The 115,343-nt window shown below is 50.0% G+C and carries 104 protein-coding genes, 7 tRNA genes and 1 riboswitch (2 of these 112 running past the window's edge); of the genes, 45 read left to right on the forward strand and 66 right to left on the reverse strand.

The genetic code is table 11. The features are described 5' to 3' along the window. On the forward strand, positions 1-557 hold the 3' portion of the coding sequence (locus tag I0P70_RS05680) for an SDR family oxidoreductase (RefSeq protein ID WP_196115395.1). It extends 253 nt beyond the left edge of the window; only the last 557 of its 810 coding nucleotides appear in the window; its start codon lies beyond the left edge, outside the window; it ends in the stop codon at positions 555-557. Positions 558-693: 136 nt separating this feature from the next. Here the strand turns inward: I0P70_RS05680 and I0P70_RS05685 are convergent, their stop codons facing one another. Further along, entirely contained in the window at positions 694-1,386 is a 693-nt protein-coding gene (locus I0P70_RS05685) for an SH3 domain-containing protein (RefSeq protein ID WP_230392018.1), read from the reverse strand. A gap of 115 nt (positions 1,387-1,501) precedes the next feature. Here I0P70_RS05685 and I0P70_RS05690 point away from each other — a divergent pair. The 4 genes from I0P70_RS05690 to I0P70_RS05705 all read left to right on the forward strand — a co-directional run bounded on the left by I0P70_RS05690 (position 1,502) and on the right by I0P70_RS05705 (position 2,740). Further along, positions 1,502-1,574: transfer RNA gene (locus I0P70_RS05690), tRNA-Lys, on the forward strand. Between the two features lie 57 nt (positions 1,575-1,631). Beyond that, positions 1,632-1,704: transfer RNA gene (locus I0P70_RS05695), tRNA-Lys, on the forward strand. A 113-nt stretch (positions 1,705-1,817) separates the two neighbouring features. Further along, on the forward strand, positions 1,818-2,432 hold the full coding sequence (locus tag I0P70_RS05700) for a DUF4403 family protein (RefSeq protein WP_196115401.1): 615 nt from the start codon (positions 1,818-1,820) through the stop codon (positions 2,430-2,432). Positions 2,433-2,667: 235 nt separating this feature from the next. Next, positions 2,668-2,740 (forward strand) — tRNA-Lys (locus tag I0P70_RS05705). Positions 2,741-2,951: 211 nt separating this feature from the next. On the opposite strand, the gene I0P70_RS05710 is transcribed toward I0P70_RS05705, so the two are convergent. Both I0P70_RS05710 and I0P70_RS05715 read right to left on the reverse strand, forming a co-directional pair. Next, complete coding sequence (locus I0P70_RS05710; RefSeq protein ID WP_196115403.1) at positions 2,952-4,310, reverse strand: hypothetical protein; 1,359 nt, start codon at positions 4,308-4,310, stop codon at positions 2,952-2,954. An 82-nt stretch (positions 4,311-4,392) separates the two neighbouring features. Then, positions 4,393-5,154: an ABC transporter ATP-binding protein gene (locus tag I0P70_RS05715; RefSeq protein WP_196115405.1), complete on the reverse strand. Its 762-nt coding sequence runs from the start codon at positions 5,152-5,154 to the stop codon at positions 4,393-4,395. 375 nt (positions 5,155-5,529) lie between these two features. Between I0P70_RS05715 and I0P70_RS05720 the strand changes: the two genes are divergently transcribed. Together I0P70_RS05720 and I0P70_RS05725 are read left to right on the forward strand one after the other, a co-directional pair. Further along, entirely contained in the window at positions 5,530-7,788 is a 2,259-nt protein-coding gene (locus tag I0P70_RS05720; protein ID WP_196115644.1) for a TonB-dependent receptor, read from the forward strand. Between the two features lie 149 nt (positions 7,789-7,937). Next, positions 7,938-8,019, forward strand: a tRNA-Leu gene (locus I0P70_RS05725). A 253-nt stretch (positions 8,020-8,272) separates the two neighbouring features. On the opposite strand, the gene I0P70_RS05730 is transcribed toward I0P70_RS05725, so the two are convergent. From I0P70_RS05730 to I0P70_RS05750, 5 genes are read right to left on the reverse strand one after another with little or no spacing between them, the layout of a single operon-like run. After that, entirely contained in the window at positions 8,273-9,844 is a 1,572-nt protein-coding gene (locus I0P70_RS05730; protein WP_196115407.1) for an NFACT RNA binding domain-containing protein, read from the reverse strand. Continuing rightward, positions 9,845-10,606, reverse strand: coding sequence for an MBL fold metallo-hydrolase (locus I0P70_RS05735; protein ID WP_196115409.1), 762 nt, complete (start codon positions 10,604-10,606; stop codon positions 9,845-9,847). Next, on the reverse strand, positions 10,603-10,878 hold the full coding sequence (locus I0P70_RS05740; protein WP_007653775.1) for a hypothetical protein: 276 nt from the start codon (positions 10,876-10,878) through the stop codon (positions 10,603-10,605). The genes I0P70_RS05735 and I0P70_RS05740 overlap by 4 nt, the downstream gene beginning before the upstream one ends. Beyond that, a complete protein-coding gene (locus I0P70_RS05745; RefSeq protein WP_007653774.1) occupies positions 10,879-11,262 on the reverse strand; it encodes a response regulator in 384 nt (127 codons plus the stop codon). A 12-nt stretch (positions 11,263-11,274) separates the two neighbouring features. Next, on the reverse strand, positions 11,275-16,485 hold the full coding sequence (locus I0P70_RS05750; protein WP_196115411.1) for a PAS domain S-box protein: 5,211 nt from the start codon (positions 16,483-16,485) through the stop codon (positions 11,275-11,277). Between the two features lie 132 nt (positions 16,486-16,617). Here I0P70_RS05750 and miaA point away from each other — a divergent pair, with 132 nt between their 5' ends. After that, positions 16,618-17,556: a tRNA (adenosine(37)-N6)-dimethylallyltransferase MiaA gene (gene miaA, locus I0P70_RS05755; RefSeq protein ID WP_196115413.1), complete on the forward strand. Its 939-nt coding sequence runs from the start codon at positions 16,618-16,620 to the stop codon at positions 17,554-17,556. Between the two features lie 57 nt (positions 17,557-17,613). On the opposite strand, the gene pfkA is transcribed toward miaA, so the two are convergent. Beyond that, positions 17,614-18,585 carry a 6-phosphofructokinase gene (pfkA, locus tag I0P70_RS05760; protein ID WP_196115415.1) on the reverse strand — a complete coding sequence of 324 codons (972 nt, stop codon included), beginning with the start codon at positions 18,583-18,585 and terminating at the stop codon, positions 17,614-17,616. Positions 18,586-18,906: 321 nt separating this feature from the next. Here pfkA and I0P70_RS05765 point away from each other — a divergent pair, with 321 nt between their 5' ends. After that, positions 18,907-19,335 (forward strand): TerB family tellurite resistance protein, encoded by a 429-nt coding sequence (locus I0P70_RS05765; RefSeq protein ID WP_007653771.1) that lies wholly within the window; start codon positions 18,907-18,909, stop codon positions 19,333-19,335. Between the two features lie 11 nt (positions 19,336-19,346). Beyond that, complete coding sequence (locus tag I0P70_RS05770; protein ID WP_007653770.1) at positions 19,347-19,685, forward strand: hypothetical protein; 339 nt, start codon at positions 19,347-19,349, stop codon at positions 19,683-19,685. Between the two features lie 2 nt (positions 19,686-19,687). Here I0P70_RS05770 and I0P70_RS05775 read toward each other — a convergent pair whose 3' ends face one another. The 3 genes from I0P70_RS05775 to I0P70_RS05785 all read right to left on the reverse strand — a co-directional run bounded on the left by I0P70_RS05775 (position 19,688) and on the right by I0P70_RS05785 (position 23,632). Continuing rightward, positions 19,688-21,448, reverse strand: coding sequence for an SLC13 family permease (locus I0P70_RS05775; protein WP_196115417.1), 1,761 nt, complete (start codon positions 21,446-21,448; stop codon positions 19,688-19,690). Between the two features lie 157 nt (positions 21,449-21,605). Continuing rightward, positions 21,606-22,796 (reverse strand): aspartate aminotransferase family protein, encoded by a 1,191-nt coding sequence (locus I0P70_RS05780; protein ID WP_196115419.1) that lies wholly within the window; start codon positions 22,794-22,796, stop codon positions 21,606-21,608. Between the two features lie 26 nt (positions 22,797-22,822). Then, the gene (locus I0P70_RS05785; RefSeq protein WP_196115421.1) at positions 22,823-23,632 is read right to left on the reverse strand and encodes an SDR family NAD(P)-dependent oxidoreductase; all 810 of its coding nucleotides are present in this window, start codon (positions 23,630-23,632) and stop codon (positions 22,823-22,825) included. A gap of 126 nt (positions 23,633-23,758) precedes the next feature. Here I0P70_RS05785 and I0P70_RS05790 point away from each other — a divergent pair, with 126 nt between their 5' ends. Next, positions 23,759-23,962 carry a hypothetical protein gene (locus I0P70_RS05790; RefSeq protein WP_007658208.1) on the forward strand — a complete coding sequence of 68 codons (204 nt, stop codon included), beginning with the start codon at positions 23,759-23,761 and terminating at the stop codon, positions 23,960-23,962. A 62-nt stretch (positions 23,963-24,024) separates the two neighbouring features. Here I0P70_RS05790 and I0P70_RS05795 read toward each other — a convergent pair whose 3' ends face one another. Continuing rightward, positions 24,025-25,116, reverse strand: coding sequence for an MBL fold metallo-hydrolase (locus I0P70_RS05795; protein ID WP_196115423.1), 1,092 nt, complete (start codon positions 25,114-25,116; stop codon positions 24,025-24,027). A 341-nt stretch (positions 25,117-25,457) separates the two neighbouring features. Here I0P70_RS05795 and I0P70_RS05800 point away from each other — a divergent pair, with 341 nt between their 5' ends. The 3 genes from I0P70_RS05800 (at position 25,458) to pepE (ending at position 26,909) form a co-directional block, all read left to right on the forward strand. Then, positions 25,458-25,688 carry a hypothetical protein gene (locus I0P70_RS05800; RefSeq protein WP_101445357.1) on the forward strand — a complete coding sequence of 77 codons (231 nt, stop codon included), beginning with the start codon at positions 25,458-25,460 and terminating at the stop codon, positions 25,686-25,688. An 81-nt stretch (positions 25,689-25,769) separates the two neighbouring features. Then, entirely contained in the window at positions 25,770-26,018 is a 249-nt protein-coding gene (locus I0P70_RS05805; protein WP_196115425.1) for a hypothetical protein, read from the forward strand. A gap of 156 nt (positions 26,019-26,174) precedes the next feature. Beyond that, a complete protein-coding gene (gene pepE, locus I0P70_RS05810; protein ID WP_196115427.1) occupies positions 26,175-26,909 on the forward strand; it encodes a dipeptidase PepE in 735 nt (244 codons plus the stop codon). Between the two features lie 124 nt (positions 26,910-27,033). Here the strand turns inward: pepE and I0P70_RS05815 are convergent, their stop codons facing one another. The 8 genes from I0P70_RS05815 to I0P70_RS05850 all read right to left on the reverse strand — a co-directional run bounded on the left by I0P70_RS05815 (position 27,034) and on the right by I0P70_RS05850 (position 33,758). Then, a complete protein-coding gene (locus I0P70_RS05815) occupies positions 27,034-27,480 on the reverse strand; it encodes a hypothetical protein (protein WP_230392019.1) in 447 nt (148 codons plus the stop codon). A gap of 7 nt (positions 27,481-27,487) precedes the next feature. Further along, a complete protein-coding gene (locus tag I0P70_RS05820; RefSeq protein ID WP_007658196.1) occupies positions 27,488-27,922 on the reverse strand; it encodes a hypothetical protein in 435 nt (144 codons plus the stop codon). Between the two features lie 43 nt (positions 27,923-27,965). Next, positions 27,966-28,505, reverse strand: a complete 540-nt coding sequence (locus I0P70_RS05825; protein WP_196115430.1) for an RNA polymerase sigma factor — start codon at positions 28,503-28,505, stop codon at positions 27,966-27,968. Between the two features lie 133 nt (positions 28,506-28,638). Continuing rightward, positions 28,639-29,592: a transketolase family protein gene (locus I0P70_RS05830; RefSeq protein WP_196115431.1), complete on the reverse strand. Its 954-nt coding sequence runs from the start codon at positions 29,590-29,592 to the stop codon at positions 28,639-28,641. Positions 29,593-29,606: 14 nt separating this feature from the next. Then, on the reverse strand, positions 29,607-30,467 hold the full coding sequence (locus I0P70_RS05835; protein WP_196115434.1) for a transketolase: 861 nt from the start codon (positions 30,465-30,467) through the stop codon (positions 29,607-29,609). A 211-nt stretch (positions 30,468-30,678) separates the two neighbouring features. Further along, positions 30,679-31,131 (reverse strand): thioredoxin-dependent thiol peroxidase, encoded by a 453-nt coding sequence (gene bcp, locus I0P70_RS05840; RefSeq protein ID WP_196115436.1) that lies wholly within the window; start codon positions 31,129-31,131, stop codon positions 30,679-30,681. Positions 31,132-31,267: 136 nt separating this feature from the next. Then, positions 31,268-33,160, reverse strand: a complete 1,893-nt coding sequence (locus I0P70_RS21515; protein ID WP_196115438.1) for a M23 family metallopeptidase — start codon at positions 33,158-33,160, stop codon at positions 31,268-31,270. After that, on the reverse strand, positions 33,147-33,758 hold the full coding sequence (locus tag I0P70_RS05850) for a fumarylacetoacetate hydrolase family protein (protein ID WP_196115440.1): 612 nt from the start codon (positions 33,756-33,758) through the stop codon (positions 33,147-33,149). The genes I0P70_RS21515 and I0P70_RS05850 overlap by 14 nt, the downstream gene beginning before the upstream one ends. Positions 33,759-34,145: 387 nt before the next feature. On the opposite strand from I0P70_RS05850, the gene I0P70_RS05855 reads away from it, so the two are divergent. Both I0P70_RS05855 and I0P70_RS05860 read left to right on the forward strand, forming a co-directional pair. Beyond that, positions 34,146-34,940 carry a M48 family metallopeptidase gene (locus I0P70_RS05855; RefSeq protein WP_196115443.1) on the forward strand — a complete coding sequence of 265 codons (795 nt, stop codon included), beginning with the start codon at positions 34,146-34,148 and terminating at the stop codon, positions 34,938-34,940. Positions 34,941-34,961: 21 nt separating this feature from the next. Then, on the forward strand, positions 34,962-35,570 hold the full coding sequence (locus I0P70_RS05860) for a hypothetical protein (RefSeq protein ID WP_196115445.1): 609 nt from the start codon (positions 34,962-34,964) through the stop codon (positions 35,568-35,570). Between the two features lie 142 nt (positions 35,571-35,712). Here I0P70_RS05860 and I0P70_RS05865 read toward each other — a convergent pair whose 3' ends face one another. Continuing rightward, positions 35,713-36,525, reverse strand: a complete 813-nt coding sequence (locus I0P70_RS05865; RefSeq protein WP_196115447.1) for a 3'-5' exonuclease — start codon at positions 36,523-36,525, stop codon at positions 35,713-35,715. Between the two features lie 11 nt (positions 36,526-36,536). Continuing rightward, positions 36,537-37,916: a UDP-N-acetylmuramate--L-alanine ligase gene (gene murC / locus I0P70_RS05870; RefSeq protein ID WP_196115449.1), complete on the reverse strand. Its 1,380-nt coding sequence runs from the start codon at positions 37,914-37,916 to the stop codon at positions 36,537-36,539. Positions 37,917-38,050: 134 nt separating this feature from the next. Here murC and dnaB point away from each other — a divergent pair, with 134 nt between their 5' ends. Continuing rightward, on the forward strand, positions 38,051-39,622 hold the full coding sequence (dnaB, locus tag I0P70_RS05875) for a replicative DNA helicase (protein ID WP_076422470.1): 1,572 nt from the start codon (positions 38,051-38,053) through the stop codon (positions 39,620-39,622). Between the two features lie 161 nt (positions 39,623-39,783). Here the strand turns inward: dnaB and I0P70_RS05880 are convergent, their stop codons facing one another. Then, positions 39,784-40,368 (reverse strand): nitroreductase, encoded by a 585-nt coding sequence (locus tag I0P70_RS05880; protein ID WP_196115451.1) that lies wholly within the window; start codon positions 40,366-40,368, stop codon positions 39,784-39,786. A 437-nt stretch (positions 40,369-40,805) separates the two neighbouring features. Between I0P70_RS05880 and I0P70_RS05885 the strand changes: the two genes are divergently transcribed. Together I0P70_RS05885 and I0P70_RS05890 are read left to right on the forward strand one after the other, a co-directional pair. After that, entirely contained in the window at positions 40,806-42,062 is a 1,257-nt protein-coding gene (locus tag I0P70_RS05885) for a PAS domain-containing protein (protein WP_196115453.1), read from the forward strand. A gap of 44 nt (positions 42,063-42,106) precedes the next feature. Beyond that, positions 42,107-42,460, forward strand: coding sequence for a histidine kinase (locus I0P70_RS05890; RefSeq protein ID WP_196115455.1), 354 nt, complete (start codon positions 42,107-42,109; stop codon positions 42,458-42,460). A gap of 59 nt (positions 42,461-42,519) precedes the next feature. Here the strand turns inward: I0P70_RS05890 and I0P70_RS05895 are convergent, their stop codons facing one another. Both I0P70_RS05895 and hppD read right to left on the reverse strand, forming a co-directional pair. Continuing rightward, on the reverse strand, positions 42,520-44,253 hold the full coding sequence (locus tag I0P70_RS05895) for a phospho-sugar mutase (RefSeq protein ID WP_196115457.1): 1,734 nt from the start codon (positions 44,251-44,253) through the stop codon (positions 42,520-42,522). A gap of 595 nt (positions 44,254-44,848) precedes the next feature. Next, complete coding sequence (gene hppD, locus I0P70_RS05900) at positions 44,849-45,943, reverse strand: 4-hydroxyphenylpyruvate dioxygenase (RefSeq protein ID WP_196115459.1); 1,095 nt, start codon at positions 45,941-45,943, stop codon at positions 44,849-44,851. A gap of 150 nt (positions 45,944-46,093) precedes the next feature. On the opposite strand from hppD, the gene I0P70_RS05905 reads away from it, so the two are divergent. From I0P70_RS05905 to I0P70_RS05915, 3 genes are all read left to right on the forward strand, one after another. After that, a complete protein-coding gene (locus I0P70_RS05905; protein ID WP_007657881.1) occupies positions 46,094-46,492 on the forward strand; it encodes a hypothetical protein in 399 nt (132 codons plus the stop codon). 309 nt (positions 46,493-46,801) lie between these two features. Beyond that, a complete protein-coding gene (locus tag I0P70_RS05910) occupies positions 46,802-48,124 on the forward strand; it encodes a S41 family peptidase (protein WP_196115461.1) in 1,323 nt (440 codons plus the stop codon). A 129-nt stretch (positions 48,125-48,253) separates the two neighbouring features. Next, the gene (locus I0P70_RS05915) at positions 48,254-49,096 is read left to right on the forward strand and encodes a sulfurtransferase (RefSeq protein ID WP_196115464.1); all 843 of its coding nucleotides are present in this window, start codon (positions 48,254-48,256) and stop codon (positions 49,094-49,096) included. A 78-nt stretch (positions 49,097-49,174) separates the two neighbouring features. On the opposite strand, the gene trpS is transcribed toward I0P70_RS05915, so the two are convergent. From trpS to I0P70_RS05935, 4 genes are all read right to left on the reverse strand, one after another. Then, positions 49,175-50,149 carry a tryptophan--tRNA ligase gene (gene trpS / locus I0P70_RS05920; protein ID WP_196115466.1) on the reverse strand — a complete coding sequence of 325 codons (975 nt, stop codon included), beginning with the start codon at positions 50,147-50,149 and terminating at the stop codon, positions 49,175-49,177. Positions 50,150-50,236: 87 nt separating this feature from the next. Continuing rightward, positions 50,237-50,800, reverse strand: a complete 564-nt coding sequence (locus I0P70_RS05925; protein WP_196115467.1) for a copper resistance protein NlpE N-terminal domain-containing protein — start codon at positions 50,798-50,800, stop codon at positions 50,237-50,239. Between the two features lie 405 nt (positions 50,801-51,205). Continuing rightward, the gene (locus I0P70_RS05930) at positions 51,206-52,117 is read right to left on the reverse strand and encodes a DMT family transporter (RefSeq protein ID WP_196115469.1); all 912 of its coding nucleotides are present in this window, start codon (positions 52,115-52,117) and stop codon (positions 51,206-51,208) included. 212 nt (positions 52,118-52,329) lie between these two features. Next, positions 52,330-53,121 (reverse strand): queuosine precursor transporter, encoded by a 792-nt coding sequence (locus I0P70_RS05935; protein WP_196115471.1) that lies wholly within the window; start codon positions 53,119-53,121, stop codon positions 52,330-52,332. A gap of 248 nt (positions 53,122-53,369) precedes the next feature. Between I0P70_RS05935 and I0P70_RS05940 the strand changes: the two genes are divergently transcribed. Together I0P70_RS05940 and I0P70_RS05945 are read left to right on the forward strand one after the other, a co-directional pair. Then, positions 53,370-54,170: a hypothetical protein gene (locus tag I0P70_RS05940; protein WP_196115474.1), complete on the forward strand. Its 801-nt coding sequence runs from the start codon at positions 53,370-53,372 to the stop codon at positions 54,168-54,170. Between the two features lie 30 nt (positions 54,171-54,200). Beyond that, complete coding sequence (locus I0P70_RS05945) at positions 54,201-54,803, forward strand: hypothetical protein (RefSeq protein WP_196115476.1); 603 nt, start codon at positions 54,201-54,203, stop codon at positions 54,801-54,803. A 17-nt stretch (positions 54,804-54,820) separates the two neighbouring features. Here the strand turns inward: I0P70_RS05945 and I0P70_RS05950 are convergent, their stop codons facing one another. The 5 genes from I0P70_RS05950 to I0P70_RS05965 form a co-directional block, all read right to left on the reverse strand. Next, positions 54,821-55,738 carry a ribonuclease Z gene (locus I0P70_RS05950; protein ID WP_196115478.1) on the reverse strand — a complete coding sequence of 306 codons (918 nt, stop codon included), beginning with the start codon at positions 55,736-55,738 and terminating at the stop codon, positions 54,821-54,823. Between the two features lie 13 nt (positions 55,739-55,751). Next, on the reverse strand, positions 55,752-56,129 hold the full coding sequence (locus I0P70_RS05955; protein ID WP_007657896.1) for an STAS domain-containing protein: 378 nt from the start codon (positions 56,127-56,129) through the stop codon (positions 55,752-55,754). Positions 56,130-56,184: 55 nt separating this feature from the next. Beyond that, a complete protein-coding gene (locus I0P70_RS05960) occupies positions 56,185-57,132 on the reverse strand; it encodes a phosphoribosylaminoimidazolesuccinocarboxamide synthase (RefSeq protein ID WP_196115480.1) in 948 nt (315 codons plus the stop codon). A 177-nt stretch (positions 57,133-57,309) separates the two neighbouring features. After that, a complete protein-coding gene (locus I0P70_RS21580; RefSeq protein ID WP_370583183.1) occupies positions 57,310-57,699 on the reverse strand; it encodes a DUF2867 domain-containing protein in 390 nt (129 codons plus the stop codon). Positions 57,700-57,714: 15 nt separating this feature from the next. After that, complete coding sequence (locus I0P70_RS05965; RefSeq protein ID WP_370583180.1) at positions 57,715-58,794, reverse strand: NAD(P)H-binding protein; 1,080 nt, start codon at positions 58,792-58,794, stop codon at positions 57,715-57,717. Positions 58,795-59,047: 253 nt separating this feature from the next. Beyond that, positions 59,048-59,150: riboswitch (SAM riboswitch) on the forward strand. A gap of 290 nt (positions 59,151-59,440) precedes the next feature. On the opposite strand from I0P70_RS05965, the gene I0P70_RS05970 reads away from it, so the two are divergent. The 4 genes from I0P70_RS05970 to I0P70_RS05985 all read left to right on the forward strand — a co-directional run bounded on the left by I0P70_RS05970 (position 59,441) and on the right by I0P70_RS05985 (position 64,033). Then, positions 59,441-60,775 (forward strand): O-acetylhomoserine aminocarboxypropyltransferase/cysteine synthase family protein, encoded by a 1,335-nt coding sequence (locus tag I0P70_RS05970; RefSeq protein ID WP_196115482.1) that lies wholly within the window; start codon positions 59,441-59,443, stop codon positions 60,773-60,775. Continuing rightward, positions 60,775-61,833 carry a homoserine O-acetyltransferase gene (metX, locus tag I0P70_RS05975; protein WP_196115484.1) on the forward strand — a complete coding sequence of 353 codons (1,059 nt, stop codon included), beginning with the start codon at positions 60,775-60,777 and terminating at the stop codon, positions 61,831-61,833. Before I0P70_RS05970 ends, metX begins: the two co-directional genes overlap by 1 nt. Further along, positions 61,814-63,067, forward strand: a complete 1,254-nt coding sequence (locus tag I0P70_RS05980) for a homoserine dehydrogenase (RefSeq protein WP_196115486.1) — start codon at positions 61,814-61,816, stop codon at positions 63,065-63,067. Before metX ends, I0P70_RS05980 begins: the two co-directional genes overlap by 20 nt. A 414-nt stretch (positions 63,068-63,481) precedes the next feature. Further along, positions 63,482-64,033, forward strand: a complete 552-nt coding sequence (locus I0P70_RS05985) for a hypothetical protein (protein WP_196115488.1) — start codon at positions 63,482-63,484, stop codon at positions 64,031-64,033. Between the two features lie 95 nt (positions 64,034-64,128). Here the strand turns inward: I0P70_RS05985 and lysA are convergent, their stop codons facing one another. The 9 genes from lysA to bioB all read right to left on the reverse strand — a co-directional run bounded on the left by lysA (position 64,129) and on the right by bioB (position 77,149). Continuing rightward, on the reverse strand, positions 64,129-65,274 hold the full coding sequence (gene lysA / locus I0P70_RS05990; RefSeq protein WP_196115490.1) for a diaminopimelate decarboxylase: 1,146 nt from the start codon (positions 65,272-65,274) through the stop codon (positions 64,129-64,131). Next, positions 65,267-66,598, reverse strand: a complete 1,332-nt coding sequence (locus I0P70_RS05995; protein ID WP_196115492.1) for an aspartate kinase — start codon at positions 66,596-66,598, stop codon at positions 65,267-65,269. Before I0P70_RS05995 ends, lysA begins: the two co-directional genes overlap by 8 nt. A gap of 308 nt (positions 66,599-66,906) precedes the next feature. After that, positions 66,907-68,106, reverse strand: coding sequence for a beta-ketoacyl synthase N-terminal-like domain-containing protein (locus tag I0P70_RS06000; RefSeq protein ID WP_196115494.1), 1,200 nt, complete (start codon positions 68,104-68,106; stop codon positions 66,907-66,909). A gap of 84 nt (positions 68,107-68,190) precedes the next feature. Then, positions 68,191-70,566, reverse strand: coding sequence for a T9SS type A sorting domain-containing protein (locus I0P70_RS06005; protein ID WP_196115495.1), 2,376 nt, complete (start codon positions 70,564-70,566; stop codon positions 68,191-68,193). A 150-nt stretch (positions 70,567-70,716) separates the two neighbouring features. Next, positions 70,717-72,180, reverse strand: coding sequence for a LamG-like jellyroll fold domain-containing protein (locus I0P70_RS06010; protein WP_196115497.1), 1,464 nt, complete (start codon positions 72,178-72,180; stop codon positions 70,717-70,719). 568 nt (positions 72,181-72,748) lie between these two features. Further along, entirely contained in the window at positions 72,749-74,065 is a 1,317-nt protein-coding gene (gene bioA, locus I0P70_RS06015; RefSeq protein ID WP_196115499.1) for an adenosylmethionine--8-amino-7-oxononanoate transaminase, read from the reverse strand. A 95-nt stretch (positions 74,066-74,160) separates the two neighbouring features. Continuing rightward, the gene (gene bioD, locus I0P70_RS06020; protein WP_196115501.1) at positions 74,161-74,775 is read right to left on the reverse strand and encodes a dethiobiotin synthase; all 615 of its coding nucleotides are present in this window, start codon (positions 74,773-74,775) and stop codon (positions 74,161-74,163) included. After that, on the reverse strand, positions 74,772-75,905 hold the full coding sequence (locus I0P70_RS06025) for an 8-amino-7-oxononanoate synthase (protein WP_196115503.1): 1,134 nt from the start codon (positions 75,903-75,905) through the stop codon (positions 74,772-74,774). The genes bioD and I0P70_RS06025 overlap by 4 nt, the downstream gene beginning before the upstream one ends. Positions 75,906-76,150: 245 nt before the next feature. Next, on the reverse strand, positions 76,151-77,149 hold the full coding sequence (bioB, locus tag I0P70_RS06030) for a biotin synthase BioB (protein ID WP_196115505.1): 999 nt from the start codon (positions 77,147-77,149) through the stop codon (positions 76,151-76,153). A gap of 307 nt (positions 77,150-77,456) precedes the next feature. On the opposite strand from bioB, the gene I0P70_RS06035 reads away from it, so the two are divergent. Together I0P70_RS06035 and I0P70_RS06040 are read left to right on the forward strand one after the other, a co-directional pair. Next, positions 77,457-78,203: a multidrug transporter gene (locus tag I0P70_RS06035; RefSeq protein ID WP_230392020.1), complete on the forward strand. Its 747-nt coding sequence runs from the start codon at positions 77,457-77,459 to the stop codon at positions 78,201-78,203. 56 nt (positions 78,204-78,259) lie between these two features. Next, positions 78,260-79,402: a DEAD/DEAH box helicase gene (locus I0P70_RS06040; RefSeq protein WP_196115507.1), complete on the forward strand. Its 1,143-nt coding sequence runs from the start codon at positions 78,260-78,262 to the stop codon at positions 79,400-79,402. Between the two features lie 145 nt (positions 79,403-79,547). On the opposite strand, the gene I0P70_RS06045 is transcribed toward I0P70_RS06040, so the two are convergent. The 5 genes from I0P70_RS06045 to I0P70_RS06065 all read right to left on the reverse strand — a co-directional run bounded on the left by I0P70_RS06045 (position 79,548) and on the right by I0P70_RS06065 (position 85,016). After that, positions 79,548-81,215 carry an alpha-amylase family protein gene (locus I0P70_RS06045; RefSeq protein ID WP_196115509.1) on the reverse strand — a complete coding sequence of 556 codons (1,668 nt, stop codon included), beginning with the start codon at positions 81,213-81,215 and terminating at the stop codon, positions 79,548-79,550. 97 nt (positions 81,216-81,312) lie between these two features. Next, positions 81,313-81,759, reverse strand: coding sequence for a GNAT family N-acetyltransferase (locus I0P70_RS06050; RefSeq protein ID WP_196115511.1), 447 nt, complete (start codon positions 81,757-81,759; stop codon positions 81,313-81,315). Then, positions 81,759-83,087 (reverse strand): toxin-antitoxin system YwqK family antitoxin, encoded by a 1,329-nt coding sequence (locus tag I0P70_RS06055; RefSeq protein ID WP_196115513.1) that lies wholly within the window; start codon positions 83,085-83,087, stop codon positions 81,759-81,761. Before I0P70_RS06055 ends, I0P70_RS06050 begins: the two co-directional genes overlap by 1 nt. A gap of 93 nt (positions 83,088-83,180) precedes the next feature. Next, positions 83,181-83,705 carry a HEAT repeat domain-containing protein gene (locus I0P70_RS06060; protein ID WP_196115515.1) on the reverse strand — a complete coding sequence of 175 codons (525 nt, stop codon included), beginning with the start codon at positions 83,703-83,705 and terminating at the stop codon, positions 83,181-83,183. 126 nt (positions 83,706-83,831) lie between these two features. Then, on the reverse strand, positions 83,832-85,016 hold the full coding sequence (locus I0P70_RS06065; RefSeq protein ID WP_196115517.1) for an acetyl-CoA C-acyltransferase: 1,185 nt from the start codon (positions 85,014-85,016) through the stop codon (positions 83,832-83,834). Positions 85,017-85,299: 283 nt separating this feature from the next. Here I0P70_RS06065 and I0P70_RS06070 point away from each other — a divergent pair, with 283 nt between their 5' ends. The 3 genes from I0P70_RS06070 to I0P70_RS06080 all read left to right on the forward strand — a co-directional run bounded on the left by I0P70_RS06070 (position 85,300) and on the right by I0P70_RS06080 (position 91,369). Then, complete coding sequence (locus I0P70_RS06070) at positions 85,300-88,206, forward strand: prolyl oligopeptidase family serine peptidase (protein WP_196115519.1); 2,907 nt, start codon at positions 85,300-85,302, stop codon at positions 88,204-88,206. Between the two features lie 188 nt (positions 88,207-88,394). Continuing rightward, a complete protein-coding gene (locus I0P70_RS06075; protein WP_196115521.1) occupies positions 88,395-90,026 on the forward strand; it encodes a TldD/PmbA family protein in 1,632 nt (543 codons plus the stop codon). Positions 90,027-90,037: 11 nt separating this feature from the next. Continuing rightward, complete coding sequence (locus I0P70_RS06080) at positions 90,038-91,369, forward strand: TldD/PmbA family protein (protein ID WP_196115523.1); 1,332 nt, start codon at positions 90,038-90,040, stop codon at positions 91,367-91,369. Between the two features lie 71 nt (positions 91,370-91,440). Here I0P70_RS06080 and I0P70_RS06085 read toward each other — a convergent pair whose 3' ends face one another. Beyond that, complete coding sequence (locus I0P70_RS06085; RefSeq protein ID WP_196115525.1) at positions 91,441-91,905, reverse strand: PaaI family thioesterase; 465 nt, start codon at positions 91,903-91,905, stop codon at positions 91,441-91,443. A gap of 210 nt (positions 91,906-92,115) precedes the next feature. On the opposite strand from I0P70_RS06085, the gene I0P70_RS06090 reads away from it, so the two are divergent. From I0P70_RS06090 to I0P70_RS06100, 3 genes are read left to right on the forward strand one after another with little or no spacing between them, the layout of a single operon-like run. After that, a complete protein-coding gene (locus I0P70_RS06090; protein ID WP_196115527.1) occupies positions 92,116-92,457 on the forward strand; it encodes a zinc ribbon domain-containing protein YjdM in 342 nt (113 codons plus the stop codon). Between the two features lie 37 nt (positions 92,458-92,494). Continuing rightward, the gene (locus I0P70_RS06095) at positions 92,495-92,932 is read left to right on the forward strand and encodes an SRPBCC family protein (RefSeq protein ID WP_196115529.1); all 438 of its coding nucleotides are present in this window, start codon (positions 92,495-92,497) and stop codon (positions 92,930-92,932) included. 30 nt (positions 92,933-92,962) lie between these two features. Beyond that, a complete protein-coding gene (locus I0P70_RS06100) occupies positions 92,963-93,352 on the forward strand; it encodes a VOC family protein (protein ID WP_196115531.1) in 390 nt (129 codons plus the stop codon). A 169-nt stretch (positions 93,353-93,521) separates the two neighbouring features. Here I0P70_RS06100 and I0P70_RS06105 read toward each other — a convergent pair whose 3' ends face one another. The 4 genes from I0P70_RS06105 to I0P70_RS06120 form a co-directional block, all read right to left on the reverse strand. Next, positions 93,522-94,028 carry a thioesterase family protein gene (locus I0P70_RS06105; RefSeq protein ID WP_196115533.1) on the reverse strand — a complete coding sequence of 169 codons (507 nt, stop codon included), beginning with the start codon at positions 94,026-94,028 and terminating at the stop codon, positions 93,522-93,524. A 50-nt stretch (positions 94,029-94,078) separates the two neighbouring features. Continuing rightward, a complete protein-coding gene (locus tag I0P70_RS06110) occupies positions 94,079-94,672 on the reverse strand; it encodes a TetR/AcrR family transcriptional regulator (RefSeq protein ID WP_196115535.1) in 594 nt (197 codons plus the stop codon). A gap of 69 nt (positions 94,673-94,741) precedes the next feature. Then, positions 94,742-95,707: an aerotolerance protein gene (locus tag I0P70_RS06115; protein WP_196115538.1), complete on the reverse strand. Its 966-nt coding sequence runs from the start codon at positions 95,705-95,707 to the stop codon at positions 94,742-94,744. Continuing rightward, positions 95,704-96,675 carry a VWA domain-containing protein gene (locus tag I0P70_RS06120; protein WP_196115541.1) on the reverse strand — a complete coding sequence of 324 codons (972 nt, stop codon included), beginning with the start codon at positions 96,673-96,675 and terminating at the stop codon, positions 95,704-95,706. Before I0P70_RS06120 ends, I0P70_RS06115 begins: the two co-directional genes overlap by 4 nt. 319 nt (positions 96,676-96,994) lie before the next feature. Between I0P70_RS06120 and I0P70_RS06125 the strand changes: the two genes are divergently transcribed. The 6 genes from I0P70_RS06125 (at position 96,995) to I0P70_RS06150 (ending at position 100,886) form a co-directional block, all read left to right on the forward strand. Continuing rightward, positions 96,995-97,081, forward strand: a tRNA-Ser gene (locus I0P70_RS06125). Positions 97,082-97,198: 117 nt separating this feature from the next. Then, positions 97,199-97,272 (forward strand) — tRNA-Pro (locus I0P70_RS06130). A gap of 70 nt (positions 97,273-97,342) precedes the next feature. After that, a tRNA-Arg gene (locus tag I0P70_RS06135) sits at positions 97,343-97,416 on the forward strand. 390 nt (positions 97,417-97,806) lie between these two features. Further along, positions 97,807-99,630, forward strand: coding sequence for a site-specific DNA-methyltransferase (locus I0P70_RS06140; protein WP_196115544.1), 1,824 nt, complete (start codon positions 97,807-97,809; stop codon positions 99,628-99,630). 9 nt (positions 99,631-99,639) lie between these two features. After that, positions 99,640-100,206: a hypothetical protein gene (locus I0P70_RS06145; RefSeq protein WP_196115546.1), complete on the forward strand. Its 567-nt coding sequence runs from the start codon at positions 99,640-99,642 to the stop codon at positions 100,204-100,206. A 173-nt stretch (positions 100,207-100,379) separates the two neighbouring features. Further along, positions 100,380-100,886: a phosphoheptose isomerase gene (locus I0P70_RS06150; RefSeq protein WP_196115549.1), complete on the forward strand. Its 507-nt coding sequence runs from the start codon at positions 100,380-100,382 to the stop codon at positions 100,884-100,886. Positions 100,887-100,941: 55 nt separating this feature from the next. Here the strand turns inward: I0P70_RS06150 and I0P70_RS06155 are convergent, their stop codons facing one another. The 5 genes from I0P70_RS06155 to I0P70_RS06175 all read right to left on the reverse strand — a co-directional run bounded on the left by I0P70_RS06155 (position 100,942) and on the right by I0P70_RS06175 (position 103,529). Beyond that, positions 100,942-101,373, reverse strand: a complete 432-nt coding sequence (locus I0P70_RS06155) for a cytochrome c (protein ID WP_196115552.1) — start codon at positions 101,371-101,373, stop codon at positions 100,942-100,944. Then, positions 101,357-102,046: an SCO family protein gene (locus tag I0P70_RS06160; protein ID WP_196115554.1), complete on the reverse strand. Its 690-nt coding sequence runs from the start codon at positions 102,044-102,046 to the stop codon at positions 101,357-101,359. The genes I0P70_RS06155 and I0P70_RS06160 overlap by 17 nt, the downstream gene beginning before the upstream one ends. Then, a complete protein-coding gene (locus tag I0P70_RS06165) occupies positions 102,033-102,461 on the reverse strand; it encodes a hypothetical protein (protein WP_196115557.1) in 429 nt (142 codons plus the stop codon). The genes I0P70_RS06160 and I0P70_RS06165 overlap by 14 nt, the downstream gene beginning before the upstream one ends. A 165-nt stretch (positions 102,462-102,626) precedes the next feature. After that, entirely contained in the window at positions 102,627-103,055 is a 429-nt protein-coding gene (locus I0P70_RS06170) for a DUF2267 domain-containing protein (RefSeq protein ID WP_230392021.1), read from the reverse strand. Positions 103,056-103,199: 144 nt separating this feature from the next. After that, on the reverse strand, positions 103,200-103,529 hold the full coding sequence (locus tag I0P70_RS06175; protein WP_007657994.1) for a DMT family protein: 330 nt from the start codon (positions 103,527-103,529) through the stop codon (positions 103,200-103,202). A 446-nt stretch (positions 103,530-103,975) separates the two neighbouring features. On the opposite strand from I0P70_RS06175, the gene gyrB reads away from it, so the two are divergent. Continuing rightward, positions 103,976-105,934 carry a DNA topoisomerase (ATP-hydrolyzing) subunit B gene (gyrB, locus tag I0P70_RS06180; protein ID WP_196115559.1) on the forward strand — a complete coding sequence of 653 codons (1,959 nt, stop codon included), beginning with the start codon at positions 103,976-103,978 and terminating at the stop codon, positions 105,932-105,934. Between the two features lie 84 nt (positions 105,935-106,018). Here the strand turns inward: gyrB and I0P70_RS06185 are convergent, their stop codons facing one another. The 4 genes from I0P70_RS06185 to I0P70_RS21330 all read right to left on the reverse strand — a co-directional run bounded on the left by I0P70_RS06185 (position 106,019) and on the right by I0P70_RS21330 (position 108,826). Continuing rightward, entirely contained in the window at positions 106,019-106,774 is a 756-nt protein-coding gene (locus I0P70_RS06185; protein ID WP_196115562.1) for a CPBP family intramembrane glutamic endopeptidase, read from the reverse strand. Positions 106,775-106,941: 167 nt separating this feature from the next. Then, positions 106,942-107,376 (reverse strand): DUF302 domain-containing protein, encoded by a 435-nt coding sequence (locus I0P70_RS06190; protein WP_230392022.1) that lies wholly within the window; start codon positions 107,374-107,376, stop codon positions 106,942-106,944. A 31-nt stretch (positions 107,377-107,407) separates the two neighbouring features. Continuing rightward, positions 107,408-108,532 carry an acyloxyacyl hydrolase gene (locus tag I0P70_RS06195; protein WP_230392023.1) on the reverse strand — a complete coding sequence of 375 codons (1,125 nt, stop codon included), beginning with the start codon at positions 108,530-108,532 and terminating at the stop codon, positions 107,408-107,410. Between the two features lie 42 nt (positions 108,533-108,574). After that, complete coding sequence (locus I0P70_RS21330) at positions 108,575-108,826, reverse strand: DUF5996 family protein (RefSeq protein ID WP_370583181.1); 252 nt, start codon at positions 108,824-108,826, stop codon at positions 108,575-108,577. Between the two features lie 269 nt (positions 108,827-109,095). Here I0P70_RS21330 and ppk1 point away from each other — a divergent pair, with 269 nt between their 5' ends. After that, complete coding sequence (gene ppk1, locus I0P70_RS06200; protein ID WP_007658003.1) at positions 109,096-111,201, forward strand: polyphosphate kinase 1; 2,106 nt, start codon at positions 109,096-109,098, stop codon at positions 111,199-111,201. 254 nt (positions 111,202-111,455) lie between these two features. Here ppk1 and I0P70_RS06205 read toward each other — a convergent pair whose 3' ends face one another. Then, on the reverse strand, positions 111,456-112,358 hold the full coding sequence (locus tag I0P70_RS06205) for a Ppx/GppA phosphatase family protein (RefSeq protein ID WP_196115567.1): 903 nt from the start codon (positions 112,356-112,358) through the stop codon (positions 111,456-111,458). A 101-nt stretch (positions 112,359-112,459) separates the two neighbouring features. Next, positions 112,460-113,812 carry a peptidoglycan DD-metalloendopeptidase family protein gene (locus tag I0P70_RS06210; protein ID WP_230392025.1) on the reverse strand — a complete coding sequence of 451 codons (1,353 nt, stop codon included), beginning with the start codon at positions 113,810-113,812 and terminating at the stop codon, positions 112,460-112,462. 175 nt (positions 113,813-113,987) lie between these two features. Here I0P70_RS06210 and I0P70_RS06215 point away from each other — a divergent pair, with 175 nt between their 5' ends. Next, a complete protein-coding gene (locus tag I0P70_RS06215) occupies positions 113,988-114,842 on the forward strand; it encodes a murein L,D-transpeptidase catalytic domain family protein (RefSeq protein WP_370583182.1) in 855 nt (284 codons plus the stop codon). On the opposite strand, the gene I0P70_RS06220 is transcribed toward I0P70_RS06215, so the two are convergent. Further along, positions 114,808-115,343: the 3' portion of a thioredoxin family protein gene (locus I0P70_RS06220; RefSeq protein WP_196115569.1), read on the reverse strand. The gene runs 37 nt beyond the window's last position; 536 of the gene's 573 nt are visible here — the last part of the coding sequence; its start codon lies beyond the right edge, outside the window — the gene reads right to left on this strand; its stop codon occupies positions 114,808-114,810. The genes I0P70_RS06215 and I0P70_RS06220 overlap by 35 nt on opposite strands.

Here is a 115,343-nt window from a genome sequence, read left to right on the forward strand (position 1 = left end):
TCAACAATGCCGGCATCTCGATGCGGGCCCTTTTTGAAGATCTCGACCTCGACGTGCTGCGTAAGGTGATGGACATCAATTTCTGGGGCACGGTATACAGCACCAAGTTTGCGCTGCCTTACATACAAGCGGCGAAAGGCTCCATCATTGGCATTTCGTCTATCGCCGGCTACCGTGGCCTGCCTGCCCGTACCGGCTACTCGGCTTCTAAGTTTGCGATGCACGGCTTCCTGGAAACGCTCCGCACCGAACTCCTGCATTCTGGTGTGCACGTACTGATTGCCTGCCCGGGTTTCACGGCCTCCAACATCCGCAACACGGCCCTTGCCGCGGACGGGAATCAGCAAGGCGAAACACCACGCGACGAACAGAAAATGATGAGCGCCGAAGAAGTAGCTGATCGTATCCTGCAGGCGACTATCAAACGCAAGCGTGACCTGGTGATGACTACCCAAGGCAAGATGGCGGTATGGGTCAACAAACTCTTCCCGAGTCTGGCTGATAAGCTGGTGTACAACGTGATGGCGAAGGAAAAAGACTCGCCATTAAAGAAGTAAATAATTTGTTCAAAGGGCTTTTGAACGTGTGAAAAAATATAAAAGAGAAGCTTTCAGGCTTCTCTTTTCATTGATGTTTGACACAAAGCTACCTTATTTAAAGGGCATTTTCCTTTAGCCAACTTTAGCCAAAAAACTACGGCAGTTCCAGCAGATTGTGCTTGCGCACATAAGCTTTTTCGCCTTTCCAACGGATCTCGTACCAGATGTCTTGCTCCCCTGTAATAGGTACCTTGTGTCCCTGCGAAACAGTAGCCAGCCAGGTAGCACCTGCTGAGGGTGCCGACATGATGGCCACCTGATCGTTGCGGATGATGCCTTCGTCACCTAGGTCAAGAAAATTGATGTAGTAAAGGATGAAGAGCAGGTATACCACAAAGCCTACTTTGAATGTCTGGCTGAAGCGGTGCCCTTTGCGCCAGCTCACAAACATCACCGTCACGGTCACCACAGCCACGAGCAACAGCAGCTCCAGAATGCGCATGTAGTGCTTGCTAAACTGGGTTTTGAAGAACTGCAGGTCGTTGTACTCGTAGCCGCTCAGGCGATGTGTTTGGCCAAGCTCTTCCATCTTTTTGAGGACTGATCGACTGGGCTGCTTCTTGTAGAAGAGATGCAGGTAGTACATGGCTCCGGTATAGTCACGCACACTTTCCTTGATGTAGGCCATCTTGAGGAGCATCTGCGGCGTGTATACCTGCTGGTGCTGCAGCAACGAATCGTAGAGCGTGAAAGCCTCGGTGTACTGCAGGCTGTTAAAGAGAGAATCAGCTTGGGATAGGGCTTTATTATCTGTCTGACTATAAACTGGTTCGGTGTTTAGCGCCAAAAAAAGGAGCAAAAAACCAGAGATTTTGAACCAAAGATTTTGCATTTAAACAGATAGATATTACTTTTGCAACGCAATTAAGGGAATCGCCCTTGAGAATGCAAGTTAGTAAAAAGATTCTGTAGCTCAGCTGGTAGAGCAATACACTTTTAATGTATGGGTCCTGGGTTCGAATCCCAGCGGGATCACAAAAAGTACCTCCTTTCTATAGGTAAGGAGGTGCTTTTCTTCACTAACTTATTACCGATTCTGTAGCTCAGCTGGTAGAGCAATACACTTTTAATGTATGGGTCCTGGGTTCGAATCCCAGCGGGATCACTTCAAGAAAGCCTCAAACCTATGTTTGGGGCTTTTTTATTTCCCCTGTTGCCAATTCCAAACCCTTTGGGCTGTTTCGAGTTTAAATGCCATAGCTTACCTAAAGTCTATCAATGGAAAACTTTGTCAAGATTCAGGTGCCGGTAACTATTTCTTACCCTGCTTTGGAAAGCGTACTCCAAAAGCAACTGGTGGGCGAATACATACCGAAGCCTTCCGAAGATACGGATTCAAACCCCTACGCACAGATTCTGGACGTTGGCCTGGCAGGCAGCAGTGCAGGCGCCGGCGACATCATCCTCAAGGTCAGGATACGGATTTTAAGGACCATACTCAAGCGCGATAATGTGGACTTGTACGTGCAGGCTACGCCAAGCTACGACAATGCGACGCAGCAGGTATACATTCGCAGGTTCAACATGCAGGCCCAAACCTCCAGCCGTTTTTATAATTCTTCGCTCGAAGTGCTGGTCAATAAAGTGGCCTATAACCAAATCATTCAGAAGGCAAGAGTAAACCTGTCTGAAATCATCACAGGAGAACTGATTAAGGCTAACGGGATGCTGGAAGCAGGTATGGAGTTGAAAGGGTTAAAGCTCACGGGCGCTGTAGAAGAAGTGCGTGTGCAGGACATCATGCCAAAATCGAACCGGTTGTTCCTGAACTTGGAGGTGCAGGCAAAAGTGGAAGTAGATGTGTTTGACCTAAGCGAATTGCTGCCCGCCTAACCGGAGCCAAACTATCCAGGAAGAGATGAATACAGGTATAGCAGCTATATTTTTTTCATCTTAAAAGAATTTTTTCTTGTTCTGTTAAAGGGTTGATGCTTAGGAAGATTAAACCAAAATGGTGTCGGTTCGTTCTATACAGATACCTTTGGAAGCGCGAATAGTATAAGTGGGTTTTGGCAATTAAGGAAAAAGCCCTACTTTTGCACTCCCAACACGGGGAAACACGAGTACTGATTCTGTAGCTCAGCTGGTAGAGCAATACACTTTTAATGTATGGGTCCTGGGTTCGAATCCCAGCGGGATCACTGAAAAGAAAGAGGCTGTTTACGCAAGTAAGCAGCCTCTTTTGCTTTTAGCTCTCTCTTCATTTTTGTCTCAAGGTTAGTCGCGTTCAGCATACCTTCCGCACAAGTATAGTCGATCACCAACACAGTGACATAAACTTACCCCCAACAAACAAAAAGCCCCCGGCTACTATGCGTAGTCAGGGGCTTTCAGGTATAGGCTATAAGCGTTTTACTCAGTTTTATAAAGCGTCTCAAACAGCTTGTATTTAAACTGCTTGTACTCCTGCAGCACTGCGACCATGGCGAACAAGGTCAGAGCAATCACAACAGGGTACACCATGTACAGCATCGGGTGCAGGAGCGGCAAAAACAGCAGACCTAACAGTAACATGGACAAGAAACTGTAGAGGTAAGAGGTCTTGGCACTGAAACTCAGAATACCGCCTTTTACCATCTTAGGACTGGTGAACGAAGCTATGATTCCGATTGGCGTCAGGACCATTACGGCAGCAGCATACATCAGCAAAATAAAAGTTGCCTGTTCGTGGTTGAAGAAGGCCACATATAGCACCACAAGGGCCGCATCTATCAGAATAGGCATGCGCAAGGGCAATAGGCTGGCCTTTAGGAATTCCTTGTAGCTTCCTGTAGCACGCTCCGTCGTTAGCCACAGGTTTTTATAAAAGCCCCACACGTTGTTGAACACATAGGTATAGATCACAAGCGGACCCACAAAAAACCAGAGTGTTGCGTTCTTGTCCAGCATATGGATACCCTTGGCTGTGTACACCGTCGCGTCGATGCCGAGCATGAGCACTTTAAAGCCCAAGCCAAACATGAGCAGTTGTTTCGCCATTTTGTGGTTCTTGAACAGGCGCCAGCCCAGGCTGCGCCGGGCATTGTGGCTGTAGTTCACGGTGCGGCGCTTTGGTTCGAAGGCCGCCTGCTCGAGCAGGTAGTTGGCTATCAGAAACGAAGTCAGCGACGCCAGGTGTACCACCAGCATCATTACCGAATTCACAGGCTCAAACATAGGCGCACGCGCCTCCAAAGCTATAAATGCACCTGCCATGATCACAGCACCCCAAAATGCACTGCTGCGCCAGTTGATGCGACGCTCAATAAACACCTGCAGCGATCGCCTTGTAATATGCGCTGTCAGGAACACCAGGAAACTCTGCGCCAGATACAGCACGGTATAGTCAGATGACATCATGAAGAGCAGAAGCAGGAAATTGAGCAGCACGAAGTAAAACGGCGATACCAGCTCCACTACCAGCTCCGTCCAGAAGCGCTTGAGCGGTTTAACAGGGTAAATGCGGTTAATGAAATCTGCTTTGGGGATGTAGGCCGGAAAAAAGCCACGCAGTATCGTGAAGGCCAGCAGCAGCAGGTTTGTATAGCCTAGCATCTGGCTGACATCCATATTCAGTCCGCCATCACGGGCCTGCTGAAGCAGATACGTAAACAGCCAGGCATAAAAAGCCGACAGCACAATGCCGAGCGCAAGCAGGAGCACCCGCTGCATCTTCTTGTGCCGGAAATAGCTATTTAGTCTTGCCTTGCAGGAATATAAAATCAGATCCATGTAATAGAGTTTAGGAGTTGGAGAGTCAGGGAATTTAGGAGTGCTCTACAATCTCAAACTCCTAAACTCTAAAACGCTCTAACTAATTCAACATCCAGTCGATGTCGGCGTCGGTGGTAGTGTGGTGTGGCTGCAGGAGCTGGAACAGGGCCTGGTCGATCAGGGCTTCGCCGTTCATGGTAAACTCCTGTACCGAGCCGTTGTACATCAGCTGGCCGTCGTTTAGCACCCCGATGTGAGTGGCAACACGCTCCACATAGTTCAGGTCATGCGACGAGATAAGCACTACCCGGTTTGGCGTGCTGTAGTTGCGGATCAGCTTCACTAGCAACTGTGCTGCGATTGGGTCGAGGCCTGTGAAGGGCTCGTCCAGGATGAGCACGCGCGGTTTATGCAGGATGGCAGCCACAATACCTACTTTCTTTTTCATACCGGTAGAGTAGCCAGCAATGTTTTTGTGCAGCGACTCACGCTCCGAGAAAAAGTAATTGGTCAGGCTGTTGATACGCTGCTGCGCCTCTTCTTCAGGCAATTTGTAAAGCTTTGCTATAAAGTTGAGATACTCCAGACCAGTGAATTCTTCGATCAGGGGGTTGTCTTCGCACAAAGCGCCAAGGTCCTGCTTCACTTCCAGTGCATTGCTCAGGTAGTCCTTGCCATAAAGCGATATAGTGCCATCGTCAGGTTTAATGAGGTCGAGAATACTGTTGAGGAAAGTGCTTTTGCCGACGCCGTTTTTGCCAAGCAGGCAATAGCACTGGCCTTGTTCTACTGTCAGGTCAAGCGACTGCAACACATATTTGTTGCCATACGCTTTCGATAGTCCTTTTATCTCGATGCTCATATTCTTCCCCTGGCTAAATATAGTAATATAACTATTTTCTATAGAAGTATAAATTTAGTTATACCCCCGAAATAGTCCAAACTTTATGTGCGAAACTTAAGCTAAATGCCATCGGCATCCCTAAAATCTTATTCGTTTCTGTGCTAAAGCAACATTGGTAGCTATGCATAAGGTTTCGGCGTTTCTCAAATGTTTTGCGTTTTTTTGATAGCAGTCGCGCAAGCCTTTAAGTGCCAAAACTTTGCCATAATTATATAGCACCAACAGGAAAACACTATTTATGTTTTTTAGACAGATCTAAAATTAATTGTAAGTAAATCTAAACTTTTATTTAAGTTTGTCTCGTAATAAAGATGACAAGCTTTGATAATGAAAATGAAGTACCTATACCTGATTTATGTGTTTTTGACAATTCCCTATCTGGTCAGTGCGCAAACCGGAAAAATCAGAGGACTGGCACTTGCGGGAGACAAACCTGCTGCTTACGCCAGTATAGGCCTGGCTGGGAGCAGCATCGGCACGACTGCCAATGAACATGGGAACTTTGAGATAGATCAAGTGCCGGCAGGTACATATAAACTTAATGTTTCTGCTATTGGATACAGGGCGCAGGAGCAGTCAGTGACTGTAAGGGCAGGCGAAGTGAGCACAGTAAAACTAACTTTACAGCCTCAGGATGCCCGTTTAAGCGAAGTGGTGGTGTCAGGTACCATGCGTGAGACATACCTGCTGGAGTCGCCTGTGCCGGTTGAGGTCTATACTCCCAAATATTTTCAGAAGAACCCGACACCGGCTATTTTCGAAGCACTTGAGATGGTGAATGGGGTACAGCCGCAGATCAACTGCAGCGTATGCGGTACCGGCGACATCCACATCAACGGTATGGAGGGCGCTTATACTATGGTGCTGATCGATGGTATGCCGATCGTGAGTGCCCTGTCTACGGTTTATGGGTTGAGTGGCATCCCGAATAGTTTAATCGAACGGGTAGAGGTGGTGAAAGGACCGGCCTCCACCTTGTACGGCTCTGAAGCGGTGGCGGGGCTCATCAACATTATCACCAAAAGCCCTGCAACGGCTCCACGTCTCTCCGCTGACCTGTTCTATACCTCTCATCGGGAACTGAACGCTGACATTGGGTATAGCAAGCGCTGGAACCGGGCATCGACTATGCTAAGCACAAACTATTTCCGGTTTGCCGACCGACGAGACGTGAACCACGACAATTTTACGGATATTCCGCTGCAGCATCGCTTTTCCGTATTTAATAAGTGGAGCCTGAACCGACCGGAAAACCGAGTGGCCAACCTGGCAGCCCGTTACTACTATGAAGATCGCTTTGGTGGGGAAATGCAGTGGCAACCCGCAAACAGGGGCGGCGACCAGGTATACGGAGAGTCGATTTACACAAGTCGCTATGAAGTGCTGGGAAGCTACCAACTGCCTTTGCCTGAAAATCTGTTGTTCAGCTTCTCATACAATGATCATCAGCAGAATGCGGCTTACGGTGAAACCGTTTACAAAGGACATCAGCGGGTGGGCTTCGGGCAACTGGTTTGGGATCGTGATCTGGGAGCCAGACAGAAGCTGTTGCTGGGAACCGCTTACCGCTATACCTGGTATGATGACAACACTCCTGCCACTGAGTCGGGAGAGGGAGAGTCTGCCCGGAACCGGCCAGACCGCATTTCGCTGCCTGGGGTCTTTGCACAGCACGAGTTCAAAGCCTCTGATAAGTTCACCGTGCTCTCTGGCTTGCGCTACGATTACCATTCGGCACATGGTGGTATCCTTTCTCCGCGGCTAAGCATGCGCTGGGCTCCAAACGAAGATAATACCTTCCGCTTGAGTATGGGCAATGGCTATCGTGTGGTTAACCTGTTCACCGAAGATCACGCCGCCCTCACTGGTGCCCGTGAAGTTGTTATCCGGAATGAACTGAAGCCTGAGCAGTCCTATAACGTCAACCTGAATTACCAGCGCTACATTCCGCTTGGCAGTGGCTTTCTGAATCTGGAGGGAGCGGCCTTCTATACCTATTTCACGAACAAGATCATCGCTGATTTCCTGACCAACAATACGCAGATCATTTACGACAACCTGAGCGGCCATGCCATTTCCAAAGGTATAGCATTGAATACGGAGCTGGCCTTTACCTTTCCGCTGCGTCTGCACACCGGTGTTACGCTGATGGATGTATACCAGGTGCAGGATAGTGGTGAGGGGCAGAAAGAGCGCATTCCACAGTTGCACGCACCCCGGTTCTCGGGCACCTTCACTGCATCGTACCAGTTCAGGCAACTTGGTGTCACGCTGGACTACACAGGCAGTGTCAAAGGCCCGATGTACCTGCCGGTTCAGGAGAATGACTTCAGACCGGAAAAGTCACCTTTGTTTAGTCTGCAAAACCTGCAAGTCACCAAAGCGATGAGAGAGGGGCTGGAACTTTATGGAGGCGTTAAAAACCTGCTGAACTTCATGCCCAGGCACCCGCTCATGCGCCCCTTCGACCCATTTGACAGGCAGGTAGAGGTAGATAACCCGTATGGGTATAGCTTTGACACGGAGTATAACTATGCGCCTATGCAGGGGAGGCGGTTTTTCCTGGGCGTTCGCTATACTTTGCCGCAGTGAGTTAAGTATTTGACTGTGTGAACAGTTTGAGTGTAGTTCGTGTTAAGTGACAGGATTTGCAGGAAAATAGCCGCAAAAAATCAGTTTTGAGCATAGATGGCTGTTGCAATTCTCAACTCTTCGATATACTTTTGCAAACCTAATCAGCTGCGCACGTGGTGAAACTGGTAGACACGCCATCTTGAGGGGGTGGTGCCTTCGGGTGTGGGAGTTCGAATCTCCCCGCGCGCACATCAAAAGCTCTGTTCTTAACTGAACGGGGCTTTTTTGTTTTACAGGCTGTACTGACTGTCTTCTGACTTATCTCAGTGACCTATTCGGTGACCTAGAAGTTTTAGGCGGTCTGGGTCACTCAATTGCTTGTAAGTAATTGATCAAGATGCTTTTGTAATGATATGTGTTCCATAGGAATGCTTTTGTGAGGTGCGATGAATCAAGATTAGTAGAGACTAGTAGTGTCTTTTCTAATCCAGCGGTTCCATTCCTATACCTTCCGCTCAAACGGGTTCTCCGGCTTCACCAGCATCACCTGCTCCCGCTCAACTACCACGGCACCCGCAGGGGCTCCTTTGGGTTTGCGCACCCACTTTTTTGGGGTATAGAGCACGGGACAAAGGGAATCGCTTTTGCGCTTGCTATAGTAGGCGGCCAGTTGGGCGGCTTTCTCGAGAACGGAGGTGGGCACGGTTTTGCCGGCCTGGTGCTTGATCACCACATGCGAGCCTGACACATCTTTGGCGTGCAGCCAGATGTCTTCCTTGTAGGTATGGCGTTGAGTAAGCAGGTCGTTGTTCTGGGCGCTTTTACCGACCAGTATCTTAAAGCCTTCGGTCTCAAACAGACGGAAAGGTGCTTCCTGCTGGGCCTGCTGCTTCGTGGTGAGCAGGTGGGCGTGCTCTTTCAGGTATAGCTTGAGCGCCTTATAAGTCTTGGCTTCCTCCAGCGCCTGCAAAGCGTCTTCCAGCACAATGGCTTCCTCGAGTTTTCGCTCCTGCCGCTCCTCCAGTTGACTGATTTCTACGTGCTGCTTCTTGGCTTTGCGGTACAGGCGTTCGGCTTGCTTCTGAGGCGTTTCGGTGGCCTTGAGCTTGAACTTGCGCTGGCGGTCGGTATAGAAGTCATAAAGCTCCACTTCGGTGGCACGGGGCGGAATATTGGTCAGGTTGGCCATGATGATGTCGGCAATCTGGGAGTAGGAGCGGCCATGGCGCAGCTCATGCAGTCGGACCTCTGTCTGCTCCAGTATCGCCTGTGTAGCGCGTTGCTTCTTAAGAAGTTGTTGCTGTGTCTGCTCAAAGATGCGTTCAAAGCCGGTTTCGCTCAGGTAACTGCGGGTAAAGCCGTTTAGGGCTTCTATCGGGTTGTCGTATACCTGCAGCACTTCTCCCAACTGTAGCAGCGAGAGCCGCAGCTTGCCGTTCAGCCTGATCAGGTAATAGGCCGCAGGTGCATCGAGTAGCTCGAGCATGGTCTGTACCAGTTCCCATTTCTCTTCGAGTGCAGCATCGCTATACCCTTGCTGCTCCAGGTACAGGGCAGGCAAATCGCCGAAAGTAGGGTATACCTTCTTTAGATTACCATCAGCCGCGGCAAAGGCCTCGAAGTTCTGTCGGATAGGTCTGTCCATCTGCAGTGGATCCAGCTCCAGGTCAGCGCCGAATTTTTTGTGAAAAAGCTTGAGCGGCTCTTCATCCTGAAACAGCACGATGTTGGAGCGATTGCCAAAGAGCTTGAACAGCAAGGTATAGCCATTGCTCAGCGTCAGGTTAAAGCTGCGCTCGTTCAGGTGCTGCACCACATCCTGTACGGTTTGCCCTGACAGCTCCCCAAAAAGGTTGATCGTATTAGCCTTGGCCCGTTTAAACTCTGTCGGAAAAGAAAGCGATGAAAAGTGGGCCGTCAGTGAGGCACGGATATATAACTCCCGCTCCCCTTCAGCAAAGCCTATCACCAGTTCGTCCTTGTTCTGACTGAAGCAGGTGACAAGCTCCATTCCAACCAGCCGGCTGCGCAGCTGCTCGGATAGTTGTCTTAAAAAGTAGTAATTCTGGTGCATTTATACCTCAATCTGCAGGCCGTCGTAGCCTAGTCGGATAAAGTCGGGGAGGGTGAGTTCTACCTCGCGGTGGAGACCCAGCAAGTGGCTGATGTGCGTCAGGTAGGCGCGTTCCGGCTGCAGGTCCTCAAGCAGCTCAACAGCCTCTTGTAGCGAAAAGTGTGAAATGTGTGGCTCCTGGCGCAGGGCGTTGAGCACGATCACCTTCGAGCCCCGCACCTTTTCCTTTTCGGCTTCCGAAATGTAATTGGCATCGGTGATGTAGGTGAAATCTCCGACACGATAGCCCAGCACGGGCAGTTTATAGTGCTTTACCCGGATTGGGATGAAAGGTACGCCTTCGATCTCAAAAGGCTCTTCGGTAATAGGGTGCAACTCCACACGGGGAATGCCGGGGTATTGTATACCTGAGAAGATGTAGGCAAACTCCCGCTTGAGCTGCTCCAGCACACGCTGCTCGCCGTAAAGCGGCATGTCTTTGTGCTGCGAGAAATTATAGGCGCGGATGTCGTCGAGGCCGGCAGTATGGTCTTTGTGCTCGTGGGTAAACACCAGGGCATCGAGCGTGCGAATGCGCTCGCGCAGCACCTGCTGGCGGAAGTCGGGACCAGAGTCGATGATGATGCTCTTGCCGCCTACTTGCAAATGTACCGATACACGCAGGCGCTTGTCCCTGTAATCAACAGAACGACACACTTCGCAGGAGCAACCGATTACCGGTACGCCCTGCGAAGTGCCCGTGCCTAAAAGCGTTACTTTCAATTGGTTCTTTCCTGATTGCGGATATCCTGGTAAAGCTGTCGGTTCTTCTCGCTCAGCAGGTTCTCATCCACTGTAATGGTTCTCAGAATGTCGTACAGGCAATTGATTTTTCCTTCAAGGCTGAAGTACTTATTCACGACAGCTACTTTCATGTCCTTGAGCACACAGTAACCTGCTTTAAAATTCCCCTTCTCGTAGCGCAGTACAAAATCTGACTCCGCAAAAATATCCTCCAGCTTATTTAAAAATGGCCGCGTGTACTTCAGTTCCATTTACAACTCTCCGGTGTGCTTCTTTACGGTCTGTACCAGCATGTCGAAATCAAGCGGCTTCGGCAGGTACTCGTTGATGCCTACTTCCTTGAAGTCTTCCATGGTATAATTGTTGGCGTTGCCTGTTACCGCAATGATCGGAATGTTGGAGATCTGCTCATCTTTGTGCGCACGGATTTCCTTAGAGCACTCCATACCGTTTTTGATCGGAATGTTAAGGTCCATCAGGATGGCGTCGATCTTATTGTTTTCTACCTGCTTGATCACCTCACTACCGTTCTTAGCGGTCAGGATCTTGTAGTTCTGAAGCTCGAGAATTTTCTTCGTCAGGTTCAGGATCACAGAGCTGTCTTCTGCAATCAGGATGGTTTTGTTGTCTGCCATGGGTTTAATAAACTATAAAATGATCTCTTTATAAGTTTTGCGGTAGTTTTCGTATTGGGCCAGCAGCTTTGCGAAGTTATTTCTTACGTTATCGTACTGGTCATGTTTTATGTCATGCTCCAGGATTTTGGCTAGCTCGGCCACCTGGTTGATGCCAAGTGTAAAGCCGGTCCCCTTAAGTTGGTGCAATGTACTTAAAATACTTTTGTATTGTTGTGCCTCCAGCTCTTTTTTGGCCTCTTCGAGCAATTCACCAGCTTCCTGTTCAAATTCCACATACAACTGGCGCGCAAATTCCGCCCCTCCAATCTCTTTGAGTTGTTCTGTTATGGAAAGGTCGATCACAGGTATAGCATCGGCCTCCGAATCATCGTCTATGGCAGCAGTAAGCCCACCGGCTTTGTCGCGCTTCCAGTTCAGCTCATGCCATCTCATGATCACTTTGTACAGGTCTGAACTTTTCACCGGCTTGGAGATATAATCATCCATGCCCTGGCTCATAAACTTCTCGGCATCTTCGCGCATCGAGTAGGCGGTCATGGCCACTACCGGCGGACTGTCATTGCCCAACTTCTCCTGGATAATTGAAGTAGCCGTTACGCCGTCCATTTCTGGCATCTGAATGTCCATGAACACCATGTCGTAACCGTTGTTAAGCGCCCTGTCAATAGCTTCGTAGCCGTTGGAGGCCACGTCGGTGCGGCATCCCAGGCGCTCCAGCAGCTTGAAGGCCACCTTCTGATTGATCTGGTTGTCATCTACCAGCAGTACATAAGGTGTGAAGTCCAGCACCTCAGCTTCGGCGTTTTGCAATTGCATGCGCTGTAGCTGTGCTTCCACTTCTTCGCTGTTGGCTTTCTTCACTTTTATCGTGAACCAGAAGGTACTACCGTCACTCGGTATCGACTCCACCCCGATGGCACCACCAAGCAGGTGGGTGAGCTGCTTCGAGATAGCCAGTCCAAGACCTGTGCCACCAAAGGTCTTGGTAGACGAGTTATCAAGCTGGGTGAAGTCAGTGAAGAGCAGTTTCTGGTCTTCGTCGGTTATACCTATACCTGAGTCCTTCACCCGCACTTTCAGCATATACTCCTGACCCTTCTTCAGTGGTTCGGCATCTACGTGTATGCTCACTTCTCCTTCGTTCGTGAACTTAATGGCGTTGGAAGTCAGGTTGGAAAGCACCTGCAGGAAACGCGTTTCGTCGGTGAGCACATAGCGTGGTGTCTCCGGCGTTATCGTGTAGGTAAAGTGCAGGTCCTTTTGCTGGGCCCGGTTTGCAAAGAGCGAGTGTATCTTGTTGAGCGTGTCGTGGAGGTCCATGCCGCTCTCGTGCAGTACCAGCTTGCCAGCCTGCATCTTCGACAGGTCGAGGATGTCGTTCAGGATCGCCAGCAGGGCATCCGAAGACTTGCGCAGCGTATCGATATACTCTTTCTGCTCCTCGTCGTTCACGATCTGACTCAGCAGGTCAATCATACCGATGATACCGTTCATAGGTGTACGCAGCTCGTGACTCATGTTGGCCAGGAACTGTGTTTTCACCTTGAGCAGGTTCTCTGCTTCTTCTTTGGCTTTGAGCAGCGCGACCTGTGTGCGCTTCAGTTCGGATACATCACGCAGTACACCTTCCATACCGGCAGGCTGTCCTTGCTGGTCGTAGGTGAGGCGTGCATCGAGCAGTACGGTTTTAATAGAGCCGTCTTTGCAGACCATTTCTATCTCGAAGTCACGGATGCTCTCCTGTTCCAGTACCCGCTCTTTTACCAGCACCCGGTCAGCTGCATTGGCATACAGTTGCTCTGATGAAATACGCTGGACTTCCTGTTCATTATACCCCAGTAAGTTGTACACTGAAGGGCTGACCAGCTCAAAGGCACCACCCATGGTCGTGCGGTAATACACGTCTTGGAAGGACTCGAATATGCTACGGAACTTCACCTCACTCTGGGCCAGTGCCAGCTGGGAGCGTTTCTTGTCTGTGATGTCAAGGGCTATACCTGATATCTCCTCAAAGCTTCCGTCTTCCAGGTAGATCGGGTTCAGGTATACCTCTCGCCAGCTTTCCGGATTGTGCAGGTGCACTTCAAAATGCTGCGGTTGCCCATTGAAGGCGAGTACGTACTTCTCATTCCAGAACTCAAAGGAGTTCTCATGGAAGTTTACCACATTTTTGTCGTTGAGCCTGGTGTAAAGCTCCAGTTCCTGCCCGCTTCTGTTGAAGAAGGCTGTCGCAAAGTTTTGGTTGAATGAGGTGAGCTCCAACTCTCGATTGAGCGACCACATGTGGTGCGTACCGGATTCAAAGATGGCGTTGAGGCGGGCGTTCTGGTTGTTGATCTGCTCTTCGTTGCGCTTACGCTCAATGGCAAGTGCCACCTGATTCGAGATAAAGTGCAGAATCTCGATGTCGGTATGCACATAGGCATTCGGGTCCTGGTAGTCCTGCAATGTAATTACCCCGATAATGCGATCGCCGATAGCCAGTGGGGAGCAGAGGATGACCTCAGGTATAGCGCCATGTATGGTGATGTCCTGTTCCCGGGCCAGGTCCAGCAGTTCCGACTTCTGCATGTAAAGTGGCTTGCCTGTCTCGATGATATACTCTGACAGACCGTGTGAAAACTGTCGGCGCATTTGCGTCTTGGACGATTTGTCCACAAATTGATCGACCAGGTAGGCAAAGTGCAGGTGGCGGTGATCGTTATCGCAGAGCGCAATGTAGATGTTGCGCGTCTCAATGATCTTACTCAGTTCGCGGTGAATAGCTGAGTAAAGTGAGTTAAGGTCCTTGCTGCTGATCGCCAGGTTTGCAATACTGTAGTATACCTTCTGCAGGCGCTCGGCCTTGATGCGGTCGGTGATATCGTGCAGGATGGCGCGCGTTGCCACCGGACGACCGTCCTGCCAGCTGCAGGTAATGGAACCGATCAGGTGTACGGGCTTGCCAGCCTTGGTCAGGAACACGGTTTCCATCTTGTTCACATTCTCACCCTTGTACAGATTGCGCAGCTGGTAGATCAGCTTGGCCTTGTAATAAGGGTGCACGATGTCGTTGAGCGTGAGTGACTCAATATCATGATCGGTATAGCCAAGGCGGTCTTTCCAGGCTTTGTTCACGAAGATGAACTTGTTATCTACCGAGATATTCTGGATCAGGTCGTGCGCATTGTCGAATAGGTCCTGCAGACGGATCTTATTGTCTTTCAGAGCCTCCATGGCAATACGCTTATCGGTCATGTCCTTGCCCACGCTGGTCAAGCCAATCAGGTCACCTTCGGGGCCGTACTCAAACATACAGTTCCAGCGCACAGTTTTCACCTGACCTGACTTGGTGATCAGGTCACGCTCGTAGTATGAGTTCAGCTGCCTGGTTTCGATGGATCGCTTGAAGTCATTAAAACGAGTCTCGCGGTCAGGCTCAGGGACCAGCAGTTCATAGAAATTCTGCCCGATCAGCTCCTCGCGTGAGTACTCTACATAGGTCAGGAAGTAATCGTTGGCGTAAGCGATGTTGCCGTTTTTGTCGAGGCTGTAGTAGATCAGGTTTACTTTCTCCAGGAAGCTGCGGAAATGGGCCATCGACTCGCGGGCGATTTCCTCGCGGCGCTTGGAGTTCTGCACCTGCTTGCGTTGGGTAATGTCGCGCTTGAACACCAGAATATGGTAAGCGCCGTCGATCATCACGCGGTTGAGATTGAGCTCCGTGTCCATGGTGGTGCCATCTTTGCGGATGTTCTTCCAGTCAACGGTGATCGGTTTCCCGTTCGCCATAAGCTGTTCGGTCAGCATGGCTGTTTTCTCCGACGAGCGCATACCGTCCGGCTGATACTCCGGCGAATAGTCATCTGGAGTCTTGCCTACGAGGTCTTCGCGGTTGCATCTAAAGTACTCCAGTGCCTTCTCGTTGCAGTCTACCACAATACCGTCCCGGAAAAGCAGGATGGCGTCGTAAGTGGACTCAAACATGATCTTGTACTTATCCTCGGTATGGGAGAGCTTGAGCTGCAGATCATGCTTGGCGATGTAGTTGCCAATGGCGCCTCCGATAAAGTCAAGCAGCGACATAAACGACTGGGTAATTTTGGCATCATGCCCTGGCCATACCAGCAGGAGTGCCGTTAGGCCGGCCTCTGAACTGACAGGCAGCACGGTTAGGTGCTGACCCAGCAAATCTTCCATTTGCTGAATGGTGTCGTGCAGAGCTTTGCGACGCTCAGGTTTGGCAAGCTGCTCAGCCTGCGTCACAGGCAACGGAATAGAGGTCGGGAGGTAGCCGGATGGCGTCTCGCCTGTGTTATAGGAAAGAAATGCTTTGCCAGAAGTAGCATCGTAGGTATAGACGGCACCGCCGATAACATCAGTCTTGTCCAGCAATTCGTTCAAGGTATAGCGCAGTACATCTTCGCGGCTCTCAGAGCCCGACAGATTCGTAATCAGGTGGTTGACGAATTCGAGCTGGTGATTGCGGAAGCGCACATTGCGTTCCGCTCCAACTGCTTCGTACAGATTCTTGGCTGATCCAAAAATAACGGTCTGGCCATTGAAACTGCCCTTTTTCAGAGAGATCTCAACTGGCATCAGTTCCTGCTCTGTTTCACGAAGCCACCACTCAAAGCGCTGTGGTTCGCCTTTCAGGGTAGTCTGCAGCTGGTTGCGCAAGGCTACCCGCTCAAATAGGTTAAGTTCAAACTGCTTGAACAGAGATTTTCCAATGATCTCCTCTTTCTTCAACTGCACCAGGTCCGAAGCGCTCTGGTTAATGTCGATGAAAATACCATCGTGATCGAGGACAAACAGAGGCTCTGCGCTGTCGTCGAACAGGTTATGATAACTTGAGTCGTCAGCTTCTGCGGCTACATTCTCCGGGATGTCAAAGCACAGGAAAGCCTGCCCCTGAAACTGCAGCTGCTGGCAGTGGAAGGTTCTTAGGTTGTCCTGACGGTCTTTTATTTTGCCTGTCGCTTTATCTTTTTGAGCCAGTGAAACCTTAAAGGCCGCAAAATCATCTTCATCAGCCAGGCCAACCAGCGGACGTATACCTATACCCTGCTCTACAGGGAGTATAGTTTCAGCTTTGGGGTTGGCAGCAAGCAGCTCCCCTGCAGCGGAAGCAACAAGCAGGGCATGGTCAGCAGGATAGAGCTGACTAAGCACCTGGAGCAGGTTCTCAGCAAGCATTGTCAGGCTTTCAGTAGTTTGTTGGCTAGGTATCAGTGGCATCTGGTGTGGTTCCGTTGTCGTTTAAACCCATAAATTAGTAAAAAAACAAAAGCAATGGCACTTTTGCTTCCTGAATAACAAGAAAGGGAGTTAATTTGTGGCATAAACACGAAGTTATTGTCTGTCCCGCCCATGTCTGCAACGCCATCCCCCCGTTTTCTGATCGTAGTTGTTGGTCCTACTGCCGTGGGCAAAACCGACCTCTGCGTGCGCCTGGCGCAGTATTTCGGCACCGAAATCATTTCGGCTGACTCCCGCCAGTTCTACCAGGAGATGTCGATTGGCACGGCCAAACCTACCCAGGAGGAGCAGCAAGGTATACGGCATCATTTTGTGGACTCGCACCCGATCACGGAAACCTACAATGCAGGCGCTTATGAGCAGGATGTGCTGGCCCTGGCCGGGCAGCTGTTTCAGCAGCACGAGGCCGTGATCCTGACAGGTGGCTCAGGGCTGTACGTGCGAGCGGTGACCGACGGGATGGACGAAATGCCTGAGGCAGATACTGCCGTGCGCGAAAACCTGACTGCCCGTTATCAGCAGGAGGGACTACAGCCATTGCTGGAGCAGTTGCAAGAGCTTGACCCCACGTATTATGAGCGGGTAGACAAGGCCAATCCGCAGCGTGTTATACGCGCACTGGAGGTATGCCTTTCAAGCGGGCAGCCTTACTCGGCTTTCCGGAAAGCAGGTACCCGGGAGAGGCCTTTTCATATTATCAAAATTGGGCTGACGCGCGACCGACAGGAACTGTACGAGCGCATCGACCGCCGTATGGACCTGATGCTGGAGCAGGGCCTGCTGGAAGAAGCCAAAAGCCTGTACCCGTACCGTGCACACAATGCGCTGCAAACAGTGGGCTACAAAGAGATATTTGATTACCTGGAGGGGCAGTATGACTGGGAGGAAGCGGTGCGCCTGCTCAAACGCAACAGCCGCCGCTACGCCAAGCGACAACTCACCTGGTTTCACAAACATGCCGACTATACCTGGTTTCATCCGGGGCAGTGGGATGAGATACTACGTTTTATAAGGCAGCAGATGCAGGACGCAGCACAAGGGAAGGTATAAAAACGGCGCGGCCGGCTATTGTGATAGCCGGCCGCGCCGTTTTCAGGTATAGCTTGGTTATACCGACAGTATATCCACCATTTTGGTGAAGTTCGGGTTGATCAGTTTCTGCTTAGTAATGGTCTCGATGAAAGGCGTGTATACCAGCTCGCGATTAATGATACCGGCCATTTCGTTGGTGCGCCCTGCCATCAGGCCTTCCACGCAGGCGATACCAAGTTGGCTGGCCAGCATGCGGTCGGCCGCAGTCGGCGCCCCGCCGCGTTGCACGTGGCCCAGTATCGTTACGCGGGCATCCATGTTCGGGATCTGCTGCGATACCTTCGCTGCGATCTCGGTGGCGCTGCCTTCTTCGTCGCCCTCTGCCACAATCACGATAAAGGAAGTCTTGGAACGGCTCCAGCCAGCTCTCAACTGCTCTATCACAAAATCAATGGACGTGTCAGTTTCCGGGATCATCACGATCTCAGCACCGCCGCCAATAGCGCAAGGTATAGCAATATAGCCTGAGTCACGGCCCATCACCTCCACAAAAAACACACGCTCGTGGCTGTCAGCTGTGTCGCGTATCTTATCGATGGCGTCGAGGGCTGTGTTCACGGCCGTATCGTAGCCAATGGTATAGTCCGTGCCATACAGGTCGTTGTCGATGGTACCGGGTGCTCCGATGGTCGGGATGCCGTACTCCTCGTAAAAGATGTTGGCCCCGGTAAAGGTACCGTCGCCGCCGATGGCCACCAGCCCCTCAATGCCATGGGCCTTGAGCTGTTCGTAAGCTGCCTGTCTGCCTTCCTTTGTCAGAAACTCTTTGCTGCGCGCCGACTTAAGTAGGGTGCCGCCTTTCTGTATAATATTGCTCACAGTTATCGACTCCATCTTAAAGATGTCGCCCTTGATCATGCCGTTGTATCCTCTTCTGATACCGTAAACTTCCAATCCGTAATATACGGCTGTCCGTACAATCGCCCGGATGCATGCGTTCATGCCCGGCGCGTCGCCTCCTGATGTAAATACTCCAATCCTCTTCATAAAGAGTTGCTTTTTAATGGGTTCCCTGTCGAGGCCCGGTTATGGCCTCTTTCGATTGATCGCTACAGTACACGTATGCGATTTTATGAATCTGCAAGGTATACATTTGTTAATTTAAGTGGAAATAAAAAAAGAATACAAAAGCATAACTAATAAGATAGTAAAAACCGTATGTAAAAGCATCATCGCTTGCAGACTGCAAACAGGAAAAAAGCGTTTCTACTATAGGTGCTGTAAAAATAACCGGCAGGGTATAGCTATACTTATTGCATTCGTTATTAATTTGTTATGAAATAGTAAACAAGTCAAAAAGGGAATTGTATGTTTAGTTTTTTTGAAAGCGAGGCAGAGAAAAAATTAAAGAGCCACATCACCAATCTCGGTGCTCTAGCCAAGGCGGATGGTCATGTGGATCCCACCGAAATGGATTTTATAATTGCCATCGGTGAGCGCCATGGCATGAAATCCAGTGAAGTGCGTGACCTGCTTTCGAACGTGCAAGCTGTAAAACCTCAATTGCCCTCTAATGACACGGAGCGCTTCGACCAGATCTACGACCTGGTGGAGATGATGCTGGCCGATGGCATAGTCGATGAAAGTGAAATGGAATTCTGCGTCAACATGGCTGTGCGGCTCGGTTTTAAGAAATCCATCGTAGGGGTGCTGGTGCGCAAGATTTCCATTGGAGTAAAAGACGGCCTTTCCCGTGAGGAGATACGGCAGGATGCGCAAGCCTTCTTGAATTACTAAATAATGATCGCATGAAAAATCTGCGTGTGTGGAACGGGGCTATTTTGGCGGCTTATGCCATGGCACTGTTACTACTTGCTTACTTCTTTTTCGCCCACGAGCTACACCTTATTTCCTACGAGGCTACCTTACTCTCCGAAGATTTCATTCTGCGTTTTTTTGCCTTCTGGTTTATCAGCTTTCTGCTGACAATCATGGTATACCTGCTCAACCTGAGCCTGAACTACCTCTGGCTGCCCCGTCCTGAAAAAGTCGTGGCCATGCAGGCCGGTAAATTGATTCTGGCTATGGGACTCTCTGCAGCCTTATTCGCAGTAGTCATCGTGACACTCAGCGGACTGCAGGAGTAATTTTACATAGGCCAGAACACAGGCACCAGCACCAGTATCACAATCACCAGCAGTAAGGTAAGCGGAGAGCCGATCCTGATAAAATCCCAGAAGCGGTATTTGCCAGGGCTGTAAACCAGGATACAGGCCGGCTCAAAAGGCGTTACCAGCGATACCGAGGCCCCCAGCATAATGGCAATGGCAAAGGAGCGTGGATCGGCGCCAAGCTCCATGGCGGCTCGTAAAGCCACGGGTATGACCACCAGCGCCGCCGCCGCATTGGACATAGGCTGTGTCAGCAGCACGGTCAGAATCACAAAGCCCGCCAATATACCTGTTCTGCCACCGATAGGCTCCATCACCTGCACAATGCCCTGCGCCAGAAATTCGGCTGCACCGGAATTTTCCATGGCCGCCCCGAAGGCCGTCATACCTCCTATCAGAATAAGCAGGCGCCAGTCGATGGCATTGTAGGCCTTCTCGGTACTGATTGCCCGTAGCAGGATACTCACGACAGCCGCAGACAGAAAAGCGATGGAGAGTGGGAGCACTTGCAGCGTACCTGCCAGTATAGCCAACGCAAAGCTGATGATCACGATAAGTCCCTTCTTCTTTTTGTAGAGCACCGGCTCAAATTCGTCGAGCACGGCAATGTGGTTTGAGTTGCGGACTTGTTCGAAGCGCTCAGGCGCGCCCTGTACCAGCAGTACATCGGCCATGCGCAGCCTGATGCTGCCTATCTTGCTGCGCAGCGTTTCGCCATGCCGCGACACGGCCAGCACCACCAGGCCGAAGCGCCGTAAGAACTCCGACTCCTTAATGGTGCGGTTGATCAGGTTGGACTGCCGCGTGATCATGATCTCTGCCAGCCGGATGTTTTCTGTTTCAAGGTCTTTGGAGATAAGTGCATCGGCCATGATCTGCAGCCCCTTGGTCTCTTTTACCTTCATCAGCGTGTCCACATCTCCTTCCACCAGCAAAATATCGTTGGCACGGATACGGGTACGGAAGTCGGGGAGGAAGTTCTCCTGAGCGCGGATAACATTGAGCATGCGCAGGTTCAGGGTGGTCAGGTCAGAGGCAAACACCAGCTGTCCGACGAGTGGCGAGTCAGGTAGCACCACCACCTCGGTGACATACTTCTGCAGCTTGTACTCTTCGGCCAGTTCCTGGTCAACGTGGCTTGGCAGCATGCGCTGCCCCACGGTCATCATATAGACCATGCCCACCGCGAAAATGATGAAGCCTATACCTGATATCTCAAACAACCCGATCGGCTCCAGGCCTGCCTTGGCAATGTAGCCGCTCACGGCTACGTTGGTGGAAGTGCCGATCAGGGTGCAGGTACCCCCCAGGATGGCGGCATAAGCCAGCGGCATGAGTAGTTTGGAGGCACTCATGTTGATCCGCTTCGAAAGACCAATGAGTGGCGTGATGAACATAGCCGTAACGGTGGTATTGTTCATGAAAGCTGAAACCACCCCGGTCACCAGCATAATGGTCAGCAGCATCAGGTTGTTGCTCTGCTGGGCCAGCCGCACGAGTCGCACTACGGCAAAGTCAAGGATACCAGTTTCTTCAAGGGCGGCACTGAGTATAAAGATGGAGGCGATGATGATGATAAAGTCGCTGCTGAAGCCGGCAAAGGCCTCCTCGGGGCTGATGATGCGCAAACCCGCCAGGATGATAAGTATGAGCAGGGTGACCAGCTCAACAGACACCTTTTCGGTCGCGAACAGCACAACCGCTATCACCAGCAAGGTCAGTACAATGGCTATTTCCATAGAGGATAATTGGGAAGTCACACCGGATATAAGGTGTAGCAACGGCTTTTACGTGACAAAGCCGCTCCCGATAGTCACTCAGAAGAAAATATTTACGCCTCCCTTTGCCTATACCTGATCAGGACAGTCTGTTGGTATACCTGACAGGTATGGAAAACTAAGCCAATGCTTCATCAATAGACCTCAGGATGATCTGGCAAGCTTCATGAATCTGCTCTTCTGTGATGGTAAGCGGCGGTGCAATGCGCATGGAGTTGTCACAGAACAGGAACCAGTCAGTCAGCACACCATTGAGGATGGCCTGATCAATCACCGCTTTGAGTACCTCAAACGACTCAAACTCTGCGGCCATCATAAGTCCCTGGTTGCGGATCTGTTTGATGCGCGGGTGCACCAGCAGCTGCTTAATCAGCTCGGCTTTCTGTGCGACGCCTTCCAGCAGGTTTTCTTCCTGAATCACCTGTAGTGTTGCAAGGGATGCAGCGCAGCTGACCGGATGTCCGCCAAAGGTAGAGCAGTGGCCCAGGATCGGATCAGTCTTGAAAGCGGCCATGATTTCCTGTGGTGCGATGAAAGCACCGATCGGCATACCGCCTCCCATCCCTTTGGCGCATACCAAAATATCAGGCTCTATGCCGAACTGTTCAAAGGCCCAGAAGGTACCGGTTCTGCCGAAGCCACATTGTATCTCATCCAGAATCAGCAGCGTGCCCGTTTGGTTGCAGCGCTCTCGCAATCTCTTCAGATAATCCTGATCCGGCACACGAACACCAGCCTCACCCTGCACAGTCTCTATCAAGACTGCGGCTGTGCGCTTCGTTATTTGTTCCAGGTCAGCGATGCTATTGTAATGAATATGGCGCACGTCAGGCAGGAGCGGGCGGAAAGCATTCTTAAAACTTTCGCTGCCGTTCATGGAAAGAGCACCCTGTGTAGAGCCGTGGTAGGCATTGTAGCAGGAAATCAGCTCAGTGCGGCCTGTGTAGCGTTTGGCCAACTTCAGGGCACCTTCGACAGCCTCCGCTCCGGAGTTGAGCAGGTAGGTGTTGTTGAGTCGATCAGGCAGTGTGCCGCTGAGGGCGTGGGCCAGCTGTACCTGCGGCGCCTGCACAAACTCCCCGTATACCATCAGGTGCATGTAGCGGTCCAGCTGGTCGTGTATGGCCCGCAGTACCTTCGGGTGCCGGTGCCCCACGTTGCTTACGCCTATACCTGAAATGAGGTCAATGTAGCGATGGCCTTCGCTGCCATACATGTAAATCCCCTCTGCCTTCTCCACTTCGATCATCAGCGGAAAGTCGCTTGTCTGTGCCTGATGCTGCAAAAACAGCTGTCTCAATGATACCATGCCGCAAAGGTAGGCAATTTTGGAAGCTATCGCAGCATGGCACTCATACCTCCGTCCACTATCGTGGTTTGACCTGTGATATAACTTGCGGCGTCTGAGCAAAGCCAGAGTATAGCGGCAGCTGCTTCCTGCGGGTCTGCAATTCTTTTTTGAGGAATATACGAAAGGTACATCTTCTCAATTTCCGGCACTTTAGACAGGTCTCCGTTTACCTGCGATTCAAAAGCCTTCTGCAGCATAGGCGTACGGTGGGCGCCAGGGGCGAGCACGTTGATCCGGATATTAGCCGTCGCCACTTCCTGAGCGGCTGATTTTGCAAGTGCAATGATTGCCGCCTTGGCTGCTGAGTAAAGCGAACCCATGGCAGCTCCTCCCAGTCCGTTGACACTGGCTACGTTGACAATGGCTCCTCCAGAGGGTTTCTGTTCGAGCATCAGCTTTATTTCCTGTTTCATGCAAAGCCATACTCCACGCAAGTTGGCCCCCATGGCATCCTCATACTCATGTGGTTCAAACTCATGCAGGGGCTTACCTATACCTGACTCCTGGGCTGCATTGTTGACGGCTATGTCCAAGTGGCCAAATCTGTTCTGGATTTCGTGAAAGAGAGCAAAGATCGTGTCGTTATTGCTGTTGTCGGTCTGTATGTAGATGGGTTGAAGCGTGGACGAAGGGAGTGCAGCCAGTGCAGTGTCTCCACGTTCTTTATCGCGACCTGTCACAATAACCTGCGCACCTGACTTTACCAGCAGTTGGGCGGTGGCCAGTCCTATACCTGATGTGCCACCAGTTATAAGCGCCACCTTGTCCTGAAAGTTATACTGTACCTGTTCCATAGCTTATCGTTTCTCTATCATAACGTGAAAAAGGCTCAATCGCTGCAGTAATCCACCAATGTCATTTATACTTGCCTGTCCGCCTTGCGTATAAAAATGGGAGGCTGGTAAATAGACCGGCTTTATATGTTGAACTTTAAAAAGGAGGATCAAATGCCACAAGGAGATAAATCATCTTATACAGATAAGCAAAAACGCAAAGCAGAGCACATCGAGGAAAGCTATGAAAAGAAGGGCGTGAGCCACGACGAAGCTGAGAAGCGAGCCTGGGCTACTGTAAACAAGCAGGACGGAGGCGGCAAGAAAAGCGGCTCCGGAAGGGGCAAGTAATTAATTCGAATTTAAAAGGTATAGAAGAAAGGCCGGAAGCGTTTGCTCCCGGCCTTTCCCGTCTATGGGTAATTGTTGGTATGTGCATGCGGATCATCCTCCTCCAGAGAGGCCGGCACGGTAGGTGGTATACCTTGCAGGGGCCTGTTGTGGGAGAAAGGCCGCTCTCTCATATCAGGCGATGTATGCTTCCCTCTGTTAGTTTTGTTATTGCGGCGTGAGTATGCGACCAGCGCTATACCTGCCAGGGCGACAATGCCAGTGGCTGCCAGCACCTTGGGGATGGTGTTGTCTGGAGCAGGCGGCACAGAGAGCACCCCTTGCTCATCAGCAATAGCGGGCTCGTGCACGTAGCGGCCATGCCCGGGTACAGCCACAGACCAGAAGTCCTTTACCAGGCTTTCAAGCTGCTGCATTAGCTGCGCACCCTCCATAGGCAAACCATGCCCTGTGGCAGCTACACTCGGATTCAGCTCCATCAGCTTTTCCACGGAATGATGCGCCGCGCCCCAGTCGGAGGTATAGTATTTGGGCGGCCCATGCACTTCACGTTTCTGCGTCATCACAGCCAGCATCGACTCGCCGTGCCGCGTTATGAAGGCGTCGCCCGCCAGCAGCACGCGGTCACTTTCACGGAAGAAGGAGACATGCCCGGCTGTGTGGCCCGGTGTATGGATCCAGCGCCAGCCAGGCAGACCGGGCACGGAGCCGTCGGTTGGCAGTAGCTCGAGGTTTTCGTGGATGTCTATTGGCTTTTTAGGGTACAGGAATGACATGTAAGCCATGCCGCCACCGCCCACACTTGGGTCTGGTGGTGGATAAGACGACTTGCCATTCAGGTAGGGCATTTCGAGGGGGTGAGCATAGACCGGCACATCCCAGTCGTGCGCCAGCTCTTTTAGAGCCCCAATGTGATCGAAGTGGCCGTGCGTGAGCAGAATGGCTTTGGGACGCTCCCCGCCAAAAAGTTCATCCACCACACTCCTGATCTTGGGAGCGGCACCGTACACGCCGGCATCTACCAATACCCAGGAACCATCCGGGGAGGTGATAAAGAAGAGATTGACAAAGACAGTCTTAAGTCCCCAAACTCCCGGAGCAACTGGAAAAGCCTGTTTGCTTTCGTGTGTTGAGGTACGATAAGTAGTTTCCATAGGCATGCACCATTTTTTATTTGTGAAATGATATTACGGGCGGAATACTATAGTACGGCTGCCGTCATATTTGGCTGCAGTAAACCGCCAGATTAGGCCTTGGCATGGTCAACTGCCACAATTGACGCGTCAGCCAGCTGCTTTTGCTGACAATATGGTGGCATAAAATTACTTGCTGCTGATGGCGGCGGTGTGTAAAACAAAGGCACACTTTTTGTGTTTAATTCTATGCAGGCCTTCACTAAATTTAATGTGGGCAATGTTTCCTGATTGGCAGGAATTATTTATCTTTCTGAAAACGTTACATACACATGGTAAATTTATTTGTTCCCCCAAGCTATATGGCTGTCTACGCGAAGTGTGTGGATGCGTCGATGCCGGCTTTCGAACCGGAAGAATGGATCGAGGAAGGGAGAGTGTATCCTGTGAAGCACTTTACCGAGCCCCTCAACCAGGGTGACGGCTTTGCCGTGACAATCATGGATGAGGACGGCGTCGAGATTCATCCGTCATCTTCGCACTGGAGTTTTGCCTCCACCAGGTTTGAATTATACACCCTACATTTGAATTAATATCAAAACCGCTGATATTTTCGTTAACCAAAAGGCTGCCCCGGCAGCCTTTTTTCATTGCCAAAGGTATGGAGTAGTTTTATGTTGAATATTTCTGAGTTTAATTCGCTTTCGCCCCGGGAGCAAGCCGCATTGGTGTTGGAGCAAGGGCGATATCTGCATCACATCATCCGCGGATGGTGTAAAATTGATTTGTACTGGTTTCATAATTACTATGTGGAGGTGTGGTTCCTGTACGATCTCAAAACCATTGGTCTGGTGCGCGCCCTTACCAATAAAGCCTCCCTGGATCCTTACCTGGAAACGATCAAGTTAAGAGTGAAGACCTGACAACAGGTATAGCAGCAAGAATAGGTGTAGGTATGCTTTGTATACAGCTGATCCGGGCAGGTATAGCAACTGAATAAAAGCTGAAAGGAGAGGGGTTCGCCGGAATTTGATACTTTTGCAGGTATACGCGACCCGTATCACCTAAAATACAGACAAATGAAAAAAGCCCTACCAAAGAAAGATATTCTGTTAATCAGCACATCAACCACCCACGGCACCGGCTACCTGGAGCACTGCCAGAGTGAGATAAAAGAACTGCTGGGCGACCGCAAGAGTATCCTGTTTATCCCTTATGCCCGTCCGGGTGGCATTTCCCATACCGATTATACCGCCAAAGCACGCGAAGCATTTGAAGCGATGGGCATCAGTTTAAGTGGTGTGCACGAGTCGGAGAGCGCGGTTGCAGCGGTAGAGCAGGCAGAGGCCGTGTTTATAGGGGGAGGCAACACTTTTCTGCTGCTGCGCCAACTCTACGCCAATAAATTAATCGAGCCATTACAGAAGCGGGTAGAGCAAGGGATGCCTTACATGGGCACCAGTGCTGGCACCAATGTGGCAGGCAAAACAATCGGTACGACCAACGATATGCCGATCGTGTTCCCGAAATCATTTGATGCGCTGCAACTCGTGCCATTCAATATCAATCCGCACTACCTTGATCCACTGCCTGACTCGACACACATGGGCGAGACCCGTGAGACCCGCATTCAGGAGTTTCATGTGCACAATCGTCAGCCTGTAGTCGGTTTGCGGGAAGGCAGCATGCTGCGTATAAAAGGGGAGAAGATAAACCTGCTTGGCCCACACGCTGCGCGCATCTTTCTGCAGGGGAAACCAGCAATGGAATTTAAGCCGACCGATGATATCCGCTTTCTGCTGGAGGCTTACTAAGCACAAGCCCAGTAAAAATGCAAAGCCCCTGCTATACCATTAGCAGGGGCTTTTTGTTGAAAAAAACAAGGCAAAATGCCAGGTCCTTTTGCTGTTCTCACTATAATTATCTATTCAAAAAAAACTACTGTGCTTTGTTGTTAGCCTCCAGCTTTTTGAGGAGGAGCTTTGTAAACTCGCGCTCACTGCGGTAGAGTTTGATGATCTGGTTAGAAGAGATCACACGCTGGTAACGCGCCACATACTCCTTCTCCAGCTCCAGTTCTCTTTCGCGGGTGCTGAACATACCGTCCAGACGGGCTTTCGCTTCCTGATCACTCAGTTGGTCCACGTCTTCGCGGTAGCCGCTGCGGTAGGAGCGTACCAGTTCACGGCGCTTGGTTTCGTACTCGTTGTAGAGCGGCCAGAACTTTTGCGATTGTTCGGCGGTCAGTTCCATCTTGTCAGTCAGAAAGGCCACTTTGGCGGCTTCTACGTTTTTGTCCTGCGGGCGGCCCGTCTGTGCCATGGCTGCCGTGCTGCCAAACGTGAATGCGCAAAAAAGAAGTAAAATAAAGGGCAATCTTTTCATGTGTGAATTAGTAGTCAATCGTATCTAATCGGTAATATTCTAGTTCCTCTTCGGCAGCTGTTGAGCTCACGTTCAAAAACTCGGCTGTCATTTCAGGGTTAGATAGTGTAGTCATATCGGCAAAATCAGAACTCTCCAGCACAGCATAAGTGCTTAAGTAATCCATGATCGCTTCGTCGCCTACGGTCGCCAGCACAACACCCGGTTCCTCTTTTTCCTGACGCAGTTGCGAGAAGTACACGATACCTGCGACCAGTAGTAACACCAGAGGAGCCATGGCCAGCTTGAGCGGCTTCCAGGCGGCAGCATACCAGGGCGCAGGGCTATACCCGGCGCCAGCGGTGCGCTCCATGATCTGCGCAGGCAGTCTGTCGAAGTACTTGTCCGGTACCTCGTAGATGTTGCGCTTGGGCAGGTCGCTTAATTTAAAATCGTTTTTCATATGCAGTGTACTTATCAGTTAGATAGCGGTAGCGCACTATAGTTTAATCTTGTTTAATAAATTCTTCAATTTTTTTTACAGCATGATGATAAGACGCCTTCAAAGCACCCACTGATGTGCCCAGAATTTCAGAAATTTCCTCGTACTTCAGCTCGTCGTAATACTTCATATTGAAGACCAGCCTTTGCTTGTCAGGGAGTCTCAGCAAAGCCTTTTGAAGTTTGAGCTGGATCTCGTCCCCATCAATGTTGGGAGAGGAGTCGATCTTCTCGGTGAGCTCTGCGGCCACATCGTTTATGGGTAAAAAGAATTTTTTGCGCTTACTCGAAAGGAAGGTAAGGCACTCGTTTGTGGCGATACGATAGAGCCAGGTATAAAGCTGCGCATCCTGCCGGAAATTCTCCAGATTCTTCCATACCTTGATGAAAACCTCCTGCGTGAGGTCATCGGCGTCGTCGTGGTCAATCACCATCTTCCGAACGTGCCAGTAAATTTTTTGCTGGTACTTCCGGATAAGCTGGTTGAAGGCCAGATTACGGCTATCAGGGTTAGCGAATTTTTCTAGGATCTCTTTGTCTTCCACGTGTCAGGTAGCAGGGGCAGGGCGATTGAACCTGTCTGAATATGCAATATAGTCCATAAAAATAAAAGGGACTGCACTTTACCAGTACAGCCCCTTCTGTTTTTGTAAAAAATCTAAGGTAAAGCCTTATATATTACTTGCGGCTAATCACACGCTCAGCGGCAGCTACGATGTTTTCCGTGCTCAGGCCATACTTTTCCATCAGCTGGTCTGGTGTGCCGGACTCACCGAAAGAGTCATTCACGGCTACCATCTCCAGTGGAGCAGGCAGCTGGCGACCCAACAGTTGTGCCACCGAATCACCCAATCCACCGTTCATCTGATGCTCTTCGGCAGTTACCACACACTTGGTCTTGCCTACCGACTTCAGGATAGCCTCATCGTCCAGTGGCTTGATGGTGTGGATGTTGATGACCTCAGCGTTGATGCCTTTCTCGGCCAGTTTGTGACCTGCTTCGATGGCTTTCCATACCAGGTGACCAGTAGCGATGATGGTCACGTCTGTTCCTTCATTCAGCATCACCGCTTTGCCGATCTCAAACTTCTGATCGGCAGGGGTGAAGTTAGGCACAGCCGGACGACCGAAACGCAGGTATACCGGACCTTCGTACTCGGCAATCGCGATAGTCGCAGCCTTCGTCTGGTTGAAGTCGCATGGATTGATCACGGTCATGTGCGGCAGCATTTTCATCATGCCTACATCTTCCAGGATCTGGTGCGTGGCACCGTCCTCGCCCAAGGTAAGGCCGGCGTGCGATGCGCATATCTTCACGTTCTTTCCTGAGTAGGCGATGGACTGACGAATCTGGTCGTACACGCGGCCTGTAGAAAAGTTTGCAAAGGTGCCGGTGAAAGGAATCTTGCCACCGATGGTCATACCGGCAGCCAGACCCATCATGTTGGCCTCGGCTATACCTACCTGGTAAAAACGCTCTGGAAACTCCTTTTTGAACGCGTCCATTTTAAGCGAACCGATCAGGTCAGCACAAAGGGCTACTACGTTCTCGTTCGTGCGACCCAGCTCCAGCAGGCCAGCGCCAAAACCTGAACGGGTGTCTTTTTTCTCTGAATATGTATATTCTTTCATCTCTGTGTTAATGCTTAGTAATCTGAAGCTTGCTCTACTGCCAGTTGCTGAAGTGCGATTTCCAGCTGCTCGTCGTTTGGTGCTACACCATGCCACTTGTGCGAACCCATCATAAAGTCCACGCCAAAGCCCATCTCCGTGTTCATCAGAATCATGACAGGCTTACCGTTTCCAGTCGCTCTTTTGGCGTCTTCCAAAGCAGGTAGCAACGTCTCAAAGTTGTTGCCGTCAGCCTCCAGCACATGCCAGCCGAAGGCTTCAAACTTGGCACGCAGGTCACCCAGCGCCAGTACTTCTTCCGTACCGCCGTCGATCTGCTGGTAGTTGCGGTCCACAGTCGCGATCAGGTTGTCCACTTTGTTGTGGGCAGCATACATGGCCGCTTCCCATACCTGACCTTCGCCCAGTTCGCCGTCGCCCATCAGCACATACACCAGGTTATTATCCTTGTTGAGCTTCTTGGTCTGTGCAGCACCAACTGCCACCGACAGTCCCTGACCCAGTGAGCCAGACGCTACACGGATACCCGGAAGGCCTTCTTCAGTAGCCGGGTGGCCTTGCAGTCTTGAGTTGATTTTGCGGAAGGTAGCCAGTTCGGACACCTCAAAGAAGCCAGCGCGAGCCAACACACTGTACCATACCGGAGAGATGTGTCCGTTGGAAAGGAAGAAAAGGTCTTCGCCTTCGCCGTCCATGTTGAAAGGTTGAGGCTTGTAGTTCATCATGCGGAAGTACAGCGACACGAAATAGTCCGTGCAGCCGAGCGAGCCGCCCGGGTGGCCGGAGTTTACCGCATGCACCATGCGCACGATGTCACGGCGAACCTGTGCCGCGATCTCCTTAAGCTCTTCGATGCTTTTATTGTGTGGGTTCACGATTTTATGAATTGTTAAATTGTTGATTTTATTCCTTGCTAAATTGTTGATGGTTAAATTATTGTTTCAAAATAACCACCAAAGTGTTTCTTCACAGCGCTTGGGTCGGGCTATACCTGACTTGCTGTAGCCATGGTCCTGTTTCTCTTTTGCTAGAGCAAATATACAACGAAAAAAGCGCAGCCGCCTTTTCGGACAACTGCGCTTTGCGTTACTTTTTCAAAATCTGGGCGGCGTGGTCGGCCGTTTTCACTTTCGTGATGATGTCCTCGATGGTGCCTTCCTCATCGATGACGAAGGTATAGCGCATCGTGCCCATATACTTGCGGCCATACATCGATTTCTCCTGCCACACGCCGTACTGCTCTACTATCTTTTTATCAGTGTCGGCCAGCAGTGTAAAAGGCAGCTCGTATTTGCTGATAAAGTTCTGGTGCGACTTTTCGCCGTCGATGCTCACGCCAATCACCTCGTAGCCTTGTGCCTGCAGAGCGCTGTAGTTGTCGCGCAGGTTGCAGCTTTGGGCGGTGCAGCCAGGGGTGTTGTCTTTCGGGTAGAAATAGAGCACCACTTTCTTGCCGCGGTAGTCGCTCAGCTTTACGGTATTGCCGCTTTGGTCTTGCGCCTCAAACTCGGGCGCCTTGTCTCCGATTTTCAGTTCCATGGGTTTCTGTATTTCGCTGTCGCCGCAGGGATACGCTATACCTTGCACCTCCAGCCTTCTTCAGTTTCATCCAGTAGGTAATGTCCTTTACAGGTCGTCTTTCGCAAGTAAAACCGTTGCGCAGAGCAGCCTGATTTTAGATGGTGGTCGTAAACTCCGCTTCGTTTCCGGCGTTGTCTTTTACCTTCAAAACCACTTTACCTGACAAAGGTATGCTTTTATCTAATTTTTCGGAGTATATGGTGGCAGTTTTATGCTCGTATTTCATCAGCAACCACTTGCCGTTTACCTCGCAGCGGAAAGAGTTGATGCCTGACAGGTCATCGCCGATCCTAAACCTGATCTGTGTCGGACTTTTGCTAAGCAGCTTGATCGTTGGGGCTTTTACATCCTCGAGCACCTTGAACTTACCCATTGCCCGGGCTGAGAAGGTGATGCTGTTGCCGTCCCAGGCGCCGCCCAGCATACCGCGGCCCTTGCCCAGGCCCAGATAATAAACAGCGGCTTTACTCTTGTCTGTTACCGGCGTACTCGGTGTAATGGTTACTTTGATAGGCTTGTGCAATGGCGTAAAATAATCGCCGATGGTATAGACATCGCCTTCTTTTTTGGCTTGCAGGTATAGCGTGTCGTACAGGCTCTCCTTTGCGAAGCGGATGGTCATGTCGCGGTTGCTGAAGCTGTGCTCCTGCCCCGCAGGTATAGCAGCCTGCAGGTCAAGTGGGGTAGAGGTGCCGCAGTACTCCAGCGACTCAGGCAAACCGCCGCGCAGGTCATATAAACTCACCGAGGCAGCGCCTTTGGTATAGCTTGGCACCAGCGTTAGTCGCTGGTTGTTGACCACCATCTCCACGTTGCGTGGGGTAGCGGAAGTATCAGAGGCATTCACTTTTAAGATATTGCCGACGATCTCGTAGCTCAGTTGCGGCTTGGTCACTTTACCGTTAGTTGCCTGCGTGAAAGTCGGTTTCTGTCCCTTCACCACAAAGTTAAGGGTAGACGCGTTGTTGTAGGTGTCTTTTGCTACCAGTCGGATGTGATAGATCGAGTCGGCCTGCACGTTGAGTCTGCCGCGGTTTTGCGGCGCAGTATAGAGCGGCAGGTCGTTGCCGTAGTCCACGTAGGCCTTTTGGAAAGTGCGCCCTGTGCGGCGGTACACGTTGTAGTTCACGTGCTGCGACACCTGCTTCGAGAGCTCAAATGGCACGCGGTCGATGTGGTGGTTGTATACCTGTTTGTCGTTTACATACACGGTCACGTCCTGCGTGCCATTGCGGTTCTGGGTGTCGTCGTAGCGGTCGATGGTCTGCAGCTCAAAGCCGATCAGGCCGTGGGCGAACACCGTGTCCGGCAAGGTATGGACGCCATTCGTTTTCTTCGGAGTATACTCTTTACGCGCAAACTCCTGGTTGATGCGGGCGTAGATGTTCAGGGGCTGTATACCCAGGCCCAGCAGGTCAGGTGGTGTGGTGTCGATGATCTCTTTGAAGCCCCAGCGCAGCGGGTTGTACAGGCGGTCTTCGGAGTCACGAATCTCAAAGTGCAAGTGCGGACCACCGGAGCCTCCTGTGTTACCGGACAAAGCGATAATCTGCCCTTTCTTCACCGGGAAAAGGTTTTTCTCAGGAAACAGCTCTATTTCAAAGGTTTCTTTCTCGTACTGTTTCTGCAGGATGTAGTCTGCCAAAGGATCATAAAAGGCCAGCAAATGCGAGTAGGTGGTGGTGAGTCCGTTTGGGTGCGTCACGTAAATGATGTTGCCATACCCGTAGGTAGACATCTTCATACGCGAAATATACCCGTCTGCGGCAGCGTATACCGACAGGCCTTCCCGCTGGTCAGTCTTGATGTCAAGTCCGCCATGGAAGTGGGTGGAGCGTATCTCACCCATAGAGCCCGACAAGTAGTTGCGCACTCCCGGCTTGATGGGGAACATAAAGTAGCCTTGTTCCGGAGCTGGTTGAGCAGCCGCTGCAAGAGTGGTAAAAACGTAAGCGAAAAGGAGCACCAGGCGCTTATTTAATTTCAAAATCAAGTAGTTTATTATCTTCAACATAGCCTTCCAATCTGTCGCCGATCTGCACCGGACCTACTCCCTCAGGCGTACCTGTAAAGATAATATCGCCTTTCTTCAGGGTGATGAAGCGGGAGATATATGCGATGATGTCGTCAAACGTGTTCAGCATCATTTTTGAGTTGCCCTGCTGGCGGGTCTCGCCGTTCACATCCAGTTTAAAGTTGATGTCCTGCAGGTCTTCAAACTGCTCAAGCGGCACAAACTCCGACACCGGGGCAGAGCCGTTGAAGCCTTTGGCCAGCGTCCAGGGCAGTCCTTTGGCTTTGGCCTTGGCCTGCAGGTCGCGCGCCGTGAAGTCTATACCTAAGCCGATGGCGTCGTAATACTTGTGGGCAAACTTTTTGTCGATGTTTTTGCCTTCGCGGCTGATGCGCAGAATCAGTTCCACCTCGTGGTGGATGTCCTGGCTGTACTCCGGGTAGTAAAAAGGATCGTTATTGCGCAGAATGGCGGTGTCAGGCTTAAAAAAGATCACCGGCTCGTCTGGTACTTCGTTTTTGAGTTCGGCAATGTGGTCGGCATAATTGCGGCCGATGGCTATAATTTTCATAAAAGATTAAGGGCGTTTTCTTTATCGATTCTCAAAAATAGGCTATCTGCAGTTTTAGTTCAGCATAATTCCGCAAAAAGAATCAGTTTCAGGACAATTTTTTCTGTTAGACCGCGGCCGAATTTATTGCAGGCCTTTTTTATACTTTAACAAGAGAAGGTCCGCTTTATTGTGTTCATGGCGCTTACAACATTTTATAATATAGCGTTCGTATACCTAATCTAGACCGGACAAGGTGGCAGGCTGCGGTTTTGTGACAGGTTGCACTTTGTTTTATCGGTTAAAGTATAGTAATTTTATCATATTAAATGATCCACACTATCTTGATTCTTAAAAATTGGTTCAAAATTTGAAAAGCCTATTTAAGAGTCATTAAATTTTAAAACTATGTACAAGAAGTTAATCGCCTTTTCGATAGCGGCAGTAATGATGGTAGCCTGTACGACGGTGCCAATCACAGGCCGCAGACAGCTGAGTCTCGTGTCAGACGCGCAGATGATGCAAATGAGTTACGACGCCTACGACCAGTTCCTGAAAGAGAACAAACTTTCGCGCGATGCACAGGCTACGGCCATGGTGAAGCGTACCGGTCAGCGCATTCAGCGTGCGGTGGAGCAATACATGGCTGCCAACAACATGTCAGACCAGCTGCAGGGCTTCGCTTGGGAGCACAACCTGATTGAGGATGAGCAGGTGAACGCCTGGGCCATGGCCGGTGGTAAGACCGTAACCTACACAGGTATACTACCGATCGCGCAGAACGAAACTGGTTTGGCCGTAGTAATGGGACACGAGATCGCCCACGCGATTGCGAAACACAGCAACGAGCGCATGAGCCAGCAACTGGCCCAGCAGTTTGGCGGCCAGACGCTTTCTGCCCTGGCAGGTACACAGCCGGGTGTAGCACAGCAACTGATCATGACAGCTTATGGGGCTGGTTCTACGTTGGGTCTGCTTAAGTACGGCCGTAACCAGGAGAGCGAAGCCGACCGTTTGGGATTGATCTTTATGGCGATGGCCGGCTACGATCCACAGGCAGCTATACCTTTCTGGGAGCGCATGGAGGCAAAGTCAGGCGGACAGGCACCACCGGAGTTCCTGAGCACGCACCCGAGTGCCGGTACGCGTCGCGCTAACCTGCAGAGCTATATGCCGGAAGCGCTGAAGTACTACAAGAAATAATCACTAACCCGATAAACCTACATGACTGCATCACCCTTAGCCAATGGCCGGCACTTGCTGCTGACCTGCCTGCGCTGGTCGCTGGCCTTGTCCCTGATTCTACTTGTAGCCGCTGGCTGTACCCGCCGCGAAGCTTTCCCCGAGGAAAGTGAGGAGGAGCCGCTTGACGAGGAGGCCGGACCAAAGTATGACGGGCAATTGTTGGCGCAGGTGGTGTTTGACGAGATTGACTTTGTGGTGCCGCAGCAGGAGTTGATACAGCCTTTTATAAAGGAGTTCGGTAACGGAACGGTGGTAAACAAAGTGACGATCCATAAGGTGCAGGACAACAAAAAGCTGCCTGCTACCTACTATCTGGTAGGTTTGGGGATACACAACGGCTCTTTCCGCTCTATGGCGCTGGAGTTGGATGTGTCTTCAGATAACAGCCTATACCTGAGCAGCAAATCGATGAAGCACATTTGCGAAGCCACAGCTGGCTGTGACTTCTGCTACTTTACCTTCGAAGACAACCGGATCACCGGCTGTCAGTGCTCGATCCGGGCTGCCGGCTACGACTGCCGCCACAAGGTGCAGGAAGGCAATAACCTGTTGCAAGGCGTCAGGCTGAAGAACTCAGGACAGGAATAGTCTTAAGTAACGATCAAAAAAAGAGCGGGCTGCCAGTTTTCTGGCAGCCCGCTCTTTTTTTGATCATTGGGAGTTAACCCATTAGAAATTCTGAAAATATTTAATCCAGCAAATCCTTGAGATAGGGGCTCCGCATAGGGATCTAAGACACACTACTCTGCATGTTGCGCAGCCGGATACGGGTCAGGATCTTTTTGGTGTACAGCGGGAAATCGCCTTTCATCATCCAGTCGTAATAGCTTGGCTCTTTGCTGAGTACTTCCTCTACAGGCACATTGCGGTGCTTACCAAAGTTAAAGACTTCCTGCCCGGCATTGTTGTACACGATACGGCCGGCCAGGTCAGCTGACTTCTCGAACGTGAACTTATGCAACTGCGCCATATCGTTCTGGATAGGCGTTTCTTCTATACCTTCAGCCACTTCCACCACCGTATTTTCGTAGCGCTCCAGCTGTGCTTTCAGGATGTGATAAGTTGCTACTGTGTCGGCCTCGGCGCTGTGGGCGTTGTCGAGTGTCTTGTTGCAATAGTACTTATAGGCAGCGGACAGCGTGCGCTTCTCCATCATATGGAAAATACGGCAGGCGTCCACTATGTGGCGGTTGTCAATGTCGAAGTCTATACCTGCCCGCAGAAACTCCTCGGCCAGCAAAGGTATGTCGAAGCGCACCAGGTTGTAGCCACCTAGGTCACAGCCCTCCAGGAACTGGTACAGGTTTCGGGCCACTTGCTGGAAAGTAGGAGCGTCTTTTACGTCCTCGTCGTAAATCTTGTGAATCAAACTCGACTCCAGCGGAATCGGTACAGTCGGGTTGATACGACGTGTCTTGAGTATCTCTTCGCCGTCTGGCTTTACTTTCAACACACTGATCTCGACAATGCGGTCTTTGCAGATGTCGGTGCCGGTGGTTTCAAGATCAAAAAATACAATGGGGCGCTTCAGGTTCAGCTTCATACAAGGGTGGTTTACAGAACCGCTTTTTTGAGCGCCTCCAGGTCAAGGTTTTGATAAGTGCCAGAGCTCATGAGCAGCAGGTTGGCGTTTTGCCAGCTCATACCTTTCAGGTGTTCGAGCAAGGCGTCAGAGTCAGTGTATACCTGCAGCTTTGGGTTGCCGAAAGCACTGCGCAGGTCCTCTTCTGATAGCATTTCCATGCGCTTGTGCTCCACCGTTTTCGGGCTGAAAAACACGATCGGAACATCAGCCTTGTCGAGGGCGCCTGCATACTGCGGCAGGAAATTCTTATTCAGGCTGCTGAAGGTATGCAGCTCCACACAGGCCACCAGCTTGCGCTGCGGATACTGTGTTTTCACGGCTTCTGTCGTTGCTTTTACTTTAGAAGGCGCATGTGCAAAGTCGCGGAAAATCACGGTATTGTCGTTTTCGCCCAGCTTCTCCAGGCGTTTGGCAGCTCCCTTGAAGGTTTTCAGTGCTTCATAAAAGTCATGCGCCTTGATGCCGATCTTCTTGCAGACCTCTTTGGCCGCACTGATGTTGCGGAGGTTGTGCTCCCCAAACAGCGGGATCTCAACATCGCCTTCTTTCTTGGTGTGCAGGATGGTTTTGCCATTGCGGATACTGTGCGGGTGCACGGTATAGCCGATGTAGGCAATATCAGCAGGATTGCGCGGTACGGCTACCAACTGTACCTGCTCGTCATCCTGGTTGTAGATCAGCGTGCCGGCCTTCGGCGTCATCTCCGCGAAAATGCGGAACTGGTCGCGGTATATTTCCTGCGTCGGGAACACGTTGATGTGGTCCCAGCTGATGCCGCTGATCACCCCGATGTGGTGGTGGTACAGGTGGAATTTTGGTACCCGCTTGATCGGGTCGGAAAGGTACTCATCGCCTTCAATGATGATGATCGGGGCCTCCTCCGTGAGCTTCACCATACGGTCGAAGCCCTGCAGCTGTGCGCCCACTGCGTAGTCGAACAGGCGGCCGCAGTGCTGGAGCACGTGCATGATGATGGAGGTGATAGAGGTCTTGCCATGGCTGCCACCTATCACGATGCGCTGTTTGTTTTTGCTTAGCTCATAAATGAAATCCGGGAAAGAGTAGACCGGTATACCTAGTTCCTGTGCACGAAGCAGCTCCGGGTTGTCGATGCGGGCGTGCATCCCCAGGATGACGGCATCGGGCTTGGCGTCTAGTTTCTCAGGGAACCAGCCTTCCTCAGCCGGCAGTATACCTGCGGCAGCCAGGCGGCTTTTGGCCGGCTCGTAAATCTCATCGTCCGAACCAGTCACTTTTATACCCTGGTCATGCAGTGCCAACGCCAGGTTGTGCATGATGCTACCGCCTGTGGCGATCAGGTGAATATGTTTAAAATCCGTTCTCTCCATAATCCGTGCTATCCGTTTAGCGAACCGACAAAATTAGAATTCCTGAGTTAAATGTAAATAGCTATACGCTAATATGTGGATATCTTCCGTAATTTGTGGATTACTTGGACGGCTTACTTTTTAAATTTGTGCTTATGGAGGAGATGAAAATGAACGTGCGGCCAACTGGCAACCGTGGCAATTGGGCAAAAAAGGCCCCTGCTGTGGCAGAGTTGGGTAAAAAACCGCCTCAGGCACTAGATTTGGAGGAGGCCGTGCTAGGCGCTCTGATGTTGGAGAAGGATGCGCTGACCACGGTGATCGACATTCTGCGCCCAAGTTCTTTTTACAAAGAGGCGCACCAACGCATATTTAAAGCAATTCTGGCCCTGTTCGATAAGTCAGAGCCAATCGATATCCTAACCGTAACACATGAGCTGCGTGAAAACGGCGAACTGGAACTGGCAGGAGGTGCTTACTACGTTACCCAGCTGACTACCCGCGTCAACTCAGCAGCTAACATCGAGTACCACGCCCGTATCATTACGGAGAACTCGATCAAGCGCGATCTAATCTCAATTTCTTCTGAAGTACTATCCAGTGCTTTTGAAGACACCACCGACGTATTCGAACTGCTTGACAAAACGGAAGCCAAGCTCTACGAAGTTTCGGAATCGAACATCCGCAAGAACTTCGACGATATGCGCTCTTTGATGCACCAAGCCATCAAGGAACTCGAAGAGAAGCGCAAACAAACTGACGGTCTGACTGGTGTGCCAAGCGGCATGACGGCACTGGACCGTGTAACTTCTGGCTGGCAAAAATCGGATTTGATCATTCTGGCTGCTCGTCCCGCGATGGGTAAGACTGCCTTCGTTCTTTCCTGCCTGCGCAACGCAGCCGTTGATTTCAAAAAGGGTGTGGCGATCTTCTCACTCGAGATGTCCTCGCTGCAGCTGGTAAATCGTTTGATTTCGTCGGAAGCCGAACTTGATTCTGAGAAGATCAAGAAAGGTAGCCTGGAAGATTACGAGTGGGCGCAGCTCAACCATAAGATATCCAAACTGACCGAGGCACCGATCTTTATTGACGATACGCCGGGTCTTTCCATTCGTGAGCTTCGTACCAAGTGCCGCCGACTAAAGGCACAGTACGACATCCAGATGGTAATCATTGACTACCTGCAGCTGATGAGCGGAAACGCCGAAGGCAAAGGTGGGGGTAACCGTGAACAGGAGATTGCCTCTATTTCAAGGGCCATGAAAATGCTGGCCAAGGAACTGAACGTACCCGTAATTGCCCTGTCTCAGCTGAGCCGTGCCGTGGAAACCCGTGGTGGCGATAAGCGTCCGCAGCTGTCTGACCTTCGTGAATCCGGTTCCATCGAGCAGGATGCCGACATGGTGCTCTTCCTGTACCGCCCGGAATACTACGGTATCACCGAAGATGAAATGGGCAACCCGACTGCGGGTGTGGGTGAGGTGATCATAGCCAAGCACCGTAACGGTTCCCTGGAAAACGTGCAGCTGAAATTTATTGGCAAGTACACCAAGTTTACCAATCTGGACTCTGATTTTGGTGGTGACGGCGGATTTAACGCACTGCCTAACAGTAGCTTCGATACGGAAACGCCGGGTGCCATTCGACTGGGTAGCCGTATGAATGACGGTAGCAACGGTGGGGGAGGATTCCCGGCCTCAGGCTTTGATGAGGAGCCGCCATTCTAATTTTTCAGACAAAAAATAATTTTAACAAAGGCAAAAGCGAGAGTATACCAGGTCGATCAATATTTTGAACTTGCTTATACGCTCACTGAATTTTTTGCCGACACGATCCTAAGCCAAAGGAAGAGAAGCCGCTGAGCCTGAGAGCCAGCGGCTTTTTTATTTTACATCCACGCTACTTTTTCTTCCAGCGGCACGATGCGTTTGCCCTCAGTTGCTATTGCATCAGCATAACCCAGGTATAGAATGCCTAGCACGATGTCTTCTTCGCGCAACTGCAACAGCTCTTTCATAGGTGGGCGGTAAGCCATGCCGCCCGAACCCCAGTAACTGGCTATACCTAAGGCCGTAGCGCCCAGCAACAGGTTTTGGATGGCGCAGGAAGTAGCGGCAATTTCCTCAAGGGCAGGAATTTTGGGCAGATTGCCGCGCTGCATGTAGGCTACTATTACATGAGAGGCCTTGTCACCCATATGCAGCAGTTTGTCATACTTCTCCTGTAAGTATTTCTCCTGTTCGGTATGCTTCTTATACAGTTCAGCGTGGGCCTGGCAGAAGTCCTGCACTTTATCGCCGGCGTATACCTTAAAGCGCCAGGGTTCTGTATGACCATGAGTCGGAGCCCAATCCGCCAACTCCAGCAGTTTTTCCACTTGCTCGTCCGGTATACGCTGCCCGTTCATTTTGCCAGGCTTAGTCGTTCTGCGGTTCCGGATAATATTGCTTATTTCTGAGAATGATGTATTCATATAGGTAGTTTTGATCTTATTTGGTGTTGCAAAAGTACGGACAATGAAATTAAATGTCGGGATCAGGGTTATTAGGATTTCGTGTAATGTTAGCATAACCCGGCGCATCGCAATTTTGAGTGTTCAGCGAATAGAAGAAGAGCTTTGATTTGTGTCAGGACAAAAAGAATGGCTCGTCCGACCAGGGCAGACTACAAAAACACCGATTGCTTAACTTGCAACAGCAGTAGCTTTGCCGGTTCATAACCTGCATTATGTATAATCACCTTTGGTACTAAAACTAAACTTGCGGAATGCATGTAAATAACCGCCAGTTGTACTGCTCTCAACTTAGCAAAAAATCTGCTTTAAAATGCTTATTCCTATAACTGGAGCGGCAAAGTATGTGTACAAGATTTACTATCTTTAAGATTATCGTTATTTGTTAGTAGGCTCCTATGGATTTTAATAAACTGTTCAATAGTATACCCGAACCTATTGTGGTGCTTTCCCCCGAGTACAAAGTTGTTGCGGCAACAGATGCCTTTCTCGAGAGCAGCCTGCGCACAAGGGATCAGCTCATAGGCTTACATTTCTTGCTGGAAGCATTCCCTGAGAGGGAAAATTCTTACCAGGACAATGCTGTGAAAAAAGGCCTGGATCAGGTGCTGCAAACAAAAAAGGCTGTTCGGTTGGAGGCAATGCGTTATGATATTCAAAAACCTGAGTCTCAAGGAGGTGGGTATGAAGTGCGCTTCTGGGAAGTAAACCAGACACCGATTCTCGACAGCGAAGGCAATGTGGAATACATTATGCAGAAGCCTTTGGATGTTACAGAACGCGAAGTATCACAGGTGGCCTTGCAGAAGAGTGAAGAGAAGTTCAAGGTGATGGCAGAAGCCTTGCCTCAACTCATTTATACTGTAGAACCTGGGGGGAAGACCTCTTATTTTAACAAGCGCTGGGAAGAATACACTGGTATAAATCTGGAGACACTGTTACAGATCAATTGGGACCAGATAATTCATCCCGATGACCTGGAAAATACGCTGGCCAAATGGGAGACGGCTGCTAAGGAGGGAGCTGAGATGCAGATGGAGTTGCGTATGCGAGACAAAAACGGGACTTATCGCTGGCACCTGTCCCGCTCAATACCTATGAAAGATGCCGAAGGCAACATTACCATCTGGATTGGCAGCTCTACTGACATACACGACACGAGAAAACTGGTACAGGAACTGCTGGACTCAAACGAGCAAATGGCGCTGCTATCAGACCAGGTACAGCACGCCTACGAAAAAGCCGAATCAGAGCGCAAAACCCTGGAAAGACTCATTATGGAAGCCCCGGCCATGTTTGTGATTTTGAGAGGGCCGGAGCATCGCTTTGAGCTGATGAATGACAAATACCAGCAGCTGTACCCGGGTCGCAACCTGATAGGGATGCCACTAGGAGAGACACTGCCTGATATCAAGGCACAGGGCTTCATAAAATTACTCGACAGGGTATACGAGACAGGTGAAACCTACATTGCAGAGGGCGTGCCTATCATTTTGCCAAAGGGCGGCACTGATGAGATGGAGGAAAGGTTCTTCAACTTCTCCTACCAGCCCGTGTACGAAGCAGGCAAAATTACAGGCATCCTGGCCTTTGGCTACGACATCACCAACGAGATTCTGTTTAAAAAGAAGTTGGAAGACCTCTCGTCACTTTAGTCAGAAGTCCGTTTAAAAAATAGTAATTGAGGGACGTTGTGTAGATGGAGGCAGCACGGCTAGATTTCCAGCAACTAAGGATAAAACATATTCTGTATAAGTCGAAGGTGCGCTCATTTCTGTACGGCGGAACCTTCGATGCAAACTTCTTTTCCAATGCAGGGCCGATAGATATTTGGTTTACTACAGTGGGTAAGATCCGGTACGCCCATGAACCCGAAATTTTACAGCTTATCCGGCTTCATCAGCAAATGAACGAGATAGCGTTGAACCTTTACAAGCTTTACAGTAAAGGACTCATTGAGCAGGCCCACGATGGGCTAAAAGAAGTGGATTTCAGGTCAGATCAGTTTATCCAGATTCTTTCAGGCTTAGATGAGAGGCTTCAAAAGGTATAGGTACAAAATAAAAGAGGCCGGCAATTTTAAACTGCCGGCCTCTTTTATATCCTAAAAGCTTATCGAAGTTTCAGGTCCACCAGAATCTGCTCTATCTTCTGGCTCAGCTGCTTATTTACAGCATCAAATTCATCTTTAGAAGCCAAAGGCTCATTCACACTGATATAGAATTTGATCTTCGGTTCGGTGCCAGACGGACGAGCAGAGATCTTGCTGCCGTCTTCGGTCAGGTACTGCAGCACATTGGAGCTCTCCAGATCTAGTCTGGACTCCTCGCCAGTCAGCAGGTTTTTTCGGGTGCTGTGCTTGAAGTCGCTTACTTCTACCACTTTGGAACCGGCAATGGTCTGTGGTGGATTGGCACGCATGTCGGCCATCATCTGCTGTATTTCCTCTGCACCACGCTGCCCTTTTTTGGTGAAGGATACCAGTTCTTCTTTGTAGAAGCCGTGCCGGGTATAGATCTCCACCATCATCTCGAACAAGCTCTGTCCTCTGTCTTTTGCCACAGCAGCCATCTCGGCGATCAGGGCGCAGGCCGAAATAGCATCTTTGTCGCGCACGAAGTCGCCGATCATGTAGCCGTAGCTTTCCTCGCCGCCTCCGATGTACGTTTCCTTGCCTTCTAACTCACGGATTTTCTCAGCGATGTACTTGAAGCCGGTCAGGGTCTCGTACATTTTCACGTTATAGCTATCGGCAATGTCCTTGATTAGATCGGTAGTTACAATGGTCTTCACAATGAATTCCTTGCCAGTTAGCTTGCCAGCTTTCTGCCAAGCCAACAGGAGGTAGTTCATCAACAAAGCACCCGTCTGGTTACCGTTCAGGAGCTCGAACTCGCCCTCCAGGTTTCTCACAGCTATACCTACACGGTCAGAGTCCGGGTCAGTGGCCATGACAAGGTCGGCATCAATTTCTTTCGCCTTGTTCAGAGCCAGGGTCATCGCTTCCTTTTCTTCCGGGTTGGGGTACACTACTGTCGGGAAGTTGCCGTCTGGCGTAGCCTGCTCCTCTACCACATGCACGTTCGTGAAGCCAAAACGCTTGAGTACCTCCGGTACCAACGTTATACCTGTACCGTGTATAGACGAGAACACGATTTTGAGGTCATGCTGGTTTTTAATAGCATCCTGTGAAATGGAAAGGTTCTGCACCTTGGCGATATAAGCCTCGTCCATTTCCTGGCCCAGCATGTGGATGTTGCCTGATTTTGCCTCCCATTTTACCTCGTCGATAGACGTGATTTTGTTCACCTCAGCGATTATGTTTTTATCGTGCGGGGCGGTTACCTGTGCACCATCGTTCCAGTATACCTTGTAGCCGTTGTATTCTTTCGGGTTGTGCGAAGCTGTTACGACTACACCACTCTGGCAACCTAGGTGACGGATGGCAAAGGATAGCTCCGGTGTAGGACGAAGCGCCTCAAACAGGTAGGCCTCGATGTCGTTGGCTGAGAAAATGTCGGCGGCAATGCGGGCGAACACATCGGAGTTGTTGCGGCAGTCGTGTGCAATGGCCACTTTCACCCGCTCACCTGGGAAGTTCTGCTTCAGGTAGTTGCAAAGGCCTTGCGTCGCCATACCCAGGGTATAGCGGTTCATGCGGTTGCTACCCGCGCCCATGATGCCGCGCAGACCGCCTGTTCCGAATTCAAGGTCTTTGTAAAAAGCATCGGCCAGTGCTTCGTGTTCGTTGCGCTCGAGCAGATTGTTTATTTCTGATTTGGTAGCGTTGTCGTAGTTGCCGCTCAGCCAAGCGTCTATTTTTTGCTGTATAGCTGGTTCAATCATAGTCTTGTTGGTGTTGTATGTATTGATGATTATGTCTTTCTTATGTCATGCATAGCGCGAGCGTCCTCGCTCGTGTCTGCTATGGTGGGGCCTCTGGCCCTGTTGCTCTAGGCATAGCTAGCTTTAGTACTGCTTGTATCAAAGCCTATAACTAGCGTAGCTTACTTTTGCAGGTATAGCAACGTGTGTTGTTTCATTGCTTCGCCTGTGCGGCGGGCACATACTTTTTTTCTTGATAAAAAAAGTATGCAAAAAAATCAAGATTCCCCAAACTCGCTGAACGCTCAAACAGTGGGTAATCATTTAGGCGCACCTGGCACCGCTACTTGTTTTATAGTTATGGTGCAAGTTACTTAGCAATGCGTGCCAGTAATATGTACTTATTTAGATTTTACTCACTCACTAAATCACTCACTCACCCACTCACTCACTCACTCACTCACTCACTCACCCACTTCCCTATACCTCCAATCGCACAAAAAATCACACCAGCCCTTCGTTTACCGCTTAACGGTTCTGAGAACTGGTGTGATTTGAATATAGCAAAATCGGAGTATCTAACACGGGTTACACCGTGCTATACTTGGCTTGCGGCTTAAAGGTTACCACGTAGCGCCTGCTCACGCTCGATGGCTTCGAACAGGGCTTTGAAGTTGCCTTTGCCAAACGATTTGGCTCCTTTGCGCTGGATGATTTCGTAGAATACAGTAGGTCTGTCTTCTACAGGTTTCGTGAAGATCTGTAGCAAATAGCCCTCATCATCGCGGTCTACGAGGATGTTCAGCTTACGCAGGTCTGCCATGTCTTCGTCGATGTGGCCGATGCGCTCGATCAGGTCTTCGTAATAGGTCTCCGGCACATACAGGAACTCCACGCCACGGCGACGCAGCTCCGCTACGGTATGCAGAATGTCGTTGGTAGCCACCGCGATGTGTTGCACGCCTGCGCCCTTGTAGAACTCTAGGTACTCATCGATCTGAGACTTCTTCTTACCTTCAGCTGGCTCGTTGATCGGGAACTTGATGTATCCATTGCCATTCGAAACCACTTTCGACATCAGGGCGGTATACTCTGTGCTGATATCCTTATCGTCGAAGGTGAGCAACAGTTTGAAGCCCATTACATCTTCGTAGAACTTCACCCACTCGTTCATGTGGCCAAGTTCCACGTTGCCTACGCAGTGGTCTACATACTTCAGACCGACCGGCTCAATGTCAAGCTGGCTCTGGCGTGGTACGTAACCCGGCATAAACACACCGTTATAGTTTTTGCGCTCCACAAAGGTATGGATGGTATCGCCATAGGTATGGATGGAGGCTACTTTCACCTCGCCGTGCTCGTCGGTGAGTGTCTTCGGCTCCATGGCGGGTTTAGCACCACGCTCCACTGTACCACGGAAGGAAGCCTCGGCATCGTCTACCCACAGGGCCAGTACTTTCACGCCGTCACCATGCTGATGCACATGTTGCGCGATATCTGAGTTTGGGTCAAGGGAAGTAGTCAGCACCAATCTGATTTTCTCCTGCTGCAGTACATACGAAGCGCGATCTCTTACGCCTGTTTCAGGACCAGCGTAAGCGATCAGTTTAAAACCAAAAGCCGTCTGGTAAAAGTGAGCAGCCTGCTTGGCGTTACCCACATAAAACTCAATATGATCTGTGCCGTTCAGCGGCAGAATATCTGTTGCCATAGGTATAGGTATGGTTTAAATCATAGATTCTGTAAAAATACAGCTTTTATGCGTTTATCAAAACCCGGGTAGTTCCGCAGTAAATTATCATTGTTAATTCTTGCAATTACTACGGCATGTTTCCAACTTTGTAAAAAACAGAATGACGCTATGAACGCAAATGCACTAAACAGTTCGCTGGTGGCCATCATCAGCAAGAAAGAAGAACTGAATGCGCTTGATTATAATGACGAGCGCTACGACGATATTGAAGAAGAACTGCACGACCTGGAAGACGATTTTAACGAAGAGTACGGCGACTACCTGGAGGATGTACTGGAGGATGTGCACGGCAAGCTACGCTCCGACGCTGACATCCTGCTGCCAACCGCCTACCTGCCTAGCTCGCTCAATGGCGATCATGTAACACCGGATGGTGAGCGTGAAGGCGTATGGGTAGAGTCAGACGAATTTCCGGGTATAGAGATGCGCCTGGTACTGACGGCCAATCCTGCCCGCTTCGTGGTACTGATCGGCGATCAGGAGCGTGAGCTCTGGAAAGCGGAGTAACCAGTACGCAACACATAAAAAAGAGGTGGTCAGGCACTAGGAACTGAACTGCTTTACCGCTTACTTAAAGCCGCCTTACGCTGTAATCTGCTAGCGTAGGGCGGCTTTTTTTGCTTTATATTCAAGGGGCTTTCAGTTAAGATGGTTTGGAAGCAACAAATGGGTATGATGTTAGTATTCAGGAATATAAAGTGATAATGTGAGGCTTTGTTACTGATAGGAGGAGTGATGTTCTGCCAAGCCCTGTAGGTCAGGAATAAAGAGGCAGACCGGCATCACGTGGTTATGGCGTCATTTAATGTGTGGCTTATGAAAAAGGGTTTCTGGACACTAATCTTATGCCTTTTGTGCCTCAGTACCGCTGCACAGCAGCTTACCATTACAGCAACTGAAAAGGATAGTGTGGTAAATCGGGTCGCGGCGCTGCTGGAGCAAAACTACGTTTTCCCGGACAAAGCAAAAGATATGGGAAATTATATCCGGTCGCAGCAACAGCGCAAGGTATACGACGGGGTGAATAACTACCAGCAATTTGCAGCGGCCCTGTCCTCAGATCTTCAAAAGGCCCACCGCGACGGGCACCTGAATCTGAAGTATAATCCTAGCCTGGTAAAAATGCTGAAAAGCTGGAAATCTGCCTCAGAGCCTGGACCGGAGGTAATGCAGGAGCACCTGCGGATAGCGGAGCGCAATAATTTTGGTTTTACAAAGGTAGAGCGCCTGCCTGGCAACATTGGCTACATCAACTTCACCCAGTTTTTCCCGGTCAGTGAGCAAGCCCGCCAAACGGTAGCGGCAGCTATGGCCTTTATCGCAAACACTGATGCGGTTATAATCGACTTGCGCCAAAACGGGGGCGGACATCCTGAAATGGTACAGCTGGTGATGAGCTACTTTTTTGATGAAAAGCCGATTCACTACAACAGCATCTACGATCGCCCGCGCAATACCACTAAAGAGTATCATACCCTGGCAGAAGTAGATGGTAAGCGAATGCCCAAAACTGATCTCTATGTACTTACCAGCAGCAGCACCTTTTCTGCGGCCGAGGAACTGACCTACAACCTGCAGTCACTTAAAAGAGCGACGATAGTAGGCGAAACAACGGCTGGTGGCGCACATCCTTTGCAGCCTTTTATTGTGAATGATCAGCTTGTACTGGACATACCTATCGCCCGATCAATCAATGCTATTACTCAAACCAATTGGGAAGGAACCGGTGTGGTGCCCGATATCAAAACGGAGGCAGACCGGGCACTGCTACAGGCGCAGGAGCTGGCGCTAAACAAACTGCTTTTGACCAGTACCGATGCACAGAACAAAGCCTCTCTGGAATGGGAACTGCAGCATGTGAAAAGTGAACTGCAGCCTGTGCAGCTAGAAAAGAAAGTTATGTCGAAGTACGCCGGCAGGTATGGCGAAAGGACTGTCAGTCTGCAGGGAAACGAGCTTTATTACCAGCAAAAAGGCAAAGCGCAGCGGAGGCTGATTCCGATCACTGATACCATATTCCGCATCGAGGGACTTCCTCACCTGCGTATCGAAATGGTAAAAGATGCGTCTGGAAATGTAAGAAAGCTGTTGGAGCTGCAGGCAGGAAGTTCCTTTAATGAGTTTGCACGCTCCAACTAATGCCCTTATCACAGGTATACTGCAGGTGATCTCCTATACCGGCAGTATTTCACGTGCAGAAGTTTCGCTCGTCTGAACTTTTAACTATCTTCCATCTGCCATCATGTTATACCTGATAAGCTCTCACATATGCAACCAATCCTGAATGCAACTGAACTATCTTCTGTACTGAAGGAAAATCAGAAACTCGTCCTGATCGACGCCCGTTCTGGGCCCAATGGTCGGGCCAAATATGAAAAGGAGCACCTGACCGGAGCCCTGCATGTAGATTTGGATAAAGACCTGGCTGATGTGAAAGCTGATGCAGCCCAGGGAGGCAGGCACCCCTTGCCGGAGCCTGATCAATTTGCCGAGCTGCTGGGCCGCTTAGGTATAGCGCCTGGCAGCCAGGTGGTGGTATATGATGATATGAGCGGAGCGAATGCCGCCTCCCGCTTTTGGTGGATGCTACGGGCTACGGGGCATGATCGGGTGCAGGTATTGGACGGCGGCTACCAGGCAGCTGTAGCAGCCGGTATACCTGTCAGCAATGCAGTGGAACGGGCTAAGCCTGTCGATCCATATCCTTTCAAAGCATGGGAACTGCCGATCATTTCTATGGAGGAAGTCGCAAAAGCTGTCAAAGATCCGGATTATCTGGTAATTGATGTGCGTGATGCAGCACGCTATCGTGGGGAGACCGAACCGATTGATCTGGTGGCAGGGCATATTCCGGGTGCTGTTAACATTCCTTTTCAAAGTAATCTGACGCAGGACGGTACCTACTTGTCGCCTGAGGCTTTGAGAGAAAAGTATAGCCAGGCAATAGGCAAGCGGGATCCGGAGCATGTGGTGGTGCACTGCGGCTCCGGCGTGACGGCCTGCCACACGGCGCTGGCCATGGACTATGCGGGATTGGGTATACCTGCGCTCTATGTAGGTTCCTGGAGCGAATGGTCACGCAACGACCGCCCGATCGGAACAGGGGCCTGATAAAGGTATAAGTATAAACAAGAAGCGGCTGCTGAAATCCATTCAGCAGCCGCTTCTTGTTTGGCAGGTATAGTGCTCTTAGTAGCCAAGCTTCTGGCGCACACGCTCCAGTACCGGCGTGGCGATGGCTTTCGCTTTTTCAGCGCCTTCCAGCAGCTTCTTGTCTATCTCGGCCAGGTTGTTCATGTAATAGTTGAAGAGCTCACGCTCCTTGGCAAACTTACGCAGGATCAACTCATACAGCGCTTGTTTGGCATGACCGTAGCCGTATCCGCCATTCAGGTAGTTGTTGCGCATCTGCAGTATCTCTTCCGGTGAGGCCAGCAGACTGTAGAGCTTAAAGGTTGTGTCCTCGTCCGGGTCCTTCGGGTCTTCCAGCGCAGTGCTATCCGTTACAATGCTCATGATCGTTTTGCGGAGCGGCTTGTCGGCCTCAAATATGTCGATGATGTTGCCATAGGACTTGCTCATCTTCTCGCCGTTGATGCCCGGAACGGTCATTACCGTCTCATCCGTCTTTGCCTCAGGCAGCACAAATGTCTCACCGTAGATGTGGTTAAATGAGCTGGCAATGTCGCGGGTGATCTCCAGATGCTGGATCTGGTCTTTGCCCACCGGTACGATGTTGGCATCATACATCAGGATGTCGGCCGCCATCAGCACCGGGTAGGTGAACAGACCGGCATTCACGTCAGAAAGTCCTCTGCGGCTTGACTTGTCCTTGAACGAGTGCGCATTGGCCAGCATCGGGAAAGGGGCGAAGCAGTTGAGGTACCAGTTCAGTTCGGTCACCATCGGTACGTCTGACTGACGGTATAGAATATGTTTATCGGTATCAAAGCCACAGGCCAGCCAGGCGGCGGCTACCGAGTAGGTATTGTGGCGCAGCACTTGCGCATCGCGAATAGTAGTAAGGGAATGCAGGTTGGCTATAAAGTAAAGCGCCTGCTCCTGAGATGCCTTCGAAAGTTCGATGGCTGGGAGGATAGCACCCAGCAGGTTGCCCAAGTGTGGACGGCCTGTGCTCTGAATGCCCGTAAGGTATCGTGCCATAGTCGGGAAAATGGTTTACAGCTGCAAAATAACGCAAATTGCTGAAAACACCCTTAGCCCGGCTACGACAATTCTATACCTGATGCTTTAAAGTTTCTTGAGAGAGTAATTTCTGGAGTTGCTGATCTCGTCCTGTGTATTGCTCAGCAGCTTCACCTCTGTGTCGCTTACCTGCAGAAAATACATGGGGTCGATGTCGCCGGAGGTAGGTATAAGCTGCAGCACTACCGCATCCGGGTTTTGCTTGTTGCCTTTGGCCAGGAACCACTTGCCGCTGCTGTTCACCACGCTTTTATCGGCTGGTTTGCCTATGTATACCTGCTTCATGGTGAAGGAGCCCTTGGAATCGCCACTCAGGGTAAGTTCAGTTTTGATACCCTGGCAGTCCTTGCAGGCGATCGTGCCCATAAAAGTGCCGCTCGGAGGAGCCAGGGCGGGAGCCGCTGACGGCGCTTCTTCTGCCGGCTTTGCAGCGGTGCCTTTTGCTGTCGAGGACTTTCCTTTTGCAGGAGCTTTCTTAGCAGTTGCTTTTTTACCCCCGCCACGGTTTTCTTCCAGCCATTCCTGATAACTTTTGCCGGACTGCGCCTGTACCTGCTGTAAGCCTAGTGTAAGAGTGAATAGGACGATAAGTGTGAGTATTGTTCTCATGCGATGTAGGATTTTCGTTCAGGGTGAATCATATCAGAAAATATACCAGTTTTTCAGAAGTACGCTTTTGAACAGGCTATTTCTGTTAAAACTGTTGTTAAACGTTAATTATTGTGCGCATTTGGGAATCACGCTTCATGCGGTGGTCCTGATATGATGTAGTAGGATGTGAGATACGGAAGTAGGAGGAGAGAGTTTTCAGCAGTTGAACCTGAGCTTATGGATTGCATCATTTTCTGGCTTTAACTGTAAGGCACCCCTATAAAAAACAAATGACCAGGCGCTTCACTTAAGAGCAGTCACCCAGCCATTCAAAAAAAAAATCAAATCAAATCTTATAGTTCAAAGTCAATTACATCATAGGCTAGTCTCGGTTTAAGTAAAAAACAAACAATCTTGTATCATTTAGGCTGTCACCAGCTTTTTAGTTTTCTTTGTTTGGTATACCCTGTTGAGGTTACTCACCGTGATGGCGAGGAGTATAAGCGCCACACCCAGCCACTGCACCGTCCACACCTCTTCCTGTAGTACGAGGTAGGACATGGCCACCGCCACTGGCAGTTCTGCTGAACTCAGGATGGCACTCAGGCCAAGGCCAGTACGCGGTATACCATAGGCGAAGAAAAGTGGCGGAATAACGGTGCCGAACACGGCCAACAGTAAGCCCCACTTCAGCAGTCCATCACCCAGCGCCCCGTTCACCAAGAACACCGGAGGGAAGACGCTCATAACTAGTATAGTCGCGCCCGTCAACAAAAGGGCACTCTTGGCGGTAGGGTGCAGGTCGTTGCCGGCCGCACCGTTGATCATCAGGAAAACAGAATAGCAGGCTGCTGCCAGTAATCCGAAGCCGATGCCAGCTAAGTCAAAATCAGGAACAGTGCCTGAGAACAGTCTGCCCGCCATGGCGGTACCTATCAGTACCAGCAGCACCATCACGATTTGAGATAGCTGTGGCATTTTGCGCTTGATTACCGCTTCCAGCAGCAGGCTCATCCAAGTGAACTGCATCAGCAGCAGGATGGCGATAGAGGCCGGCACCGCCTGCACACACTTGTAATAGAAGATGCTCACCAGGCCAGTGCTGGTACCCATGGCTACGAGCTTGAGTTTGTCCAGTGCCGAAACACCAAAACTGCGACGCCCCATCAACTGGCGCACCAGCACAATGCCCCAGAGTATGATAAAGCCAAAGAGGACCTGTGTGCCGGTGACGTCACCCAAGGTATAGCCTTCTTTGTAAGCCAGTTTTACGAATGTGGATAGTATGCCGAAGCTACACGCTCCGAGAAATACCAAAAGGATGCCTCTGATCATAGATGTCCCTTTTGAAAATAGTCAGTAAAAAAATAAGGTATAGGGGTGGGCCCTCAGACCCAAATGGCGGAAATGGGAACTGTTAGAGGTCGTGCAGGACGTACCCCGTAATGAAAATCTGTGTATGTGCTAAGTGTGCAGCCATTTTGTTTTGCAAGGCCGCAAAGATAAAGCTGTATTTATTTCAAAAGCAAATTTATTTGTAACACAGGCTACTCTTTGCTTTCCTCAGCGGCTACCTCTATCATGGTTTCGGCGGTGCGGCGACCCAGGTAACCGTCTATCAGATAGTGCGCTACATACAGTAAAGGCGTAAGGGCGACGGCGATAAAAAATTTGTAAATATAATTGATCGCAGCCACCGACATGACCAGCGAAAGGGGCCAGTTACCAAAAAGATAGAAGGCCACAAAGAGGACAACGACGCTGTCGATCAGCTGCGAAACAAGCGTGGAACCCGTCGCCCGCAGCCAGATCTTGCTGCTACCCGTGAAGCTGCGCAGCCAGTGGAACACCGTGGCGTCCAGAAACTGCGAAATAAGAAAGGCTACCACCGACCCGATGATGATACCCAGCCCTTGCCGGTAGATGGAGTTGAAAGCGAAATCAATATTGAATGGGTTTCCCGCTGCATCCTGATTATTCAGCTCCAGCCAAAAAGCAGCAGGGGGTAGCCCTGTTACAATAGTGATCACCAGGAATGCATACAAAATCAGGACCACGGTCAGGATGCTGACTTTCTTCACACCCTCTTTGCCAAAGTACTCATTGATGATATCGGTGGTCACAAACACCACAGGCCAAATGATGACGCCAGCCGTGAGGTTGAAGTCAAACTTCTCGCCCATGATTCCGATCTGGGCACCCTGCAAACCAAAGAGTGCTTCCGCCGAAAAAATCTTTACACCGATCAGTTCAGCCAACAGGGCATTGGCCAGGAAGATGCCACTCAGGACAAGGAAGAGGTTGGTGCGTTTTTTCTCAAGGGAGGGGGCTGCCGGCATAGGTCGGGTTTTCTTATCACAGCAAGTTTACAAGTTATGGGCCGCTAAATCAAATATCACTGCCCTTAGCTTTGCTGCTAACAGTGCTCCAGCTAAAACAATGAGCTACGCCTTCACCAAGTATTTTCTGCCATTCAATAAATATAATATACAGATTGCTAATATTTATAAAAATTGTTTTATTAAATATTGGATAAAAGCTAAATTTATGTTTGCTAGTTGCTTATTTCAATTAATTCCTTAGTTCTATGAAAAAGATATTTACAGGAGCTGCGCTGCTGTTGTTGTGCTTTGGGTCGGGAGAGGCCGTGGCACAGGGCGGGATGCTCAACAAGCTAAAACAAAAAGCCAACAACATCGCCGAAAAGGCATTGGACAAGACAATTGAGGACAAAACAGGTATAGGGAACGGCTCCTCTAATAATAGTAGCGCTACGGCTGGCAATTCCAGTTCCAGCAGGGCTAGAAATAAAGGAGGGGAAGGTCTTATCTCGACACCACCTGATGTGAATGCATTCCTGGGTGACGCTGACAAAGCCTTTAAAGCCGGTACGTATGGCGAAGCCCGCTACGCTGTGCAGCAGGCCATGCTGGGAGTTGAACTCCAGATCGGTCAGAAGATACTCAAGTCCCTACCGGAGTCGATCAGTGGTTTGAATAAGGATGAAAGTGTAGAGCAGGTGGCCAGCAGCGGTTGGGGATGGGCCGGCCTGACCATCATGCGCCAGTATACCGACAATAATGAGAAGGAACTGCGGGTGATGGTGGCTAATAATTCGGTGATGTTATCGGCCGTGAACATGTACCTGGCAAACGGTGGCTATACCCAGACGTCAGGAGAGCAGCAGAACTGGAAGCAAACCAAGGTGAAAGGGCACCGTGCCGTGATCGAGTATGATGATGCCAGCGGTTACAAACTGACCGTGCCGATGGGACAGTCGTCGCTGCTGGTGTATGAAGGCGTCAACTTCAAAAACGAACAGGATATGATGGCAGCGGCTAATGCGGTGGATATTGATGGCATCAAGAAAATGCTGGGCGAAAAATAAACTTCATAGAAATCTAGAATGAAACCAGATATGAAAAATATAGCAATCCTAGTCGTTTTCACCTTCCTGCCTGCCGTGGCCTTTAGCCAGGATTTCAGCAAAAGCTTAGCTGAGGCGAAAACCTCTTATGGGTCAGGTGATCTAAGCAATTCGCGCTTTGCCATGGAGCAGATGCTCCGTAGTCTGGACGCTGAAATTGGGAAGGAAATCCTAAAGATGCTGCCGGCAAAAATGGAGGACCGCAGTCCAAATGTGAAAGAAGATGACGTGACCGGCGGTGGCGCAGGCTTTGGTATGGGCTTGTTTGTGCATCGCAGTTATGGCCCTGCCAACAATCAGGTTACAGTTGACATTATCAACAATTCACCACTGATCAACTCATTGCAGGCTGTTCTGGCTCTGCCATTTATTGGCAATTCCGGCGACGGCAAACAAAAAGTGGTGAAAGTGCATGGCTATAAAGCAGTACTAAATAAAATTGAAGGTATGGAAGGAGCTCCGGCCGGTTATGAATTGCAGATTCCTTTGCAGAACACACTGCTGACCTTAAAAGCCGACAATGCAAAAGAGGATAATATTATGAAGATGGCCAACAGCCTGCCACTCGATAAAATAGCGCAAATGGCGCACTAGTCAGGTATAGCTATACCTTATTCACGCACACAGAAAATGCTTCCCTCTACTGCCAGATCGGTTTTAGGGAATACCTCCTGCGCTTCTGTGAGCAGAGGCGTCAGGTCTTTGTAACGCACCGAGAAGTGACCTAACAGCAAGTGACGTACCTGAGCGGCAACAGCCATTTCGGCGGCCTGTCGTGCAGTGCTGTGGAAGGTATAGTGCGCCCGCTCACGCATTTCGTCAGTAAAGGTAGCTTCGTGGTAAAGGAGATCCACACCCTTCAGGTAGGGGAGCAGGTCGGGCTTATACCTACTATCTGCGCAGTAGGCGTAGCTGCGGCTGCGCTTGGGCTCCAGCGTCACCACCGAATTGCGAACAAGCACATTCCCTTGTTCGTCGCGTACGTCCTCGCCCCATTTCAGTCGCACCAGTTGCGGTGGCGTCAGGAAACCGGGCAGGTTCTCTTTGATCAGCGGACGTGGCTTTGGCTTCTCGCGGAACAGGAAACCGCAGCAGGGAATGCGGTGCTCCATGGGTATGGTATGCACCGTGATCTTTTTATCTTCGTAAATTTTGCGGTAGCTGGTGGTGTCAAGCTCATGAAAAATAAGCTTGTAGCACAGGTTAGTGCCGGAGTACTTGAGCTGAAGACTTAGGATTTCGGAGAGGCCGGGAGGGCCAAAGAGGTGCAGCGGCTGTTGGCGGCCCTGCAAATGCATGGTAGAGAGAAGGCCTGCCAGACCGAAGTAGTGGTCGCCGTGCAGGTGGCTGATGTAGATATTAGAAATGCGCTGATGCTTTATCTTGTAAAGCATCAGCTGCATTTGGGTTCCTTCTCCGCAATCAATCAGATGAAGCTGATTGTCTATGGTCAGCAGTTGGGCAGTATGGTGCCGGTTTGCCGAGGGTGTGGCCGACGAACTACCGAGTATCCTGAGTTCGAAATCCACAAAATAGGTTTAACTAGTCTTCCTTGTTGGTCAGGTCCTGCTCGATCTCGTGTAGGAACACGCGGTCGATCGCCTCTTCCACCGTAGGCAGGATGTTCAGCACAGACTCTAGTTTAGAGATCGTGATCAACTTCATCACGTGGTCCTGCAGGCTGGTCAGAATCAGCAAACCGTTAGACGAGTTGCAAAGTCTGTTAGCGATCAGGATAGAGCTCAGTCCCGAAGAGTCAGTATATTTTACGTTATTGAGGTCAAGAATCAGGTTGGTGATCCCTTCAGCATTCAATTTCACGAACTCAGATTTCAAATCCGGAGCGATTGAAGTATCAAGTTTCTTCTCGTCTATCGTGATAATCGTGTAGTTTTCTTTCTTATCAATCGTGTACTTCATAGATCTACCAGTAAAGGATTTAAACGCGAATGTACCAAAATCCACGTTAATAATTCTAATTTTTGTCGTTAAAAATGTTTTCTTCTATGTGATTCTCAATGCGTGAGAGCACATTATCGTAACTTTCCTTATGAAAAGGCTGGCCCGTAAAAACCTCGTAAAGTTCGATGTATCGGTCCGAAATACTGTTCACTACTTCATCTGTCATTTCAGGTATAGCCTGGTCTTCTTTTCCCTGAAAACCATTCTCAATCAGCCATTGGCGCACAAACTCCTTTGAAAGTTGTTTTTGCGATTCGCCGTTCTGCTGGCGCTCCTGATACCCTTCCAGATAAAAGTAGCGCGAAGAGTCCGGTGTGTGGATCTCGTCGATCAGGTATACCTCGCCGTTGTAGCTGCCGAACTCATACTTGGTGTCTACCAGTATCAGTCCACGCTTTGCGGCCAGTTCCGAACCTCTCGCGAAGAGTGCCCGGGTATAAGCTTCTAATTTAATATATTCTTGCTCAGATACAATGCCTTTTGCCAGAATTTCTTCTCGCGAAATATCCTCATCGTGTCCTTCGTCGGCCTTGGTCGTTGGGGTGATGATCGGCTCGGGCAGTTTGTCGTTTTCACGCAAGCCCTCCGGCAACGCTACACCGCAAACACTGCGTTTGCCGGCCTTGTACTCGCGCCAGGCATGACCAGCCAGATAGCCCCTGATCACCATCTCCACTTTATAGGGTTCGCAACGGTACCCGATCGTCACGTTCGGGTCTGGTGTCGAAAGCACCCAATTCGGAACAAGGTCTGAAGTAGCTTTAAGGTTTATGCTCGCTATTTGGTTCAATACCTGGCCTTTATAAGGAATGGCCCGTGGCAACACCACGTCAAACGCTGAGATCCGGTCGGTGGCTACTACCGCCAAACGGTCCTCGAAATAATAAACATCGCGCACCTTGCCTCTATAAAAACCGGTTTGCCCGGCGAAGGAGAAGTTAGTTTCTTTTATGGCCTCCATTAGGTCTGTTAGGTTAGAGAAAGGCAAAGTTAAAATATTTTTGTCGGTGCGGGTTAATAGCTACAGGTATAAATGTAAAATGCCTTTTGCAGAAGGGAAAATCATCTGGGTTTAGACATTGCTATATACTCTTAAGTATAGCTATAGTTTTATATTATGAAATCTATTGTTTGTACATTATTGAGAATGTTGCGGAGGGGGCAAGGATTTCTCTATTAACGGCTCACGGTAATGAATGATGTTGTGCGCCATTCCTTTAAAAATGACAAAATGGAAAGGGAGCATTGCATACCAATATAGTCTACCTGCTAAACCATCTGGCCGGAATGCAGCTAGCTGCTCAAGGTAATTCCCGTCAGCCTCCCGGCATATTCTGAACTGCAGCCAGGCCTCGCCGGGGAGCTTCATTTCGGCGTACAGTAACATGCGTTCAGCCCTGCGGTCAACTGCCAGTACACGCCAAAAATCAATGGAATCACCAGCTTTTACATCGATAGGGTGTCTGCGTCCGCGCTGAAGGCCAACCCCACCCACCATTTTGTCGAGTAGACCACGAATCTCCCACAGGAAGTCTGTTTTGTACTAGCCGCGCTCACCGCCGATGCGCAGGATGTTATCCATTACCTCATCAGGGGCTCTGTCGAAGCGCATGCGCTGGCGGTCGGTGAGTACCCCATGCTCTGGAATTTGTACAAAATCCATGAAATTGAGTTGGATGGTGCCGCTCACTAGTGCATCCTTCCAACTCGACACCACCATGTTCTGCTCCATCTTGGTAAAAGCCAGATTCAGAGCACTCTCGTAGCTCAGGCACTTATGCGGTATAAGTCGTTGTATGCTGCTGTCTTTCACCACGGCATCGTTGCGCAGACTCTCCACCAGACTGCGGGCTAGTGCGTAATTGGTGCTCGTGACAAAGTATAGCCAGTAGGAGGAGAGCTTGGGTGTGAGTACAGGCAAGGTATAGATGCGGCGTTTCAGGTTGCGTACCTTGGCCAGCTGCAGCAGCATTTGCTTGTAAGTGAGCACGTCAGGGCCGCCAATCTCAAAGCGTTTGCTGTAGCAGTCTTCCCTGCCCAGCACAGCAGTCAAGTAAAACATGACATCGCGTATAGCGATGGGTTGGCAGCAGGAGTTGAGCCAGCGAGGCGTCACCATCACGGGCAGCTTTTCCACCAGGTCGCGGATGATCTCGAAAGAAGCGCTGCCTGACCCGATGATGATGGCCGCCCGCAGTACTGTAAGCGATGGTTTTCCCTGCGCGAGCACATCCTCTACCTGCCGACGTGAAGACAAATGCCGCGACAAGTGCGCATCGTTGGCAATGCCGCTGAGGTAAATCAACTGCCTGGCACTGGTGCTGTTAAGATACTGGACAAAATTTGTAGCCGATGCTTTTTCTGCTTCTTCAAAGTCTGCCGAGCCGGAACCCATGGAGTGCACCAGATAATAAGCCGCGTCTATGTCTCTTGGCAAGTCCTGTAAACTTTCCGGTTGAAGCAGATCCCCTTTTGCCACCTGTACTTTTTCCTTAAGGCTGTCTGCTACCTCGAAGCGGCGTGGATCCCGAACAAGGCATACCACTTCGTGCTGCGCTTCTATGAGCACAGGAAGAAGTCGTTTGCCAATGTAGCCGTTTGCGCCGGTCAGGAGTATTTTCATTTAGTTTTAGGACGTCTATACCTGCACAACAGGGACGCCCTGTTAATGTTATGCGAGTGAGATTATGTTTTTTCAAAGATAATGAATCTGCAGGTAAAATAGGGTTCTGTTATAAGGTGTATAAAGTCTTGATTTGCAGGCTTGTGAAATTGATTTTTAGATGAATCTGAAATATTGTGAAATAAAAATTTGGATTATTTGAAATGCTGCTCTAGCTTTGCATCATCAAGTCTGATATCCCTTTGTGGGTATCGATTTATAAAGAAGCGTGGAGAGACAGGCTCTATGAAGCGCTAGCAACCAGCCTCAGGCAAGGTGCTAATTCCTGATTCCGGATGTTCGGAAGCATATAAATTGATAACGTTATGGAAAAGGGAACAAAACCAACACCGCTTTTTTTACGATCAACTACGGCAGCCCAACTGCCACAAGCTCGTCATGCCTTTGCACATGCTGCTGTCATGTGTAATTCCATGTGCATGTGTTGCTGCTGTTGCTAGCGCGACCAATCCCCAATTTTTTTTTGCTGCAATAATGTCTCGCCACAGGTATAGCCTGTGAGCATACGCCTGTAGCCTCCTCTTTCTTCTTGTCTTAGAACAAGCTAATCTATTCTATACTTTTCAAAATTTTAAACAAAACGACTATGTCTAATTCACTTCATTTCGAAACACTACAGTTGCACGCCGGCCAGGAAATCGATCCAACAACCCGTTCCCGCGCCGTGCCTATTTACCAGACTTCCTCATACGTTTTCAAAGATGCCGAGCATGGTGCCAATCTGTTTGCACTGAAGGAGTTTGGTAATATCTATACCCGCATCATGAACCCAACCACCGATGTGTTTGAAAAGCGCATCGCAGCATTGGAAGGTGGAGTTGCAGCGGTGGCCGTTGCCTCGGGGCAGGCAGCTCAGTTCATTGCGCTCAACAACATCTTGCAGGCGGGCGACAATTTTGTTTCCACCAGTTTCCTGTATGGTGGTACTTACAACCAATTCAAGGTAGCCTTTAAGCGGCTGGGGATAGAGGTGCGCTTTGCTGAAAGCGACGACCCGGAGAGCTATGCACAGCTGATCGATGAAAACACGAGAGCCATCTACACCGAATCCATTGGCAATCCGCGCTTCAACATACCTGACTTTGATGCGATTGCGGCCATTGCCAAAAAGCATGATATTCCGCTGGTAGTGGATAATACCTTCGGGGCCGGTGGCTACCTGTTCAGGCCGATTGAGCATGGTGCCAACGTGGTCGTGGAATCTGCTACCAAGTGGATCGGCGGACACGGTACCAGCATCGGCGGTGTGATCGTGGACGGAGGCAATTTTAACTGGGGGAATGGTAAATTCCCGCAGTTCTCTGAGCCTTCGGAGGGCTACCACGGACTTAACTTCTGGGAGGTGTTCGGCATAGACGGACCTTTCGGCAATGTCGCATTTTCCATCAGGGCAAGGGTAGAGGGGCTGCGTGACTTCGGTCCGGCATTGAGCCCTTTCAATTCTTTCCTGCTGCTGCAAGGATTGGAAACACTCTCGCTGCGTGTGGACCGCACCGTGCAAAATGCGCAGGCATTGGCCGAGTGGTTGGAGCAGCACGAGCAGGTGGAAAGCGTGAACTACCCGGGACTGCCGTCCAGCAAGTACCACAACCTGGCAAAAAAATACCTGAAGCGAGGCTTTGGTGGCGTGCTATCCTTTAACCTGAAAGGCGACAAGAAACAGGCGGAAGTCTTTGTGAACAGTCTGCAACTGGTGAGTCACCTGGCCAATGTAGGCGACGCGAAATCGCTGATTATCCACCCGGCCTCTACAACCCACCAGCAGTTATCGGAAAAGGAGCAGCAGAGTGCCGGTGTGACACCTACCTTGCTGCGACTGTCTGCAGGTATAGAGCACCTTGACGATATCAAAGCTGACCTGGAACAGGCTTTTGCCAAAGTACGGCAGCACCACGAAGAACCTGTATTGAACGAAGCATAATGCCTGAGCAACTAGTATTTCATTACCAGAAACAATTTCAACTGGAGTCGGGGGCATTGCTCCCTGGCTTCCAACTGGCCTATACAACCTATGGACAACTCAATGAAGACCAAAGCAATGTGGTGTGGGTATGCCACGCCCTCACGGGCAGCTCGGACTTCACCGACTGGTGGAGCGAATTATTTGGTGAGGGAAAACTATATGACCCGGCGGACTGGTTTGTGGTTTGTGCGAACACCCTGGGTGGCTGCTATGGATCCACGGGACCACTTGCAGTTAATCCGGAAACGCTCCAGCCCTACTACCATAGCTTCCCGCAACTGACAAACCGGGATATTGTGCGTGCCTTCGATCTGCTGCGGCAGGACTTAGGTGTAGCCCAGGTGCATACCCTGCTCGGCGGTTCGCTGGGTGGGCAGCAGGCACTGGAGTGGGCTATCTTGCAGCCAGAGGTTTTCAGGAATCTGATCCAGGTGGCATCCAATGCGCGACATTCTGCCTGGGGCATCGCTTTTAACGAAAGTCAGCGCATGGCTATCCGGCAGGACCCAACCTGGCAGACCAGCACAAGCCAAGCAGGTATAGCGGGCCTTAGAACGGCCCGCGCCATCGCCATGCTTTCCTACCGGCACTATACCTGCTACGAAGCGAGCCAGCAGGAGCCGGGTAACAGCATCACCGACGATTTCCGAGCAGCCTCTTACCAGGTATACCAGGGCGAAAAACTTGCCCAGCGCTTCAATGCCTATACCTACTGGCTGCTTTCCAAAGCCATGGATTCACATAACATTGGTCGGGACAGGGGAGGTGTTGAAAAGGCGCTAGAGCGGCTTCGGGCTAAGACCCTCTTTGTCGGAGTAGACACGGATCTGCTTTTCCCGATAGAGGAGCAGCAGCAACTTCACCGGCTGGTGCCAGGTTCCCGTTTCACGCAGCTCCGATCCGGCTACGGGCATGATGGCTTTCTGGTAGAAACGGCACAACTCACGCAGGCTATCCGGGAATTTTATGAAACAGAAAAAGTAAAGCACAGACACTATGAAAATACAGAAGTTTAAGAAACGCATCGGGCTGATTGGCTTCGGCTGCGTAGGGCAGGGCCTTTATGATGTGGTGGAAGCCAACCGGCACCTGGGCTGGGAGATCGGAAGTATCTGCGTGAAAGACAAAGACAAGCCGCGCACCTTACCCGCCGCTGCCTTTACTTATAATGTGCAGGAGGTGCTGCAAGATCCGAGCTTGGACATTATCGCTGAACTGATCAGCGATCCAGAGGAGGCGCTCGGTATACTCAGACAAGCCCTGCAGCAGGGCCGAACTGTTGTGTCTGCCAACAAAAAAGTAATTTCCGAAAACCTGCCGGAGTTGATCAGCCTTCAGCAGCGGCATGGGGGTGTACTGCTGTACGAAGCCTCTGTTTGCGGCAGTATACCTGTGTTGCGCACGCTTGAAGCCTACTATGGATCAGAGCCGTTGGTGGAGGTACGAGGTATACTCAACGGGTCCTCCAATTATATACTGAGTAAACTGCACGCTGAGCGGGGAAGCTACCAATTGGCTTTGGAGCAGGCGCAGGCCTTAGGTTTCGCTGAGGCGGATCCTTCCCTGGATGTCGAGGGGGTAGATGCGTTGCATAAGCTCTGCATTCTGGCAGCGCATGCCTATGGGGTACTGGTGCATCCGGAGGAGGTGCTGCATTTTGGTATCCAGCACATAAACACTGAAACCGTAGAGTTGGCTGATGCCTTGGGTTCCCGTATCAAGCTGATCGGGTCTTTAAAAGCTACTGCTACGGGGCAAGTCGCGCTTCAGGTGCTACCCACACTTATACCCACGACAGATGCTCTGTATGGTGTGGAAGCAGAATACAATGGACTTGAAATAGAGGCTCAGTTCGCAGGCAAGCAATTTCTACGAGGGCGAGGGGCTGGAAGTCACCCGACCGGCTCGGCTGTGTGGGCTGATATTACTTCGGCAGTACGGGGATATCGCTATACCTATCCGAAGCTTTGCACCAGCCAGACAACAACGGCCTCCGGAGACGAGCAGATCACAGTCCTGCTCCAAGTACAGGGGAGGTCTATTGAAACGTGCATAGAATTGCTTCAGTCGACCCTGCACTATCAGTCTCCGGACAAAAGCCAGGTTGTTCTTTCGGTGACGCCGCAGCAACTTAAGCTGCACCAGACCTCCTTAAAGTTGCAAGGTGTATTTGTGGCGGTTATCCCGGCAGGTATAGCACTTGATAAAATACCAGAGCTGCTTGCACGAACGGAGGCAATACCTGCATAATATGTGCTGGTATAGCTTCAGACCCCAGGTGTGAATAAGTGTAGAAAGTGGAAATTATTCCGAGGATGGTTTATAAGAAAAATTCAATTAAAAAATTTTAAGAATAGCAATTTTGAATTGCACATTAATTGTATAATTATATTGTGATAAATCGGGTTAAGACCTTTATAATAACATTTTAAAATATTTATGCAAATAACGCTATCATTTTCATCTGTTTATGGTTTTACTATCGTACAATGAATATTCATGGACGATACATAATACCCGACGGCAATGAAAACCTATATACCTTGGATAAGCACTCTACTTCTGATAATTATATTTTCATCCTGTAGAAACGACAATGTTTCACCGATCCGGAATGTCCGATTTGACCCCGGTTTGCTAAATCCGCTACAAGCTGGCGGTGGTATGCCCTGTATCGCACATACCTATTATTATAACGATGCAGAAAAGTCGCTGGGAACTGTATACAGCGGCATGATACTCCTGTCTTTTAGCCAGGAACTTAGCCACGAAGAGGCTACAGCTGCAGCTGGGCAGTTTGCTTTTATTGAAGAGTTGGGGCAGCCGATCCATACAAACTCTGCTCGTTTATACCCTGCCAAGTTAGCGGCAGGACTCAGTTGTCAGCAGGTAGAAGGAGCGATATCCGAGGTGTCAAAGGATCCGGCAGTAGCATACGCGGCTCCTTATTTTGAGTCCGCCGGAGGTCAGCTATTGGGTATATCGAATGAATTTATTGTAAGTGTAGAAAGTGGCCGGCAGCCAGCTGAGCAGGTGATCAAACGCCTGACTGCAGCGACCCGCACTGAATTAGTAACTGAGCTGAACGCTAATACTTTTGTATTGCGAGCCGATAAAAATTCGCGTGGCAATGCGCTCGAGATGGCTAACTTCTTTCATAAGCAGCCGCTCATAAAACATGCTGAACCAGACTTTGTGGTTTCGGTCAGCATGTAAAGTTTTTGATTGTGATGGTTTTGGGTTAAGAGTGAGAAAGCCCCGGTTCCTTGACTGAAACCGGGGCTTTCGTTTTATCAAAGGCGATTCAAAAACTAACTAAGGTATACGGCAGCTGCTTTGTCGCGCAGGTTGTAAGCCGAAGCCATCACCTCGCCATAAGCGCCCGCTGTGCGTATCGCAATCAAATCACCGCGATTGGTTTCTGGCAGCACCACGGCCTTACCAAAGCAATCAGACGATTCGCAGATCGGGCCTACAACGTCATATTTGTCCTCAAGGCCTTTGCTAGTCAGATTCTCTATTTTGTGGTACGACTGGTAAAGTGCCGGACGTATAAGCTCTGTCATACCGGCATCCAGAATGGCAAAGTTAGTCGACACACCTTTCTTGATGTACAGTACTTTGGAGATAAGCGTGCCGCTCTGGGCTACGAGTGCGCGTCCCAGTTCAAAGTGCACCTGCTGGTTCGGACGCACTGCCAGAAACTGATTGAACAGCGAGAAGTAAGCCTCAAAATCAGGTATAGGCTGCTCGTCCGGACTATAGTAGTCCACGCCAAGACCACCGCCTACGTTGATGTGCTCCAACTGCACCTGCTGCGACTCGAACCAGTCCTGGAATTCGTTTACACGGGTACACAGGTTTCTGAAAGCTGACAAGTCTGTTATCTGAGAGCCGATGTGGAAGTGCAGGCCGATCAGTGACAGGTTAGGAAGTGATTTTAGCAGCGTCAGCACATCGGGTAGTTCCCAGGCATTGATACCGAACTTGTTTTCTTCCAGCCCTGTGGTGATGTACTTGTGCGTATTGGCATTCACATTCGGGTTGATGCGCAGCGCTACACGGGCCGTTTTGCCTTTTGCCTCCGCCAGCTCGTTCAGAACGATCAGCTCATGGCTCGACTCACAGTTGAAGCAGAAAATGTTTTGATCCAGGGCGTAGTTGATCTCTGCATCGGACTTACCCACACCTGCGAACACCACGTGATCAGCCGGGAAGCCATTTTCAATAGCACATTTCACCTCGTTTCCGCTCACGCAGTCGGCTCCAAAGCCTACTGCACGCATCTCACTCAGGATTGGGCTGTTGGTGTTAGCCTTCATGGCATAGTGTACCTGAAAGTTATATTTGGCCGCCTCCTGGCTGGCCTGCTGCAGGGTTTGGCGCAACAGGTTGAGGTCGTATACATAAAAAGGAGTGGCGTGCTGTTGCAACTCCTGCACAGATAAATTAAGCATTGCTGTTGTTCCTTTCAAAGATGCCCTCATTCAGCAGGATGAGAGATCTTTCTTTATCGGTTGTGTTGATGAGTAAGCTAATGTTGTTTTTGCTTCCGCCATAAGAGATCATGCGCAGCGGAATATCACGAAGCGATTCGAAAATCTTCAAGCCGGAGCCGCTGCGATCGGCAATAAAATCGCCCACGATACAGATGATAGTCTGGTCCTGGTCAACCTCTACCTGTCCGTATTCCTGAAGCTCACGCGTGATCTCGGCCAGGAACTTCGGGTTATCAATAGTCAGCGAAACAGCCACCTCGGAAGTTGTGATCATGTCGATCGGCGTTTTATACCGCTCGAACACCTCGAACACGCTGCGCAGGAAACCATAGGCCAGGAGCATGCGCCCTGACTTGATCTTGATCGCCGTGATACCGTCTTTCGCTGCTACCGCCTTAATACCACCCTTTCCGGTCTGGGCTGAGATGGTGGTACCATGTGCCTGTGGCTGCATGGTATTGAGCAGTCGCACTGGAATGTTCTTCTGCTTGGCTGGCAGTACGCTGGACGGGTGCAGGATTTTGGCTCCGAAATAGGCAAGTTCTGCCGCCTCGTCAAAAGACAGTTCCGCGATTGGGAACGTGTTTTTCACGACACGCGGATCGTTGTTGTGCATGCCGTCAATGTCTGTCCAGATCTGGATTTCGCTGGCATCGGCGGCCGCACCAATCAGGGAGGCCGAGTAGTCTGAACCGCCACGCTTCAGGTTGTCCACCTCACCGAATGCATTGCGGCAAATGTAGCCCTGTGTGATGAACAGCTTCATATCCGGATACTTCTCTAGCTCCAGTTTCAGATTCTTGCTGATATAGGCATTGTCTGGCTCCTCGTTCTCATCGATCTTCATGAAGTTAAGGGCCGGTAACAGTACCGAAGGTATGCCCTGCTCCTCAAGGAAGAACTGGAATAGAGCCGTTGACAGCAATTCGCCCTGTGCCAGCACGGCACGCTCTTCGTAAATGGTGAAGAGGTCGAGCGTAAATGAGCGTATATGATCAAAGTGAGTGGCGATCAGCTCAAGCGCCTGTTTTTTCTTTTCATTGGTGGTGTAGAGTTCTTCTACTACCTGTTTATATTTATCGTGTAGCGCATCGATGAGCGCATTTGCTTCCTGGTTGGCATTCTGGTAGAGCTTCTCAGCAATCTGTACCAGCTGGTTGGTAGTGCCCGACATGGCCGAGAGCACTACAATCTTTGGCGATCCATCATGGATGAGATCCGCCACCGCTTTCATTCTTTCAGCCGACCCCACAGAGGTGCCGCCGAACTTTAAAACTTTCATCTAATCAGTTTGAAATAAAGGGTATAGTCAGAAGATGGTCAGGTATAGCCTTTTGCAGGATATAGGATGAGCAAAGTCTGACTGCAAATTTAGTAAAAAGCAAAGATTTTCAGCAGGGTTATACCTGTTGGGATTAAAAAAGAAAGGGCAGCTTTTTAAAGCTGCCCTTTCTTTAGGAGGTTTCTTAAAGTTAATTTTTCATGATACGGGTCGTCGACTCCATGCCTTCGCCCACTACTTTGATCAAATCGCTTAATGGGTTCGGCTAAACCTGTGTAGCCAGTTCACGTGTCAGACTTTAGCTTTTTCTAAATCATGGAGAGCACTAAACTGGCAGCATTTCCACCAAACCCTGCAGCATTCACCAGAATACGATTGATGGTGTGAGGTGGGCGCTTTTGCAGTATAGAGCTATAGCCTGGATATACGATTGACTGCTGCTCAAACAAATGCAAGGCGTACTGTACACTAAGAGCTCCAGAAGAGCCTAGTGTATGGCCTAATAGATGCTTATTGGTGGTGATAGATGGTATATTGTCTTGAAACAAAGCTTGAATAGCAGATAATTCAGCTTTATCACCTGCTCTGGTGCCAGGGGAATGAGTTATGATGACATCAACGGATTGATCATGTAAAGGTAACTGAGAAATTGCTTGCCGCATGGCCTGCTGAAAGTTAAGGCCTTCTGCTGAAATTCCCGTTTTACTTTTTATCTGTTCAAATCCGAAGCCTAAAGCTTCAATGATCACACTGCCTTTCTCAAGTTGAGCAGAAGGCACTTTTTCGAGAGCAAGCACAGCTGCACCTTCGCCGAGCATAAAAGTATTTTGACCCGAAGTACCATAAGGTTGACAAGGGAAAGGTTGATCCCATAAGGTAGAATAAATACCGATTGCTTTCATTTGTGCAATGGTAAAATTGGTAAGAGGTGCTTCAGTACCTCCCGCCAAAAAACGCTGGGCCATACCTGCCCTTAGCCAGGCTACCCCATTAGCTATCGCCATTAGGGCTGTGCTGCAGGTAATAGAGTGACTGATTTGAGCACCACCAGCCTGAACAGCATGTGCTACCCAACTCGACAAATTACCTAAGGTAGTGGTTGGGGAAGCCGTAGCAGAAAGCGTACCCTGTTGGTAGGCCTCAAAATGCTGTTCCGTCAGGCCTGTCGCTCCACGTGAGGAGCCCACATTTACGGCCAAATCTTCCCGTGCTTCGCTCTGATTGTAAGTCCAGCCAGCTTGTATTACTGCCTGCCTAGCAGCAAAAATAGCCAATAAAACAGACCTGTCCAGTTGGTGGTAATTTGGGTTTTGTGATACAAGTTGTTGCAGTTGAGATTCAGCCCCTGCTGAAAGTGTAGCGACAGGCGTCGGTCTGCCTCCATGCTGGACATACGTGAAAACAGGCTTGCCATTCACGTAAGACTGAGAGGTGGACCATACATCATATCCTAACGGTGAGATAGCACCGTAGCCCCTGATGACAACATGTTCTTTAGCTCTTTCCAATAGGGTACAAAGGTATAAACAAAGATCGTGGTGACAAGCTTAATACCTGCCACCACGATCTAATAATTTGCTTAATTCTAGCAATTACCTTTGTTTGACCAGCTTAGTTGTAGTGTCCATGTTAGCGCCTTTTATTTTAAGGAAGTAGACGCCTGTTGCTAAGTCTTGAGTCGGTAGCTCAAGTTCAGTGAACCTCCCTTCGATGATGATCTTGCGTTCTAAGATCACGCGCCCCTGTACATCCATTATCATCACTTGTGCCTGGCCTATCTCTTCGGTCGCCAACTCCACCCGAACATACTCCTGGGATGGATTCGGGTAGGCTTTTACTGAAGCGGCATTTGCTTTGATATTGGCAGCCACAGTCTTGCTATACTCAAACTTACCATCAAAATCCACCTGGCGCAGGCGGTAGTAGTTGGTGCCAGTACCTGGGTTTGCGTCTTTAAAGGTATAGAAGTTAGTCAGGCTACTCGTGCCTTTGCCTTTTACAATGCCAATTTTAGTAAAAGTACGTCCATCATTGCTGCGCTCTACCTCAAAGCGGTCATTGTCAGTTTCTGAAGCAGTGGTCCAGTTTAATACTACTTGATTGTTCTGTGCAGTGGCTTTGAAGGAGGTTAGTTCCACTGGGAGGGGGTTTATAGCGCTTAACAATAGACTGTAGGTTGCTGAGTTTGTTGCCCTAACACCTAAATTATCTGTTGCTGTGTACGTGAAAGTCGCAGGTGCCTTGAACGTTTTTGCTATCTCAAAACTAAGTGCTTCCGATTGAGCAATAGTTATTGTTTGACCTACAGTTACAGCTACATTATCTAGAAACAATCTGCCATGAGAGGATTCTGGAAGAGAAAGAATTGTGAAAGAGGCAACTGTGCCATCTGAATCATTTCCTTCTAGTTTACTTATAACTTGTATTTTAGGGTCATCTAGTTCGTACTCAATATTCTCAGCCTTCGGCGGGTGTGTAACAGGTATAGAGTAGGTTGCAGGCGATGCTGAAGCTAAGCCTTCGTTGTCAATAGCGCTAAAGGTAAATGTGGAAGTGCCTGAGTATCCTGTTACAGGTCTGAAGGTTAGGCTATTTAGTATTCCATTGGTGGCAGTGTAGGTAGTATTCAAGTTGCTGCTAGTTACAGCAGTGCCATTAATAAAAAGTGTACCTGAAGTAGGCAGGGTGTTAATTCTGAAAGAAGCGATGGATCCGTCTGCATCTGTTGCGCTTATCGGATTAATGACTACAGCAGTACTTACTTCATTAGAAATTGCGGATGTAGTTGAGTTAGCATTAACTATCGGAGTTTGGTTGTATCTTATCTCACAGACAGAGTGAACGTTTACTGATCCGCCTGTGCTGGCTGTATAACCAAAGTGTACATTAGCGTTACCCCCAAAGATGCTTGCGACAATATCATTAGTATAACTAGTGCGTAGAACATTGTTAAAATATACCGACATGGTGTTGGTATCTCTATTCCAAACAATTCGTATGGCATGCGTATTCCCGTCTTCTACGTTTACATTGGCGCTGCTCATCTGCACTGGAGCTGTTGAAGTAGCAGTAGCACTAGATGAGTTAGTAACAATGCCGTTCCAGAAGAAGTTTGTATGGTCAAAAGATGGTTCGGTACCGTTTTGATAAGTATCAAATTCTACCCCAAAAGATGGAGTGATACCTTGAAAGCCTAAGCCTTGTCCAATTGCCCCCGAGGCGAAGGCAGGGTTTGTGGTTGTTCTCTGAAAACCAAAAGCTATTCCGTCAGCGCCAGCATTGTTGTCACCGAAGTAAGCATTAAAAGTAATCTCGAAGGAATTGTTCAGGCTAATTGTGTTAACACTCCATACTTGTCCTTGTTGGTTGCCTGTGGCTGTTGTAAGGCGGTAGCAATTTTCAGCAGTTTTAGTAGCTGTTCCGCTCGCTTGGTACAAGTCATCGTTTATAGTGATAGTAACAGATACGGTAGATCTACCTCCTCTTGCATCTGTAAGTATTATATTTCTAGTGTAAGTCCCACTTACTACCGTATTGTTATTTACAGTAATAGCGCCTGTTGTAGGGTTAAGCGTCAGAAAGCTTGGAAGTGCAGTGCCTGATATTACCGCATCAGTGATGGCGCCATCTGGGTCTGTAGCAGTGGCCACAACTGTTCCGCTTTTTAATGCAAGTCTTGCGTAAGAAGCACTCAGATAGGAATAAGTGGCAGGGTTATCTGGAGTAACAGTAGCCACTACTTCTCTTCTGCCGCTCTCACAACCTTGTGCATTTACAGCAGTAACATAATAACTGGTAGTAGTGCTTATTTCGGGAGTGGTAAAGGTAGCTCCTATTGCTCCGCTTATCGCATTGTTGCCAGTAGCTCCCGTGTACCATTGGTATCTGCCGCCAGCCGGAGCGCCAGAAACTCTTAGCTCAACTGTGCCTGTACCGTGTCGAGAAGGAGCGCTCACGATTGTTGGCATAGAAGGTGCAGGATTAACTACAACTGTGGTATAAGCTGGCTCAGACGAACAACCGTTTACAGTAACCACTAAGCTATAAGTGCCCGCATTAGCAACAGTGGCATTAGCTCTGTTTGGGGTTCTGTCTGTTGAAGTCCAGCCTCCAGGTCCTTACCAAGCATAGGAAGCTCCAGTAATTGATGGAGTTGACAGAGAAATTGTACCGCCTTGGCATACTATAAATGGTTGGTTTATACGGCTATATGGGTTTCTTAAATTATTGACCTCAGTTGATGTTAATGCTCTATCATAAACATATATATCATCTAATTGACCCTGAAAATAGCTGCTAGTTGGTTCTGACGGCCAACCTCCTAGGTTATCATACCCAATTCTGAAGTATCCATTAAAGTTTTCAGTTGTAGTATACGTGGAGTTGGTTGCTTGTTGAACACCGTCAACGTATAAAACCATTCCAGTACTAGATATTGTTGCTACTACATGGTGCCAGTTTCCATCGTTATATCTGTTGGAAGTATTAATAGTATTATAGCCACCATTATAAACTCCAAAGTATAGCTGACCATTATCTGCCATATAAATATGGCGGTCGTATTGAGAACTTGAACCTGTGCGGCTCCCCCCAAATCCCGCTAGTTTACCTCCCCTGTTGGTAGTCGTATTAAACCATAGGCTTATTGATAGACTTCTTGGATTGTAGGTATTTGGCGTTGTAATGTTATTAGTTGAGCCATTGAAATTATAGGCACTATTTGCATTCCCAAATCGATCAGCCGAGGAAGTGGCACCTGATACAGTACCATTGTTATTTCCAGAAGCATCATCAGCATTGCCGCTAAAAGGGTAAGAAAAAAGAAGGCCGTTGGTTGGGGCAGTTGAGAGGTTTGGGAAATCATTCACAGTGACTGTTATGCGCGTCCTTGTACTCTGACCACATGAATTGCCAGCACTTACATAATAGTCCCTGCTGCTAGTTAAACTAGGAGTATTGAAAGAAGTGCCCTCATATGTTGGTGTAGTACTTGTATTTGAAGTATACCAGCTATATGTAACTCCATTAATAGGAGAAGATACACTAAGTGTAGCTGTGCTACCAGAACAAATTGGTAAAGCGTTTATTGATGGTGAAGAAGGAATAGCTGCATTAACTGTTAGTGTTGAAACTGAAGTCTCGATGTCTTGCCAACCGCTCCAGCAAATCCCAAAACCAAATGTTGTACAGTATTCATATATAGCTTTATATCTTTTGTTGTTATCGCCAGCATTTGCGATAAAGGTATAAGTACTGTTAGTCGCTCCTTGTATATTATTCCAATTGGTCCCATTAGTACTGACTTGCCATTGGATTCTCCTGATATTACTCTGAGATATATCTGCTCTGAATGTAACCGAAGAACCAGCGCACACAGTCTGAGACTGTGCCTTAGCCGTTCCAACCGATAATACCAACAGACCCAAAAATGCAAGCGCCAACTTCGCAGACCATCTTGCTCTACTTGATATCGACATTAAATTAGGAATAATTGTTTTGAGCAAATCATCTAAACCAGCATACAGCAGGTTAATGTAATAGATAATGTATTTTGTACTAAAAAAAGGTAAAGTTGGTCTCATACACGACTGGCAATAAGCTTATTATTTGGTTTTATGGTTACTGTTTAAGTTCAATTTTTTAATGTTGTTAGAACATTGAACTAAAAGTGTTTGAACCAATAAGGGAAATTATTATGCCAGTTATATTGAAAGTTATAAGTGATGGGGTTTAGTTGCTATATATGTGCTATGTTATTGAATATTAGGTATATTGAATTTATGTTAATAGAAATTTTTTTTAAAATTATTCTGCCTTTCAATAACCTTTTAGATTGGTTTTCCATCAATGGGATATTTTTTCCAAGAATTGGAATTTATTATCAAATAGGTTAAATGTATTCTCTTGTTATTGTATAAATCTGTGCTTTTATGGTAATAGAGCGGTGATGTAGAACTCAGAGGGTTGTTATTGTATAATTTTGCCTCGAATGGAAACTGATGCAATGTAAGAATGGGAAATAAGGGCGAGAGTAGAATCGCCCAAGTGAGAACGAAGCGTTATACGCCAGCCTATTAAGGTTAAGAACAGAAATCTAGTCCAGTGTAAAAATTAGCTAATATGTTCTAAAATGCCTTAAATATGGTATGCTTAATCGTGAAGCGTAGTCTGCTTGGGCGGATCGAAATAACGCTGACCTGTAATCAACTCCTGCATGCCCGCTATGGTCAGGTATACCTGGTCGAGCTGCTCGTCGGTGATGCAGTAAGGTGGGATGACATAAATAATGTTGCCAAGTGGTCTTAGAATGACGCCTTGCTCAAGTGCAAAGCTGTAAAGCGTATCACCTAGTTTATTGAAGTAAGAGGTACCATCCGCCTCAAACTCTACAGCTAATATAGTGCCTTGCTGTCTTGCTTCCAATACTTTAGGCTTATCCCTAAACTGATCGGCAAAAGCTGCGTGGCGCTGGCTGATGCGCGCGATATGCTGCTGTGTTTCATCCTGCAGCAGTAAGTCCATGCTGGCCAGGCCAGCGGCACAGGCAACTGGATTACCTGTGTAGCTGTGTCCATGAAACAGTGTCTTGTGTTTGTCGTCGCTTAAGAAAGCTTCATAGATTTTTTCGTTGCAGGAGGTTGCCCCTAAGGCCATTGTGCCACCTGTGAGCCCTTTCGATAGAGTAAGCATGTCAGGCTTGCGCTGCAGGTAGTCGCTGGCGAAGGTGCGGCCGGTGCGGCCAAAGCCGGTCATCACTTCATCGGCAATGGTCAGGATGTCGTGTTGCTGGCAGATGGAGAGCAGTTGATCAAGCTTGGATGGGCTATACATGACCATGCCTGCCGTACCGAGCACAAGTGGCTCGTAAATAAAAGCGGCTATGTCTCCGCCGTGGGCATAAGCTTCCAATTGCTTTACGGTCTCCTCTTCCTGCCCAGGTATAGGCACATCGATGAAACAAACTTCAAACAAATAAGACCAGAACGGAGCCGTGAAAGCACTGCGGGCACTCACAGCCATGGCGCCGAAGGTGTCGCCGTGGTAGCTATCACGAAAGGCGATGATTTTACGCTTTGGTATACCTTTGTTCTGCCAGTACTGGATCGCCATTTTGAGTGCGACTTCTACCGCCGTCGAGCCATTGTCAGAATAAAAAATGCGACTCTGGCCTTGGGGGAGTATTTGAAGCAGTCGTTCAGCAAAGGTAACAGCAGCAGGATGGGTGAAGCCAGCGAAAATCACATGTTCCAGTGTTCGCAACTGCTCGGCTACCTTTTGCGCGATGTAAGGGTGGGCATGGCCATGCAAATTTACCCACCACGAAGCGACTGCATCTATATAGCTTTTTCCGTTCTCTGCAAATAAGAGCGCCTCTTCGCCCCGTACGATCGGTATAGGGAGTGCGGCGGTTTTCATTTGCGTATAAGGATGCCAGATGACATTCTGGTCGCGTTCAGCTAGGCTCATTTTTGAATGAGTGAGTTAGTGATAGAGTAAATGAGTGATTTTTAGTAGAGTTTACTCAACAGGCAATCTTTAAGTTTATCCTTTGTTATACAGGTTTACAGGTAAGGTACAAAACTCTTAGCATACTCAGCTACAGCCTCTTGGCAGAAGTCGGCTTCCTGACGGATGGACGGCAGACGGCGCAAACCTGTATACTTGATTATAAAGTCCTCAGATGTTTGGTTCTCCTCGCCGTTGAAAATAATGCCTGCCACCGGCACTTTGCGGTAACGCAATACCTCTGCCGTGAGCAAGGTATGGTTAATGCTGCCGAGGTAGTTTCTGGAAACCAGAATCACTTCCAAGCCCAGTTGCTGCACCAGGTCCAGCACTAAATAGCGTTTGTTCAACGGCACCATCAAACCACCCGCGCCTTCAACGATCAGGTTGTTCTGGGTTTCGGGAAGCTTCAATCCGTGCACGTCAATTTCTATACCTTCAGCGGCTGCCGCTTTGTGCGGAGAGGCGGCCATCTTAAGGCGGTAGGCTTCAGGGTGAAATACGGATTTCTCATTTGAAATAAGACTTTTAACCGTGTCTGTATCGGTAAAGTCTAGACCGCCCGCCTGCACGGGTTTCCAGTAGTCGGCCTGCAGGGCTTCGGTGAGAATGGCTGCGGCAACTGTCTTGCCAACGTCCGTTCCGATGCCTGTTACAAAATATCTTTTCATGTACCTTTCGCTATGGCCTGCACGAGGCCGTCAATTTCTTCTTCACTATTATAGGCATGCACGATCACGCGGAGCCGTTCTGTACCAATGGGCACAGTAGGGGGCAGCACGGGGCGCACATCAAATCCTGCTTGTTGCAGCGCAGCCGCCAACACCTTGAGTTGCCGGGACTGTTGCTGGAAAACAGATAGGATCACACTGTCTTCCGGGGTGCAGCGAATGCCGCTAAGTTTGTTCAGTTTCTGGTACAGTCGGGTCGCGAGTTGCTGCACGTGCTCACGCTCAGGCGCAAGTTCGGGCAGCAGGGTATAAGCGCACTTCAGGGCCACCAGCGCATGCGTTGGCAGACCTGTGGTGTAAATAAATGCTCTACTATAGTTAATCAAAAAGTCGCGCAGCACCTTGGGCCCAACCACGGCTGCCCCGTGACTGCCCATGGCTTTGCCATAGGTGATCACTTGCGCAAATACCTGGTCCTGCAGCCCTAGTGCCACTGTTAATCCTTCGCCATTCGGTCCGTACAAACCCACAGCATGGGCCTCGTCTACAATCAAAGCAGCACTGTGCTCATTACATACCTGAGTCAGCTCCTTTAGCGGGGCTTTGTCGCCATCCATGGAGTAAACCGATTCCACCACCACGTATACCTGACCGGAAGCGAGCTTCAGCTTTTGACGCAGGTCTTCCACGCTGTTGTGGCGGAAGGCGTAGGTTTTGGCAAAGCTCAGGCGCAGACCGTCTTTCATAGAAGCATGGCTGGCCTCGTCATAAAACACGGTATCACCGCGCTGCGGCAAGGCAGACAGCAGGCCCACGTTGGCCGTATACCCCGAATTGAAAAGCAAAGCCGCCTCCCCCTTGTGGTAGGTCGCAATGATACCTTCCAACTCTTCGAAAAGGCCGTGGTTGCCGGATAGCAGTCGGGAGCCCGTTGCCCCCAATGGTAAATGTCTATAGTGCTCCTCTTCCTTGTGGATAAGTGCCCGCAGTTTCTCACTGCGAGCAAGGCCGAGGTAATCGTTGGAGCAGAAGTCAACTAGTCCGGCGGTGGTTTTGAGCGTACGCAAAGTATCCTGTACTGCCCGTTCCGCCAGCTTCTGCTGTAGTTTATTTTTCAGGACATCAGACATGGGTTAGAACTCAGTTTTCTGATTTCAATATAGGGTTAATGTCTTGATGCCTCTAAAGTTTAGAGATCAAAATAATGTCATCTCCTGAAGTATGACATCGGTATCATCACGATAGTGCTTTGACACCGAGATTCCCTCTTGAGAGAGGCAGGGGTGTGTTATAGCTATTGCCTTAATCCTTCGACCAGGATCCTTTCAGGATGACAGAGCGAAGAGGCTTTCCGGCAATTTTTATCACCAAAGTCCTAGCAAACGTGCTGTGCTTCTTCTTTAAAGGACTTTCTTGGAGTAAGACCCAACAGGTCAAACATGGCTTTATCGGCGTCGAAGTCCGGGTTCGGCGTCGTCAGAAGCTTTTCGCCTGTGAAGATGGAGTTTGCACCGGCCAGGAAGCAAAGGGCTTGATCGGTTACACTCATGCGCTCACGGCCTGCTGACAGGCGTACCATGGTCTTCGGCATCAAAATACGGGCAGTGGCGATCATGCGGACCATTTCCCAAACGGTAACCAGCGGCTGGTTTTCCAGTGGCGTGCCTTTTACCGGTACCAGCGCATTTACCGGTACAGATTCCGGGTGCTGCACCAGGGTAGACAAGGTATGGAGCATGCCGATACGGTCCTCGTCAGTTTCTCCCAAACCGATAATGCCACCTGAGCAAACGGATATACCTGCCTTGCGCACGTTCTCAATCGTATCGAGACGGTCGTCGTAGGTACGGGTCGTGATGATGTTGGAATAGTTTTCCTCAGAAGTGTCGAGGTTGTGGTTGTAGGCGTACAGGCCAGCTTCTTTCAGCTTTTCAGCCTGGTACTCGTTCACCATACCCAAGGTACAGCAAACTTCCAGTCCCATCTCGTTTACACCTTTCACCATGTCAAGCACTTTGTCGAAGTCGCGGTTGTCGCGCACTTCGCGCCAGGCGGCACCCATGCAGAAGCGGGTAGAACCGCCGTCTTTGGCACGCTGAGCCGCTGTAAGTACTTGCTCCTGGCTCAACAGTTTGTGCACATCCACACCCGTGTGGAAACGAGCTGCCTGCGGACAGTAAGAGCAGTCTTCCGGACAGCCACCGGTTTTCACTGACAACAAAGTACATACCTGCACCTCACCAGTAGCCTGGTGCTGTTTATGTACATTGGCTGCTTCTACAATCAGTTCCAACACCGGTTTATAGTAGATCGCTTTGATCTCCTCCAGTGTCCAGTCGTTACGTATGGCTGCGTTTAGTCCGTCTTGCGTCATGTTTATCGGGTTTGGATTACGAAGATAATTTGAAGATTTAGGAATAAAAAATCAAGGTTGGGGGTATGTTCAGTGGATAACTTGTTAACTATTTAAGCACATGTACTATTTCTGTGGAAAAAATGGTTTGTTAATTTGTTGGGAAGCAGCTTTTGGTAGGGCTGCGCGACCCTTAGGCTGTGGAAATAAAGTTGAAGCCGGACTTGCTGGTTGATGGCCTCAGGCTTTGTACAGGGCAACAGAAGAAGGGATTTTGGGGTATACCTGAATCTGTAAATTGTACCGATCTCTTCTTCATCGTTGAAATATGCATTTGACCTCTACTTCTCCTACCACCACACCCTTGTTGCTTTCCCCTGAAAATGTGCTTCGGAAGCTCGCTGTCATTATTTTCGTGCTGCTGCTGGCTGATATTGCAGGAATCATACTGGAGAGTGTGTTGCAATACGAGTCGAGGCTGACCCGCTTGCTGGTACACTATTTTAATTTCAACGGCGAGAGCAACATACCTGCTTTTTTCTCTTCGGTGATGTTGTTAGCGGCTAGTGGACTCCTCTTTCTGATAAACCGTCAGCAGAGAAACGCGGCACAGGAACATTATACCCGTCATTGGTTTATCTTGGGGTGCATCTTCCTGTTTATGGCCATCGATGAGAACACACAGATACACGAGCGGGTGGCGGATTTTGTGCGTCCGCGTCTGGCAACTGACCTGTCGGGTATGCTGCATTGGGCCTGGGTGGTGCCCTATAGCGTGCTCACATTGGCTGTTGTTGCTTATTTTATCGGGTTTGTGCTTCGCCTGCCTACTTATACCCGTAACCTGATCCTGCTGTCGGGGGCGCTGTTTGTGGGCGGTGCGCTCGGACTGGAGTTTTTTGAAGGCTACCTGTACAAGCGCTACGGACTTGATCACCTGTACAACCGCATCCTCTACTGCCTGGAAGAGTTGATGGAAATGTCAGGGGTAGCGCTGTTTATTTATGCGCTGCTCGACTACCTGACAAGATATGGCACCCAGGTCCTGATTGCTCCCAAAAACAGAGACGTATAATATGTGTACCTTTGCCGGTGCGCGGGCAGGTCGCCCGGCGATCTATACCTGAATCTATGTCATTTTCGTCATTAGGCCTTTCGGCACCACTGCTTCGTTCCATTCAAGAGCAAGGCTATACTGCTCCTTATCCTATTCAGACACAGGCTATACCTGCCATTCTGAAAGGTAAGGACCTGCTAGGTATAGCCCAGACGGGTTCGGGCAAGACGGCCAGTTTCGCGCTGCCTATACTGGAGCTATACCAGCAGAAGCAGGCCGGTCGCAACCGCTATGTGCGCACACTGGTGCTAGTGCCGACACGCGAACTGGCAGTACAGATCGAAGAGGTATTCAAAGCTTTTGGCAAAGGACTGGACAGACCGGTGAAGACACTGGCCGTGTATGGAGGTATCTCGATCAACCCGCAGATGATGAAACTGAGTGGTACAGATGTGCTCGTTGCCACACCTGGCCGACTACTCGACCTGATCGAAAACAAAGCGGTGCACCTGTCGGAAGTGGAAACGCTGGTGCTCGACGAGGCTGACAAAATGCTGAATTTGGGCTTTCAGGAAGAGGTAAACAAGCTACTCGGCATGTTGCCTGCCCGACGGCAAAACCTCCTCTTCTCAGCTACACTGAGCCAGGATGTGGAGGATTTGATCAGCAAACTCCTGACAGATCCGGTGCGGGTAACCGTGCAGGAGGAGGCCACGGTGCCGGAGTTGATCAAGCAGGTGGCCTACCAGGTAGGACCCGAGAAAAAGGGGCCGCTGCTTCGTTACCTGATCCGGCAGCACGACATGCAGCAGGTGCTGGTATTTGCTTCGTCCATCCGCACGGCCGATAATGTGGTGGGTAAACTCAAAAAGCATGGAATTGAAGCCGCCGCTTTTCACGGTGACAGAAGTCAGGGCGGTAGAACAGAGGCGCTTCGTCAGTTCAAGGCCGGCAAGCTCCGCGTACTGGTCGCCACCGATCTGGCCTCACGAGGTATAGACATCAAGTTCCTGCCCTATGTGATCAACTACGAATTGCCACGCTCTCCAAAAGACTACGTGCACCGCATCGGCCGCACCGGTCGTGCCGAAGCCTCTGGCGAAGCCATTTCGCTGATTACGCCAGAAGATGCGCATCACTTCAAGATCATCCAGAAGAAAATGGGAGTAAGAGTAGAAATACTGCCGACCGACGAAATCGATTTGCAGGGGCAGTAAGAAATCATGGCTGCAAACGCCATGTAGAGGGGAGGCAGCGATTCCTTTTTTACCATCCTAAAAGGATCTTAGTATAGTTTCCCCCTACTTCCACCAGTAGCATCTGATTACCTCAGGCACCCATACTTATGCCATTCATGCTTTTCTAACTCTTCTTGAGCAAGTGACTCAGGTCACCGGTCCGGAACCAGCGATAGCCGTAGGCGTCTAAGGTGATATAGTGCCTGCCTTTGTCGTCGGTCTCACTTTCATAATTTACCATCAGGTCGACCAGCTTTTGCTCTTTTTCTTTTTGGCCGTTTTGCTTTTGCTTTAAGTCTAAAATTACCTCGTGCGCTTTCTCATCGAAGTTGTGCAGGATAATCAGGGAGCTGCCTTGCCAACTGTAATGCATGCAGAGTACCTTCGGTTTGTTCGTTTTCAGGATTTGCCAATCGCCAAAGCCAATCTCGGTACACTCCTGCCTTAAGCGGATCAGGGCTGTCATCCAGTTTAGAAGTGAATTAGGTTCACGGCGCTGGTTTTCTACATTCACATGGTGATAAGAGTAAGGGCCTTTGTCGATGACAGGATGCACCAGTTTGTCGGCTTCGGAAAAACCCGCCTGGTGGTCATCGGTCCATTGCATTGGTGTGCGCACGGCGTCCCGTTCATTGAGGCTCAGGTCATCCCCCATACCTATCTCATCGCCATAGCGGATAACGGGAGTGCCCGGTAAAGAGAACATCAGGCTATAGGCTAACTCACTTTGTTGGCGATTTCCCAGCATGGTAGAAAGACGACGGCGGATGCCCCGATCATAAAGCTGCATGTCTTTATCCGGGGCGAAGCGGGCAAAAACCTTTTCACGCTGTTCATCAGTTAGGCGACCCAGGTCCAGTTCGTCGTGGTTGCGCAGGAAGTGAGCCCACTGCACCGTAGGCATGTGGGTGCGTGTTTCTTCCAGGGCCTCTACCAGAGGCTCTATTTCACCGGTTGCTAAGGCGTAAAACAGATGCTGGTTAACATAAAAGTTGAACATCATCTGAATGCCATCCCCTTTATCACCAAAGTATTTTTTAGTTTCTTCGGGGAGTACGTTAGCTTCGCCCAGCAGAATTGCATCACCACGCCGCCACTGCAGAAAGCGTCGCATGTCGCGCAGGTAATCAAAGTTCAGTTCATGGTTATCAGAACCCGGTACCGGCGACTCGATCATAAAAGGCACAGCATCAACCCTGAAGCCGCAAACTCCTAATTGCAGCCAAAAGCCCATGATGCGCTGAATCTCTTCACGTACCTTGGGGTTGTCCATGTTAAGATCGGGCTGAAACTCGTAGAAGCGGTGGAAATACCAGGACTTCGCTTTCTTGTCGTAGGTCCAGGTAGATTCTTGCACCCCCGGGAACACCATGCCCTCATCCCAGTCAGAAGGTTTCTTCTTAGACCATACATACCAGTCGCGGTGCTCGGCATCTTCGCTGCTGCGCGCATCCTGAAACCAGGGGTGCTGGTCAGAGGTATGGTTCACCACCAGATCGATGATGACCTTGATGCCGCGCTTGTTAGCCTGGTGCATGAACTCTACAAAGTCGCCGCTGGAGCCGTGCCGTTGATCGACACCGTAGTAATCATACACATCGTAACCGTTGTCTTTGTTGGGGGTAGGTTGGAATGGGGCTAGCCAAACGCAGTCGATGCCCATGGCGTTGAGGTAATCGAGACGGCGGGCCAGACCTGCAAAGTCACCCACGCCATCGCCGTTCAGGTCCATGAATGTTTCGAGATCGAGGCTGTAGATGATGGCGTTTTTGTACCAGAGCTCTTCAAGCATAGTGAATCGGTTTTGGTTGGTTAAAACTTGATTCGTCTATACGGGAGTTTGGCGTTGAAAGTCGGGAGGGGAGGTATAAGTTTAGTTGAGCTTTTCGTTAGCGCTTTGGTTTGACCTGCCAGTCTTCGTAACGCATTTCAAATTTGATTTCAGAACCACCGTGTATACCTGTCTGGCGCCAGCCTTGCCGACGATAAAAGGCCTCGGCTCTTGTGCCGGGGTCGGTGCCTAGCCAGATTGGTTCTTTCGTTTGCCGGAAGTACCAGTCGAGCATGATGCGGTGCAGTTGCTTGCCTATACCTTGGCCTTCAAATTCCGGTAGCATAAACAAAGCCCACACATTATGCTCCTGCAGGTCGATGATTGAGAAGCCAACCACTTGACCATCAACTTCGCATACCCAGCCTTTACCGCGCTCCGTCAGGTATAGCGCGCAAAGTTCGTCTGTCACCAGCGCCGGGTCGGAGAGAATGTTTTCCTTTACCGAATGGCGGATGATCTGGAGTTGGGGAATGTCGGCGGTGGTAGCTTCGCGTAAGATCATTACTTCTCCTTCTCCTCTACAACTTCACCATTCCGGTAAAGCCTGGTCTTGTATACCTTGCCTTCATCGTTGTGGTATTTCCAGGTGCCGGTGGCTCTGTTGTTGCGGTGCTGGCCCAGCACTTCTACTTTGCCGTCTTCAAAGTATTGTTTGTACGGCCCGAAACGCAGGCCATCTTTGTAGCTGGTTTCAGACTTCAGCTTGCCGCTTTCATAAAACTCCTGACTGCTCACAATCTTGCCATCGCCTTTGCCATAGGTATACTTCGCCTTGGCCTGACCATTTTCATAGTAAACAATGCGCTCCCCGGTCATTTTGTCGGCGTTGTAGGTTTCAGCTACTTCTACCTTCTTGCCCGGAGCATCATAGTAGGTTTTCCAGCTGCCAGAGCGTAGTTTGTTTTTGAATTGCTCCTCAGCTTTTATGTTGCCGGAAGGGTAGTAGGTTGTGATCTTGCGGTCATCGCCATTATTGCTGTATTGACCTTCTTCCTTCAGCTTGCCATCTTCAAAGTATACCTGTGAAAGACCCTGTATCTGCCCGTTGCGGTAAGTGATCATGCTGCGCAGGTTGCCGTTCTCGAAATATGACTTAGAAGGTCCGTGCATTTTGCCAGAGACAAAGCTGCCCTCGGTGCTGAGTTTTCCGCTGCGGTAGTAGCTCTTGAATGTGCCGTTACGCTGACCAGCCACATTGATCACTTCGGTTTCGAGTTGACCATTATCAAAGTAAGTCTTGTAGGACCCTTCCAGCATACCGTTGCGATAAGTGGCCTCCGTCTCCAAATTGCCGTTGTCGAAGTAGGTTTTGGCTGGACCGTTCTGCTGGCTGTTCTTGTAAGTGATCTCTGATTTCAATTTTCCGTTCGGGTAAAACTCCCGCACCAGCCCTTCAGGGAAACCGTTTACAAAAGAGGTTTCCTTACGCACCTTGCCATCCGCATAAAAAGTCTTGAACATGTCGCTCTGCTGGTCCTTATCGTAGCTGCCTTCCTGCAGCAGACGGCCGTCCGGATGGAAAGCCTTGAAAGGTCCCTGTTTCTGATCCTGCACGTAGGTTACCTGCATGCGGGGCTGTCCATTCTGGTAGAACTCCGTGAATACACTGTCCTTTTTGCCCTCCACAAATTTGGCAAAGGCTTCCCGCTCGCCGGTAGGGTAGTAGCGGTTGTAATAGCCTACAATGGCCGAGTCCGGTGTCATGTAGTACACCTCCTTCACAGTGGTCATGGATCCGTCGTGATAGGTTACCACTTTGCGTTGAGCCTGCCCGAAAGCAGCAGCGCTGATGAGCAAAACTGCAGGTAAGATTGAAAGCAATTTAGACATAGGTAATTAATCTGTCTGGTAATTTTATAATTAGCAGCACAATCAGTTCAAAACGAAAAAAGAACTCTTTTATCGCTTATTTCTGATGTATGGCTATTTTTTGGTGATCTCTTTTGCCACTAATTTCATAAACGGATCGGTATCCCGCACATATTGCTGCGCCAGTTCCACTGCCTTGGCTCGGTTTACTTTGTTCAGGCTCAGCAAGGCGCGTCTTACCACATACTTGTCTTCACTGTTGATCAGCTGCAGGAGCATCTTCTCACGACCCTCCACATCAATGTTTCCAAGCAATTCGGCCATTTGCCACCTGGCCTGTGGCTGGTCAGAAAAAACAGCCTTCCGCACAAACCGCAGTGGGCTTTCCAGCTTCTCCTCTACATTTTTCAGCACTACACCCGCTTCGTTGTCAACGGCCAGCGCATACACCAGCAGTTGCGCCAGATCATGGTTGAACTCCTGATTTAGTTGCTCCAGCGCTTCGTTGGCTGCTTTGTAGAGTGCGTCCCATCCGGGATATTCCGCTTCCCACTCGCCTAATCCTCTGTTTTCATTATATGTATCGGGCGTCATACCGGCCCATTCCCAGAACTTTGCTAGCTCGTTTTCTAATGACATAAACGATTCAAATTGGATAAACACCAAAAGTAGGTCAAACAGTTTAATCTGCAGGCCAAGGTATAAAAAAGAAGCCTTACGAAATAACGTAAGGCTTCCTGCAAAAAATATACCGCAAAGCGGAGATTACATTTTCTCGATCACAAGCGCAGAAGCACCGCCACCGCCGTTGCAAATACCGGTCACGCCGATCTTGCCGCCTTTTTTGTCGAGCACGTTGCACAGGGTAGTTACGATACGGGCACCGGAAGCGCCAAGTGGGTGGCCCAGGGATACAGCACCACCGAATACGTTCACGTTGCCGCCTTCCAGACCAAGTTTCTGGTTGTTAGCGATCGACACTACAGAGAATGCTTCGTTGATTTCGTAGAAGTCAACTTCCTCAGGCGATACACCGGCGTTTTTCAAAGCCTTAGGTATAGCCAGTGAAGGCGTCGTGGTGAACCAGATCGGATCCTGCTCAGCGTCAGCAAAACCACGGATCTTCGCGATTGGCTTCAGACCCAGCTCCTCAGCTTTCTCTTTGCTCATCAGCAACAGGGCTGCAGCACCGTCGTTCAGTGTAGAGGCGTTGGCGGCCGTTACCGTACCAGCCTTATCGAACACAGGGCGCAGACCAGCTATTTTCTCGAAGTTTACTTTCTTATATTCTTCGTCTTCCGACACCACGATCGGGTCTTTGCCACGCTGCGGGATTTCTACCGGCACAATCTCGTCTTTCAGCATACCTGCCTCAGCGGCAGCGGCTACTTTTTTGTAAGACTGGGTTGCGTACTCGTCCTGCATCTCGCGGGTGATCTTCATTTCACGGGCTGTGTTCTCAGCGGCGTTGCCCATGTGGAAATCGTTGTAAACATCCCACAGACCGTCTTTCATCAGTCCGTCGATCATCTGACCGTGACCCAGTTTCGCACCGAAGCGGGCTTTGTCGAGGTAATATGGCACGTTGGACATGCTCTCCATACCACCTGCCACGATGATGTCTTTGTGACCAAGCATAATCGCCTGCGCCGCAAACATAATTGCCTTTGTTCCGGAGGCACATACCTTGTTGACAGTCGTACACTCTACTTCATAACCCAGACCCGCTTTTACAGCAGCCTGACGGGCAGGAGCCTGGCCTACGTTGGCCGAAAGCACGTTGCCCATGATCACTTCCTGTACTAAGCTTTTGTCAACACCGGCTTTCTCCAGCGCACCTTTGATAGCCGCTGCACCCAGTTCCGTGGCAGAGAGGCTGGCCAGAGCGCCGCCAAAGCTACCGATCGGGGTGCGCACAGCCGAAATAATATATACTTCCTTCGTTTGCATAAGATTGTGTCTAATAGTTTTATAGTGTGAAATTATCAGGATTCAGGTTGAAAACCAAACAATCGTTAGGTAAATGGCCGCTTTTGTAGCTTAATGGTTTAAATGCTAAATTGTTAAGCTTCTCCTCAGGAGGCTGGTGGCACGCATACGCGGTGGCGGAACTAACTGCATTTAAACCTTCCTTATAAAGTGAGCTCTAAAGGTATAACGGCCACCGCCGCAAAATAATTTGTACATTTAGAAAACCAATCAAAACCGCTAACCAATAGCCAAACCTTTTACAATGAAGAAATTCTTAGTATTGATGGCGCTGTTTGGGGCAGGCCTCAGTCAGGCACAGGCTCAGCAGCAAGCCACAAAAAAACCACTCACTCACGACGTATACGACAGCTGGAAAGGCGTAGGCAGCGACAAGCTCTCCAACAACGGCCAGTATGTGCTCTTTAACGTAGATCCGCAGGAAGGCGATGGCGCCCTCTTCATCCGTAACTACGCCAGCAAAGCCATGCGTGAGTTCTCCCGCGGTACTAAGGCGGAGTTTACGAACGACAGTCGCTATGCTGTGTTCCAGATCAAGCCGGAGTATAACACGGTGCGTGCGCTTAAGCTGAAAAAGAAAAAAGGCGACGACCTGCCCAAAGACTCCCTGGCTATTGTAATGCTGGAGAACATGAACGTGGTAAAAGTGCCGCGCGTGAAGTCTTTTAAACTGCCAAAGGAAGGCAGCAACTGGCTGGCCTATCAATTGGAAAAACCACTTCCGGCGAAAAAAGAAGCCGCGAAGAAAGAAGATCCTAAAACTGAGCCCGCTATACCTGAGGCACCAAAGGCTGAACCTGCCAAGACAGCTGCCGCAAAGCCAGCTGCCAAGCCGAAGCAGAAGAAGTCGGAGGGTACGGAGCTCGTACTGCGCAATTTGCAAACCGGACAGGAGCAGCGCTTCGACCGGGTAGTGGATTACATGTTCTCCGAGAAAGGCAACATGCTCTACTTTGTGAAGGATGAGCTGGACTCCCTGCACACTGCCGGGGTATACGCTTTCAGCACTGCCGACCTCAAGGTAATGCCGATCGATACGGGAAAGGTAACCTACAAAGGCATCAGCACCGATAAAGCTGGTGAGCAACTGGCCTATGTGGCGACAACCGACTCCACAGGGGCGGAGATACGCTACTTCAACCTATACCATTGGAATAAAAAAGACAACAAAGCGGTGACGCTGGCTGATACGGTTACCAAAGGTATGCCAGCTGCCTGGATGGTGAGCGAACATGGCAACCTGCGCTTCTCAGAAGACGGACGCCGCCTGTTCTTCGGCACCTTCCCGCGCCCGACCCGTTTTGAAAAAGACACTACTAAACTCGACGAGGAGAAAGTGAGTCTCGACATCTGGGGTTACAAAGATCCGCTGATCCAGCCCATGCAACTCAAGCAGCTAAGCCGCGACCAAAAACGCTCTTTCCTGGCCCTGTACGACCTGCGTGGCAAGAAAATGCAGCAGCTCGCTACCCTCGAAATGCCTGACGTATACCTGGACGCTTACGGGCAGGCAGACGTGGCTCTGGCAGTGAGCGACGAGAAGTATAAGGTGACGATCGGCTATGATACGCCAACCCGCAAAGATGCCTACCTGATTGACCTGAAAAAGGGAACATCAAAGCAGATTCTTAAAGAAACGAGAGGCTATCCACGTCTGTCGCCGCAGGGTCAATATGTTTACTGGTACGAACCTACTGACAGTAGCTGGCACGCGATGAACACCAAGGGTGGTGCCAATATTAACCTGACCAAAGGTATAGGCCAGGCTTTCTATGAAGAGGATAACGACGTGCCGGCACTGCCTGGCTCTTACGGCGCAGCAGGCTGGGTAGAAAAGGACAACGCCTTTCTGGTATACGACCGTTTCGATATCTGGAAGCTAGACCCGAGTGGCAAAAAATCCCCGGAGAACCTGACTGACAGGTATGGCCGCAACAACAAACTGCGCCTGCGCTACGAGCAACTCGACAGCGAGGAGAAATTTATACCTGCCGATGCGACGCTATACCTGAGCGCCTTCAACACTACTGACAAGTCAGCCGGTTTCTTCCGCGACCATGTGAGCAAAGCGATGCAGCCCGAAAAACTGGTGATGACACCGCATGGCTATACCTCGTTGCGCAAAGCCAAGAACAGCGACCGCACTACGTTCCGCCGCGGCTCTTTCCGCGAGTACAACGACCTCTATACCTCTGACCTGAGCTTTGCCAATGTAGAGAAGCTGAGTGATGCTAATCCGCAGATGAAGGACTACTTGTGGGGAACGGTGGAACTTGTGAGCTGGAAATCGACGGACGGTATACCGTTAGAGGGCCTGCTGTACAAGCCGGAGAATTTTGACCCGAAAAAGAAATACCCGATGCTGGTATACTTTTACGAGCGCTCTTCTGACGGTATACACAACCACCGTGTACCGGCTCCAAGCGCTTCTACCATCAACATCCCATACTTTGTAAGCAACGACTACCTCGTGTTCGTGCCGGATATTGTGTACACCGAAGGTTATCCGGGTGAGAGCGCCATGGACTGCATTATTCCAGGTGTGCAGAGCATCGTAGCGCAAGGCTTCGTGGATGATAAGAACATGGCTTTGCAGGGGCAGAGCTGGGGCGGCTATCAGATCGCTTACATGGTAACCCGCACCAATATGTTCAAGGCTGCGATGGCTGGTGCGCCGGTGTCGAACATGACGAGTGCTTACGGCGGTATACGCTGGGGAACGGGCCTGAGCCGTCAGTTCCAGTACGAGCGCACGCAGAGCCGCATCGGCGGTACGCTGTGGGAGAAGCCAATGCAGTTTATCGAAAACTCCCCGCTCTTCTTCGCCGACCGTGTGAAGACGCCACTGCTGATCATGCACAACGACCAGGACGGAGCTGTGCCGTGGTACCAGGGCATTGAGTTCTTTATGGCGCTGCGCCGCCTTGAAAAGCCGGTTTGGATGCTCGTGTACAACGGCGAGGACCACAACCTGATGCAGCGCAAAAACCGAAAAGATCTGTCAGTGCGCATGTCGCAGTTCTTTGACCACTACCTCAAAGGTTCTCCGGCCCCGAAGTGGATGGATCAGGGTGTGCCAACCTTGCTGAAAGGCAAAGACTATGGTTTTGAACTGACAGAGCCGCAGGTTTCTTCTGCACCAAAGGAGTAATTTGTACCCGAATCAGTTTATAACAGCGGCCGTTTCTGTAAAGAAACGGCCGCTGTTTTTTTATGGGATGACTTATTGACCCCATCATAAGCATAGTATTTAGCCTATTAGTTTAAATTCAATAAAAACTTGTATTTGTAAAAGGTATTGCTTAGCTTCAACTATCTGTTAACTAATGGAATAGAAGCTTGAAACGTCGTGACTTTATGTACCTGGCAGGCATGGGCGCTGGAGCGCTGATGCTGCCTATACCTGTAATGGGAAATCATGTGCCGCCGGAGGCCCTGCTGGGGCAAATGGATGTGGCGCTGAAGAAAGAACTGGCAGATGTCGCACTGAACGCTGCCCGATCCAGTGGCGCGACATACGCTGATATTCGTATCGGTCGCTACTTGAACCAGTACGTGATCACCCGCGATAACAAGGTGGAGAACACCGTTAACACTGAATCCTACGGTGCCGGTGTGCGTGTGCTGGCCGACGGTGCCTGGGGCTTTGTAGCTGCCGATAACATCACGCGAGACAACATTGCCAGCATGGCCAAAAAGGCCGTTACCATCGCCAAAGCCAATGCCAAGTTGTTGGAGCAGCCAGTCGTACTAGCGCCGCAGCAGGGATATGGCGAGGTGAGCTGGAAAACGCCCATTGAGAAAAACGCCCTGGCTATACCTATTAAGGAGAAAGCGGATCTGTTGCTGGCCGTCAACGATGCAGCTATGAAAAGCGGGGCCAATTACATGAACTCGCTCCTCTTTCTGGTGAACGAACAAAAGTACTTTGCCTCAACCGATGGCTCTTACATTGACCAGGACGTGCACCGTATCTGGCCTATTTTCATCGCTACGGCCATCGACCCTGCCACGGGCAAGTTCGAAACACGTCAGTCGTTGAGCTCACCGATGGGTATGGGCTATGAGTACCTGGATGGGCGCAAAGAGAGCAAGATCGCCAGCGTGACCACCCTTTACGGCAATCATTACGATATGCTGGAAGACGCCACTGCTGCCGGCAAGCAGGCCGTAGAAAAGCTAAAAGCGAAGTCGGTGGAAGCAGGCAAGTATGATCTCGTGCTTGATCCGTCGCACCTCTGGCTGACTATACATGAATCGGTGGGACACCCGCTGGAGCTCGACCGTGTGCTGGGCTACGAAGCAAACTTTGCAGGCACTTCTTTTGCGACGCTGGACAAGTGGAAAACTAAGAATTTTAATTACGGTAGCAAAATCGTTAATCTGTTTGCGGACAAGACACAGCCCGGTTCGCTTGGTGCCGTGGGCTATGACGACGAGGGCGTTAAGACCAAGAAGTGGGATCTGGTAAAAGACGGCACGCTGGTGAATTACCAGGCCACCCGTGACCAGGCGCACATCATTGGGGAGAAGGAATCACACGGCTGCTGCTACGCCGACAGTTGGAGCTCAGTGCAGTTCCAACGAATGCCGAACGTGTCACTGGCGGCTGGCAAAACGCCGCTCAGCGTGCAGGACATGATCAAGGATGTGAAGAAAGGCATCTACATCATCGGCGACGGTTCCTTCTCCATCGACCAGCAGCGCTACAATTTCCAGTTTGGGGGACAGCTTTTCTACGAGATCAAAGACGGGCAGATTGCCGGTCAGCTGCGGGATGTGGCCTATCAGAGTAATACCCAGGAATTCTGGAACTCCTGCACCGCTATCTGCGACGAACGTGACTACCGCTTGGGCGGCTCCTTCTTCGACGGCAAAGGTCAGCCAGAGCAAGTGAGCTCCGTGTCCCATGGCAGCGCGACCACCCGCTTTAATGGAGTGAATGTGATCAATACAGCTCGTAAAATCTAACCTCTCAAACTATGTTATTCACAGAACAACAGGCACGGGACATTATGCAGAAGGCGCTGCAATACTCCAAAGCAGATGAGTGTGTGGTGAACCTGCAGGGCAGTGATAGCGGGAACATACGCTATGCCAACAATGCTGTGTCTACCAGCGGCGAAAATAGTACAACCAGCTTAGTAGTGACATCTGCATTCGGCAAAAAAACAGGTATAGCTACCATCAATGAATTTGATGACGCCTCGCTGGAAAAGGTAGTGCGCCGCTCCGAGGAACTGGCTCAACTGGCTCCCGAAAATCCGGAGTACATGCCGATACTCGGGCCGCAAAAATACAGCAGCTCCAATGCTTATTTCAAGAGCACGGCAGCGTTCTCGCCCGAGCAACGCGCCAATGCCGCAGCTGCGAGCATACTGCCTGCCCGCCAACGCAAGCTTATAGCTGCCGGCTACCTGCAGCATAATACCGGTTTTCAAGGCATGCTCAATTCCAAGGGCTTGTTTGCCTACCATCCCAGCACCGATGTAAGGTTCTCGGTAACGGTGCGCAACGAAGCAGGTACGGGTTCGGGATACGCATCACGCGGATACAACGACATCACCAAACTGGACACAGGCACAGCGTCCAAAATCGCCATGGACAAAGCTGAAGGTTCAGCCAAAGCGATTGCTATAGAGCCGGGCAAGTATACAGTCATACTTGAACCTGCTGCCGTAGTGGTGCTGCTGGAGAACATGTTCTTTAATATGGATGCACGCAATGCCGACGAAGGCCGGAGCTTCATGAGCAAGCCAGGGGGCAAAACCAAGATCGGCGAAAAACTGGTAGATTCGAAAGTGAACATCTACTCGGACCCTACGCACCCAGACTTGCCTACGGCCACCTGGAGCGAAGACGGACGGCCTCTGGAGCGAACAAATTGGATCGAGAATGGGGTCATGAAAAATCTGTATGCCTCACGCTACTGGGCAGAAAATAAAGGTGCAAAGTCAATCCCGATGCCGAACAACGCGATCATGGAAGGAGGAAAGGCATCGCTCGATGAAATGATCAAAAACACGAAACGCGGTATACTGGTCACGCGCCTGTGGTACATCCGCTCTGTAGATCCGCAGACCCTCCTGCTGACAGGCCTCACACGCGACGGTACTTTTTTAATTGAGAATGGGAAGGTAAAGCATCCTGTGAAGAACTTCCGCTTCAACGAAAGTCCGATCATTATGCTGAACAACCTGGAGGAAATGGGACGTCCGGAAAGGGTGGTGAGTGGCGAGTCGAACGTGAATTATATTTTGCCACCACTCAAGGTCCGTGACTTTACGTTCAGCAGTTTGTCAGACGCTGTTTAAGCCTGAGTAGAACACGACTTAATCTAAAACTAAAGAAACCGCTTCGGTCAATCCGGGCGGTTTTTTAGTTTCTAATTCTTATTGTTCAACTTCAATTCGTAATGCTCCAGGCTTTCCCACGGCTGATTCGTTCGCATAAACTGCCCTGTCCCAAAGGCTACTTCTTTACCTCTTTCATTGTACAGCGTTGCTTCTGCCACAAAGAGATTTTTGCTGATCGAGCGCACTGTACCTACGGCTCTTAGGGTGCCGGCATTTACAGGCCGCAGCAGGTTGATCTGAAAGGAAGAAGTCACGATAAACACGTCCGACACCAGAGAAGCAACAGCAAAGTAAGCGGCATCATCAAGCAGTTTAAAGTAAGTAGCACCATGTATAGCCTGTGCTCCGTGAAAATACTTTGAGTCGACTGGCAGTTTGATCTCAGCCTTGCTATGTGACACTTCGATGCTGCTGCCGCTGAACAATTGCTGTACGTTGGCACTCAGGTATAGCCTTTCCAGTTTCCGGTGATGGGCTTCAGGTTTGGTCGACATGTGGTGTTTTTTTTTGTGCAAGTATACGCAATGCTACTCAGGCGATTGAGCTTTTGTGGAAGAAAGAAAAAGGAGTGATTGCAGGAATGTTAGTATATTCGCTTGTTGCAGGTATAGCCGAATAAATTGCGATGGATAGGGAATGCAGTTGCCTTTTCATTGCGCACTTGCTGTACAGAAGCATAAACAGAGTAAAAATAGAACACCATTATGTCAGATGAATTGAAACAGTGTCCGAAATGTAGCTCACCTTACGGATATGCAATGAGCGATGATTTATACGCTTGCCCTGAATGTGGCAACGAATGGAACCCGAATGAAGTGGAAGAGGATGCGGGTTTGAAAGTAGTGGATGCGAACGGCAATATACTTCAAGACGGAGATTCAGTTGTTGTCATCAAAGACCTGCCTGTGAAAGGCGCTCCTAAGCCGGTGAAGGCTGGAACCAAAGTAAAGAACATACGCCTGACCGAGGGTGATCATAACATCGACTGCAAAATCGATGGCTTCGGCTCTATGGGACTGAAGTCAGAGTTTGTAAGAAAAGCTTAAGCAGTTTGGTCTGTAGCTGAACAGGGGGCAGCATTATATGGTAGATATCTTTACCGAAATAGACATTAACAGACCTCTCTTCGAAGTGTCGACGTTTGCTGCGGATCCGGATAATGCGCCGGTGTGGTATAATAATATCAAGTCGGTGGAATGGAAGGAGTCGAAGCCTTTGGTTGTCGGTTCGCAGGTCGCTTTCGTCGCTCATTTTCTGGGTAGAAAGCTCGCCTATACCTACGAAATCATAAGCTATGTTCCAGGGCAAAAAATGGTGATGCGAACTTCTGAAGGACCATTCCCGATGGAAACCACCTATACCTGGGAGGCGATCGATGCTGGCCGCACACACATGACCCTGCGCAATGCCGGGCAGCCCTCCGGGTTCTCTAAAGTGTTTGCTCCCCTTATGGCAACTATGATGCGCAAAGCCAATATCAAAGATCTGAAAAAACTAAAGGAAATCCTGGAAAACAGCTGATCATATACCTTGAATAAAGCAGCCTCTGAGATGAATTACCCCTACGGCCCCGGCATCAATCACATCGAGTTTTGGGTGAAAGACTTGAAGGAATCGGTGCTTTTCTATGGAAAGTTATTCTCAATGATTGGCTGGTACGCGCTCAACGAAACATCCTTTAGCTGCGGCCAGCACGAGATCTACTTCAAGCAAATGCCAGTTGAGTTCTGTGACAGCTTGGGTGTGCGGCATATCTGCTTTCATGCCATAAGCAGGGAGGTGGTTGATCAGGTAGGGGAGTGGCTTCGGAAGCAAAATGCTGCTATCATACGTGGACCGCAGGAGATGCCTCACTATAGTGCAAGCTATTATACCGTCGATTTTAGGGATCCGAATGGCTTCGTGCTAGAGGTGGCTTATACTCCTGAGGTAAAGCTTTAAACACGAACAGAGGTAGCTGAAAAAAACAAAGGCAGCTACTACTAGCTGCCCGTTTTTCATAGTTATATTTTGTGCTATGAACTCCTTATACTCTTAATGCACAACTATGTTGTGGCTTGGTCAGAAATTATTGTTGAAGTGCATTTTTGCTTAGCAAATACTGTCTGATTTATGGTATTGCCACTGCTGCCATACGCAGTTCTTTTACACGGTCTTCAAAGTATTCTGCCGGTTTTCCTTCTCCCAGTATAGCCACTTTGCCGAACAGCTCAGTCAGTTCCTCGCTGTGCTCCGCTTTCTGGCCCTTGCGGATGTCGATATAGGCGAAGCGTGTCCAGATGACAGAGATGATCGCGTTAGTTTCCGGGTCTACCATTTGGCCCTCCATCATCAGGTCAGAGCCACTGTACCAGCGCAGACAGGTTTTGATGGTAACAGTTTCCATGAACTTCACTTCGCGCAGGTAGGCAATCTGGTTGGAGGCTACCACCCAGGCCTTGCCCGTCGTTTTTCCCATGGCATAGATGTCCAGGCCATAGTTGTCGCGCAGTTGATCCTCTCGGGCATTCAGGTAATAGTCGATGTAGCGCCCGTTGTTAAGATGACCGAAAGGATCACAATCTTCAAAGCGGATCAGTGCCTTGCTTTCCAGAATTTTGCTATAATTTTTTTCCATAATGAACAGTTTAAAAAAGACCGATTGGTTTATTTTAGATTAAAAAAATATCAGGTTTGCAATTCAGACGCGAGCATATGCTCCAGCTGTGAAATTACCGTGTTGAGGTATTTGTTGTCGCCATAAGCTTTTGAAAGCATGATGCCGCCTTCAACCATGCTCACAAACAGAATAGAAAACTTCTGGGCGTCTGTTTCAGGTCTGAATTCTCCCCGTTCTATACCTTGTATCACAATGTTGGCAACCGCCTTGTGCAGACGGTTGAGCACTTTCACAACACTGGCCCTTAGGAGCGGGCTGGTGTCGTCTGCTTCGACTGCTGTGTTCAGAACAGGGCAGCCACCCTGTACAGGAGGCGAGAAAAGGTAAGTTTTATAAAACTGCAGAATCGCTTTCAACTTATCTGAAGCACTCTCTTTAGCTGCTATTCGCTCGCCGATCATGCGGGTGATGATGCCAGCCGCATGTTCAAAAGCAGCCAGGGCAATCTCTTCCTTGCTCTCAAAATGTCCGTAGATGCCTCCTTTCGTCAGCCCGGTTGCTGTCATAATATCCTGCATAGACGTACCGGCATAGCCCATCTGATTAAACAAAGGGGCTGATCGCTCTATGATGAGCTGGCGTGTACGTTCTGCTTTAGACAAGGCTGTTTGCATCATTCAGAATTGAATACGCAAAATAAACCAATCGGTTTTTAATTTCCAAATCATGGCTTACCAATCCGGCTTGGTCGGATCTGGCTTGCGTGTCGCTTTTTTGGGGAGTTGCTGGATGTACTGCTGCTCTGCGCTGCGCATCGCCTCCAGCATCAGGCGTGCTTTTTCGGGATTGATGTTGAGCTGCTGCAGCCGGTTGTTTCGGGTTTGCGCTCTTTGTTCGGCATCAGTGAGAGGTTCTCCACTGCGGCTTCGCTCTGGCCGGCTCGGGTCAAATTGGCTGTCAGGGTTCATGCCCTGCGTATCGCCGGGCTGTTGGCCACTTGTTTCGGTTTTTTCGGACTGTTTGCCACTGCCGTCCTTATCTGGCTGCTGACCTCCTCCTTGTTCCTGTTGCTGCCCCTGGTCGTCACGTTCAGGCTTGTCTACTTCTGCTTCCTGGTCCCCTTCGCTGTCTGGGTTTTTGCGTGGTTGTTCTGCTTGCTCTTCCTCCTCCGGTTTTTGCTGTTGTGGCTTAGGCTGGTTTTGGGCTGGCTGCTGGTCTTCAGGGAATTGATCATCCTCTTCATCTGTCTGAGCCAGGTCCGGACGCTGTTCCAGAAGCTTTTTGATCAACTCGTAGTTATACCTGGCCGCCTCATTTCCAGGCTCCACGATCAGTGTCTGACGGAAATAGGAGAGGGCCTGCCTGTATTTTTTGCTTTGAGAGGAAATAGCACCAAGTTGGAGCAGCGATACCGCCTTGATATGGCGGGTGGCGTGGTTGGCCAGCAGGGTATACTGCTGCTGGGCTTTCTGTAATTCGCCCAGCCGGAAATAGGCGTGCCCCAGGTTAAGCCGTACCTGATCATCCTGCACGTTGAGATCTTCAAGCAGGTACTCGTATGAAGCCACTGCCTCTATGTAATCTCCCCGCTTGTAGGCTGCCGCTGCCAGGTCAGCATGCTCGTTCATGAGCGAGATAGTGCGCAGTCCTCCCGACAGGAATCCGATAAATAGTATGGCCGCCAGAAGAACTTTCATATCCTGAGCAGTTTAACGGTGATAAGCACATCCAGCAGTATAAGCACTAAGGCCAGAGCCAGCGGGTAGATATACTTATTGGCAGTTACATCAATGGTTTTGCTTTCGCGCAGTTCGCCTTCTATATTGTTGATGGCGTTGATCAGCCGGCTTACCTCACTGATGCGGCCGTTTACTTCAAAGTACTCGCCATCTGTAGCCTCGGCTAGCTGCTCCAGCCCTTCGGGGTGTAAACGGGTGACAACAGGATTGCCTTGCTGGTCCTTTTTGAAGGAGTTGCCAACTGGTATCTGGGAGCCGTCAGTAGTACCGATGCCCAAAGCAAACACCCGTATGTTCTGCTCGCGCAGCCTGTCAGCCCAGTCAGAGGTACGGCCTCCGAAATCTTCTCCATCACTGATCAACACCAGGATGCGGGCCTTTTGCTCACTTGCCTCCGGCGATGCCGCCTGCCCGAATTTCTGAGATACAATCTCCAGCACAGGTACAAAGCTGGTTCCGCCGTGTGGTAACAGACCAGTGCGCAAAGTTTGGGTATAAAGCGTGAGGGCCTGTTGGTCGTAGGTGAGCGGGCTTTGCAGATAGGCTTCGGAGTCAAATACGATCAGGCCGATGCGGTCTGAGTTGAAGCGACTGATGAGCCTGATGATGTCGCGCTTGGCCCGTTCCAGTCGGGAAGGCTGCACGTCGTTGGCATCCATGGAAGCCGAAAGGTCCACGGCGATGTAGATGTCCTTGCCAATGGTTTTGATTTCCTTTTTCATTGCCCCGAACGATGGCCCGAGTATGGCGATGATCAGCAGTACAACATAAGCGTGTCGCAGCACAAACTTCACCCACACACCATGCGGACGCTGTCCAAAAAAGGCCGATACCTTCCGCACTCGCCACAGATAGCCGACGTACAGTCCCATAAAGAGAATGCCGAACAGTATTTCAAGCAGTGTTAAAGTTTGGTACCAGGTCATGTTGTGCAGGTTCAGGCCAACGCCCGATGACAAATATAAGAAAGGAAAGCCAATGTAAGGGTTTTTGAGGCACCTTGTCGACAGATACAGGTATAGCAGGAAGGGGAGGCAAGAGGCGAGAAGGAGAGAAGACAACAATGGTATAAAATTTTTTCTGAAAATTTCGCCTCAGAAAGCTGAATAGAATCAAGTAGTTAGTTTTCGAAAAGGGAGTTTAGAGGTGTGCCAGGCGGGTTTATTTGCTAAAATTTTGGTGCGTGCTATTGTGTGGGCAAATTTAATGTAGTATGTTTGCAATCTCTTCAGCAGGGAGAGACCCGGAGGGGTGGGTGAGTGGCTTAAACCAGCAGTTTGCTAAACTGCCGTACTGGAAACGGTACCGGGGGTTCGAATCCCCCCTCCTCCGCAAGCGAAAAAATAAATTGAAAAAGTTTTGACAATTTAAATTCTTCGCTTACTTTTGCACCGCGTTCAACATTAACAGCGACATCAAACATCGCTAACCGGAGTTGAAAGCACAGTTCGGGGTGTAGCGTAGCCCGGTATCGCGCCACATTTGGGATGTGGAGGTCGTAGGTTCGAATCCTGCCACCCCGACTTAAAAAATTTCGGAAGCAATTCCGAAATTTTTTGTTTAAGGGTAGAGCTAAGCTCTCCTAAGGACGCTGGTCTCGTAGCTCAGCTGGATAGAGCAACTGCCTTCTAAGCAGTAGGTCTTTGGTTCGAATCCAAACGGGATCACTTCAGTATCAAGCACTTATAAGGTAAAGCTTATAAGTGCTTTTTTTATTACAGACGGTTTCAGAACGATTGATATAACCAGCCCTCTCAATAAAGTAGCTCTCTATTTCAAAACCAACCTAGAAAAGATGGGTGACTATTAATATTAAAAAACTTCCTTTCATTCATCTCCCCTTTATTCCTTATCTTCAAGTTTTGCCTCCAAGAGCCAGAGGTAAAATAATAGCAGATCATTTTACAACAAAGTACAGGATATGTCTGATGCTAATGAGATGAGTAAGGACTTAGACTTGAGGTTTTTTATCAGTTCATCCAGATCATCATTAGGACCGGAGCTATGCCCTGTTGAGTGGGGCCTGATGGCATACTGACCAGATTAATACAATTATAATGAACGGAGACTCCAATAGTATTTCGGGAGACCTGCTTTCTAAATTGAAGGCACTGATACCTGCTGCCTTTTTAGAGAATAAGCTGGATGTAGCGCAACTGAAGCAATTGCTGGGGGAGCACGTGCATACAGCCCCAGAGACATATCAATTAAGCTGGACAGGCAAGGCAGAGGCCTATAAGCAAGTTCAGGAGCCTTCGACCGATACACTTATACCTATACAGGAAGATTCAATCAACTGGGAGAAAACAAAGCATGTGTTCATCGAAGGGGATAACCTAAAGGCGCTGAAAGTGCTCCAGAAGGCTTATGCTGGAAAGGTAAAAGGCATCTATATCGACCCGCCGTATAACACGGGTTCCGATAGCTTCATCTACGCTGATAACTTTGCAGGGAAAAATGGCCGTTCTCAGTCCGACCGTAGGAAAAACGGTCATTCGAACTGGCTCAGTATGATGTTCACCAGGCTGTCGCTGGCCCGTCATCTGCTGCGTGAAGACGGTATAATTTTCGTGAGCATTGATGACAATGAATTGGCCAACCTGAAACTGGTGATGGACGAGGTGTTCGGAGAAGAGAACTTTATCGATTACTTCTCCTGGGCCAAGTCTGAAACACCTGCCAACCTGAGCAGAAAGAGTAAAAAAGTAGTGGAGTATGTGCTCTGCTACCAAAAAAATAAGAACGGCGAGAAATTCAAGGGGATCAGGAAAAACAGCACCAGTTCCAACGGATTGCTAAACCAGTCAAATAAAGCAGGAATATTGACCTTACCGGCGGATGTGGTTATTACGCGTCTAAAGGATGGCCTGCTACAGAAAGGTAGTTACGGAACGGACAGCTATGCCATTGAATTGCTCGAGGACACTGAGGTAAAGAATAGCGTGTTTGTGAAGCCTGTTATACTGAAGGCTAAATTTAAATGGTCTCAGCCGAAACTGGATGAAGAAATAAGCAAAGGTACCCGGATCAGTATACCGACGATCAAGCTCAGTCCTTCTTATGAGAAGCTGGTGTACGACAAAGAGGTGCCACCTAACCTGATCAATTCAAAGGTCGGCGTGGGCACAAACGAAAACGCCAGCGCCCAACTGGAAGCTTTGTTTGGCGCGAAAGTGTTTGACTTTCCGAAACCACCCAGCCTGATCAAGTACCTGCTAGGCTTCTCCGACGATCCGGATGGCATTTTCATGGACTTTTTTGCCGGTTCGGGTGCCACTGCCCAAGCCGTGCACGAAATGAACCAACAGGATGGCGGCAGCCGAAAATACATCTGCGTGCAGTTGGATGAGCAGATCGCCCCATCGACTAAGGCCTATCAGCAAGGCTTCAGAACCATCTCGGAGATCACCAGGAAACGACTGCTATTGCTACATGAAAAATTGCAGGGGCAGGAGGAGACGGAGGCCATTGACACAGGTTTCAGGTATTTTAAACTAGCTCCTTCCAGTTTCAAAGCCAGGCTTGGAGATGATAGCAGTAATGAAAATGAGAAGGCAAAACAGCTGACCTTATTTAAGCAGGTAGAAAAACAAGAAGGTCATTCAGAACACATGCTGTGGGAGTTGTTGCTCAGATCAGGTATACCACTGACCGCTGCTATAAACAAAGTGCTCGTCGGTGATACGGTACTGTATGAGGTTGCGGAAGAAGGGCTCCTGTATGGACTGGATAGGATCAGCGAAGAAGTACTCCGGAAAGCGATCGAACTGAAGCCCAGGGCCTTTATTTGCCCGGATACATTATTCCAGCTGAACGAAATCGAAAAGACCAATTTACAACTAACCTTGCAGGACATCGGTATTGATTTTAAATCAATCTGATGAAATGCAATGCTGGTACAAAACTTCGACTTTGACACTAACCTTGCCATAGCCCGGCAATGTGCGGCTGATATGGTCCGCAACGGCCTGTACTCCCGCTTCGGCCTTTCAGAGAAAGAGTGCCTCGAGAAGGCGGTGCTGGGATGCATGGGGGAGTATGCTTTCGAACACTGGCTTAAATCCCTTGGCTATACCTACGAGGTTGATCGTGCCGGCTTCGAAAACAGAAATTCGGATGCGTTCGACTTTTTGATTGGCGGCTCCAAAATAGATGTGAAAGTTGCGAAGAAATCAACCGACAGGGCCCCTAATGACAACTGGACGTATGGTTATCCGCAGGAGCAAAAGCCGGCTTCCAAAGATTATGTGATTGTGGGTTGGGTGGATTTTAATAGAAGAGAAGTAGGGTTTTACGGCTGGATAGCGGGTAAAGAAATCAGCAGGTTTCCGGTGGTTACGAAGAATGCTTTTGCCGGCTACAGCTACCGGACGCCCAATCACGAATTCAGATGGGGAGCTCTGCACAAAAACTTCGAGCGTTTCTTCCAAGGCATTCTGCAGAGCAGGGAAGCTTAAGATCGCCGGTGACTGGTGCTACCCCCTCAGGTATAAGCGAGCTCTTTCAGCGTTCAGATTTGACTTCTGTAGAATTATACTAAATTTGCGCCCCGCCTCAACAGGTGAGCTGCATTTTCCGTTAGCATATACCTGCAAGTACAATGCTAACACCCTTAAAGCCTGAATTGAACATGACAACCGACACCATAAATAAAGCAGCCCTTTTCGCAGAAACAGAACAGCAATTAAAACAGCAACTTTTTAACATCAGCAGCCAGGACCAGGATCGTCCCTGGGGCGGATTTTTTGTGATAGACGAAGCACAGGCGCAGGACTTCGCTAACACCTATTTCGACAACATGTCGGTAGATGAACTGAAGATATCCGGTAAGTTAAGTCCGAAAATATTGCTGGTAGCACCCCACAAGCGACTGAGCTGGCAGTACCACCATCGCCGCGCCGAAATCTGGAAAGTGGTGAAAGGGACAGTAGGGGTTGTGACCAGCGACACAGATGAAGAAGGAGAATTGAAAGTGCTAGGCACTGGTGACCTGATTACCCTGCGTCAGGGAGAACGTCACCGCCTGGTAGGTCTCGATGAATGGGGCGTGCTGGCTGAGATCTGGCAACACACCGATGCGGCCAATCCTTCCAACGAGGATGATATTGTGCGTGTGCAGGATGACTTTGGCCGGTAAAACCTGTATTTGACAGGTATAGAAAGGGCGCTGCAGCTTAGCTACAGCGCCCTTTCTATTTTTTTTGCTCCAGCAAATGGCGACATTTAAGCAGCTGCTTCTCCACTTCCTGTATGGTGAAGCGCGGGTTGCTGTTGCCGAAGTTGGTCTGCACGTAGTTGAGGATGTTGGTGATTTGCCCTTTGTTCAGGTGTTCAAAACCCGGCATGCCCTGGTTGTAGTTTTTACCATTCACGACAATGTTGCCCGTCTGCCCGTGTTGGATGATGCAGGCCAGCTCGTCGCGGTGGTTCTCCAGGTAGTCGGCACCCGCCAGCGGCGGGATCAGGTTGCGGAGCCCGCTGCCGTCGTCCATGTGGCAGTTGGCGCAGTACTGGGTATAGAGCTTTTCTCCTTCGTTTTGCTTGTCTGTATAAAAGCACTGGGTCAGGGTGAGTAAAGCGGCTATACCGGCAGCATAGTGCAGGAATTTAGTTTTTATCAGCATCCTTCTTTTTCTTTTTAGGCAAAAGGGCCGGTATGTCACGGATCAACCGATCGACCTGGGCTGGGTCGGTACCGTCGTAAATGCCGCGAACATGGCGGTTCTGGTCCACGAGCACAAAGGCGCCGCTATGCACAAATCCACCGGGCTCTTCCTCGTCTTCCATCGCCGACACCATGTACTGCATGGCAATGCTGTAGATGCTGTCTTTCTCGCCGGTCACAAAGTGCCACTTGTCGCTGTTCACCTGCAGGCGGTCAGCATAGTCACGCAGTACAGCTACTGTATCGTGCTTCGGGTCGATGGTATGAGAAAGGAGCATGACCCTTGGGTCGTCTTCAAAAGCTTCGTAGATGCGCAGCATCTGGCTTTTCATCTTGGGACAGATGGTCGGGCAGGTCGTAAAGAAGAAATCAGTGACGTATACCTTATCCTGCACGGTGAGGCTGGTTACCACCTGGCTGTCCTGGTTGATGAAAGCGAAGTCAGGTATGCGGTGGTATACCGTATCGGTCACCTGCTGGCCGTCAACTTCACGCTGCACCAGCTGCCGCTCACCCAGATAGGGAAGCGAGCCTGCAGCAGAGGACTGCTCCTGAGAACAAGCCTGCCAGCTGAGCGCAGACAGGCCAAGCAGTAAAGCTGAAAAAAAAGTGCTTAGTTTATTTCTTTCCATAAGTCGCATAAGTTTCCTGTGCGTGGGTGATGGTGCTGTCCATCAGTGATTTTACCCGTTCCATTTTCTGGTGTTCGGCGTTCAGGTATAGCATCGCCTGCTGGTATGCCAGCGTGTCAGGAGCTTTGTACTGGCGCATCCACTCCATCATAGCTTCATCGGCCTGGTCCAGCTCCTGTATACGGCGCGTGAGCAGGCTAATGGTCGCGGTGTCGGCAGACTGTGCCTGCAGCGTATCGCGGAGGCTGGTGAGGTTGCGGCGCAAGCGGTAGATCTTACTCATGTCGGCCATGGCCTCGTCGTGGAGGTCCATTACTTCTGTTTCCAGGGCCTGCTGTCGCTCCGCTTCACTGGCGCCGCCCTGGCAAGCAAGCAGGATGAGGGGTAAACTTAGGTATAGCAGCCACTTTTTCATCGTTCAGCTGATAAGGTTTCGTGTAAGAACAGGTATAGCTGCAAAGGTATAGGATATGGCAGAATAATGGCCCCTCAGGTGCTAAGTTTTGGGCAATTCCCTTGGGGCGGACATTAAAAAGCCCGGCACGGTGGCCAGGCATTGATTTAGGTTAAGTTTGTTTTTTTAGGCAGGCACCGCCAGTTCAGAGTGCAGGGCGTGTGCCACCTGGTTGTACTGCCCTTCGGAGATGCGGCTGCGCAGAAACTTCATCACATCCTGAAAGGCATAGTGGGCGTGCTCCAGCGTCGGGAAATCAGCCATGTCGGCAAATGCATCCTTGGAGCGAATAAACTCCAGCCATTCTTCTTCATGGCGTATGCGTACGGGCTCTTCCCGCAGTGTGAATCCATCAAAGTATATACCTTTCCAAACGATCGGCAGCTGGGCCGCCAGGTGGATGGCTTCTCCGGCAGGTATACGGTCGCGGATGGCGTGCAGTACCGCTCTGAAGATGCGGGCAGCTTTCAGCTCGTCTTCTATACCCAGGTAGTCGCAGAGCTCGTGTAACCAGGTCTTTGCCTCCTTCTGATAATTCTCAAAATTCATGGACATGTTTACCTCCTTTTTTATGGTTAAACATCATGTAATCTGTTATTTACAACGAAACAGCCAGGGGAGGGTTATCAGATAATAGGGAATGTGAGCCTGTTCAAGCCAGCCTGCCTGAAACGATGGTGAATACCCTACAAAATTCAACTACCACTTCTTAAACACAAAGAACACGGCCAGCAGGATGAAGATGAAGCCAACTATGTAATTCCATTTCACTTCTTCACGCAGGTATAGCACCGAGAAGCCTACAAACACGACCAGCGTGATGACCTCCTGTATGGTTTTGAGTTGGAAAGCTGTGAACTGTCCGTGGCCGATCCGGTTGGCGGGCACCTGAAACATGTACTCAAAAAAGGCAATGAACCAGCTCACCAGGATCACCTTCCAGAGCACGGTGTCTTTGAACTTCAGGTGACCGTACCAGGCGAAGGTCATGAAGATATTGGAGATAAGAAGGAGTATAATCGTTTTCATGCCCGAAATTTAACATAAGGCGCATTCATGACGGCAGAAAATTTAAGCAACCTTCGCAATGTCGAGTCAGTATGTTCGTTTACAACACGATGCAATGCCTGACTGAGCTATGAAAAAAACCGGGTCGGCTTTCGAGCCGCCCCTAAGGGCAAAGTAGACGAAAAGCGAGTAAAATCACTTGCGTCCACCTGCCGATATATTTTGCATTCGACTTAATCAGAAAGACCGCCTCCATAAGAGGTGGTCTTTTTGTGTTTTTAAGGTATAAGTATTTGTGAAACAGGCACTAATGGGCTTTCGTTTTTGTTTAAATCAAGGTGTGCTTCCTGCTTATACCTGATGGGATCACAGGTATGCAACAATCGGTGCAAAGTACTGCTCCGAAAAGCATAGATAAAACGAAATAAATTGGTAATTTTACCTATTCAATCTACCCATATACACACATGAGTGAAGTAGAAGAAAAATCATTAGCAAACGATTATTCAGCAAATAGTATTCAGGTGCTGGAAGGACTCGAAGCCGTGCGCAAGCGTCCTGCCATGTACATTGGCGACATTGGTATCAAAGGCCTGCACCACCTGGTGTGGGAAGTAGTGGACAACTCGATTGACGAGGCCCTGGCCGGTCATTGCGACACGATCAATGTTACCATCAATCCGGAAAACTCTGTTACCGTGTCTGACAACGGACGTGGTATTCCAACGGATTTCCACCAGAAAGAAGGCCGCTCAGCTTTGGAGGTGGTAATGACAGTACTGCACGCCGGCGGTAAGTTCGATAAAGACACTTACAAAGTATCCGGTGGTCTGCATGGTGTGGGTGTATCGTGTGTGAACGCACTGTCCACTGACCTGCACGTAACGGTGCACCGCAAAGGCAAGGTATTTGAGCAGCACTACAACATCGGTGTGCCTGCCTACCCGGTTCGCGAGATCGGCACGACAGACAAAACTGGAACAACGGTAACGTTCCAGCCTGACGCTTCGATTTTTACCACCACAGAGTATAAGTATGATACCATCGCCAGCCGTCTGCGCGAACTCTCGTTCCTGAACAAGGGCATCCGCATTAACCTGACGGATTTGCGTGAGACTGGTGAGGACGGACAGCCACTTTCTGATTCTTTTTACTCAGAAGGCGGTCTGAAAGAATTTGTGGCTTACCTGGACGAGACGCGTGAGAATCTGATTCCGGAGCCAATCCATATTGAAAGCGAGAAAAACGGCGTGCCGGTAGAGATCGCCCTGCAGTACAATACCTCTTATACTGAGAACATCTTCTCGTACGTGAACAACATCAACACCATCGAAGGTGGTACACACGTTGGTGGTTTCCGTCGTGCTCTTACCCGTACCTTGAAGGCTTACGCCGACAAGTCAGGTATGCTGGACAAGGTGAAGATTGACATTGCCGGTGATGACTTCCGCGAAGGTCTGACAGCCGTAATTTCGGTAAAAGTGCAGGAGCCACAGTTTGAAGGACAGACAAAAACCAAACTGGGTAACTCCGATGTAGGTGGTGCTGTGGACGTGGCAGTAGGCGAGATGCTGAACGAGTTCCTGGAGGAAAACCCGAAAGAGGCCCGTATCATCGTGCAAAAAGTGATTCTGGCTGCGCAAGCCCGTAACGCAGCTCGCAAGGCCCGTGAAATGGTGCAGCGCAAGAACGTACTTTCCAGTACCAGCTTGCCTGGCAAACTGGCCGACTGCTCTGACAATAATCCCGAGAACTGCGAGATATACCTGGTGGAAGGTGACTCGGCGGGCGGATCTGCCAAGCAGGGCCGTAACCGTATGTTCCAGGCTATTCTGCCGCTTCGTGGTAAGATTCTGAACGTGGAGAAAGCACAGGAGCACCGCATCTACGAAAACGAAGAGATCAAGAACATGATCACCGCCCTGGGCGTGAGCTTCGGAACGTCAGAAGGTGAGAAAGCCCTGAACATGGAGAAGCTCCGTTACCACCGCATCATCATCATGACGGATGCGGACGTGGACGGATCGCACATCCGTACCCTGATCCTGACCTTCTTCTTCCGTTATATGAAAGAGCTGATCGAAAATGGTTATATCTACATCGCCCTTCCTCCGCTATACCTGGTGAAAAAAGGTAAAGAGGAGCGCTACTGCTGGAGTGAGCAGGATCGCATCGATGCCATTGCCGAACTGGGTAAGGGAAGAGAAGAAAGTGTGGGCGTGCAGCGTTACAAAGGTCTTGGTGAGATGAACCCGGAGCAGCTTTGGAACACGACTATGGACCCTGAAACCCGCAGCTTGAAGCGTGTAACAATTGAGTCAGCCGCTGAGGCCGACCACCTGTTCTCGATGCTGATGGGCGACGAGGTAGGTCCCCGCCGTGACTTCATCGAGCGCAACGCCAAGTATGCTCGTGTAGACGTGTAATCTATACTTAAGTATAAAACAGCAGCGGCTGCTTTCGGAAGAAGGCAGCCGCTGCTGTTTTATACTAGGTTGGTTCAGTTCAGATCAGACACCAGTGCTATACCTGACTTCAAGCGGTTTCCTGTAGAACTCCCAAAGTATTAATAGCACTAACAACAAGCCCCAGCAGCTTGCAAGTATCCAGGTGCTGGTATCACCTGAAGCCGAAGTAGTGCTGAATAGGCTTCTCGTTGATTCGTAGGCGATGTTGGCACCCCAGTGTATCCCGAAGGCAAGCCAGAGAGATTTGGTAATGATTACTGCATAAGCCAGCACCAGGCCTAGTAACATGAGATAGGAGAGGACTGCTACGCCATCACCTAATCGCCAAATGTGATTTAGTACATAGACCAAAGCGGAAAGCAACACCCAATAAATGGGTTTCATATACTTGACCAGATGAGCATATAAATAACCCCGGGTTAGAATGTCCTCCGCAACAGAGGGAACCGCAGTCATCAGCAGGAGCATGGGGACTCGTCCTACAAAGGTTGTGAGGGTTATGCTGGGAACAATGCTTTCATACCCCAACAGAACTGAGAGGTAGAACGATAGGATGAAAAATGTCAGGCCTAGCGACAGCCCCACCATGAGCTGTACTAACCATTTAGATTTCAGACCCAAGCCGTAGCCCCCAAGGCCTGTCCACCCTTGCGCTCTAGCCAGGAAAAAAGCTGCCACTATAAACCCGGTTTTAAACAGGGCCATTATCCAAAAAGAAGAAAAGAACTCAGGAAAATGATAAATGGCGAAAAGAAGGAGAAATCCTGCTGCAAATGAGAGTAGACTACGTATAGGCATAGCTTTTTCGAAGAGCCATTAAAAGCTCTCAAGCAACAATAATAATTTAAAATATAAGCACTTACAATGTATAGGGCAGAGTAATTTTCGGACAAATGGTTTGATGATTATTCTTTTGTCAGCTTGTATGCTCATGCACATTTAAAACGCTATCAAATGACAGGCATCTACTTGCTTACCACTTCACTCAGTTTCTCAAACACCTTCCCCATTTTATCCAACACAGCTTGCTGATCACTTAGTTTGTAGTCCTGCTGCAGATCGTTCGGATGGCGGTAGCTCAGGTATACCTGGCCTTTTTCATCTTCCCATACCAATAGGCGCAAAGGCAAATCTAAGCCGGCACGCTGATCGGCCTGCATCAGATTAGTGCCTACCAGCGGATTGCCGAAAATAAGCACATGCGTAGGCCGGAGATCCATACCCTTGTCGGCGGCGGCTTTGGCGTGGTCTACTTCCGCTATCAGGTTGATGCCCATTCCCTGTATGGAAGCACGCAGCTTGTTCAGCGTTTCTGCCATACTATAGGCGCTGGGCTTGGTGATCAAATGCTCCGCTTGGGAAGGCTGTGCTATACCTGCACAGGCAGTGCAGATCAACATGAAAAATGCTAATGTAAGGTGCTTCATCTTATTAGAATCTAAAACCGACGCGGGCATCCAGAAAATCCGCCACATGGCGGTGGGCCTTCAGGTTGATGCCGTAAAACATGCGCCCTCCTGTATGGTACTCCAGGCCCCAGCGCTGGTAAACCGGGTCGCGGGCTTTGTATGGAGAGTATACGTATACCCCAAGCTGCTGATTGAACCGGAAACGACCGATGCGCAGTTCGTGCCCCACCAGCAAAGCACCCCGCTGAAAATCACGTCCGTCCTCTTCGTCCTGAAGGTGCTTACGCAAGGTATAGTCTGCTATCCACTCGGCCCCACCAGTTAGCGCACTAATGCGGCCAATAGGTTGGCTCACATAGGCTGCTATACCTAGCAGTGGCAGCTTGCGTGAAGGTTCGTCGTGGCGGTCCTTGCCGGTGCCAAACACGGCTACCAGAAAATTACGCGCCTGCTGCTCCTGCATACTTGCGGACATTTGTCGCTCAGGGAAAGCGGCAGGTCGCAGGGCATAGTTGAGCCCCAGTGTGGCCGAAGGAAAGTTGATGCCCTTGTTCGGTTGCCGCAACCCTCCGTTCGAGATATGCTTGTACGTACCACCCGCCCGCAGCATCCAGCGCTCGCTGAGGCGGTAGTTGCCCATCAGGTTGATCTCGAGCGGAAAACTGATGGCTGTGCTATAAAAGAGATTTTCAGGGTTTGTGTCAGGTTCATAGATGTTGTCCATGTAGGCCAGCCCAGCCCCGAAACGGAAAGACAAACTGAAGCGGCGGTGCGCTGATAGAAAAGGCTCTACATACAGGAGCAAGGTATAAGCATTGCCCAGAATGTCAGGATTGTCAAAGTTGTAATAAGCCAGTGCAGCACCCAACCTGGGGTACCCCTGCAGGTATTGCCAGGCTCGTTCGTTGGTGAAATGCAGACTAATATCTGCCTCTATACCCCAGGGATTGGAACCGGAAATATCTCGAATCTCTCTGGAATGTGGAATGATGAAGCCCGTGTGCCCCGTCAGGCCGATGTTGATCGCCGACCTGGTGGAATCGACTTGCCACGCAGCATTTGCCAGTACAGGCTCACATAGTAGCGACAGTACCATAGCCATGGAGAATAGCAAGCCGGTATGAAAGCGTCTTCCACTGTTCATCATCTTTACAACCTTTTTTTACTGCCTCAAGGCACTTATAACTCTTTAACAGAACGGTTCGCCAGTTTGGCACCTGCCTGGTAGGCACTCTCCAGGAAGTCGGGCAGGGCCCTTCGTGAGTCCTTTCGCGTTCACGTACAGCGTAACATGCCACCAGTGATTAAGCGGGGGCATCAGCGTCAGGGGTAGCTTACCTACGATCTGCAGGCACAACGTGTCCTTTGTGGCCTCCCAACCGGTAAGCATCAGGGGAGGAAGTTCAAACTCGCTGGGATCGGGTATCGGGTTTGTTTGCATAGCTTCTTACAATGGCTCTTGTTTTATACCGGGCGCCTGCTGATTGGTTTTGAGATTCTGGTAAAGATCAGGGTATAGCCGGGCTTTTTTGGTGCCAAGTGATGCTTTTAGAAAACATTTATGCAAGCTTTCGTCAAAAGGCATGACAAATTCACTTACAAAAATTATATTAGCAGTTGGGCATACTTAATCTAATGTCCGTATACCTGCGTCTGTCAGGGAGCCTCTGTTCTCCGACTTGATATGAGGCTCCTTTAATATCTGAAAACATGTTAACCAATAAGGTTTCTGACCAAATAAAGCGAAGTAAATATATTAGCCGCGACCTGAGCTGGCTGCGTTTTAACTACCGTGTGCTTGACCAGGCCCGCGACACCAGCCGCACCATTTTCGACCGGCTCAAGTTTATGGCCATCACGGCTTCCAACCTCGATGAGTTCTTCATGATCCGGGTAGGCAGCTTATATAACTACATCGATTACGGCAAAGAGCGACTCGACTACTCTGGCTTGCGCGAACTCCCTTTCCGTAAGAAATTGCTTGACTACGCGCACCGCTTTGTCAACGATCAGTACCTGACATTCAACAACGAACTCACCGAGCTATTTGACAAAAGCGGTTTTGACATACTCAAGGTGGGTGACCTGACCGAGATCGAGCAGAAGAAGGTGGACAGCTATTTCAAGAACACGATCTACCCGCTGCTTACGCCCATGGTGTTCGATAATTACCACGGCTTTCCACTGCTCATGAACCAGCTGCTGACCTTTGGTGTGGTGACCCGCACCACCGAGGAGCAGAAGGCGCAGGACCGCGTGACCTTTGTGCAGATACCCCAGAACCTGGCCCGTTTTTACGAGATCAACCGCAAGGACAAGATCATTTTCGTGCCGATTGAGGAGATCATCCGCTGGAAAATCAAAAAGCTGTTCCGTAACGTGGAGATCGTGTCGGCGAACCTCTTCCGAATAACCCGAAACGGAGATTTTACATTGGAGGAGTCTGACGATATCGAAGCTGACTTTGTACAGGAGATCAAGTCGAAGCTGAAGACGCGCAAAAAAGGACGTGTGGTGCGCCTGGAGATTGAGCGCAATCCGTCTGCCTTTATGATGAAGGTGCTGAAGGAGCGCTGGACCATCGACAATGCCAACGTTTTCACGATTACGAGCATGATCGATCTGCGCGGTCTGTGGCAGATCATCAACCACCGGCAGTTCAAAGACAAAGGTTTTAAGCAACCTGCATCCGTAACGCCGCTTAGCCTTCCGGCCGAGTCGGTAGACATGTTCCAATATCTGAAAGAGCATGACGTACTGCTGCACCATCCTTACAATAACATGGAGCCAGTGGTACAGTTGCTGGAGCGTGCCGCAGAAGACCCCTATGTTCTGGGCATCAAGCAGACGATTTACCGATTGGCGGATCAGTCACGTGTGACGGCTGCTCTGCTGAAAGCCGCTGAAAACGGCAAGCACGTATCGGTGTTGTTTGAGGTGAAGGCCCGCTTTGATGAGGAGCGAAACCTGCGCGAGGGTGAGCGTCTGGAAAAGGCTGGCTGTTTTGTGATCTACGGCATCAGCAAGTATAAGACGCACACCAAAATGCTTATGATCATCCGGAAGGAAGGGGAGAAGGTGACGCGCTATGTGCACATCGGAAGCGGTAACTACAATGAGCAGACCGCCCGCCTGTATACGGACGTGAGTTTGCTGACGACCAACGATGTGTATGCGCATGACGTGTCGGAGTTTTTCAATGTAATAACCGGTCACTCTCGACCAAACGAGTATAAGTACCTGCTCACTTCGCCTAAGTCCATGCGCCAGCAACTGATCGAGCTGATTCGCCATGAAGCACGCAATGCCAAGAAAGGTCTGAAGAGCGGGATTGTGATCAAGATCAACTCGCTGGAAGACAAGGAGGTGATAGATGAATTTTACAAAGCTTCCAAGGCAGGTGTTCCGATTAAGCTTATCGTGCGCGGCATCTGCTGTTTACGCCCGGGCCGTGAAGACCTGAGCGAGAATATTTCAGTGAAGTCGATTGTAGGAGAGTACCTAGAGCATAGCCGCATCTATTACTTCCACAACAACGGTGACCCGAAGGTATACGGAGGCAGTGCCGACGTTATGGTGCGCAGTTTTGACCGCCGAATCGAAGCGCTTTTCCTGATCGTGAATGAGGAGCTGAAAAAAGAGGCGATTAATATTTTGTACTACAACCTGCTCGACAACCAGAACTCCTACATCATGCGCGAAGACGGGACCTATTCCCGTAAAAAGCCCGCCGCCAACGAAGAAATCGTTGATGTGCACAAACTGTTCTACAAGAAGGTGTTCGAGGAAACAACGCAGGAAGTAGAGTTAGTATAAAACCAGGTTTTATCTTCTTCTAAAAACAAAAACGGGAATGGCGCATGATGATCATGCGCCATTCCCGTTTTTTATAAAAGCCTCGCACGGCCAAGGCATACCGCACCCGCCGCACAGGCGAAACTATAGAACAAGCCACGTTGCTATACCTGCAACAGCCACTGCTAAACCTATACCTGGGCCAGAATCCCCATCATAGTAATCACGAGCGAGGACGCTCGCGGCATAGCATATACCCGTCGGAAAGGCGAAAACTACCTGCTGATCTGACTGATCACAAACCGCTCCTGATGATGCTGTTCGTACAAAGCGTGAATCATTCCATCTTTGAGGCCGACGGCAGGCACGAGCATGCTTTCAAGCTTGGCCCACTTCATGGCGGACAGGTATATCTCAGCGGCAGGGAGGATTACGTCGGCGCGGTCGGGGTTGAGGAGGAGCTCCGTAATGCGCTGCTCCATCGTCATGGCCGCTACCCGCTGTGTGATCTCTTCGATCTGCTTGCGGAAAATCGCCTTGCCCACTGCTTTGCCTGACAGATCAAAGATCTTGTTGATGTTGCCGCCTGTGCCAATGGCGCGGGTAAGGTGATATTTTTTGGCATTCTCTTCAATCCACACCCGCATGTTATTCCAAAGCTCCTGTGAGTCCACGCCGTGCATGTGCCGGATGGAGCCCTGTTCAAAAGATTGAGAAGCCATCTTCTCCCGGTTCACATAGATGTTGAACTCGGTGCTACCGCCACCTACATCAATGTGCAGGTAATTGCGATCGTCCAGAAAGTTCACGATGACTTTGTTGATCAGGTCGGCTTCGGCTACCCCGTCGATCACCTGAATGTTCATGCCGATGGCCTGATACACACGGTCCAGAATTTCAGGGGCATTCTGGGAGGTACGCATAGCAGAGGTGGCGCACACCATGTAGTGGTCCACGTCGTGCACGTCGAGTAGCAGCTGAAAAGCGTGCAGTAGCTTAATGAATTTCTGAATTTTGTGCTCGCTGATAAAACCGGCATTGAACACATCCTCTCCAAATCGGATGGCGTAGCGGATATATTCAACTCTTTTAAAAATTACGTTTCCATTCTGATTCAGAACGTTGGATATCTGGCACCTCACCGCGTTCGAACCGATATCAATAGCAGCTAACTTCAAAAATTATCCGGTTAAGAGCGTACAACATGCTTTACTAAGCCAAATATAGGTATAAATGCTGTACGCAGAAAGTATTGGTGCTACCAATTAAACCAGCAATTTTACTCAGCAGACTGCACCCAGCCGAGTCTGCCGTCCGGCTGTCGTACGAGGTCAAACTGCCCGTTCACGGCTACTACAGGTATAGCAGCGCCTGCCGGCAGGCTGTCCATTTGCCCGGCTTCGGGGTGTGCGTCATCCAGCAGCGGACGCTCCTGTGCGAGTTTCTTTACCGTAATCGGTTTAGCTATACCTTCCACCAGCGAACTGATGATATACGCTTCTGACTGGTCGGGCAGGCGAACGCGGTACCAGTTGTTTGCGGCGCCCACCACCTGGAGCGGTGTGTGTTTGCTGAGGGAGGTATGGAGCGTTGCTTTAGCAGAGGGCTCCTTACGTACATTGGCCATTTTGGACGACACCCTTACCCAGTTGCCGATCTGCGTAGCATCTACTTTTACGGTAGGTATAGGGGCTGGAGACTGATGCACGTAAGGGTAGGGGTTGGTAGCGCCACGGCCATAGCGATAAATGCCAAAGTGCAGGTGCGGGCCGGTTCCCCTGGCATTGCCAGTGTTGCCGACCAGTCCGAGCGTGTCGCCTACACTGACGCGCTGTCCGGCTGTCACCAGCTGCTGGTCAAGGTGCGCATAATATAAGTTCTGTCCACGATTCATATCCGAAAGCCAGATCACCTTGCCGCCTCGTGGTGTTTCGTTTACCCGCGACACCACACCGTCTACCGAGGCGATGACGGGTGTACCGCGGGGTGCGAAAATATCAATGCCTTCGTGGCTGCGAGCGCCTGCATCCCGTGGGTCACCCCAGATACTGGCGATGTGGCGGCTTGATTTACCAGGTATAGGAAAAGCCAGGGTAGGCTGTGCCTGTATGGTGATGGTATACGTGCCGCCGCGCAGCAACTCCGGCTGCACACGCAGCAGGTGCGCCATGTCCTCATCTACCACATAAGTCAAAGTAGTTGCTGTGGTATCAGCGTGAGCAAGCTGCTTGGGAGCTCTGGCCGTGTCGGTGCTGGCTTCAAACAGATCCATGAAAACCTGCATGCTCTCTCGTGCTTTCATCTCCAGGCTCACTACCAGTTTCTCGCCACGTTTGGCTTCTACTCTGTAACCGAGCGCGCGGGGTTTGTCAGCCGGAAAGTAGCCGGTTTCTTTAAAAGGCAACGTAACTGGGGTAGGTGTTTGCAAGGCAGTTTGCCCTGCCTCCAGCCAGTCCTGCCCTACAGCAGTCTGATCAAGTTTGGCGCTCTTCAGAGATGAGACATAGGCCTCGTAAGGCGTCTCTTTTTTGAACACGCCACGCAGCGTTTCCCGGCTTCCGCAGCTGGAGAGGAAGAGGGTAATGAGTAAGAAGTATAAGAGAGAAGAATAGCTTATCGGCTTTCTGTTCATGCTTGGTTTCGTTTCCGGATTTCAGATGTGTATCCCTTTCTATACAAATATGATACCTGATTTGATTCCTTTTGATTGATATAGAATGATTTAAGCGCAATGTTGTACCTTTTGGACAAATCTGAACAGAGCCTGAGCAGGTACGTAAAAACAGGTGTACCAATGGGAAAGGATCGTGAGAACGAACGTCAGAAAGAAAAGTATCAAAGAACGGTGGCGCAACCGTAGGAAGCGAATGGGTAAACGGCTGTTGCCTCTCTTTGCGCCGCTCATACTATCGCCCTCCGCTTCCATAGGGGCTGGTAAATATGTATCTATCAACCATAAGTTGAAGCCTAATGTAACAGCATTGTCTGTCATGCGCTTTGAGCAGGTATCCTTTGACCTCTACACTCAAATGAACCTGAGTGCATCGGACCTTAACTATGATGTGTTTAACAATGCCTTGATGGGATATTACGGCATGTACAACGAAGGGCGTCTGTCAGATAAAGGCATCCTGACCATAGTAGACTTCACGAAACCCTCCAGCGAAAAACGGCTCTGGGTGCTTGACCTGAACAACCGGCAGGTGCTTAGCAACACGTATGTAGCGCATGGCAGAGGCTCAGGCGAAGTGATGGCGCAGGCATTCTCCAACGAGCACAAGTCGTTTATGAGCAGCGTGGGCTTTTACGTGACCGATGAGGTATACTATGGCAAGCACGGCAAGTCGCTGCGGCTCGATGGACTGGATGAAGCCCATAACTCCAATGCCCGTGACCGTGCTGTGGTGATGCACGGCGCTGAGTATGCCACCGAAGACTTTATGAACAAATACGGCAGACTGGGCCGCAGCCTGGGATGCCCGGCGGTGCCACTGGGAGAGCACGAAAGCATAATCGATGCAGTAAAAGGCAAGACAGCCCTATACATCCACTCGGGTGACCTGACCTATACCTCGCACTACCTGGACAATGCCAACGCTGTGGCGGGCTATATGGCCAGCACGCAGCCTACCCAGCTTCCGCCAGCGGAGTTTTCCATTTAATGCCACAGCCTATACCTGGTTTCTGGTCAGCACTTACCTGATCACCGGCCAGCAAGGCATCAAGCGCCTGTCGCAGGTCCTGTCCTGTTACGGGCGTTTCGCTTTTAGGGCGTGCGTCATCAAACTGCCCATGGTAGGCCAGGCGCATGTTGCGGTCGAACACAAAGAACTCCGGTGTGCATACTGCCTGGTAAGCGCGGGCCACTTGCTGGGTCTGGTCATACAGGTATGGAAAAGGAAAGCTTTTCTCGCCGGCCAATTCCCGCATCTGCAGCGGACCATCCTGCGGATAATTCACCGCATCGTTTGCACTGATTCCCACAAAGCTCACGCCTTTCTGCTGATACTCGTTGGCTACCTGCACCAGTTCGTCCAGTATAAGCTGTACGTAAGGGCAGTGGTTGCACAGAAACATGACGACAGTGGCTTTGTTGGAAACCATATCCTCTAAACAGATTAGCTTATCGGAAACCGTGTCGAGCAGGGCAAAGTTGGGTGCTA

The sequence above is a fragment of the Pontibacter sp. FD36 genome, assembly GCF_015686655.1.
GTDB lineage: Bacteria > Bacteroidota > Bacteroidia > Cytophagales > Hymenobacteraceae > Pontibacter.

Excerpts from the sequence above, each read along its gene's own strand:
- I0P70_RS06025 (WP_196115503.1), bottom strand. The coding sequence starts at position 75,905 with ATGTCTGATGTCCTGAAAAATAAACTACAGCAGAAGCTGGCGGAACGG.
- I0P70_RS06185 (WP_196115562.1), bottom strand. The coding sequence starts at position 106,774 with ATGCCTATACGTAGTCTACTCTCATTTGCAGCAGGATTTCTCCTTCTT.
- I0P70_RS05790 (WP_007658208.1), top strand. The coding sequence starts at position 23,759 with ATGTTGAACTTTAAAAAGGAGGATCAAATGCCACAAGGAGATAAATCA.
- I0P70_RS05985 (WP_196115488.1), top strand. The coding sequence starts at position 63,482 with ATGCCCTGTATCGCACATACCTATTATTATAACGATGCAGAAAAGTCG.
- I0P70_RS05855 (WP_196115443.1), top strand. The coding sequence starts at position 34,146 with ATGTACAAGAAGTTAATCGCCTTTTCGATAGCGGCAGTAATGATGGTA.
- I0P70_RS05720 (WP_196115644.1), top strand. The coding sequence starts at position 5,530 with ATGAAGTACCTATACCTGATTTATGTGTTTTTGACAATTCCCTATCTG.
- I0P70_RS05945 (WP_196115476.1), top strand. The coding sequence starts at position 54,201 with ATGAAAAATATAGCAATCCTAGTCGTTTTCACCTTCCTGCCTGCCGTG.
- I0P70_RS05800 (WP_101445357.1), top strand. The coding sequence starts at position 25,458 with ATGGCTGTCTACGCGAAGTGTGTGGATGCGTCGATGCCGGCTTTCGAA.
- lysA (WP_196115490.1), bottom strand. The coding sequence starts at position 65,274 with ATGCTTAATTTATCTGTGCAGGAGTTGCAACAGCACGCCACTCCTTTT.
- I0P70_RS05935 (WP_196115471.1), bottom strand. The coding sequence starts at position 53,121 with ATGCCGGCAGCCCCCTCCCTTGAGAAAAAACGCACCAACCTCTTCCTT.
- I0P70_RS06155 (WP_196115552.1), bottom strand. The coding sequence starts at position 101,373 with ATGCTGATAAAAACTAAATTCCTGCACTATGCTGCCGGTATAGCCGCT.
- I0P70_RS05850 (WP_196115440.1), bottom strand. The coding sequence starts at position 33,758 with ATGAAAATTATAGCCATCGGCCGCAATTATGCCGACCACATTGCCGAA.
- I0P70_RS05770 (WP_007653770.1), top strand. The coding sequence starts at position 19,347 with ATGAAAAATCTGCGTGTGTGGAACGGGGCTATTTTGGCGGCTTATGCC.
- pfkA (WP_196115415.1), bottom strand. The coding sequence starts at position 18,585 with ATGAAGAGGATTGGAGTATTTACATCAGGAGGCGACGCGCCGGGCATG.
- I0P70_RS06070 (WP_196115519.1), top strand. The coding sequence starts at position 85,300 with ATGAAGAAATTCTTAGTATTGATGGCGCTGTTTGGGGCAGGCCTCAGT.
- metX (WP_196115484.1), top strand. The coding sequence starts at position 60,775 with ATGCCTGAGCAACTAGTATTTCATTACCAGAAACAATTTCAACTGGAG.
- ppk1 (WP_007658003.1), top strand. The coding sequence starts at position 109,096 with ATGTTAACCAATAAGGTTTCTGACCAAATAAAGCGAAGTAAATATATT.
- I0P70_RS05995 (WP_196115492.1), bottom strand. The coding sequence starts at position 66,598 with ATGAAAGTTTTAAAGTTCGGCGGCACCTCTGTGGGGTCGGCTGAAAGA.
- I0P70_RS05865 (WP_196115447.1), bottom strand. The coding sequence starts at position 36,525 with ATGAAGCTGAACCTGAAGCGCCCCATTGTATTTTTTGATCTTGAAACC.
- I0P70_RS06160 (WP_196115554.1), bottom strand. The coding sequence starts at position 102,046 with ATGGAAAGAAATAAACTAAGCACTTTTTTTTCAGCTTTACTGCTTGGC.
- bioB (WP_196115505.1), bottom strand. The coding sequence starts at position 77,149 with ATGACGCAAGACGGACTAAACGCAGCCATACGTAACGACTGGACACTG.
- bioA (WP_196115499.1), bottom strand. The coding sequence starts at position 74,065 with ATGAGCCTAGCTGAACGCGACCAGAATGTCATCTGGCATCCTTATACG.
- I0P70_RS05890 (WP_196115455.1), top strand. The coding sequence starts at position 42,107 with ATGGAGGCAGCACGGCTAGATTTCCAGCAACTAAGGATAAAACATATT.
- I0P70_RS05925 (WP_196115467.1), bottom strand. The coding sequence starts at position 50,800 with ATGAGAACAATACTCACACTTATCGTCCTATTCACTCTTACACTAGGC.
- I0P70_RS05830 (WP_196115431.1), bottom strand. The coding sequence starts at position 29,592 with ATGAAAGAATATACATATTCAGAGAAAAAAGACACCCGTTCAGGTTTT.
- I0P70_RS05820 (WP_007658196.1), bottom strand. The coding sequence starts at position 27,922 with ATGAAAAACGATTTTAAATTAAGCGACCTGCCCAAGCGCAACATCTAC.
- I0P70_RS06210 (WP_230392025.1), bottom strand. The coding sequence starts at position 113,812 with ATGAACAGAAAGCCGATAAGCTATTCTTCTCTCTTATACTTCTTACTC.
- I0P70_RS05815 (WP_230392019.1), bottom strand. The coding sequence starts at position 27,480 with ATGAAAAGATTGCCCTTTATTTTACTTCTTTTTTGCGCATTCACGTTT.
- I0P70_RS06195 (WP_230392023.1), bottom strand. The coding sequence starts at position 108,532 with ATGATGAACAGTGGAAGACGCTTTCATACCGGCTTGCTATTCTCCATG.
- I0P70_RS06140 (WP_196115544.1), top strand. The coding sequence starts at position 97,807 with ATGAACGGAGACTCCAATAGTATTTCGGGAGACCTGCTTTCTAAATTG.
- I0P70_RS06115 (WP_196115538.1), bottom strand. The coding sequence starts at position 95,707 with ATGAAAGTTCTTCTGGCGGCCATACTATTTATCGGATTCCTGTCGGGA.
- I0P70_RS05880 (WP_196115451.1), bottom strand. The coding sequence starts at position 40,368 with ATGAATACATCATTCTCAGAAATAAGCAATATTATCCGGAACCGCAGA.
- I0P70_RS05905 (WP_007657881.1), top strand. The coding sequence starts at position 46,094 with ATGAACGCAAATGCACTAAACAGTTCGCTGGTGGCCATCATCAGCAAG.
- I0P70_RS05710 (WP_196115403.1), bottom strand. The coding sequence starts at position 4,310 with ATGGATCTGATTTTATATTCCTGCAAGGCAAGACTAAATAGCTATTTC.
- I0P70_RS06035 (WP_230392020.1), top strand. The coding sequence starts at position 77,457 with ATGCATTTGACCTCTACTTCTCCTACCACCACACCCTTGTTGCTTTCC.
- I0P70_RS05765 (WP_007653771.1), top strand. The coding sequence starts at position 18,907 with ATGTTTAGTTTTTTTGAAAGCGAGGCAGAGAAAAAATTAAAGAGCCAC.
- I0P70_RS06120 (WP_196115541.1), bottom strand. The coding sequence starts at position 96,675 with ATGACCTGGTACCAAACTTTAACACTGCTTGAAATACTGTTCGGCATT.
- I0P70_RS06090 (WP_196115527.1), top strand. The coding sequence starts at position 92,116 with ATGTCAGATGAATTGAAACAGTGTCCGAAATGTAGCTCACCTTACGGA.
- I0P70_RS05955 (WP_007657896.1), bottom strand. The coding sequence starts at position 56,129 with ATGAAGTACACGATTGATAAGAAAGAAAACTACACGATTATCACGATA.
- pepE (WP_196115427.1), top strand. The coding sequence starts at position 26,175 with ATGAAAAAAGCCCTACCAAAGAAAGATATTCTGTTAATCAGCACATCA.
- hppD (WP_196115459.1), bottom strand. The coding sequence starts at position 45,943 with ATGGCAACAGATATTCTGCCGCTGAACGGCACAGATCATATTGAGTTT.
- murC (WP_196115449.1), bottom strand. The coding sequence starts at position 37,916 with ATGGAGAGAACGGATTTTAAACATATTCACCTGATCGCCACAGGCGGT.
- I0P70_RS05785 (WP_196115421.1), bottom strand. The coding sequence starts at position 23,632 with ATGGAACAGGTACAGTATAACTTTCAGGACAAGGTGGCGCTTATAACT.
- I0P70_RS06145 (WP_196115546.1), top strand. The coding sequence starts at position 99,640 with ATGCTGGTACAAAACTTCGACTTTGACACTAACCTTGCCATAGCCCGG.
- I0P70_RS06060 (WP_196115515.1), bottom strand. The coding sequence starts at position 83,705 with ATGTCATTAGAAAACGAGCTAGCAAAGTTCTGGGAATGGGCCGGTATG.
- I0P70_RS06050 (WP_196115511.1), bottom strand. The coding sequence starts at position 81,759 with ATGATCTTACGCGAAGCTACCACCGCCGACATTCCCCAACTCCAGATC.
- I0P70_RS06045 (WP_196115509.1), bottom strand. The coding sequence starts at position 81,215 with ATGCTTGAAGAGCTCTGGTACAAAAACGCCATCATCTACAGCCTCGAT.
- I0P70_RS06190 (WP_230392022.1), bottom strand. The coding sequence starts at position 107,376 with ATGTTGATCTGCACTGCCTGTGCAGGTATAGCACAGCCTTCCCAAGCG.
- I0P70_RS05915 (WP_196115464.1), top strand. The coding sequence starts at position 48,254 with ATGCAACCAATCCTGAATGCAACTGAACTATCTTCTGTACTGAAGGAA.
- I0P70_RS06065 (WP_196115517.1), bottom strand. The coding sequence starts at position 85,016 with ATGCAAACGAAGGAAGTATATATTATTTCGGCTGTGCGCACCCCGATC.
- I0P70_RS06005 (WP_196115495.1), bottom strand. The coding sequence starts at position 70,566 with ATGCCAACAATCGTGAGCGCTCCTTCTCGACACGGTACAGGCACAGTT.
- I0P70_RS05895 (WP_196115457.1), bottom strand. The coding sequence starts at position 44,253 with ATGATTGAACCAGCTATACAGCAAAAAATAGACGCTTGGCTGAGCGGC.
- I0P70_RS06010 (WP_196115497.1), bottom strand. The coding sequence starts at position 72,180 with ATGAGACCAACTTTACCTTTTTTTAGTACAAAATACATTATCTATTAC.
- I0P70_RS05940 (WP_196115474.1), top strand. The coding sequence starts at position 53,370 with ATGAAAAAGATATTTACAGGAGCTGCGCTGCTGTTGTTGTGCTTTGGG.
- I0P70_RS06165 (WP_196115557.1), bottom strand. The coding sequence starts at position 102,461 with ATGAAAAAGTGGCTGCTATACCTAAGTTTACCCCTCATCCTGCTTGCT.
- bioD (WP_196115501.1), bottom strand. The coding sequence starts at position 74,775 with ATGAAAAGATATTTTGTAACAGGCATCGGAACGGACGTTGGCAAGACA.
- I0P70_RS06150 (WP_196115549.1), top strand. The coding sequence starts at position 100,380 with ATGACAACCGACACCATAAATAAAGCAGCCCTTTTCGCAGAAACAGAA.
- I0P70_RS05960 (WP_196115480.1), bottom strand. The coding sequence starts at position 57,132 with ATGGAGGCCATAAAAGAAACTAACTTCTCCTTCGCCGGGCAAACCGGT.
- I0P70_RS05885 (WP_196115453.1), top strand. The coding sequence starts at position 40,806 with ATGGATTTTAATAAACTGTTCAATAGTATACCCGAACCTATTGTGGTG.
- I0P70_RS05715 (WP_196115405.1), bottom strand. The coding sequence starts at position 5,154 with ATGAGCATCGAGATAAAAGGACTATCGAAAGCGTATGGCAACAAATAT.
- I0P70_RS06055 (WP_196115513.1), bottom strand. The coding sequence starts at position 83,087 with ATGTCTAAATTGCTTTCAATCTTACCTGCAGTTTTGCTCATCAGCGCT.
- I0P70_RS05795 (WP_196115423.1), bottom strand. The coding sequence starts at position 25,116 with ATGGAAACTACTTATCGTACCTCAACACACGAAAGCAAACAGGCTTTT.
- I0P70_RS05730 (WP_196115407.1), bottom strand. The coding sequence starts at position 9,844 with ATGCACCAGAATTACTACTTTTTAAGACAACTATCCGAGCAGCTGCGC.
- I0P70_RS06080 (WP_196115523.1), top strand. The coding sequence starts at position 90,038 with ATGTTATTCACAGAACAACAGGCACGGGACATTATGCAGAAGGCGCTG.
- gyrB (WP_196115559.1), top strand. The coding sequence starts at position 103,976 with ATGAGTGAAGTAGAAGAAAAATCATTAGCAAACGATTATTCAGCAAAT.
- I0P70_RS06095 (WP_196115529.1), top strand. The coding sequence starts at position 92,495 with ATGGTAGATATCTTTACCGAAATAGACATTAACAGACCTCTCTTCGAA.
- dnaB (WP_076422470.1), top strand. The coding sequence starts at position 38,051 with ATGGAGGAGATGAAAATGAACGTGCGGCCAACTGGCAACCGTGGCAAT.
- I0P70_RS06040 (WP_196115507.1), top strand. The coding sequence starts at position 78,260 with ATGTCATTTTCGTCATTAGGCCTTTCGGCACCACTGCTTCGTTCCATT.
- I0P70_RS06175 (WP_007657994.1), bottom strand. The coding sequence starts at position 103,529 with ATGAAAACGATTATACTCCTTCTTATCTCCAATATCTTCATGACCTTC.
- I0P70_RS05980 (WP_196115486.1), top strand. The coding sequence starts at position 61,814 with ATGAAAATACAGAAGTTTAAGAAACGCATCGGGCTGATTGGCTTCGGC.
- I0P70_RS05750 (WP_196115411.1), bottom strand. The coding sequence starts at position 16,485 with ATGCCACTGATACCTAGCCAACAAACTACTGAAAGCCTGACAATGCTT.
- I0P70_RS05775 (WP_196115417.1), bottom strand. The coding sequence starts at position 21,448 with ATGGAAATAGCCATTGTACTGACCTTGCTGGTGATAGCGGTTGTGCTG.
- I0P70_RS05965 (WP_370583180.1), bottom strand. The coding sequence starts at position 58,794 with ATGAAAATACTCCTGACCGGCGCAAACGGCTACATTGGCAAACGACTT.
- I0P70_RS05700 (WP_196115401.1), top strand. The coding sequence starts at position 1,818 with ATGGAAAACTTTGTCAAGATTCAGGTGCCGGTAACTATTTCTTACCCT.
- trpS (WP_196115466.1), bottom strand. The coding sequence starts at position 50,149 with ATGGCACGATACCTTACGGGCATTCAGAGCACAGGCCGTCCACACTTG.
- I0P70_RS05740 (WP_007653775.1), bottom strand. The coding sequence starts at position 10,878 with ATGGAACTGAAGTACACGCGGCCATTTTTAAATAAGCTGGAGGATATT.
- I0P70_RS06170 (WP_230392021.1), bottom strand. The coding sequence starts at position 103,055 with ATGTCCATGAATTTTGAGAATTATCAGAAGGAGGCAAAGACCTGGTTA.
- I0P70_RS05780 (WP_196115419.1), bottom strand. The coding sequence starts at position 22,796 with ATGGTATCATTGAGACAGCTGTTTTTGCAGCATCAGGCACAGACAAGC.
- miaA (WP_196115413.1), top strand. The coding sequence starts at position 16,618 with ATGTCTGCAACGCCATCCCCCCGTTTTCTGATCGTAGTTGTTGGTCCT.
- I0P70_RS05930 (WP_196115469.1), bottom strand. The coding sequence starts at position 52,117 with ATGATCAGAGGCATCCTTTTGGTATTTCTCGGAGCGTGTAGCTTCGGC.
- I0P70_RS05805 (WP_196115425.1), top strand. The coding sequence starts at position 25,770 with ATGTTGAATATTTCTGAGTTTAATTCGCTTTCGCCCCGGGAGCAAGCC.
- I0P70_RS05745 (WP_007653774.1), bottom strand. The coding sequence starts at position 11,262 with ATGGCAGACAACAAAACCATCCTGATTGCAGAAGACAGCTCTGTGATC.
- I0P70_RS05910 (WP_196115461.1), top strand. The coding sequence starts at position 46,802 with ATGAAAAAGGGTTTCTGGACACTAATCTTATGCCTTTTGTGCCTCAGT.
- I0P70_RS06105 (WP_196115533.1), bottom strand. The coding sequence starts at position 94,028 with ATGGAAAAAAATTATAGCAAAATTCTGGAAAGCAAGGCACTGATCCGC.
- I0P70_RS05970 (WP_196115482.1), top strand. The coding sequence starts at position 59,441 with ATGTCTAATTCACTTCATTTCGAAACACTACAGTTGCACGCCGGCCAG.
- I0P70_RS06085 (WP_196115525.1), bottom strand. The coding sequence starts at position 91,905 with ATGTCGACCAAACCTGAAGCCCATCACCGGAAACTGGAAAGGCTATAC.
- I0P70_RS06100 (WP_196115531.1), top strand. The coding sequence starts at position 92,963 with ATGAATTACCCCTACGGCCCCGGCATCAATCACATCGAGTTTTGGGTG.
- bcp (WP_196115436.1), bottom strand. The coding sequence starts at position 31,131 with ATGGAACTGAAAATCGGAGACAAGGCGCCCGAGTTTGAGGCGCAAGAC.
- I0P70_RS21330 (WP_370583181.1), bottom strand. The coding sequence starts at position 108,826 with ATGCAAACAAACCCGATACCCGATCCCAGCGAGTTTGAACTTCCTCCC.
- I0P70_RS05860 (WP_196115445.1), top strand. The coding sequence starts at position 34,962 with ATGACTGCATCACCCTTAGCCAATGGCCGGCACTTGCTGCTGACCTGC.